Origin of the sequence: Allofustis seminis DSM 15817 (assembly GCF_000374325.1) — a bacterium.
Lineage (GTDB): Bacteria > Bacillota > Bacilli > Lactobacillales > Carnobacteriaceae_A > Allofustis > Allofustis seminis.
In genome coordinates, this window is sequence record NZ_KB894082.1 from 1 (window position 1) to 115,343 (window position 115,343).

Consider the following 115,343-nt stretch of genomic DNA (forward strand, 5'->3'; position numbering starts at 1 on the left):
TTTTGTCAGTACGGTGACGATCGCAAGAAGGTACCACCTGTTCCCATCCCGAACACAGTCGTTAAGCTTCTGAGCGCCGAGGATAGTGAGGGGTTTCCCCTTGTGAAAGCCGGACGTTGCCGAACTAGGAGGTTTAGCTCAGTTGGGAGAGCACCTGCCTTACAAGCAGGGGGTCACTGGTTCGAGCCCAGTAACCTCCATTAAAAATTCTCGGGCCATTAGCTCAGTCGGTAGAGCATTTGACTTTTAATCAAAGGGTCGCAGGTTCGATTCCTGCATGGCTCATGTTCCAAAATTAAATAAGCGGATGTGGCGGAATTGGCAGACGCACTAGACTTAGGATCTAGCGCTTTCGGGCGTGGGGGTTCGACTCCCTTCATCCGCATATTATTTTGCCGGCTTAGCTCAGTTGGTAGAGCATCTGATTTGTAATCAGGGGGTCGGGGGTTCAAGTCCTCTAGCCGGCATTTTTAACGATATAAGTCATTTTGAAGCTGGCTTAGCTCAGTTGGTAGAGCATCTGAATCGTAATCAGAGGGTCGAGGGTTCAAATCCTTTAGCCAGCATGGGTGGAAGATATATTAATGCGGAAGTAGTTCAGTGGTAGAACACTACCTTGCCAAGGTAGGGGTCGCGGGTTCAAGTCCCGTCTTCCGCTTATTGTGTTTTGCCGGGGTGGCGGAATAGGTAGACGCACAGGACTTAAAATCCTGCGGGGAGTGGATCCCCGTACCGGTTCGATTCCGGTCCTCGGTATTGACAACCACCCGGGAAGTAGCTCAGTTTGGCAGAGCACCTGGTTTGGGACCAGGGGGTCGCAGGTTCAATTCCTGTCTTCCCGATTTATATTATCGCGGAGTGGAGCAGTTGGCAGCTCGTCAGGCTCATAACCTGAAGGCCGTAGGTTCAAGTCCTACCTCCGCAATGAGGCCCCGTAGTGTAGCGGTTTACCACGCCTGCCTGTCACGCAGGAGATCGCCGGTTCAAATCCGGTCGGGGTCGTTTTATTCTTTTTATAATATGCGGGTGTAGTTTAGTGGTAAAACTACAGCCTTCCAAGCTGTTGTCGCGAGTTCGATTCTCGTCACCCGCTTTTTATACATTTCGGGCCTGTAGCTCAGTTGGTTAGAGCGCACCCCTGATAAGGGTGAGGTCGGTGGTTCGAATCCACTCAGGCCCATAATATATTATATATGGGGAAGTACTCAAGAGGCTGAAGAGGCGGCCCTGCTAAGGCTGTAGGTCGGTTTTCCGGCGCGAGGGTTCAAATCCCTCCTTTCCCGTCATTGTTATGTCCTAATCGTTTTGAAAGATACTCGATTGGGATTTTTTTATGCCATAAAATAATATGTTATAAATTGTAGCATATCTTGACTTTGTGGGAACTAACCGTCATTTTGTGAAAATAGTGCAGAAAGTTTTGTTATTGAACGAAGATTCTTTACAATGATACTGATAAAAGCGAAAGGGTGTTGGTAATGGAAGAACAAATGTTTTTAGAAAAAGTCGCAAATTTTGAAGAAGTTACCGCTGAAAAGGCACAAGAATTAGTTGAAGCACGTGCAGGACATATTATTTTTGTTGGACGTGAAACTTGTCCTTTTTGTCGCAAATTTGTGAAGACGTTGAGTGAAGTGGCAAAGGCTCATGCTTTGCATATTTATTTTGTTCATTCACAGCGTGCAGGATCGGAAGAACAACTTAAAATATTTCGAGACCATTATGGCATTGCGACGGTGCCTGCTCTTTTATATTCTGATCAGGAAACGCCAGTCCGTGTACGATGTGACAGTTCCATGAGTGCAGATGAGATTTTAGAATTTGTGCGTGGATAGTCTACAATTTTAAGGAATATTATGAAATAAAGAAGATTTAAAGGAGAAACATATGAGTAAGAAAAATGAAGCGAGCGTAGAGTTGCGCTCTACGGATGAGAGTACTGATGATTTTATGCAACTGGAAGTTGTCATTAAAAATCAAGTGATTGGTAAGTTAAGTCATGTCGAAGGGGAACGCTTTTTTAATGTGGAAAATTATTCAGGAAAATTAGAAAGTGCACGATCTATTGAGGATGGCGTTGAGATGATTTTGGCAGATTATCACTTACATGCCTAATGAAGCGGAGGCTGCCACCTTGAAAAAATATATCAATCAACTATTAAAAAATGAAAAGATATTTAATGCTATTCAGATTATTCGATCCAATTGGACACGAGCGGATGCGATGCAATCAGCAGGTAAGATGGCATATTTTTTATTATTGTCTGTTGTTCCCATCTTATTACTGATTGCTAATGTGATTCCATTATTCCCTATTGATTCAGATGTAGTGCTTAGCCTTATGAAGCAAGCCTTGCCTGCAGATATTCATAAGATTGTTGCGCCTATTTTGCTTAATTATTTGCATAATGGAAGTGGTAGCGGAACGATTTCTTTTGCATTGATTACGACTATGTGGTCTGCAAGTCGGGTGTTTAGTACGTTGCAAACAGTGTTAAATGGTGTCTATGGGACGGCTGCAGAGAAAAATTATATTAGTGCGCAAATTATTTCCTTTCTAGTTATGGTTGCGTTGCTATTATTGATGATTCTGTCAATGACCATCTTTTTATTTGGAGAATCTTTCTTGCATTTTGCCTCAAGATTTCTTCCGATAGAATTACCATTGATTACGAGTTTTCTATTTTGGCGTTGGATTATTATTATCGTTTTTTTATTTGGCTTTTTTATGATTATTTATCATGTTGTTCCAAATCATCATTTGAAGCTAGCAAGTGCTATTCCTGGTGCAATCTTTTCGATGATTGGCTGGTTGCTATTGGCAGAGTTTTTTAGCTTATATACGAATGTGGCCAGTAGTGAAATGCTAGCGAATGCGACAATTGGTGGTTTCATTGTATTTATGCTCTTTTTATATTTTTTAAATGTTATTTTATTATTAGGAGCGATGTTGAATGCGATGGTTTTTGAATGGCGGACGGGTCAGTCGGTCACAACTTATGAAAGTAACATTCAAAAGCAGAAGAAAAAGGAAGCACTGGGCTGGTCAGGTTATCCAGAAGATGATGTGACACTTTTACGTGGTGTGCTCCATAAGATTCCATATGAAAATAATTAAAAATAAGTCTACTCTATAGGCCATGTTACTGAAATTGAGCGTGCATGGCGTAAATGGGTAGACTTTTTTAAGTTTGATTTTATTGAATATGTTTGATTTCTGATACAATGGTTATGAATGAGGTAAAGGGGGAAATAGATGTGGCAACTTTAAAAATTGAGAATTTATATGTTGAAGTTGAGGGAAAACAAATTTTAAAAGATTTTAATTTAACGATGAATACTGGTGAAATTCATGCACTGATGGGTCCTAATGGTACAGGAAAATCGACATTGGCACAGGCAATCATGGGACATCCCCTATATCATGTAACAGGTGGTAAAGTGTGGTTAGATGATCAAAATATTTTGGAATTGTCGGTAGATGAACGTGCAAGGCTTGGATTATTTCAAGCGGTACAATATCCAAGTGAGATTCCAGGGATTACTAATGCTGAATTTTTAAAAGCAGCCATTAATGCACGCCGGGATGAAGATGATCCAATGGCTGTAATGGATTTTATTGCTAAATTAGATGAAAAAATGAAATTGCTTGATATGCCCGAAGAAATGGCCGAGCGTTACTTAAACGAAGGATTTTCTGGGGGAGAGAAAAAGCGCAATGAAATTTTACAACTATTAATGATTGAGCCTCAATTTGCAATTTTGGATGAGATTGATTCTGGATTAGATATTGATGCATTGCAAGTGGTGGCGCATGGTATCAATAGTATGCGAGGTAAAGATTTCGGTGCATTAATCATTACACATTATCAGCGCTTATTGAACTATATTGAACCTGATTATGTGCATATTGTAATGGATGGTAGAATTGTCAAAAATGGTGGACCAGAGCTCGCGTTGCATGTCGAAAATGAAGGATACCAACAAATCATTGAATCACTTCAACTTCATCATCAATTGGAAGAGTAGGTGATAAAATTGACGATACAAAAAATGCTTGAGAAACGATCAAGACAACTGAATGAGCCGGCAGCATTGACTAATCTGCGACTAGAAGGTGCTATTCACTATGAAGTGGCTGCTCCTTTAAAAATTGAACGACTAGATTATGAAAAATGGCTAAATATTAATGACTCAGAGGAATTTCTAAAAACATTAGCACCTGAGCCAAAGCTTAAAGATGCACTTGACGTTGCACATAAGATGACTTTAATGGCAGAAGGTGTATATATTGCTCCATTTTCACAAGTATTAAAAGAACGCCCAACGTTACTGACAAAATATTTTGCACATTGTACGCAACAATATCTCAATGAGAATAAACAGTTGGCAATACATCAGGCATTTTTTTCTGACAGTCTGGTGCTTTATTTCCCTAAAAAATTCAAGAGCAAACAACCGATTCATTTGTCTGAGAAAATTGCGGGCTGGGCGGTCCACAATGTGCTCATTATTTTAGAGGAGCAAGCCGAGGTTGAACTGGTGCATACCCTCTCTGCTAATGACAGCCAAGCGGGTCAGGCGCATATTTTAGTGGAAGTATTTGGTCATGAAAATAGTCACTTTACTTACTTGTCGGTGAATATGCTAGATGATGTTCATCCAGCTTATATTTTGCGTTCAGGTTTCACCATGCGCAATGCTACTATTATGTGGAAGCAGGTAGAGCTGGGAGAGAGTCATGAAGTATCGGACTTGCGTGTTCATATGTTAGGCGAGGGAAGTGAATCAACATTGGAAGCCATTGCCATTAGCGATGGTCAACAAGTGGTAGGTGTCAACAGTCAGATTGTTAATATGGCACCACACACTATGGCTGATATTCATCAAAAAGGAGTTGCTTTAGATCATTCGACCCTGACCTTCACTGCCATTGGGCATATTATTAATCAGGCTAAAAATGCAAATTCAGAACAAGAATCAAGAATTTTGATGCTTTCAAAAGATGCGCGCGGTGATACGAACCCGATTTTACTCATTGATGAATATGAAGTTATGGCTGGGCATGCCGCATCTATTGGTCAGATTCCGCCGCAAGATTTATATTATTTAACAAGTCGCGGTCTTCGCCCACAAGTTGCTTTGAAATTGTATGCATTAGGATTTTTGAAGAGTACAATTACTGGTGATTTTTATGAAGGAATTGTCGATTTAGAAAAAATGCTAGAGGAGAAAATGATGCGTTATGCCATTGAACATAAATAAAGTACGCAATGATTTTCCAATTTTAAAAGAAAAAATAAATGATCATTCGCTCATATATTTTGATAATGCGGCAACAACTCAGAAACCTTCTGCTGTAATTGAACGAATAGTGGCATATTATCAGAAAGAAAATGCGAATGTTTATCGAAGTGTTCATGCTTTAAGTGCTCGGGCGACACACGCCTATGAAGCCAGTCGACAAAAAGTTCAAGCATTTATTCATGCGGCACATCCTGAAGAGATTATTTTTACAAGTGGTGCGACGGCGAGTTTAAATCAGATCATGCAAGGTTTTGTAGTTGACCGATTAGAATTAGGAGATGAGATTATAATTTCTGCGCTTGAACATCATTCAAATCTCATCCCTTGGCAAGTGGCTGCGCAGGCTACAGGAGCTGTATTACGTTATATTGAATTAACTGATACAGGGGAGATATCGCTTGCTTCTTTAAAAGAAATGGTAAGTTCCAAAACGAAAATTATCGCCGTCAGCCATGTATCAAATGTCCTAGGAACGATCCAACCGCTCAAAGAAATTTGTAAAATAGCTCATAAAGTAGGAGCAGTGGTTATCGCAGATGGAGCACAAGCTGTGGCACATTTGCCCGTCAATGTAGTGGATTTGGATGTTGATTTCTATGCTTTTAGTGGGCATAAAGTGTATGGACCAACGGGTATTGGCATCTTATATGGCAAACGTAAATGGCTAGAGCAAATGCAACCAGCAGTCTATGGTGGAGAAATGATTGCTAGAGTAGATGATTTTTCAAGTACGTGGGCGCAACTTCCCCAAAAATTAGAAGCGGGTACACCTAATATTGCTGGTGCTGTGGGGCTTGGTGCAGCGATTGATTATTTGAAAGATCTGCCTTTTGATCAAGCATTGACAGCAGAATCTGATGTATACAAGTATGCCTATGAACAGTTACAAAAAGTTTCAGACATTGAATTATATGGTCCAAAAGATGTTAGAAAACGTACGAGTGTTATTGCATTTAACTTGAGTGGAATTCATCCTCATGATGTAGCGACTGCTTTGGACATGCAAGGTATTGCTATTCGGGCAGGTCATCATTGTGCTCAGCCGTTGATGCGCCGTCTCAGTCAAATAGCAACGGCACGTATGAGTTTAGGTATATATAATACAAGGGAAGAAGTCGATGATTTTATTGTTGGCTTAAATCATGTAAGGGAGTTTTTTAGTCATGGATTTTAATCCATTATCAAAATTATATCGCACTGCGTTGTTGGAATATTCAACCAATAAAGCTTATCAATATCTTATAGATCATCCAACCCATACGTATGAAATATATAACCCTTCGTGTGGTGATTTGCTCTTTGTTCAAGCAAGAATCTGCCATCATACGATTGAAGAAATTGCTTATACAGGTCAAGGTTGTGCTATCTCGATGGCGAGTGCTCACATTATGTGTAAATTGCTGACAGGGCAAAAAGTAACACATGCTGATCGTCTCGATAAATTATTTCGTCAAATGTTGACACAGACGTTGCAAGATGCAGAAAAAAAAGAATTGAAAGAAGCTATTATATTGGAAGGTGTCACGCAATTTCCAATGCGTATTCGATGTGCTACGCTGGCGTGGGAAGGCTATGAAGGTATGACACCCCATGAGGAAGGAGAATGCGCTAATGACTGATCAAGTACCAACGAGAAATTATGAATATGGCTTTTATGATGATGTAAAAGATCTGTATCATTCAGATCAGAAGTTAAGTGAAGCACTCATTCGTGAAATATCATCGCGAAAAAAAGAACCAGAATGGATGCTTGAAGAGCGTTTGAAAGCTTATGAACATTTTAAAGTGCGACCTACACCAACATGGGGGGCGGATCTTTCGACAATTGATTTTGATGACTTCACTTATTATCGCACTGTAACGGATCACCCTGCCCGTAGTTGGGATGACGTTCCCGAGCGAATCAAAGAAACGTTCGAACGACTCGGCGTTCCTCAAGCAGAGCGCGATTATCTTGCAGGAACAGGAGCACAATACGAATCAGAAGTCGTCTACCACAATATGAAGAAGGAATTTGAAAAATTAGGAATCGTATTTATGGATACGGATAGTGGTTTGCAGGAATATCCCGAAATTTTCAAAGAATATTTTGGCAGTGTGGTTCCTTATGATGACAATAAATTAGCAGCACTGAATACTGCAGTATGGTCAGGGGGAACCTTCTTATATGTACCAAAAGGTGTGCATTTGGAAGTTCCCGTTCAAATGTATTTTCGCATTAATGAAGAGAAGATGGGTCAGTTTGAACGTACGCTTATCGTCGTAGAAGAAGGAGCCAGTATTCATTATATCGAAGGGTGTACAGCGCCAACTTTTTCAAGTGCTTCACTTCATGCTGCCGTTGTCGAGATTATTGTGAAAAAAGGTGGACATTGTCGCTACACAACCATTCAAAATTGGTCAGACAATGTATATAACTTAGTAACAAAGCGGGCACATGCTTATGAAAATGCTTCGGTTGAATGGATTGATGGTAACCTTGGAGCAAAAACAACGATGAAATATCCAAGCATTATCTTAAAGGGATCGGGAGCAAGCGGTAATGTCGTATCGGTTGCAATGGCAGGTGCGGATCAACATCAAGATACAGGAACAAAAGTTATTCATTTAGCACCCGATACATCTAGTTCTATTGTTTCAAAATCAATTGCGCGAGATGGCGGGGCGGTAGACTATCGCGGTCAAGTGTATATTAGTGAAAATGCCCCAAATAGCTTTTCACATATTGAATGTGACACCATTATTATGGATGGAGCATCGCGTTCTGATACGATCCCATACAACGAAATTCATCATAGTGATGTTCGACTAGAACATGAAGCGAAAGTTTCCAAAATATCCGAAGAGCAATTATTTTATCTAATGAGTCGTGGACTGGATGAAGGAACGGCAACAGAGATGATTGTGATGGGATTTGTTGAACCTTTTGCAAAAGAGCTTCCAATGGAATATGCCGTAGAATTAAACCGATTGATTAGTTTTGAGATGGAAGGTAGCGTTGGTTAATTAGAAAGGAAAGTAAAATGAAAAATATACATACTGATAAAGCGCCAGCAGCAGTAGGACCTTATTCACAAGCTATTATGACGGAAGGCTTACTCTTTTTATCGGGTCAACTTGGAATTGATCCTGCAACTGGAAAAATGGTAGAAGGTGTAGCAGGTCAGGCAGAGCAAATGTTGAAAAATGCGCAGGCCATTTTAGAAGAAGCAGGCGTTGGCTTTGAAAAAGTGATCAAGACTACTGTTTTTCTAACGGATATGGCCGATTTTCAAAAGGTTAATGAAATTTATGCTAAATATTTTTCAAAACCTTTTCCAGCACGTAGCGCAATTGCCGTAGCAGCATTGCCTGTGGGTGGGCTTGTAGAAATTGAAATGATTGTTGAAATTCCTGCATAAGCTAAAGTGGCAATGATCGCAATATAATCCAAAGACTTGAGAAATATTTTTGTTTCTTAAGTCTTTTTTTATTAAAGTAGTTGACTTTTTGATTTATATTTGTAAACTTAAAAAGAAGCCAAAGGAGGAATAGCTATGAACAATCAGCATAATCATCAAGAATGTCATCATGAACATCATCATGAGCATCATCAAGGGTGCGAACATATGCATCATCATGGTAATTTCAAAAAAATATTTTTTAACTCATTGCCACTTGCAATTGCGATAATGGTCATCTCGCCTATGATGGGTATTCAATTGCCTTTTCAATTTACTTTTGAATATTCTGATATGCTAGCGGCGATTTTATCGACAATTTTGCTTATTTATGGTGGACGGCCATTTTATGAAGGCGCGAAGATGGAATTTCAAGAAAAATCACCAGGCATGATGGCATTGGTTGCCATGGGTCTATCAGTATCATATCTATACAGTCTGTGGGCAGTTGCTGCTCATTACTTTTATCAAGTGGAGACTATGAATTTTTTCTTTGAATTTGCATCGTTAATTTTAATCATGCTTTTAGGCCATTGGATTGAGATGAAGACAATGATGGAAGCGGGTGATGCACAGAAAAGCTTGGCTGCTTTACTTCCAAAAGATGCTGAAAAAATTCAAGAAGATGGTACCACTGTAAAGGTGCCTATTCAAAAGCTGCAAGTGGGAGATAGAGTGAGAGTGGCCGTTGGCGAGAATGTCCCAGCAGATGGTATAATCGTTCGAGGTCAGACACGCATCAATGAATCGTTGCTGACGGGGGAATCGAAGCCAGTAAAAAAAGAAGAAAAGATGACAGTTATTGGTGGGTCAACCAATGAAACGTCAACGTTTGAAATGGAAATCGTTGAAATGGGTGAAAAATCATTTATTTCTCAAGTACAACAGCTCATTGAGCAAGCGCAGCGCCAGCCATCTAGAGCAGAATATCTTGCACAGAAAGTCGCCAGTCGACTCTTTTATATTGCATTGCTTGTTGCAGTTGTGGCATTTTTCAGTTGGCTCATCGTAGCTGATCTTAAAGTGGCCATTCGCTATATGGTTACGACACTTGTCATTGCATGTCCCCATGCTTTAGGGTTAGCAATTCCGATGGTTGTTGCACGTTCAACGCATCTAGGTGCTCATCATGGACTTTTGGTGAAAAGAAGGGAAGCACTTGAACGCGCAACAAAAGCAACCGTAATGGTCCTTGATAAGACGGGGACGCTGACGACAGGAGATTTTAAAGTGCTTGATATTGATAATTTTTCGGATCATTTATCACAAGAGAAGTTGTTGGCTTTGATGGCCGGCTTGGAAGAAGGATCATCACATCCGATTGCGATATCTATTTTAAATCAGGCAAAAGCATTAGCAATTGAACCAGCCTCTGTCACATCTAAAAAAGTCATTGCTGGAATGGGTGTCAGTGGGAAAATCCAAGGGAAAAAATATGCACTCATTAGTGAAGAAGCTTATGAAGATAAGCTTCCATCTGTCTCACCTCGATATAAAAATGCTACAAGAAGTGTGCTAACAGAAGAAGGACATGCCGTTGCCATTATTTCTTTAGGAGATGAATTGAAAAAAACAAGTATGGCACTCATTGACATGTTACATAAACAAAATATTCGTCCAATCTTATCAACAGGAGATAATGAACAAGCTGCTCAAGCTGTGGCGGATGAGTTAGGAATTGAATATTATGCCCACCAGTCACCAGAAGATAAATATCAATGTATCAAGCGTCTTCAAGAAAATGGTGAATCAGTTATTATGGTTGGCGATGGAATTAATGATGCTCCATCTTTGACTCTTGCAGATGTTGGGATTGCGATTGGTGCTGGGACACAAGTTGCACTGGATTCAGCAGATGTTATCCTAGTGCAGTCTAATCCATCAGATATTGAATCCTTTATGCAATTGGCAATCAAAACAACACGCAAAATGAAAGAAAATCTCTGGTGGGGTGCAGGATACAATTTTGTTGCATTACCACTTGCAGCAGGGATCCTCGCTCCTATTGGCATTACATTAACTCCAGCATTGGGTGCAATTTTAATGTCATGCAGCACTATCATTGTGGCAATTAATGCGATGTTGTTAAAACTTGATGACTTTTAATCCCTCTTTATCATGTATTAGTCTAAGTATTGTGGCACCATTTCTCATTTACAAAAGCTGCAAAATTATTTGAAGATTGAATAAGAAAAAGCTTCGACATGTCAATCCCTTTATGTCAGTAAGTTTACAAAGGGTTACAAACACAAAATATTTATTGAGTATTCAGCATAAAACGAGTAGAATATACAATATACTATCAACGGGCAAAAATTAGCATAAGGAGAAGTGAATGATGAATAAAAAAATAATAAAGAATATCCTTGTGTCTACGAGCATCTTATTATTAATGCTTGGGCAAAATAGTTTGCTAGCGCTTGCTGATATCTCGGATCTTCAAAATCGTCAAGAAGAAATTCAACAAGAATCCGATCATGTGTCGGAAAAGATCAATGAGACAGAAACAGAAATTGGCACTCTTGAAAGCAAAAAGAGTGTGTTGGAAGCAGAAGTTGAAAAACTTCAAAAACAAATTGATGAGATTGTTCAAAAAATTGTCGCACATCAGCAAAAAATAACTGAACTTGATGAAGAAGTCCAAGTATTAGAAAAAGAAATTGAAATATTAGAAGAAAAAATTGAAAAGCGTAGCGATTTAATTAAAATTCAAGCGCGCTCAGTTCAAGTTACGGGTTCTCCACAAAGTGTGGTAGATATTTTATTAGAAGCAACGAGTGTTACCGATTTACTTGGTCGTATGGAGTTGGTTTCTACAATTGTAGGAACAAACTTTGATATTATGGAAGATCAGCGAAATGATCAAGAAGCAGTAAAAAAATCTGTTGCTAAAATTGAAAAAAATCGTCACAAGCAAGAAGAATTAAAACAACAATTAGATATTGAAAAAAATAACATTTTGGCACAGCAAGTAGAATTTGATTATAAAGTCGAGAAAATTGCTGATCAGCTTCATTTAAGTGAAGAGAAAAAAAGAGAATTTATTGCACAAAATGTGGCACTTGCTGCAGAAAGTAGCAACTTAAGTGGGGAAATACGCGAAATTCGTAATCAAATTGTGGCAGATCAAGAAGCTGCAAAACAAAGTCAATTGGCTGCTGCTCGAGAAGCACAGATCAATGAAGCGGAGCATGTAAGTACATCTACTTCAAGCTCAAGTAGCTCGTCCCAGTCTTCTCCTACAACGAGTTCTGGCGGATGGATTCGCCCTTCAAATGGTTATGTATCTAACCCTTATGGCCCAGATCCATTTTACTCTTCAGGATTTCATGGCGGAATTGATTTGGCTGGAAGCGGTCCAATTGTTGCATCTAAAGCAGGTGTCGTGACAACGGCTGGCTATCTAGGTGATTATGGATATTGCGTCATTATTGATCATGGTGGTGGAGAATCCAGTTTATATGGGCATCTACAGCCAGGACTGAGTGTCTATCCAGGACAATCTGTCAGTCAAGGACAAAAACTTGGCATCATGGGGTCCACTGGCTTGTCGACAGGGGTTCATCTGCATTTTGAAATACGCATCAATGGACAGCGTGTGAATCCTGCCAATTATTTATCATTTTAAATATTTAAGCATTCTAGGACACTTTACTGGAATGCTTTTTATTTCATTTTATAAGGAGAAAATAATGGAAGATATTGTATCGTTAAAAAATCAACAGGTCAAACGTTGGCGAAAATTGCGTTCAAGAAAAGGACGTGAAACATATCGCACTTATATTGTTGAAGGGTTTCATTTGGTAGAAGAAGCGTTAAATACTACAACCGTTGAAATTTGCTGTATCATGGGGTCTGAAAAAGCATTAGCATTGCTTGGAAAAGTTGATCATTTATGCCCTATCTATCATTTAACAGCTGAGATCGTAGCAGAACTGTCTGAGACACAGACCAGTCAAGAAATTTTTGCGGAAGTGAGAATGCCGCAATTGGAAGAAAACTTAAAATTAAAGGGTCCTTATTTATTGCTTGATGCGGTGCAAGATCCTGGCAATGTGGGAACCCTTATTCGGACAGCGGCAGCTTGTGGATTTGAAGGTGTAGTCCTAGGAAAAGGAACAGCTGATGCATATAATTCAAAAACATTGCGTTCAGCTCAAGGAAGTCATTTTCATATTCATTTAGTATCTGGCGATTTAAAGCAATTAATTCAAAAAATGCAGCATGAGAATATTTCCATATACGGGACAGCACTTCATCAAAAAGCGATTGAATATAAAGATGTTTCACCGCAAGAAGTGTTTGGACTCGTTGTTGGAAATGAAGGTGCGGGTGTTTCGAATGATATTTTGCAAGCAGTTGATGCTTCTTTATATATTCCGATTCGTGGAGGCGCTGAATCGTTGAATGTTAGCATTGCCGCAGCAATTTTGATGTATCATTTGTATGATCCGCAATAGATAAAAAGGAGTCCTCAGATGAAGAAGATATTATTACTTTTTGAAATGCCTGAAAGCCAAAGACAAGAATTGAAAAAAATAGCACCTGAATATGAATGGACGACGACCTTAGTGCCAAGTGATGACACTGTTGAGATTGTATATGGTTGGTCTCCTGAATTCGGAACAATGCTTAAGGATGGTGGCTTTAAAGGTGTATGTTGGATTCAATTTCCATATGCAGGAGTGAATCAGTTGCCACTTGCGCTACTGGGAAAACGGCAGATCATGTTGACAAATGGCAGTGGCATTCATACTTCAAGTATGACGGAAGTATTATTTGGACATCTTCTTAGTTATACAAGAAGTTTTAAAAAATATACTTTAAGTCAACAAGCTCACCAATGGGCATATAATGAATGGAGCTTTGATTTTGTAGATAAAACAATGCTTGTCATCGGCGCTGGCAAAATAGGTCAAGAAGTAGCACGCGTTGCCAAAGCCTTTCATATGCATGTTCTGGGCATAAATCGTAGTGGCAATAAAGTTGAAAATTTTGAAATGATTTATCCAATGAAAGACTTACAAAATATTCTTCCAGGTGCAGATATTGTCGTCAACATCTTACCTCTCACAGAAGAAACAACACATCTTTATGATAGTGCTTTATTTCATCAAATGAAAAAAGGTGTACTATTTGTAAATATGGGGCGTGGGCAGTCCGTTGTGACAAATGATTTAGTATATGCTTTAGAAAGTGGGCATGTTGCTTTTGCGGGGCTAGATGTTTTTGAACAAGAGCCGCTTCCTAAAGACCATCCACTATGGGATATGGCACAAGTATCTATTACACCGCATATTGGAGGCGTAGTAGAAAATTATCCAAAACATATTTTTGCAATTTTTAAAGAGAATTTAAAAGCATATCAAAGAAGCCAACCCCTTGTACGTAACTGTGTAGATTTGAAATTAGGTTACTGAATGGATTGTGAGCACAATTAGCAGAAAAAGTTGCAAAATTGATGCAATAAGGTATAATGGCTAATGAGCAAAAATTAGGAAAAAAGGAAGTTGTTCATTTGCAAATAATATATCCAGACTGGCAAACGGATCCTCAGTATCTTGAATTTGTTGCTGATATTTTAGAAAATGAAGAATTTATGAAACTTCATCAGATTGAACATCACCACGTTACGACACGATATAATCACTCGCTATTTGTTTCATATGTCAGTTATGTCATCGGAAAGAAATTGGGTGCTGACCTAAGATCGCTCGCACGTGGCGCATTGCTTCATGATTTCTTTTTAGAATCTCGCCAAGAAATTGAACAGATGCATATCGGTTCGCACAATGCAGTCCATCCACATCTTGCACTTGCAAAAGCACAATCGGTCTTCGAATTGAATCCCATTGAAGAAGATATTATTGTGAAGCATATGTTTTTATGTACGCCGCGTTGTGGGATACCACGCTATTTAGAGAGTCGAATTGTTACTGTTGCAGATAAATATTGTTCCATTTATGAAGTGGGAAAAGGGAATCCAGAAAAATGGATGCAATGGATGACTGTAATGATGATCCGCTTTAAACAATTGAATTTACATTTCAACCATTAAAGACAAAAACTAGTAAATGAGAAAGTTAGACAGAGAGTGATAGAGTAGCTGAGACTATCATCTAATAGCATCATTGAATTTCACTTTTGTCGCTTGAGTCAAAGGCTCAAATAATCAATGACAATCGGTATCACCCGTTATCGTGAAGAAAGTGTAGTGCAAGGAGGCATGTTCTACTTGTGCTAAACGAGGGTGGTACCGCGATGCTTCGTCCCTATGTGGGGATGGGGCTCTTTTTTTGAATAAAATGAGGAGGAAATAAGACGATGAATCTATTAGAAAAATTAAATCTCTTGGCCGAAAAAATTGACGTAGAAGTAAAAACATTAAAGACGCTTGAAGCAGTAGAGGCATTCAAAATTAAAGTTTTAGGACGAAATGGTGCACTAACTGACTTAATGAAAGAATTACGAAATGTGCCTAAAGAAGAAAAGCCCGCTCTTGGAAAACGTGCCAATGAAATTCGCCAAGCAATAAATGAGGCGCTTGATGGATTGACAAAAGAAATCGAAGCAGAAGTGTTACAGAAAAAAATGGAACAAGAAACCATTGACGTGACACTTCCTGGTCAACCAGTCACACAAGGACACCCACATATTATTGAGCAAGTGATGCAACAAATTGAAGATTTATTTTTAAGTATGGGATATGAAATTGTTGAAGGAACAGAGATTGTTTCTGATGTGATGAACTTTGAGCGTGTAAATGTGCCTAAAGATCACCCAGCACGTGATATGCAAGATTCTTTTTATATTGATGATCATCATCTCTTGCGAACACAGACATCGGCAGTTCAACCATTAGTGCTTGAACAACATGATTTTACAAAAGGGCCTTTGAAAGTAATTAGTCCTGGAAAAGTTTATCGACGTGATAATGATGATGCTACTCATTCTCATCAATTTCATCAAATTGAAGGAATGGTCGTTGCAGAAGGTATTACAATGGGGGATCTCCTAGGAACCTTAGAATTGATGAGTAAAGAAATTTTTGGCGAAAATCGTGAAGTACGCTTCCGTCCGAGTTATTTCCCATTTACTGAGCCCTCTGTAGAGGTTGATGTTTCTTGCTTTAAATGTGGAGGCAAAGGGTGCAATGTCTGCAAACAAAGTGGCTGGATCGAAATACTAGGCGCTGGCATGATTCATCCAAACGTCTTAAAAATGAGCGGTATCGATTCAAATAAATATACTGGTTTTGCATTTGGTACGGGACCTGACCGTATGGCGATGCTCAAATATGGCGTAAATGATATTCGTCAATTTTATTTAAATGATGAAAGATTCTTGAATCAATTTATAGGAGGTACAAAATAATGCAAGTATCATATAAGTGGTTAAGTGAATATTTAGATTTAGCAGATGTGTCTCCTCAGCAATTGGCTGATATTTTAACGCTTGGCGGTTTAGAAGTGGAGCTTGTCATCGAGCCTGGAAAAGAAATTGACGGTCTAGTTGTTGGAAAAGTGCTTGCTCTTGAGCCAGTTCAAGGAAGCGACAAACTCAAAGTAACACATGTAATGATTGATCCTGATGAAAAGCCGCTACAAATTGTTTGTGGTGCACCAAATGTGGAAAAAGGTCAAAAGGTAGTTGTTGCCAAAGTTGGCGCAGTGCTTCCGGAAGACTTTAAGATTAAACCTGCTAAATTAATGGGTATTCACTCGGAAGGTATGATTTGTGCACTGGATGAATTAGGCTTTAGCGATTCTATTATTCCAAAATATGACGAAGCAGGTATTTTTATCTTGCCAGAAGATGCAACAATTGGTGACGATGCGAAGGGTTATTTAGGATTAGATGATGCAATAATTGATATTGATATTACACCTAACCGGGCTGATGCACTAAGCCTTCGCGGAGCGGCTTATGATGCTGCCGCTTTGTTGAATCGTTCATTACATTTTGAACCGACAAGAGTAGAAGAGCAGATGGACAAAAAGATAAAAGACTATATTAAAGTATCTGCCGAAAGTAAAAAAGATACACTTGATTATCGCATGCGCATTGTTGAGAATGTTACCTTGACTAAAAGTCCATTATGGATGCAAAGAAAATTAATGAGCGCTGGAATTCGCCCGATTGATGTATTGGTCGACATTACGAATTATGTCATGCTAGAATTTGGCCAACCACTCCATGCATTTGATTATGATAAATTGCCTGAAAAAGAAATTGTGGTACGCCGTGCACATCCAAATGAAACAATTGAAACGTTGGATGGCAAATGCCGTCAGTTGAATGAAGAGCAGCTTCTTATTACAAGTGGCAATATTCCTGTTGCCGTTGCAGGTGTAATGGGTGGCACCAATACAGAAATTACTTCCTCCACAAAAACAGTAGCCATTGAAGCGGCAGCTTTTCATCCAGCATTAACACGCCGAAGTGCAGCCGCTTTAAATATGCGAAGTGAATCAAGCGCTCGCTTTGAAAAAGGAATTAATATGCAGACGGTACAAGAGGCACTTGACTTTGCAGCGCAGCTAATGGCTGACCTTGCGGGAGGAAAAGTGGTTCAAGGAACGGCAATGATTGATGCCCCTGAAGCGGAAGATGTTATTGTGCCAATTACGCATCAGCAAATGAAAAATATCTTAGGCATTGATTTAGCACTTCAAGAAGTTGTTGAAATTTTGGATCGTTTACGCTTCAAACATGAATTAGATGGGGAACATTTATTAGTCAGCATTCCACCGAGACGTTGGGATATTACGATTGCTGAGGATGTTGCAGAAGAAATAGCACGCATCTACGGTTATAATAATATTCCACGTACTTTGCCACAAATGAAAACCGTTCCTGGAAAATTAACAGATGAACAGATGCTTATGAATCAAGTGAAGCATTATTTAGAAAGTGTTGGATTAACAGAAGCAATCAGTTACTCTTTACACACTGAAGAAGCAGCTAAAAAATTCCAAAAAGAAGCGCTCGGTGAAGCAGTAAGACTAATGAATCCAATGAGTGTGGAACATAGTACGTTACAACAAAATATGATTGTTGGCTTATTGGAAAATGCTCGCTATAATCGGGCACGCCATACAAAAACAATTGCCCAATATGAAGTAGGACGGGTCTTTTATAAATGTGATGATGCTTTTTATGAACCGACCTTTGTAGGGGGACTTGTTTCGGTTGGAGATATGACAGATACTTGGCAAAAAAGAGCTTCTACAGTTGATTTTTATTGGTTGAAAGGAATTGTCGAAGGTTTATTAGCACTGCGACCAACTGGTGAAGATGTATCATTTAAAGCGACAGGAGCAATTGAAGAAATGCATCCTGGCCGTACTGCTGAAATCTATCTAGGTGAGCATTTCTTAGGCTTTATTGGTCAAATTCATCCGCAAGTTGCTGCAGATTATGATTTAAAAGCGATATATGCATTCCAGATTAACATGGAAGAATGGCTTAAAGTTTCTGAGCGAACGATCATTTATGAAGAGATTTCAAAATATCCAAGTGTTACTCAAGATATTGCGTTGCTTGTTGATAGAGATGTAACACATGAACATATTGTAGATATTATTTGGCAAGCAGGGAAAGTGGCACATTTAGTTGATGTTCATTTATTTGATTTATATGAAGGACATTCAATTGAATCAGGTAAGAAATCACTCGCTTACTCTCTCACATTTACGAATAAAGCGGCCACGTTGACTGATGAACAAGTAAAACAGGCGATGACACATATTATAAAAGCATTAACAGAACAAGTGCATGCTGAAATTCGTTAATCTCAAGTATCGGGTCCCAATGATTTTTGTGGACTCGATGCTTTTTTAATGTTCAAAGTAAGACAAAAGAGTAGAATAAAAGAAGAGATTATAAGGAGGGATACAATGCATTACGATTTTGAAAGAGTATATAATCGTAGAAAAGAAGGTGCAAGCAAATGGCTTGCTGTCAATGAATGGCTTGAAGATCCAGAAGAAGATATTATTCCGATGACGGTGGCCGATATGGATTTTGCTACGCCTCCAATGATAAAAGAAGCATTAAAAAAATATATTGATTCACATGTCCTAGGCTATACAATGCCGACAGTACAGTACTTGCAAGCAGTACAAGATTTTTATAGAAAGCACCACCATGTTAATATTGAGCACAATTGGATTACGACAACTGCTGGTGTAGTGCCTGCCCTAGCGACAGCTGTGCGCGCCTTTACGAATCCTAATGATGCCATTATTGTGATGCCTCCTATTTATCCACCATTTTATGAAGTTATTGAAACGCAAGGACGAAAAATAGCACGTTGCCCTCTTATTTTAAAAGATGACCATTATGAAATTGATTTTGAAAGATTTGAAGCACTTGCAGCAAACAATGAAACAAAAATGTTTATGATGTGTAGTCCACATAATCCAGGAGGACGGGTTTGGACGAGGGATGAATTGCAACGGATCGCTGAGATTGTCATCAAATATCAATTGTTCCTTGTAAGTGATGAAATTCATTGTGACCTAGTGCATGAAGGACATACCCATCACGTTGCTTTTTCAATAGATGAGCGACTAAAGGACCGTAGTATTGTATGTTCTGCTGCTTCAAAAACATTTAATATTGCAGGGTTACAATGCTCAAATATTATCATTCCAAATGTACAAAACTTGGACATCTTTTTGGCGGAGCATGCGCGAACGGGTGCACAAGGGGCCAATGTATTAGGTTTAATTGCTACGCAAACCGCTTATCAAGAGGGACTGCCTTGGCAAAAAGCATCGCAAAAAGTGCTAGCCCAAAACTTGCAACTCGTTTATGAATTCTTTCGTCAATGGGATGAACGTTGGCTAGTAATGGAGCAAGAGTCGAGTTTCCTAGCATGGATCGGTTTTGAAAAGATTACACATGATGCCGAAACTTTCCTTAGTAAAATGATGAAGGATGCTCATTTTTATGTGAATTGGGGAAGCGACTATGGTGAAGAAGGAAAATATTTTATCCGCATTAATGTTGGGTTGCCAACAGCAGCGCTTCAAAAAAATCTAGAGCATTTAAAAGAAAATTTTTCATTAGATGAGTTCTAATATTCGAATGTAACGAGGCATCCACATTGCTACATTTTATGAATAGATAAGCGACTTCTTTTAAAGGAGTCGCTTTATTTTATTATTGCTTTCAATGTTTATTTTAAAAAAGGCTTGACATCTTGTAAACAAATCGGTAACATGGTTATTGCATTCGCCAAATGGCCCCTTGGTCAAGCGGTTAAGACATCGCCCTTTCACGGCGGTATCACGGGTTCGAATCCCGTAGGGGTCATCACCAACTCGTTAATTGATATAAGGCCCGGTAGCTCAGTTGGTAGAGCAACGGATTGAAGCTCCGTGTGTCGGCAGTTCAACTCTGTCCCGGGCCATTTTTATATTATAAAGCAAAAGCATCTTGAAAATTTTCAAGATGCTTTTTTTTGATGGATGCGACAGATGATAAATATTGATCCTCATCTATTGTATTAAAAACAAATATAGTAGACTGCCGATCCCAAAAATACATTGGCTAGTCAGTGGGGTTGAGCGTATGCATTGAAGTCCCCATAAAAAAATACTTAAAGTAACAATTATAATGCCAGTTTGAAGTGTTGCAGAAGCGACAACACCATATGTTATCAGCGCAAAAGCTAAATATAATAACAATGAATATGTGCGTGTCAAAGAAAAATTCCAATAAGTTGCGGCAACAAAAAAATATAAAATAAATAATGGCAAAAAATAACGCATAATACTCCAACTTATAAAATGAAGCTGTAAATAAAAAGCGAAAGCATTTAAAAATAAGGGATGGAGCAAAGTTTGTAATAATGTTGCACAAAAATTCAAAGGATAAAAATGAAAAAGAATGAGCATCTGACGTAGCATATGATAAAAGAAAAAACCAGCAGCAGCCCACAAGCTATATTTCCAATATAAAAAAATGAGCAGTAGCAAGAATACTCCTTGCAAAATAAAAAAAGGAGCGCGCTTATATTTTTGCTCATGAAGTAGTACGTTGCTTAAGAATGCTGCACTTAGCTCGCTTGTGATAACTCCTATATAAAGGAGTGCTAATCGCCAAAAACTAAATGTATCAAAATAGATAATGCCAACGTATCCTCCAAAAAGAATAAAAAATAATGGCGTAAGAAAGAAAAAAAGCAACATAAAATTTAAATTTAAAGACTTCTTCACAGTGTTCTCACCTCAACTATTAATTTCATCATACGCTACTTTTATAAAAAATTAAAGAAAATGAAAAGTATTAATGAATTCTTATAAAAATATGGTATCATGAAAAGACATGGACTCCCGATAGGACGGCCACAGTCATTGCCGGAAGCCTTGTAACCAATAAAAATGGGGGAAGAAAAATGAAAGTAGGAAGATTATTTACATCTGAATCGGTCACAGAAGGCCATCCAGATAAAATGGCCGATTTAATTAGTGATGCAATTTTAGATGAGTTTTTGCGCAAGGATCCACATGCACATGTCGCCTGTGAGACACTTTTAACGACAGGGCTTGTGATTGTCTCTGGAGAAGTGCGCGCAAATGCTGATATAGATATTCAAAAAATTGTTCGCCAGACAATTAGAGAGATTGGCTATACACGTGCAAAATATGGATTTGATGCGGATACATGTTCGGTGCTAATCGCTTTGGATGAACAATCAAGCGATATTGCTCAAGGTGTAGATGCTGCAGTTGAATCACGACAAGCGCTTAATGCGGACAGCCTTGATAAAATTGGAGCAGGAGATCAAGGACTGATGTTTGGCTATGCAACAGATGAGACACCAAGTTATATGCCGATGGCAATCTGGCTAAGTCATCAGTTGACACATCGTTTGGCAGTCGTTCGTAAAGAGGGCATCGTTCCATATTTACGTCCAGACGGAAAAGCACAAGTTACTGTAGAATATGATGCGCAAGGTCAAATTCATCGCATTCACACGATTGTTTTGAGCACACAACATCATGACGATATTGCAAATGAAAAAATTGTGAAAGATATGCTCGAACATGTGATTCGTCCTGTTATACCTGCACAATATTTAGATGATCAGACAATCTACCATATTAATCCAACTGGACGATTTGTTATTGGCGGTCCTCAAGGGGATACGGGATTAACTGGGCGAAAAATTATTGTTGACACATATGGCGGTGCAGCTCATCATGGTGGCGGGGCCTTTTCGGGAAAAGATGCAACAAAAGTCGATCGATCAGGAAGCTACGCTGCACGTTATATTGCAAAACACATTGTTGCAGCAGGACTTGCACGTGAAGCAGAAGTTCAAGTTGCTTATGCAATTGGCGTGGCGCATCCCGTATCCATTTCAGTGAATACTTTTGGAACAGGTATTGTATCGGAAGAGGTACTTATTCAAGCAATTTTAAAAACTTTCGATCTGCGTCCAGCAGGCATCATTAAGATGCTTCAACTCGATCAACCCCTCTACAAGCAGACAGCAGCATATGGTCATTTCGGTCGAGAAGATTTGGACTTGCCTTGGGAAAGATTGGACCGCTTAGAGATATTGCGTGATGCGATCAAGTCTCAGGAGAAAATGTAAGCAGGGCATATAAAGAATGATTCTTTCGACTGAGAGAGTGTCATTCTTTTTTCAAGAGAGAGGAATTATAAAAATGAAACAACAATTGGTGCAAGGCGTCAATATTCATTATTTGCCAACTAAGCAATTCAAAACAGTGCAGATGTCCATTCAATTCAAGATGCCACTTAAAGATAAAAAAATAACTACTTACTCACTTCTCAGCCAGTTACTTGTGACAAATACAGAAAAATATCCGACACAAACTCATTTTCGCCAGAAGCTAGCAGAACTTTATGGTGCAAAGATTGCATGTCATTCTTTTTCAAAAGGTCATTTAAATATTTTTTCATTGAATATGAGTATTGTAAATGATCACTATCTTCAAGATGAGAATGTATATGAAGCAGCAGTTGCTTTTATGGAAGAAGTGCTCTTCCATCCACATTGGGATGAAAATGGTCACTTTGATGAGGCCACTGTTGCGCGTGAGCGAAAAAATTTATATGAGCATTTAATGGCACTCAGTGATGACAAAGTATCATATGCAAGACACCAATTGTCTGCCTTACACTTTGATAGTCGTGCCCAACAGCTTCCTAGTGAAGGCTCATTAGAGGATCTAGAAAAGATCACATCTGATGATTTAACACATGCCTATAAAGCCATGATGGCAACAAGTGAAGTTGATATCATTGTCGTGGGTGATGTTGCAAAAGAACGAGTGATTGCTCCTATATTGAATTGGTCATTTAAACCTCGTCAGGCATTAAAGACGGAACTTGTCTATACACAGCCTATTCATGCTGATGTTCGCTATCAGGAAGAATCGCAAAAAGTAGCACAAGCAAAATTGAACTTGGCCTATTTTGCACATGTCTTACCTTACACGCAAGATTATTATATTTTTCAAGTATTTAATGGAATCTTTGGTGGATTTCCGCACTCGAAACTATTTATGGAAGTGCGCGAAAAAAATAGCATGGCCTATTACGCATCCAGTCAATTTGATCCATATTGCGGGACATTATTTGTTCAATCAGGTATAGAAACGGGCAATGCAGAAAAAGTACAACAATTAATTGCGCAACAATTGTGCGCGATGCAAGCGGGCGAATTCACCCCAAAACAATTAAAGCAAACCCAACAGATGCTTATTCAGCTTATTAAACAATTGAGCGATTTTCCATCGACAATAATTTCAAGATATTATGAGGAACTTTTGACGGGTCGCGATCTATCACTGCCACATTGGATTGAAGCCATTGAAAAAGTGACGATGGACCAAGTGCAAGCAGCTGCTTGTCAGGTTACTTTACAGGCAGTCTTTTTACTTAAAGGAGAAGCACAATGAAAATCTATCAAATGCCTACATTAGAAGAGACAACTTATGAATATACATTAGAAAATGGCTTGACTGTCTACCTACATCCGAAACCAGATTATCAGCGCACTTTTGCGATTTTCAATACCACATTCGGTTCAGTCGACATTGATTTTGTCCCTTTAGGAGAGAAAAAATGGGTGCATGCTCCACTAGGAGTGGCGCATTTTTTGGAACATAAACTATTTGAAAAAGAATTTGGTGATGTTTTTGAACTATTTTCTGAACAAGGGGCAAGCGCAAATGCTTTTACAAGCTATGAGCAGACGGCTTATTTATTTTCAACAGTCGATCATGTCGATGCTAATTTGAATTTGCTGCTGGATTTTGTTCAGACGCCATATTTCACTGAGCAGACGGTCGAGAAAGAAAAAGGAATTATTGCACAAGAAATTTTAATGTATGATGACATGCCAGAGTGGCGCATCCAGCGATTGTTATTGGAGAATCTTTATCCAAAACATCCTGTGCGACATGATATTGCTGGAACAGTTGAGAGCATCCAAGCAATTACTCCAGATATTCTATATGAAAATTATCGAACATTTTATCATCCTGAAAATATGCAGCTTTTCGTCATTGGACCAATTGATGTAGAAAAGACATTACAGCTGATTAAGGCAAATCAAAGTGCAAAAGAATTCGCCCCACTATCTCCTATTCAAAGAAGAATAGACATGGCATCCGTTGATGAGATTTGCCCTTTTCGCCACGAAAAAGCAGCCCTCTCGCGTCCTAAAGTGATGTTTGGCATTCGTGGACCTATTATGCACTATGTTGGAGAAGAGAAAGTTAAACGCGATCTGGCAATTCGTATAGGATTGTCACTTTTATTCAGCATGACCTCAAGTACATATCTGACCTTATATGATGAAGGACTTATTGATGATAGCTTCAATTTCACTTATGAAACAGCGCGAACGTTCAATCATATTATGCTGGAATGTGATACGAAATATCCTGAGGAGTTTTTGAAACGCGTAAAAAATATTTTGTTGACGCGCAATGACAATAGTGATCTGTCCGAACAGCACTTAGAGTTAGTCAAGCGTAAAAAAATAGGTGATATTTTGCATCAGCTCAATTCACTTGAATATATTGCTCAAAACTTTTTGACTCAAAAAGAAGAAGCAACTACAATATTTGATCATGTACAAATTATTCAAGCACTGACATTGCCCGATATCAAAAAATATTTAGATGAAGTTATTCAAGAAGAAGCAATGAGTAGTGTTATACTTGGATAGAAAAATTTAAGAAAGTATAAATCAGTCTTAAGCATGACATAAGAAAACTAGTACCCATTAGTTTGTTTATGTTATACTCATTTTGAAACCAAGACTAAATGAAGTAGGTGAAAAACGTGAATGAAATTGGAGAAATTTTAAAGGAAGCGCGTTTGCAAAAAGGTTACACGTTAGACGACCTGCAACAGATGACTAAAATTCAAAAAAGATATTTAAAAGCGATCGAAGAAAATCAACTCAGTATTTTACCTGGAGCATTTTATGCGAAGGCATTTATCAAACAATATGCTGATATTGTAGGATTAGATGGGGCGGAACTTATTAAGGCACATGAAGAGCAAGTGCTTGAAGGTCAACCTGAAAAACCGAGTGAACCTCTGCCGTCAGCAATCAATCCAACGGCTAAAAAAGCAACGGATTTTGCTGGGCGTGTGCAAGAAATATTACCGACGATTTTAATTGTGTTGCTTGTCTTTGCGATTGTTCTTGCCATTTATTTTGCTTGGCGACAATCGGTTGCCAATAAAGATGATGAACGATTAATTCAAGAGTCAGAGACGGCACAAGTAATTGAGAATAAAGAGGCTAAGAAAAAAGATAGCGATGCCGATAAGAAAAAAGAAGAGCAAGCAGATTCTAAGAAAAAAGAAAAAGAAGAGAATAAAAAAGAAGAGCGTCAAGATCTGACAATAAAAAAAGAAAATTCAACGGGAGCAACCTCGAATTTTACCGTCGCGGGTAAATTATCAGAACATGCCACTTTTAAATTAATGGGTAAGCAAGGCGAAACGTGGGTCAGCATTACAGATAATTTAGGAAATACTGTCAGTGATATGTTAACAGATGGTGAAGAAATTTCATTACCTATTAACAAAGATGTGACAGAGATTACAGCAATTATCGGGAATGCACCTGCAACGCGTATGGAATTGGATGGAAAAGAAGTCGCCTATCCTCAGGAAGCAGAAACAGCAATTCGACAAGAAATTACTTTTAACATAGAACAACCTTAAGATTAGAGGGGCGATTTTTTTGAATTTACCGAATAAGTTAACCTTATTGCGCATTATCCTCATCCCATTTTTTGTAATTTTTATGTTGCTAGATTATTCAATGGGTACGATAGGTATAATTCCAATAGCACATATAATTGCGACAATTATTTTTGTGGTGGCGAGTGTTACCGATTGGTTAGATGGTCATTTGGCACGCCGCTTGAATTTAGTGACGAATTTTGGCAAGTTTGCAGATCCATTAGCGGATAAGATCTTAGTTATGACAGCGCTTATTTTATTAGTTGGAAATGGTCAGGCACCAGCGTGGGTGGTGGCCATAATTGTAGCGCGAGAATTAGCTGTAACAGGTTTGCGGTTGCTACTTGTGGAAGAAGGCGGTACAGTTCTTGCTGCTGCTTGGCCAGGAAAAATTAAAACTGCTACACAGATGATAGCGATCATCCTCTTATTGGCGCATGATTTTCCATTTCAATCGCTGAGCTTCTCATTGGGAACTATATTTCTTTATATTTCGTTAGTCTTTACCATTTACTCTGGGTGGGATTATTTTTATCATGCACGCGATATATTTGCAGATAGTCTCGGCCAATAAATATGATAAAAAGGAGAAAAGTTTTTCTCCTTTTTATTTTTTCGTTAAAATAAGCTTAAAGTGATAATATAAAAAATGAGCAAGAAAATTCTGAACGTTTGTTCGCTTTTACTTGCTATTCTTTTTTAAAAACAGTAAAATAGTAAAGACGAAGCAAAGATTAGGGAGGACGAATATGTCAAAAGATGAAAGACAAAAGGCGCTAGATAAAGCGATCCGCCAAATCGAAAAAGATTTTGGAAAAGGATCTATTATGCGCTTAGGAGAAAATGCTGACACTAAAATTAAAACTGTATCATCTGGCTCATTAGCAATTGATGTGGCACTAGGTGTTGGAGGCTATCCACGTGGAAGAGTGATCGAAATTTATGGTCCAGAAAGTTCAGGTAAAACGACCGTTGCATTGCATGCAATTGCCTCTGCGCAAAAAGAAGGAGGCACTGCAGCCTTTATCGATGCTGAGCATGCTCTTGATCCTGCATATGCAGAGAAATTAGGTGTAAATATTGATGAATTGCTACTTTCGCAACCTGATACAGGAGAACAAGGTCTAGCGATTGCAGATGCACTTGTTTCAAGTGGAGCCGTTGATATTGTTGTTATCGACTCGGTTGCAGCCCTCGTACCACGCATGGAAATCGAAGGTGAAATGGGCGACACACATGTAGCTTTACAAGCACGTTTGATGTCGCAAGCATTACGTAAATTATCTGGAACCATTAATAAAACAAAAACTATCGCCATCTTTATTAACCAAATTCGTGAAAAAGTTGGCATTATGTTTGGTAATCCAGAAACAACTCCGGGCGGACGTGCACTGAAATTCTACTCGACCATTCGTGTCGAAGTACGCCGAGCAGATAGTGTCAAAGCTGGCAGTGAAATTGTTGGGAATCGCACACGTGTGAAAATTGTTAAGAATAAAGTGGCGCCACCATTTAAAGAAGCGATTGTTGATATTATATATGGAGAAGGTATCTCTCAAATTGGTGAAGTGATCGATATGGGAGCTGAAAAAGATATCATTACAAAAGCGGGTGCTTGGTATTCTTATGAAGAAGAGCAACTTGGTCAAGGGCGCGAAAATGCGAAAAAATATTTAGAAGAACATCCTGAAATGTTGGCAGAAATTACTCGAAAAGTTCGTGCTGCCTATCATGTAAGCGATGAATCACTTGAAGATATTGAACAAGAATCTCAAGAAAAGAATGATCCAAAAAATAATAAAGAGCAAGAAAATCTATCAGAATAAAGCACAATAGATAGAAATAGATAAAATAAGCGTGTCACATTATAGTGGCACGCTTATTTATTTAGAAATTTTGTATTTTTTATGCAATTAATTTTTTATTAAGTCTGCAAGAAGAGCAAAATACTCGATGCCTTGTTTTGAAAAATGTTTCAAAAATGTAAAATACCTAGTAATTGTCTTACTTTGCAGATGCATTATATTATAAATGTTGCGAGGGGTACTCCATTTGTTTGTGTTTGTGAATGGCATGGGAGTGCTTATTTTCTAATTGTTTTCTCAAAGTGTTTATGTATTTTCTTATAGCAAAGATGATCATTTCATTTGTAAAGATTGACTTTTTTCGGAAGGGGTCTTATAGTTATAAAGGATGTGTTTATAATTTTTTAAGCTATTGTCGCTATTTGGGGCAAAATGAATAAACAACATTTATAAAATTTAATAATGATACGGAGGTGACGAAATGGACTTACCAACAGTAGCCTTCGCTATCGTTACTTTAATTATAGGGCTTCTTACGGGTTATGTTTATGCAACAAAAGCTGAAAAGCAAAAGCAAAAAGATGCTAAGCAAACTGCAGCTTTAATTGTTGAAGATGCTAATAAAGAAGCTGAAATTCTAAAAAAAGAAGCGTTATTGGAGGCTCGTGAGGAGATACATTCCTACCGAAATGAAGCTGAAATGGAATTAAAAGAACGTCGCCATGAGATTTCTTTACAAGAAAGTCGTCTGGATTATCGTGAAGATAATTTGGATCGTAAAGAACAATCTTTGGGTGATAAAGAGAAATCTATGCAACAAAAAGAGGCACAATTAGCCCAATCTCAAGAAAAAGTAGACCAACTGGAACAAGAAGTGAATGAGAAATTAGCCGCACAGGAACAAGAATTACTAAGAATTGGTGCCTTATCAAAAGAAGAGGCACAAGATATTATTTTACAAAAGGTCGATTCTGAATTATCCTACGAAAAAGCGGTGCGCATCAAACAATTCGAAGACCAAACGAAAGCAGAGTCTAATCGTTTAGCAAAAGATATTCTTACTGTCGCGATCCAGCGAAGTGCTGTAGATTTCGTGGCAGAATCTACAGTGAGCGTCATTCATTTACCAAATGATGACATGAAAGGTCGCATTATTGGACGCGATGGACGTAATATTCGAGCAATTGAGAGTCTTACTGGAATGGATCTAATTATTGATGATACACCAGAAACTGTTGTACTTAGTGGTTTTGATCCTATTCGACGTGAAATTGCAAAAATGGCGATTGAACGTCTGATCAGTGATGGACGTATCCATCCCGGACGAATTGAAGAAGCGGTTGAACGTGCACGCCGTGATATGGACGAACGTGTGCGCGAAATTGGAGAACAAGCAATATTTGATTTAGGCATTCACTCCATTCATCCAGATTTAATTAAAATTATTGGGCGTATGCATTTCAGAACAAGTTACGGGCAAAATGTACTTACCCACTCGATGGAAGTTGCACAATTATCAGCAGCATTGGCCGCTGAATTAGGTGAAGATGCACAATTGGCCAAACGTGCAGGATTATTGCATGATATTGGAAAAGCATTAGATAGTGAGGTAGAAGGTTCGCACGTAGAGATAGGTGTCCAATTAGCGACACGTTATCAAGAACCAGATACCGTCATTAACGCGATTGCGTCACATCATGGCGATGTTGAAGCAACAAGTATTATCTCTTGCTTAGTGCAAGTTGCTGATGCGATTTCTGCCGCTCGTCCCGGAGCACGCAGTGAATCACTGGAAAACTATTTGCAACGATTAGAAACATTGGAAAATATCTCGAATCAATTCGACGGGGTAAAAGAAAGTTATGCTATTCAAGCAGGTCGTGAAGTTCGCATTATTGTGAATCCGAAAGAAATTGATGACCTACAAGCAGTTGAACTAGCACATAATATTCGTAAAGAAATCGAAGAGCAAATGGAATATCCGGGAAATATTAAAGTAACGGTAATTCGCGAAACTCGAGCCGTTGACTATGCAAAATAAATTCAAAAAAATCAAAGCATGCATGCTTTGATTTTTTTATTTCTAAAATGGTTCCTTTATTTTGCATTCTCTTTAACAAAATGATTAAGAAGCGTAATTGTTATCAAATAGGGATTTCTGTTATACTTAAGCATAAATATTCAATGTTTTTGAGGGGAAGGGAGGCTTAAAATGAGTCATAAAAAAGAACATACCCCCATGATGCAACAATATTTAGCCATAAAAAAAGATTACCCAGATGCTTTCTTGTTTTATCGGTTGGGTGATTTTTATGAGCTATTCTTTGATGATGCTAAAAAAGCAGCACAATTGTTAGAAATCACATTGACTAGCCGCAACAAAAATTCAAAAAAACAAGTTCCAATGGCAGGAGTGCCGCATCATGCGGTTCAAGGTTATATTGACCGGCTTATTGAATTAGGATATAAAGTAGCAATTTGTGAGCAAGTTGAAGATCCAAAACTTGCCCAAGGAATGGTTAAGCGGGAAGTTGTCCAAGTTATTACACCAGGAACGGTAATGCAAGGGGAAGCTGTTGATGAGAACAAAAACAATTATCTCGCCGCAATTACTTCTGAAGCGGGAACATATTATCTTGCATATGTTGACTTAACAACAGGAGAGTTAAAAATATGTGCACTGCCATCACAAGAAGCATTGCTAAATGAATTGATGAGTTTGGATGTTCGTGAAGTAGTGCTCGCTCCTGGGCAACTGGTACAATTGCAACATATTTTAGAAGATTATTTGAATATCTTAATCTCGCATCCTGAAATGACTGAACTTGATCCTGCACTGTTAACCTATCTAGAAAAAATCGATCAGCACTTAATGGATGCGCTGAAGCTACTGCTCCTTTATGTGCAAGAAACGCAAATGCGTACGATTGATCATTTGCAGGATGTAGAAGTCTATGAACCAGAACATTATCTTATTTATGGTCAAAATGTTCGCCGAAATTTGGAACTCGTTTATTCATTGCGCGATCATTCACGTAAAGGGACGCTGCTCTGGTTGCTCGATCAAACAAAAACTGCAATGGGTGGTCGACTTTTACGTCAATGGTTAGAAAAACCATTGTTACTACAAACTGATATTCAAAAGCGTCAAGATCAAGTTCAACAAATGATTTATCATTTTTTTGAGCGTGCAGATCTAGTCGAATCCCTAGGAAGCGTCTATGATTTAGAACGCTTGGTCGCAAAAATTGCATTCGGTACTGCCAATGCACGCGATCTTATTCAGCTAAAGACATCATTGGAACAAATTCCAGCATTGCGAGCAATTTTGCAAGAAATGGGTGGCGAAGGAGCAAATAAAGTTTTTGCTGAAATAGAGGATGCACTTGATGAAGTCCCTGAAGTTCGCCAGTTAATTGAACGCTCAATTGTGGAATCCCCACCATTATCCGTAACAGAAGGTGCCATTATTAAGTCTGGCTTTGATCATCAATTAGATGATTATCATGATGCGATGACTAATGGCAAAAAATGGCTACTTGAAATTGAACAGCGTGAACGTAAGGCTACTGGTATTAACAATTTAAAGATCGGCTTTAATAAAGTCTTTGGTTATTATATTGAAATTACGCGTGCGAACCTGGAAAAATTAGAAGAAGAACGCTACGAAAGAAAACAAACGCTTGTTAATTCAGAACGTTTTATTACGGATGAATTAAAAGAGTTAGAATCGAAAATTCTCGAAGCAGAAGAGAAATCTCAAGCACTTGAATATGAATTATTTATTCAAATTCGCAGTGAAATAAAAAAATATACGAAACGATTACAACAATTGGCACATACCGTGGCAACAATTGATGTTTTGCAAAGCCTTGCAAAAGTTAGCGAAGAAAATCAATATGTCCGCCCTAAATTGTCGCCTCAGTCAAAAATGGTAAAGATTATCAAAGGACGCCATCCGGTCGTTGAGCATGTGATGCAAGAAAGTGAATATGTACCAAACGATATCTTTTTTGATGAGAAAACGAGCATCTTACTAATTACAGGACCTAATATGTCGGGAAAAAGTACCTACATGCGTCAATTTGCATTAACAGTCATTCTGGCACAGATGGGCTGTTTTGTTCCTGCTGAATATGCGGAACTGCCTATTTTCGACAAAATTTTTGCGCGAATTGGTGCAATGGATGATTTGATTGCTGGTCAAAGTACTTTTATGGTTGAGATGACTGAAACCAACCAAGCACTGCAGTCGGCAACAGAAAAAAGTCTATTGTTATTTGACGAGATTGGTCGAGGGACAGCTACTTATGATGGCATGGCTCTAGCAGAAGCGATTATTGAACATGTTCATGATGAGATTGGCGCTAAGACACTTTTTTCAACGCATTATCATGAACTGACTGCATTGCAAGACCGCTTGAATGGACTTCAAAATGTTCATGTGGGGGCTGTGGAAGAGGCGGGAGCCCTGATATTTCTCCATCAGGTGACACCAGGAACGGCTGATCGAAGCTATGGCGTTCAAGTTGCACGTTTAGCTGGACTACCAGAACTTTTACTTGCACGTGCTAGTGATATCCTCAGCCAGCTGGAAGAAAGTCGTGATCAAATCTTTATAGATTATCCGAGAATGCAGCAAAAAAGTAATAAAAAAGACATATCAGAAAAAGAATTGAAACCATTAGAGTCCGAGCAGCAACTATCGCTTTTTCAGACATCTGCTCATACGACTACTGAACAGGAAGTGCTTCAGACACTTGCAACACTTAAAATTAGTGTAACAAGTCCGCTGGAGGCATTGAATTTGCTTCATCAATTAAAACAAAAATTAAATGCTCAAGATTAGGAAGGAGGGGAGCGCCGTTGAATAAGATTGAAGTGCTAGATCCAAAGCTTGCCAACCAGATTGCAGCGGGAGAAGTTGTTGAACGTCCTGCAAGTGTGGTAAAAGAACTTGTAGAAAATGCACTCGATGCGGGGGCTAGAAATATTCAAGTTACGCTAGAAGAAGCTGGCCTAAAACTTATCCAAGTATTAGATGACGGGAGTGGGATTGCCAAAGAAGATGCACGCCTCGCATTTGAACGCCATGCCACTAGCAAATTACATCGTGCAGAAGATTTATTTCGTATTCGCACCTTGGGCTTTCGTGGGGAAGCTTTGCCAAGTATCGCATCTGTTTCCATCATGTCTATCGAAACTGCCCAAGCCGACCTCCCAGGAATTTATCTTTTGTTAGAGGGCGGGGAAATAAAAGAAGAAAGATCTGCACCAGCCCGACGCGGAACGAAAATAAAAGTTGAACAACTTTTTTATAATACACCAGCTCGCCTAAAGCATATCAAAACATTGCCGACTGAGTTGGGTCATGTGACCGACTTAATGAATCGTTTTGCACTTGCGCGTTATGATGTGGCATTTGAATTGATACATGACGGGCATACGCTTTTAAAAACTTTCGGTAATAATGATCAGCAACAAGCCATTGCAGGAGTATATGGTGTACCAACGGCTAGAAAAATGAAAGCCATTCATGCCAAAAATTTTAACTTTGAAGTGAATGGTTTCGTGTCGCTTCCCGAATTGACACGTGCGAGCAACCGTTATATTACGCTTGTTGTCAATGGTCGATATGTTAAAAATTTCAAACTAAATCAAGCAATAGAATCTGGCTATGGCTCGAAATTGATGGTTGGGCGTCATCCGATTGCTATTTTGCAAATTACGCTGGACCCATTACTCGTTGATGTAAATGTTCATCCAACCAAGCAATATATACGTATCAGTATTGAGTCAGAGTTGGGTCAGCTGATCCAGCAAGCGATTGCAGAAGTTTTTTCAAGAACTGTACGTATCCCTAGCGGTTTAGAAAATATTTATGGTGCAGCAAAGTATGATATGCCCAATCAAAAAGATGAAAATGCAATGGATGATAATGAATGGTTCGCGAACTCAGCGAATTCATCAGAAGAACACTTTTCTCCTCATTTAGAAAATAAAAAATTAGAACAAACATCGCTTATTTTCAAAAATGAATCCAATGAGTCAACTACAATTTCCAAAGAAAATGATGGAACAAGAGATACTTTCTATCCATTCCAGGAAGAAAATGTTTTTCATTTTAATGAGTCAGAAAATAGCGTACAAACGTTTCCAGCTGGGCATAGTGCTTATGAATCAGCCGATGTAGGCCACTTTGAAGGAACAAAAGCATCTCAACAGATGCCCAAATTGCAGATACAAGCATTTCCGATGCTTGAATATATTGGCCAATTGCATGGCACTTATTTACTTGCGCAAGATGAGAGTGGTCTTTATCTCATTGATCAACATGCTGCTCAAGAGCGTATCAAATATGAATATTTTCGTGAAACGATTGGTGAAGAAGGAACAGTACAACAAGATTTATTATTCAGTATTATGTTGGAGTATCCAGCAGATGAAGCGCTTATTATCCAGCAAAATCTTGATAAATTAAAAGAAGCGGGTATATATCTGGAAGATTTTGGGAGCAACACATTTATTATTCGCCAGCATCCTGCATGGATTGCAGCTGGTGAAGTGGAAGAGATGGTGCGCGAGATGATTGACTTCTTTTTGGAAAATCATCAATTATCGATGAATGCTTTTCGTGAAGCTACGGCAATTATGATGAGTTGCAAGCGTTCTATTAAAGCAAATCATTATCTTACTGAAAACCAAGCGCGCCAACTTATTACAGATTTATCCCGAACAAAAAATCCTTATAATTGTCCTCATGGTCGACCGACAACCATTCGTTTGACAAAAATGGAGATTGAAAAAATGTTTAAACGCATTCAAGATCCACATTAAAAAAGAAAGAATGAGTATTTTATGTGTCCAAAATATACAGAAAAAGAATTACGTCAAAAATTGACCCCTATGCAATATCATGTCACACAGGAAGCAGGTACCGAAAAACCATTTACTGGAGAGTATGATGACTTCTATGAAGAAGGAATCTATGTAGATGTCGTCAGTGGTGAGCCGCTTTTTTCTTCACAAGATAAATATGATGCGGGTTGTGGCTGGCCTGCTTTTTCCCAAACCATTGAACAACGCGTGCTACGCGAAGTGCGAGATCAATCATTTGGAATGGAGAGAATAGAGGTGCGCAGTAAAGAAGCTGATTCACATCTTGGTCATGTATTTACTGATGGGCCAAAAGAGTTAGGCGGATTACGCTACTGTATCAACTCCGCTGCCTTACATTTCATTCCAAAGGATCAACTTGCCCACTCTAAATATGAAAAATATTTATCATTATTCATATAAATGCTAAACTGCCGATAGTATTATCGGCAGTTTTTATATTTTAGAAGGTATGTTCATATCAAATAAAAAGATTTTACTTAAAAAGTCTCAAGGTTTCAATGCGGGTGCAGGAGAAAAATGATATACTAGGGAAAGTGAAAAGAATGAGGGATAAAAATGTATGAATATATGAGAGGTAAAGTCACTGAAATCAAGCCAACACATGTAACGCTTGAAGTAGCTGGTATCGGTTATCATTTATTAATTGCCAACCCTTTTCGATTAAGTGCACATCTTGTTGATATGCCAGATCATCAGGAGTTGAATATGTTGTCCAAACATAATGACACGAGCGAAGATGAGATATGTACGCTATATATTTATCAACATATAGCACAAGATCAGATTCGCTTGTACGGGTTTGTCAATGTACAAGAAAAAGATCTTTTTATGAAATTAATTGGTGTCTCAGGCATTGGTCCTAAGAGTGCACTCAGCATTTTAGCGTTGGAAGACCATATTGGTTTAGTACAGGCAATTGAGTCGGCAGATACGAAATATTTACAAAAATTTCCGGGCGTTGGTAAGAAGACCGCCTCTCAAATTATTCTAGATTTGCAAGGGAAGTTGGCGGATTTGTCGCCCGAATTAGTTCAAGCATTTGGCACATCTCAAAAAGCAGAAGAAATTTCTGAAAATATTGCATTAAATGAAGCAGCGGAAGCACTTGAAGTATTAGGCTATACAGCGCGTGACCGTAATAAAGTGATCAAAAAATTAGAACAGCTAGAACAACCACTGACAACTGATGAATACATTCGCCATGCATTGAGTCTCCTAATGAAGGCTTAATGACAGTCAAGAAATAAAAGGAGGGGGAAAAGATGAGCGAAGATGAACGTTTTATTTCAGGTACAAAGATGCCACTTGAAGAAGAAAATAGCGCTGAGATGAGATTACGCCCCGAAACATTGTCAGAATACATTGGTCAGGATGCTATTAAACGTGAAATTGACATTTATATTCAAGCAGCAAAAAATCGTCAAGAATCTCTCGACCATGTGCTACTTTATGGCCCTCCCGGACTTGGAAAAACAACAATGGCGATGGTCATTGCCAATGAAATGGGGACGAGCATTCGCACGACAAGCGGTCCTGCCATTGACAAAGCAGGCGATCTAGTCGCTCTGCTTAATGATTTGGAACCTGGAGGCATTTTATTCATTGATGAAATTCACCGTATGCCACGGTTTGTTGAAGAAATGTTATATTCTGCAATGGAAGATTTTTATATTGATATTATTATTGGAGAAGGCGAGACAGCGCGTCCTGTTCATTTTCCACTTCCTCCATTTACATTGATTGGGGCAACAACACGTGCAGGATCACTATCCGCGCCATTACGCGATCGCTTCGGTATTTTGGCGCATATGGATTATTATACGACAAAAGATTTGCAAACGATTGTGCAACGTTCAGCGAAAGTACTTCAAGCAAAAGTTGATGATGAAGGAGCAATTGAGATTGCGCGTCGCAGTCGAGGAACCCCTCGTGTGGCGAATCGTTTGTTGAAACGTGTGCGCGATTTTGCAGAAATTGAAGGGACGGGGATGGTTGACGCTCACGCTGCGCACCATGCACTGGAATTATTGCACGTTGATCGGGCAGGACTAGATAAGATGGACCATGATTTATTGCTGACCATTATCGAAATGTATCGTGGCGGTCCTGTTGGTTTGAATACTTTGGCCGCTTATATTGGAGAAGATGTCGAAACGATCGAAGACATGGTCGAACCTTATCTTCTGCAAGAAGGTTTTATCCGCCGAACACCGCGTGGAAGAATGGCTACAGAAAAAGCTTATATGCATTTTAACCTTCCCTTTGAATTAGACCATTAAAAGAAAGAATGAATTGTAATATGACCATGATGGAAGATTTGAATAATATTAATGCTTATGATTTTGATTTGCCAGAAGAATTAATTGCACAAACCCCTATAAAAGAACGCGATCATTCGCGACTTCTTGTATTAGATACTCAGACAAAAACTTATCAGGACAAGGTCTTTACCGATATTATTGATGAGTTAAATGCAGGGGATGTTCTTGTTATGAATGATACGCGAGTTCTTCCAGCACGACTTCATGGCACTCGTCAAGCAACAGGAGCACATTTGGAAGTCTTATTGCTCCAAAATATTGAGGGCGACCGTTGGGAAACATTGATGAAGCCTGCACGAAAAGCACGTGTGGGGGACCGTATTTTATTTGGCGATGGTCGCTTGCAGGCAGTAGTGTGTCAGGAGCTTGACCAAGGTGGACGTATTTTAGAATTTGAATATGATGGAATCTTTTTGGAAGTGTTAGAAGAATTAGGCGAGATGCCACTTCCACCTTATATCAAAGAAAAATTGCAAGATTCTGAACGTTACCAAACTGTTTATGCACGTGAGAATGGATCGGCAGCAGCGCCTACTGCAGGTCTTCATTTTACGAATGATTTATTGGAGAAAATAAAAACAAAAGGTGTCGAGTTAGCCTTTGTGACGCTTCATGTTGGATTGGGAACATTTCGCCCTGTTCAGACGGATGACATTTCCGAGCATGTAATGCATAGTGAATATTACCATGTCAGTCATGAAGTGGCCGAGCAAATTAATCGTGCAAAAGCAAGAGGCAATCGAATTATTGCTGTCGGAACAACGTCTATTCGGACGCTTGAATCTGTTGCTGCCTTAAATAATGGGAAAATGGCTGCTCAAAGTGGCTGGACTGATATTTTTATTAAGCCGGGGTTTAAATTTCAGATAGTTGATGCCTTATCGACGAATTTCCACTTACCAAAATCGACCCTTATTATGCTAGTCAGTGCACTAGGTGGTCGCGAATTTATTCTCGAAGCATATGCGCATGCCGTCGAAGAAAAATATCGTTTCTTCAGTTTTGGTGACGCGATGTTTATCAAGTAAAAGGAGAGTTTTATGAAGCATGCAGTAAATTATGAATTAATAAAAAAAGAAAAACATACGGGAGCGCGGCTTGGCATTTTGCATACTCCTCATGGTTCATTTGAGACGCCAATGTTTATGCCAGTAGGTACGCAGGCAACGGTTAAAACGATGACTCCCGAAGAATTAAAAGAAATGGGTGCGGGTGTTATTTTGAGCAACACATACCATTTATGGCTACGCCCAGGCGAAGAATTAGTTGCGGAAGCAGGTGGTCTACATTCATTTATGAATTGGGATCAGGGGATTTTGACTGACTCTGGAGGCTTTCAAGTCTTTTCGCTGGCGGATATGCGCCAAATTGAAGAAGAGGGTGTCCATTTTAAGAGTCATTTGGATGGCAAAAAATTGTTTTTAAGTCCAGAGAAATCCATTCATATTCAAAATCAACTAGGGGCCGATATTGCAATGAGTTTTGATGAATGTCCGCCTTTTCATGAAAGTTATGACTATATGAAAAAATCAATTGAACGTACTGCACGTTGGGCAGAGCGTGGCCTAAAAGCACACCAAAGATGGGAAAGTCAAGGTATCTTTGGTATTGCACAAGGTGGTGGCTACAAAGACTTACGAATTCAACATGCCAAGACAATTGCAAGCATGGATTTTTCAGGTTATGCTGTCGGAGGTCTGTCAGTTGGTGAAACAACAAAAGAAATGTATGAAGCATTAGAATATACGACGCCACATTTGCCAGAGCATAAAGTGCGTTATTTAATGGGTGTGGGAACGCCGCTTGACTTTTTTGAAAGTGTCATACGTGGAATCGATATTTTCGACTGTGTATTGCCAACACGAATTGCACGCAATGGAACGACGATGACAAGTCAAGGACGTGTTGTCATTAAAAATGCTGCATATGCCCATGATTGGGGTCCACTGGATCCGCATTGTGATTGTTACACATGTAAAAATTATTCGCGCGCTTATTTACGTCATCTTTTTAAAACGGATGAAATTCTAGGATTACGTTTGGCAAGTTATCATAACTTATATTTCCTTTTACATGTTATGCGCGATATTCGTGAAGCAATCCGGCAGGACAACTTGCTTGATTTTAAAGCAGAATTTTATGAAAAATATGGCTATAATAAACCGAATGCACGCTCATTTTAAGCAACAGCTCTTTTCAATGCGGAGAGATATTTGTTACAATTAAAATTAACCCAATAAATAATTGATAAGGAGAATTCATATGAGTCCTGAAATGCAAATGTTAGTTTCATTTTTATTGATGATTATTATTTTTTATTTCTTTATGATTCGTCCAAACAAAAAACGTATGGAGCAACAAAAACAAATGTTTGATGGATTGAAAGTCGGCGATACAGTCGTTACGATTGGCGGATTACATGGTGTTATCGATGAAATTATCGAACCGACCAATACCATTGTTTTAGATTGCGAAGGAATTTATTTAACATTTGAACGTCATGCAGTGGCGCGTGTCATTGCAACATCTTCCGCTAATGAATTAACAAAAGAAGAAATCATCGAAGAAGTGAGCTCGAATCATCCAGCAGCTCCCTCTGATGAAGAAAGTGATGAATTAGAATAAGCTAGAGGGCAGGGTGAGAGCATTGAATCCTAACTTAAATGAGCTCCAATATTCACAGTTTGAAGAATGGCTGGAATATAAGGCACGCGAGTTTCACGATTTAGGATATTTGAATGTAACTGCTGAAGACTTGTGGGAATATGTGACGACCTTTTTATGGAAACGGCAGCTTCCCACACGTTACTTCGAGCAAGTTCATGACATAATGGAAATAAGAACAAATGATTTTTTTACCTTTGTCTCACTTGATGCACAAGTGTATAATGTGACAACATTAGATGAGATGAATATTGAAGAATTATTTTGATAGAGCAGGGAGCGGAGGCTGCCTGCTTTTTTGTATATCTGAAATAATTTCATGTATAATAAGGAGTACAGTAATAGGTGGTGATGGTGCGTGGAGTATAGTTTGTTGAAATTCAAAGAACCGAAACGCCGTACGGATCGTAAAATTTTGCATATTGATATGGATGCTTTCTATGCTTCTGTTGAGATTCGCGAAAATGAAAAGCTACGCCATTTACCTGTCATCATTGGCCCAGATCCTCGTGAAAATGGCGGACATGGTGTTGTCGCAACGGCAAGTTATGTGGCGCGTCAATATGGTGTTCATTCTGCAATGAGCGCTGAAGAGGCCTTACGAAAATGTCCAGAAGGAATCTTTATCCGCCCAAACTTTGAACGATATCGTCAAATAAGCCATCAAATTCATGATATCTTTAAGGAATATACATCAGTCATTCAACCACTGGCGCTCGATGAGGCTTATTTGGATGTGACACATAATAGAATAAATGAAAAATCAGCGATAAAAATTGGTCGCCAGATACAATATGAAATTTATGATAAATTACAGCTTACAAGTTCTGTTGGTGTCTCATATAATAAATTTCTAGCCAAAGTTGCCAGCGATTATCACAAGCCAGCAGGATTTACAGTCATTACACCAGACCAAGCGGAGATATTTTTGCTTGATTTACCTATTGAGGCTTTTATTGGTGTCGGCACAAAGACAAAAGAAAAAATGGTCGAGTTAGAAATTAAGACAGGAAGAGATTTACTTGCTTGGACTCAAGTGGAACTCGCAGCTACTTTTGGAAAATTTGGACGAACATTATACAAACGTGTCCGCGGGATTGATGATCGACCAGTAGTGACCCACCATGTGCGTAAATCGCTTGGAAAAGAAAAAACATACATCCATGAAATGAAGACGGACAAAGAAATCCTTGGACAGTTACAGAAAATGAGCCAAGACGTCTATGCCTCTTTAAAAAAAGATGGCCTTCATGGCAAAACAGTAGTGCTTAAATATCGTTATCGAAATTTTGATACTTATACAAGAAGAAAGACTTGTTTTGAATATATTGCCTCGGATTCGGAATTATTTTTACATGTGATGAATTTATGGCGCGAATTTGGCGATGTAACACGCGGTGTGCGCTTGCTAGGTGTAACCATCTCGACCCTTGACCCGATTTATTATGAAAATATACCATTGGATTTGCATATGTGAGAAAGGAGCAAGATATGACGACAAAACATCAGCAGTTATTAAATTACATTGAAGAAATGCCTGTAGGTGCTAAACTCTCTGTTCGCAAAATCGCACGTCAATTTGATGTGAGTGAGGGAACGGCATATCGTGCAATTAAAGAAGCAGAAAATCAAGGACTTTTAAAGACAGTTCAACGTGTAGGTACCGTTCGAACAGAGCCACCGCAAGAGCCGACCATTGATACGCTCACGCTAAAAGAGGTGTTGAACGTTGCAGAAGGAACAATTCTCGGCGGGGAAGAGGGACTGGATCGGCCGTTAAAAAAATTCGTTATTGGTGCGATGGAACTAGCTGCAATGGAACGTTACATTTCGGAAGGTTCTCTTGTCATCGTTGGTAACCGCGAAGATGCACAACGGCTAGCGTTAGAAAAAGGTGCTGCGATACTTATTACGGGTGGTTTTGAGGCAAGTCGCGCTGTTACGGAATTCGCCAACAAGAAAAAATTACCGCTCATGTCAACGACTTATGACACTTTTACGGTAGCTACGAAAATTAATCGTGCCATTACAGACCAGTTGATCCAAAAAGAAATTGTGCAAGTCGAAAGCATTTACACATCAGTGGATCGCACAATGTATTTAAAAGAGCTTGATACCGTTGCTGATTATAAAAAATTAAATGAAAGAAGCAAGCATTCACGTTTCCCAGTCATCGATAAAAATAATCGCGTCATCGGGGTTGTTTCACCAAAGGATATTATTCATAAAGAAGACAATGTGGGTATTTTTGAAGTAATGTCAATTCATCCTCAAACCGTCCACTTGCGTACCAATGTTGCGGCGGCTTCTCATAAGATGATTTGGGAAGGCTATGAATTGATGCCAGTCATTGATGATGAAGGCATCTTAAAAGGGGTCGTTTCACGACAAGATGTCATGAAAGCGATGCAATCAATCCAGCAGCAAAGTCAGGTATCCAATACGATTTCAGATCAGATTAATCAAGCTATCGATCGTGTGAATCGCCATGAATATTCGCTGAAAGTAACACCGCAAATGACGAATACATTGGGGACGGCTTCGATTGGAGTATTAGCTGAAGCGGTTACCTGTGTCATTCATGAATATATTCTACCTTTTAAAAATAATCATTATATGATTGAAGATTTAAGATTTGAATATTTACAAATCATTCAAATTGGACAGGAGCTTACATTAGTCCCAGAAGTTTATTTTGAGTCGCGCCGCTCGATTCGCATTAATGTGGATATTTATGCAGGAAAAGAACTCGTTGCACGTTCTATATCAGGCTGCCAGCTCTTTTCCCAAAATATTTAGGAGGTTCTTCTATGAAAGAACAACATATTTCACATATTCAAAAACAAATCCTTCAGGCCATTGCAGAATATGATGACATCTTAATTTTTCGTCATGTACGCCCTGATTTAGATGCGATCGGCTCCCAAATCGGATTAGCACGAATGATTGAAGCAACTTATCCAGACAAAAAAGTCTACACGCATGGGAAAGATGTGCCTTGGCTAAGTGAATTAATTGCCCCAATGAATCCACTTCCTTCAAAAGATTTTACTGGGAAGCTTGTGATCGTCTTGGATACTGCAAATACAGACCGCTTAGATGGCAATATCGAAAATATTAATACTGCTGCTTGCGTGATAAAAATTGATCACCATTTACCAGTAGAAGCATATGGACAAGTACAGTGGGTTGAACCTGATGCTAGTTCAGCTTCTGAACTGATTGCGAAATTGTGGTGGAATCATTCACATGAATTAAAAATGACAACAGAAGCGGCATATGCACTTTATGCTGGAATTGTTGGAGATACAAATCGCTTTTTATATGATTCAACAGGACCAGAAACGATGCAATTGGCAGGGGAATTAATGCGTTATCCATTTGATCATGCTGCTTTGCACTTTAAATTAGCAGAGATCACACCTGTAGAGCGACGCCTTATTGCCTACACGTTAGAAAATGCACACGTAAGCGAAGTGGGTGTCGGCATGATTTTATTCACTTCCGAAACGCTGGCAGAATTACAAGCAACTGATGAAGATACAAGCGTGACACTCTCACTTGTAGGAAATATTCAAGGTGTTATCAGCTGGGGAGTATTTGTTCAGCAGTCGACAGGCAGCTATCGTTGCCGTCTACGTTCAAAAGGTCCTGCAATTAATGAAATTGCTGCACGCCATGAAGGAGGCGGCCATAAGTTGGCTAGCGGAGCAAATGCCCACGATGAAATGGAAATCAAAGAAATTGTGAAAGAATTAGAAGATGCAGTCCTTCAATTTAAAAATAAATAAATATTAAAAATCATGCAAAAGGCGGAGAATTTCCGCTTTTTGTTTTAGTATAATAGAAAGGAATGGAAGGAGGGAGCAAAAGCAATGAATGAACCATCAGAGCAATCACAATGGAAAGCAATATTTAATAAATTAATCGAGCGATTAAAAGTTTACTCTAAGATATTTTGGCGTGGACTAAGACGTTTTTGGTATCATTTTCATATGACGAAGGTGCTTATCAGCCTCTTTTTAACATTGTCATTATTGGCAAGTATGTACTTAGGTTTTCTCGCTAAGACAGCAGATGTTGAAACCTTGAAACAAGCGCTCTCTCAAACGACAACCATTGTCGATGAAGATGGAGATATCGCTGGACATCTTCAAAGCCAAAAAGGAACATATGTGCCACTTGCAGAGATATCGCCAGCCATTCAAGATGCCGTCCTTTCAACGGAAGATCGCCGCTTTTATGATCATCCAGGATTTGACATATTTGGGATCGGACGTGCTGTAGCAGGCATTATTTTAAAAGGGGAAATTGTTGGTGGTGGTAGCACGCTCACGCAACAATTAGCTAAGAATGCTTTTTTAACGGCGGATCAGACCCTCGTTCGCAAGTTGAAGGAATTATTTTTGGCGATCGAAATCGAAAAACAATATTCAAAAGATACAATTTTAGAAATGTATTTAAATCATGCTTATTTTGGGACAGGAGTATGGGGTGTTGAGGATGCTTCGCTACGCTATTTTGGTCAACATGCTGAAGATCTTGATCAGGGCAATGCGGCGGTACTGGCTGCTATTTTAAAGGCACCTACTCAATATAATCCAATTGATAATTATGATAACTCAATCGAGCGCCGAAATCTTGTCCTTGATTTAATGGTACAAAATGAAAAACTTTCTGCAGAAGATGCTGCGGATTTTGAAGCTGCTCCTATTACTTTGCAAAATGCATATGAAATTGATGATAGTTACACCTATCCATACTATTTTGATGCAGTTATTGATGAAGCAGTCGAAAAATATAAATTTGACGAGCATGAGTTGATGAACGGTGGCTACACGATTTATACTGCTTTAAATCAAAATTATCAAAAAATTGTTGAAAATACATTTGATCGTGATGAGTTATTTGAAAGAGCAGATGATGGAACTAAAGCGGAAGGTGCATCAGTAGTCCTTAAGCCACAAACAGGCGGTATACAAGCAGTAGTCGGTGGTAATGGTGAATATAATTATCGCGGTTTTAATCGTGCGACACAGATGTATCGTCAACCTTCATCTACGATCAAGCCCTTAAGTGTATATGGACCAGCATTAGAGGCTGGCTACCGCACAGATTCTTTGGTAAAAGATGAACTGAAAAGCTATGGTGACACTAAATATACTCCAGAAAATTATGATTTTGAATATGATGGAGAATTGCCAATGTATGAGGCAGTGGCACGTAGTAAGAATACGAGTGCCGTCTGGCTATTAAATGAAATTGGTATTGATAAAGGATTTAACAAAATAAAACAGCTCGGTCTGCACCCGACAGAAGAAGACTATCACCTTGGAGCGATCGCGCTTGGGGGAATGTCTGAAGGAGTCACACCAGTAGAATTAGCGTCAGCTTATAGTACTTTTGCAAATAATGGTGTAAGAAATGCACCGCATTTCATTACAAAAATTGTTGATGCAAAAGGGCGTGTGGTTGTGAATCATGAAGTTGCAAAAAGTAAACGAATTTATTCTGAGGCGATCAATAAAGAAATTAATCAATTGCTCGTATATGTATTTGATCATCCACAAAATATTGATGCCGAACCTTCAGGATATGATATTGCTGGCAAGACGGGTACATCAGAAGTTACTTGGTCTGAATCAGGTGCTGCAAATCAGTGGATCGTTGGATATACGCCAGATGTTGTGGTCGTTGCCTGGACGGGTTATGACAAAACCGATGAAGATCATTATTTGCGCGGATATAATATTTCAGAAATTGGACAAGTATTGCGGACGGAAATGGCACATATTTTACCTTATACACCTGTCACACCATTTGGTATCTCACCAATTGTTCCGAACAGTCCTGCCCCTCCAGCATCAGAAAATAGCGAAAATGACACACCATGGCAAGAAGAAGTAGAAAAAGGTGCGAAAAAAGCAGAAGAGTTTTTTAAAGATGCGACAGAAAAAATTAAAGAAAGCACCGATAAAATTAAAGAAGGCATCGATAATATTTGGAAGCAGATTTTCCCATAAGTGGCATATTAGCAACTAATGTTTTATTTGTCCGATATAGAAAATGAAATTTATTCACGTTATAATACATTTATCTGAGGAAAGGATGATTGAAATGGCAATCAATATTTATGATAGCGTTAATCAATTGGAAAAAGATTTGCGCCAAAGTGACCAATATCAAGCGCTTGTAGATGTTTTTAAAAAGATAGATGCAGATGAAGAAGTCTCAAAGTTGATGGACGAATTCAAGAAAATTCAAAAAGATTTTGTAGAAAAACAACAACGAGGTGAGCATTTTAATGAAGAAGATCAGCAACGCGCGATGGACTCTTCCAAAAAAATGCAAGAAAATGAAATTACAAAAGAACTATTGGCAGCAGAATTTCAGTTGAATACATTGCTTCAAGATATTAATGAAGCAATTTACAAACCGATTCGCGAATTATATGAATAATGAACAGAGGCTGATGTTCAAATCCATCAGCCTTATTTTTTGATGTGATACGAACTGATGTACGGTTATGTAAAGGAGAACGAGCCATGGTGACATTTATTCATGCCGCAGATTTACATTTGGATACACCTTTTTCAGGCTTAAAAGAACTTTCGCCACATTGGAAAGCCCGCCTACAAGCAGCCCCTTACCAAGCCCTTGATAAAATTGTTGAGACAGCTATTTCTAAACAAGTAGATTTTGTGATTTTTGCGGGTGATATTTATGATCAAGCAGTGCGAGGATTCAAGGCACAGATGGCTTTTTTGAATGCTTTGAAACAGTTAGAGTGTGCCAACATTCCTATTTTTGTAATTTTTGGCAATCATGATTATGCAAAAAATACGCTGACAGATGTACAATTTCCAGAAAATGTGCATATTTTTAACTCTGGAAAAGTAACGACAGCATTTTATCAAACATCATGCGGAGAAAAAGTAGCACTTAGTGGATTCAGTTATGCTGCACGTCATGAAGTACGTGAAATGATTGAAGAGTTTCCACTCCGCAGTGATGAAGTAGACTATCACATTGGCATTTATCATGGGCAAATAGGTCATGCAGGAGATGCTTATGCACCTTTTCAAGTGACGGCGATGCAACAAAAACATTATAACTACTGGGCGCTGGGACATATTCATCAGCGACAATTTTTAGCAACAAACCCGCCAATTGTTTATTCTGGAACAACACAAGGCCGCCATGCCCTAGAAGTGGGCGAAAAAGGTATTTATCATGTTACATTGTCACATGATAGTGCACCACAGTTGGAATTTTTACCGACTCAGTCACTGCAATTTGAAAATATTACGCTAACGATTGAAGAGGAGTCGCCGAGCATTTCTGCCATTACAGAAGCGATAAAAAAATTTATGCATTCCCAAAAAGAAGATACATTATATCGAATGCTATTAAAATTTAAGCATTTAAAACATTCAGATAGTATTCCTATTATGCGTTCAAGAGCTTGGCGTGAGCATTTAAATGAAACACTCTTAAAAAATAATCAATGCATTGTTGATCTACAACTAAAGATAGAAAAAAATGAAACGCTATTGGGCAGATTAATGGCGCATTATCCGAATGAGTTAGCAAAAACAGAATATAAAGTAATAGATGATGATATATTTTTAAATTTAGCAAGTGATTTGACGGACAAATATCATATCCCACATCGCGATTTTCTAGATATTTCATATCGCCGCGAATTATTGGAAAAAGCACGAACTAAATTATCCGAATAAGGGGTGCAGGTATGAAAATAAAAAAGATAGCAATTGAACAATTTGGAATATATCGTCATAAGACATTTCGCCTGTCGCCTTTTTTAAATATATTCTTGGGCGAAAATGGTGCTGGTAAAAGTACGTTGATGGCCTTTATTCATCAAATTTTTTATGAATTTCCAAAAAGAAATCAAAAAAATAATTATCAAATTCAAGGTGCAAATGGCTATATGGGCGGATATTTGATTGTTGACCTTCCTGAAATAGGTGAAGTGAAGATTCAAAGAATTTCAGGACCCAAAGCAGTAACGGGCCAGCTCATTGTTACGCTTATAGAAGAAAATCAGCCACTGGAGCCAGCAGAATATTATCTAACAAAAGCTTTAGCTCATCTAAAACAAGAGGAATTGCGTGCATTATATACATTTAATTTAGACGATTTACAAGCACTCAAAGCGATGAGTCGCTCTGATCTCAACGAATATTTTCAGAGCTTGACAGTGGAAGGGAGCCAGCACCTATTTGACCGTATACGGCAGCTTGATAAAGAGGCAGGCACATTCTATAAAAAAACTGGGCGCTTGCCAGAACTTAATCAGAAATTAATAGAATATGAAAAAATAAAGGCACATACACAAGAAATAGCGAAAAATAATGAACAATATGTCATATTTCAAGCGGAAAAGGAGCAACTTGAGCAGCAGTTGCAGGACATAAAAGAGCAACAAAAAGACCTCAAAAAATCCCTTGAAATATTAGAATATAAAAAAACGGATCGAGTATTAGCAACAGAAATAAACCAATTATTAAGCGATTCAGAGGCATTAGATTTACCAGAAGATGCTACATTAGATAAAATTGATAATTGGTATATACATTACCAAAAAATCGCACAATTGAAACAAATGCTCGCTTCTAGTGAAAGGTCTGACGCTAATAAAATAAAAAGAGAAATGCCTCCCAAGTGGATAATTGATTATTATAATAATCGACCACTTTGGGAAGCATATATATTACACCATGCTCAGGCACAATCTCTTGCAACACAATTGAAGCAAGTTGATGAAAAAATGGCAAATAGCAAAGAACAATTTTATTTTTTTTATGGAGATAGTGACCAGACAGAAGATGTTTCACCCCTTGCTATTGCCTTGCCCGACACTTTGACCGAAGAGCAGCTTGAAAAGGCAAAAGTGGCAACAGCAACACGTAATACCTTGGAAAGTAGAAAAGAAGTATTACAACAAAAAATAGAAAATGAACAGTCAGTGGCACAAATGAAAGAAAAATGGCTGATTGAAAAACAAAAGACAGCAAAAGGCGCGGGAATAGATCATAAATCTCAAAAGCAACATAAAATTGCAGCCATTTTATTACTATGTGTAATAACAATATGTTTTCTTTTATATTTAATGACTCCTGTATCTTTTCAAAAGATAGCTCTTATAGGAGCAGGTAGCCTATTAGGCTTATTGGGACTATGGCGATGGCATCATGTATTTTCAAAAATGATTGATGAGGAGGGTGTCCATGTAGAAAATGTAGCAGATATACATCAGCCAATTATAGATGCTCCATCATCGGGAACAATTCAAGCCTTACAGCAACAACTGGAAATTATTTCAAAAGAGTTAGATCAGACACACCAAATATTAAATGAACTTTTTATACGTGCTGGTTGGTCGACAAATGCGATAGATTGGGAATTCTCAGCGATTGAAAAAGAGCAACTACGTCTTAAAAAATTGCAAATGTTGCAATATCGTCTTCAAAAATGTTCAAAACAATTTGAAGACTTGTCTAACCAATTAGAACGATTACAACGGCCAGTAGTTATTCTTTTCTCTGATAATATGTCCATCACTCCGCTTGAATTGCAGCGAGCTATTGACCATTATCTTCAAACGGTTGAAGCATATGAGCGTGAACATGCTCATGAGAAAAAAATACAAGAAGCGACTGCTTGGCGAAAAAATGAACTTGAAAAAGAGCTACATCATGAAGAAGCAATTTTTTTCGAGAAATTTGGCGAGTGGTCAGAATTGTCACCTGAAATTGTTACGATGTGGCAACAAAATCTTGTTAAAAAAGAACAAATTTCTCAGCATGTGCAACTGCTCAAGACGCAAATGAAAGACCCAGATATATTTGATAATTTGCCAAGTGAAATAGTTTTGCAACGTCAAGAAGTGCACATAATAAAACAATTAGAATCGCTAGGCCAGGACATTGAACGATTACAGCAACAAATTGCAGATAAAAAAGCCACCATGCACTTACTTTCCTCAAGTGATGCTTATGAGCGGGCTATTCAAGAACAGGAATATTTTGAAGCGGAAATGGCGGATATAGTGGATGAGTGGTTGAGCATCCAAATGAGTCGATATATTTTAGAAGAAACATTGGCTCAGAATATGAATGTATCTTTTTTAAATATGCAAGAAAATATTAATAAATATTTTAAGTTTTTGACCGATAATTATTATGTGCAAGTGAAATGGACGACTGAAGGGTTACAAGTAATGGACCATTCCAATCGCGTCTATTCTATTGAACGACTTTCGCGGGGTACATATGAGCAACTTTATGTTGCAATCCGTTTGGCATTTATTGATGAGGTGGGAGACCGCTTTGAATTTCCACTACTTATTGATGATGCTTTTGTCAATTTTGATAGTCAAAGACGTCATCGCATGTATGAACTGCTAATGCAATATAGTCAGCATCATCAAGTGATTTATTTCACCTTTGATGCAAAAGTGGTAGACTATGTATCAGAAATGAATTCAAAGATATTTCGCTTGGGTGCAAAATAGAAAGGAGATTATATGTCAAAGTTAATTTATGATTATCGATTGGATGAATATGTTGACATTTATTTGTTGATTCAGTCTGCAGACAAAAAAGAAGCCCGCAATGGCAAGCCATTTCTAGCACTTGAATTGCAAGACACAAGCGGGCAGATACGTGCACAGATTTGGGATGTCGATGAATCGGAAGTGGAACGTTACCGTCCAGGGCGAGTAGTTCGTGTGGAAGGGAAGCGAGAAGATTTTAATGGGACACCACAGCTACGACTCCAACGTATTCGTCTAGCTCATGAAGGAGAACCAACTAATCCAGAGCTTTATATGCAGCGCGCGCCGAAGAAAAAAGAAGAGTTATACGATTTTTTAAATTCAAAAATTTTTGAGATAACAAATGTGAATATGAATCGGATTGTGCGCCATATTTTAAATCAATATAATCAAGAATTCTTCTCTGCTAGTGCTGCCAAAGTAGTGCATCATGCATATGTTGGAGGCCTTTCATATCATACGGTTTCTATGTTGCATATGGCAGAAGCAGTCACGCAATATTATCCAGATATTAATAAGTCACTCTTATATTCAGGAATTATTTTGCATGATATTGGCAAAATTAAAGAACTTTCTGGACCGCTGGCAACAGAATATACATTGGCAGGTCAATTGCAAGGCCACATTGTAATGATGAGTGAAGAAATTTCAAAAGCGTGCCAGGCACTGAATATTGATGAGAATGCTGAAGATGTGATTGTATTGAAACATGTCATTTTAGCTCATCATGGGAAATTGGAATTCGGGTCCCCTGTTGAACCGCAAGTTCGTGAGGCAGAAATTTTGCATTTGATCGATGTATTGGATGCTAATATTAATATTTTAAATGAGAATCTTGCCAAAACCCGTCCAGGAGAGTATAGTCAGCGAATTTGGGCGATGGATAATCGTAAATTTTATAAGCCGACTTTCAAAGATATTGCGACAGAAAAAGAAGATTAATGTGTCGATCATGGCACACATATGATATAGTAATAGTATCAATTTTAAATTAGGAAGTGTAAATCAATGAAAATGAATAAGAAATTAATTGCTACAGCTGCAGCAAGTTTATTTTTACTTGCAGGTTGCTCAGGTCAGGAAGTTGCCTCAACTAAAGCTGGAAAAATTAAATATGATGATTTTGTAGCGGAAATGAAAAAACAACCGCAACAAAATGGTATGACTTTAGGCGAACAAGTGCTACAACGCATGATTTTAGAAGATGCTTTCGAGTATACATATGGCAAAAATGTGTCTAAAGAAGATGTTGAAGCAGAATATGAAAAAACAGCGGCAAGTTTAGGCTCAAAAGAACAATTTGAAGATCTATTGAAACAGCAAGGTGTTTCAGTTGAAGATGTCAAACATAATATTCGCACCAATTTATTGATGAAAGCAGCAGTCAAAGCGAATGCCGATATGAGTGATGAAGCATTGCGTGAATTCTTCGATTCCCAAAAAACGATTGCTAAAGTTCAGCATATTTTAGTGGATGATGAAGAGACTGCTAATGAAGTTATCGCTAAATTAAATGATGGTGCTGAATTTAAAGATTTGGTAGAAGAATATTCAAAAGATCCAGGCAGCAAAGACAAAGAGGGTATGTATCTCTTAAAAGAAGGCGAAATGGTTCCTGAATTTGAAGAAGCCTCTAAAAACTTAGAAGAAGGCGAAACGACTCAGACTCCAGTACAAACAAGTCATGGCTTCCATGTTATTCGTCGTCTGGCCTTTGATCCTGATGAAGAATTTGAGTCAACAAAAGAAGATATTCAAGATGCTTATATCGATTCCAAACTAACAGATCCAAGCTTCATGCATGAAATCGTCAGCAAAATGCTGAAAGATATGAATGTTCAAATTTCAGACAAAGAATTGAAAGGTGCAATTGCACCATATGTTGAACAGCCAAAAGATGAAAAAGATGGAAAAGATGATCAAAAAGAAGATGACTCAAAAGAAGACTCTGAGAAATCAGATGAATAATAGATCATAAATCTAAAAAGGTACCACCGAAAAATCGGTGGTACCTTTTTTATTATGCTTCATGTTCTTCTTTTATTGCAGCATGCATAGTAGTGATTTGCTGGTCGATTGCTTCGATGTCTTGATTGATACGGCGCGTATGATAATCGGCTTCTGTTGCTAGTTGCTCCGCATCTTTTTCAATACCAGGTGCTAGGACTATTTTTGCTAGCTCCAATTCTTGCAACACATTGTGAAGTTGCATACTGACCTGGTCTTTTGCCTGTTGGAATGTGGTAAGTCCGTCACGGACATCTTCCAAATAATGAATGGTGCATTTCATATTTTCTGGACCTGTGCGTTTGTTTGTCAATAAAGTATAGGTCCCTGCGATAAAAGCACCTCCTAAAAAACCTGTAAAAAAGCCCATTTTATTTATTCCCCCAATTCTTTTTGAATGGCATGCATTATTTTTTCCAAGTCATCATCCGTATATTGATCGGCATGATTGCTCCATTTTAAGCCAAACTCATCGGCATCACTATAGCGAGGGATGAGATGAATATGTGAATGAAAGACCGATTGGTAGGCAACGGGTTCATTGTTATTTATGATATTCAGTCCAGCTACATCTGGGCGGAAATTTCGCAAGGCACGAGCAATTTTAGGAATTACGCGAAATACTTTTTCAGCAAGTGCTTCGTCATAGTCGTAGATATTACGGACATGTGCTTTTGGGATAATGAGCGTGTGACCAGGTGTTACTTGCGATAAATCTAAAAAAGCCACAACATTTTCGTCTTCATGTATTTTTTTTGATGGAATTTCTCCATGAGCAATTTTGCAAAAAATGCAATCAGTTTCGGACATATCGCTCCCTACTTTCTATTTATTTCTCTAAGTTTATCAAAAAAACAGTTAAAAATCTAAGTTCTTTCATCGATGAAGTTATGATACACTAAAAGAATGAAGGGGGACTGGAAATGGCACTCGAAGTGAAGAATTTATCAGGCGGATATTTTCAAAAAGAATTATTAAAAGGAATTTCTTTTCAAATTGAAAATGGTGAAATTGTTGGTTTATTAGGGCGCAATGGTGCAGGGAAAAGTACATTATATAAAAGTCTTATGGGGACATTGCCTCAGATGTCAGGCGATGTATGCATCAATGGAAATTCGATAAATGATAATTTCACAACATATCAAAAAAATGTCAGCTATTTACCTGAGCGTCCAGTTTTTTATCCAGAATTGACACTCTGGGAGCATCTAGAACTGTTAAAACGGATGTATCATCTGCCAGAAAAATCTCTCCAAATTGGCGACATATTATTAAAGCAATTTGCATTAGCTAAAGAAAAGCAGCATAAACCTTTTTATTTTTCAAAAGGAATGCAGCAAAAAGTGATGCTTATTCAAACATTAATGGTAGACAGTCCCGTATTGCTTCTTGATGAGCCTTTTTCAGGGCTCGATCCATTGGCAGTAATGACATTGCGCCATCTTTTGGATGAAAAACGTCAAGAAGGGAAGATAATTTTGCTGACGACACATCTTTTGCATGAAGCGGAGCAGTTGTGTGATCGCTATTTGTGGTTGAAAGATGGTCGGCTCATATTAGATGGTCCAACGAAAGAGTCGTTAGAAATGCTTTATACTCAGATACTCGCAACACATAATGAGGATAGAGGGAGACTGACGCGATGATGACTCGAGCGTTTTTTGAGAAAAGATTTAAAAAAGAAGATCAATTTTTGATGAAACAGTGGAGTCGCTTATTAACTGAACTTGCTCCTTTTTTATTTATTTTATTGGGAGCAGTCGGTTATTTTTATCAATCGACAAAAGATGAAGGATGGGTCATTTTTGATAGTGTTAATGTGATCGGAATTGGCATCATTGTGGCTGTATTTTTGCTAAGAGGTAGTGTCCACACGCATATGGAAGTACCAGATATTTATTATGGAAGTCGCCAGCAGGCAGAAATTCGTCAGCAATTTATTTATTTTTGGACCCGTTCATTAATTATGCGTATTCCTATTTTTATTCCCTTAGCCTTTTTGATGTGGTATGTGCCTTTTTCGCGTGGAATGGGTCATTTCAGTGTATTGATTGGAATGGTTGCACAACTTATTTTTATTCAAGGAATTGATTTTTACATTCAATTGCGCGCTTTTGAATATGAAAAAATGCACTGCACTTTGTTGCGTGTGCTATTCATTGGTGCGGGAAGTTTTTTGGCGCTTTTATTTCCGATGTTTTTAATAAGTGGTGTCTTATTTTGTTACTGTGCTTATCGCTTATATGCTCCGGGTGCTCAGCGTCTAGCTTTAGAAAAAATGGTACAGACTGAACAGCAACGTCAAGCCGCTCAATATCATTTTTTTCGGTGGTTTTTTGATCTAGCACTGCCAAGCGATTTGATGAATGTTAACTCAGAAAGTCGCACAACGTTTCAATTACCTTTTGCACGATGGATTGATGATTCAGCTGCTGGATTTTATCTTACGCGAACGCTTGCACGAGATCGCCAGTTATTTCAGCTTTTGGTATCGTGGTTTTTTATTTTATGTTTGTTGCTCTATGCTTATGCATTTTCATGGTTAAGTGTTATCTTAGCAGTTGCGGGATTATGGCTAGCAAGCAGTGCACTTTACGAAAAAGTTGTTGAAAAATGGCATGTATTCAGATTGTCAGAAAAAGAATTTCCGCAGCGGGAAGTGGCCACTATAACTATTGCACTGGGAAGTACTTTGTGGGGGGCAGTCACGATCATTTTAGCGATATTGAAAGGTCTCTTTGCATGGATCTACTTATTAGGGGTGGTCGTTATTTTCTTCAATGTCTTGAAAAAAGTGCGGAAAAATCGATAGAAATAGCTGGAATACTTGACGGGTATAAGAATTGATTTTAAAATGAGCTTGATAATCAAAAAAGGAGTCGTAAATATGGAGAAGAAAAAAGAAGCGGGGTGGAATCTTCATCCTGCGGGTGGTGTGACTGGCAAAGCTTATATGGGTACACGCAACCAAGAAAAAGTTTTTTTGAAACGAAATACGTCTCCTTTTCTTGCAACGCTAGCTTTAGAAGGCATTGCACCAAAGCTTATTTGGACGAAACGAATTGAAAATGGTGATGTTTTAACTGCGCAAGTATGGTGTAATGGGCGGACTCTTGAAGCTTCTGAAATGAAGGAGCCACGTGTTTTTTATTTACTAAAAAAAGTCCATCAATCAAAAACACTTGGACGCTTATTGGAAAAAGTGGGTGGAAAATATTTATTGCCAGCGGATTTGTTGGATACTTATGTTGAACGATTAGCTGGGGTTCTCAAGATGAATGACACTCTTGAAAAAGCTTATGAATATTTGGTGAACCATCTAGATGATGTAGAGCCTGCGCCAGAATATTGTGCCAGTCATGGGGATATCCATCATGACAATTATTTGTTGTCAGACCAAGATGAGCTATTTTTAGTGGATTGGGACAGTGCGATTTTAGCAGATCCTGCCTATGATATTGGTCAATTAATTGCACGCTATATCTCTGCGGCAGATTGGGATGAGTGGATAGAGCATATTGAATTCAAACAGTCGCCGGAGTTTGTAGCACGAATTCATTGGTATATGATGGCGACATTGCTGCTTGAAATAAAGAAATCACTCCAGGAAATGAATGATGAAGAACTTTTCTACAAATATGAATATCTTTTAAAAGAATGGCTCAAGCAATTTTAATGAATATATTTTATAGTTACAGGTGGAATGTTTTCCATCTGTTTTTTTATTTAAGATGCCAAAAGTGCTAGGATGATATGTGGCAAATAGTTCCAATAAAAAAACTCCCTACTCATTTGAACGGTAGGGAGAGCATATCTTAAAATTTCAATACTATTTTATTATACTTTATAAATGTTCATTAATGTCCCAGTGTGCGCATCTGCGATAAACTCGTATTGAACGGGTTCACCATCTTCCAAACGAGTAATGCCGCCATAATACACGGACGTATGGTAAGCATAACGATCCCAAGGGGCTGTGGTCATCTCGATCCAACTGCCTTCAATGGGGCCATCTTCTTTGAATGCTTTTTTTACGGTAGCGAGGACATGATCAGGATTTACGCTTTTTTTTTTGAAATAATTGCATGAAGCGCATATCCGAGGCCAAATGCAGCAAGTGTGCCTAGAATAATGCCTGCAATTTCCAAATTTTCTGTACTAACATCTGTTTTTGCAGCATCTGCGAGTTTTTCCCATGCATTTTTTTCTTCCGGAGTAAACTGATCTTTAATCTTTTCCCAAGTCGTTTTTTCGCGGAAAGGATTGACATCATTTGCTTTGTCTTTTAAATCTTCCCATTCGCTTGAAGCGGCTTGAGCAAAGCCGTCCCACTGATCTTTTGCTTTAGTTGCAATTTTTTCAGGTGTGCTTTTTTCAAACATGTTTATACCTCCTTTAGTTCGTCTTTAGTTTACCACAGATGAGAAGAAAGCAATACTATTTAGTAAAAATCATTAGAAATTCCGCTCAAGCAAGCAGCAATTCCACAAAAAGAGAGATTTGTTGTATAATTAGGATATCAAAATTAAGAAAAGGGGAACTAAAATGGAATTGACAACGGAAACACTTCGCTTAATGAAAAAATTTACTGAAGTCCAAGGCACGAGTGGTCATGAAGAGAATGTGCGCCGTGCATTTCGTGAAGAAATTGCACCATATGTCGATGAGATTCAACTTGATGGACTAGGAGGAATTTTTGGCATTAAAAAAGCCAAAGATGAAAATGCTCCTGTTGTAATGGTTGCCGCTCACTTAGATGAAGTTGGATTTTTGGTAACAAATATTACTCCCCAAGGATTATTAAAAGTAACGCCAGTGGGTGGCTGGAATCCACTTGTTGTTTCATCACAGCGCTTTACATTGCAAACGAATGATCATGATTATCCTGTCGTTTCAAGCTCAATTCCACCACATGTCTTAAAAGGACAAAGCCCACAAACAAGTATCAATATTGATGAGATTTTATTTGATGCAGGATTTTCTTCAAAAGAAGAAGCACTTGAAATGGGTGTGCTGCCAGGAGATAGCATTGTACCAGATGTGAAATTAGTTGAGACAGCGAACAAAGAAAGTATCATTTGTAAATCATGGGATAATCGCTACGGCTTGACGATCATAACAGAAACGCTTAAGCAACTGCATGGAAAAGATCTGCCATTCACTCTTGTGGCTGGGGCGAATGTTCAAGAAGAAGTTGGCCTACGCGGTGCTAAAGTGTCGACTCACAAATTCAACCCTGATGTTTTCGTTGCAGTTGACTGTGGTCCTGCCAATGATTTAACTGGAGATCCGACTGTATTTGGTAAATTGGGTGAAGGTGCTTTAGTGCGTATTTTTGATGCCTCTCATATTACATCGCGTCCAATGCGAAACTATCTCGTGGAATTAGGGAATAAAAATAATATCAATTATCAATTCTTCCTATCAAAAGGAGGAACAGATGCGGGGGCTGCTCACACATCTCAAGATGGTGTACCAAGTGTCGTGATTGGTATGGTGGCACGTTATATTCATACACATCAGACTCTCTTTAGAAAATCTGATTATCTAGCAGCTCGCGCGATGTTGGAAGCATTTTTAGTGAACCTAGATGCAGATAAAATTGCCGAGCTCCATTATTTAAATGATTAAAAAGGAGTTTAGTAATTTATGCTAGTAACAATTTACAATAATGATTCACTTGACGATTTATTAATTGTCTGTCTGCAACCAGATCATTCATCATATCCAATTGTTGAAACGAAAGGCACGATTACCCGAATTGCTGCCGAGAATGATCCTGACAAGACGATCGGTTATAATTTCTTTCATGCTTCAAAATTGCTGAACTTAAAACAAAGTGGCAGCGTAACCTTAACCCAAGCTCAGGTAGATGTATTAAATGATGCATTGGCTGAAGCAGGATTTAAGAAAGAATTGGTGGCAGATGAACAACCTAAGTTTGTTGTTGGTTATGTTAAGGAATGTACACCACATGAAGACTCCGACCATCTTTTTGTTACGAAAACAGAAGTTGATAATGGCGAAATTTTACAAATTGTTTGTGGTGCACCAAATATTGCAGCAGGTCAAAAAGTAGTCGTTGCCAAGCCAGGTGCCGTAATGCCAAATGGTTTAATTATTTGGCCAGGACAGTTGCGTGGTGTATCAAGTCATGGCATGATTTGTTCAAGTCGGGAATTAGGGATTGAGCCTCAAGACCCATCCAAACGGGGGATTCTTGTCTTATCAGAGCAGGCAGTTGTGGGGGAAGCATTTTCCTTGTAGTATGATTTAAAGGAGAAAGGAGGAGATAGACGTGGATAAAAGAAAATACCCAAGCTTTTTTAAAAAGCATCCTGAAAAGGAACCAGAAATATTTTCGGTATCTTCTAAGCGTGGTACCCAAAAGACTCATGCGCAAGAACACATAGTCCAAAAGCAAGTACACTCTCCTTCTTTTTCTGATAATGAATCAATAAATGGCAACATGAATGGAACGGTGCAATCTCTTTTAAGCCACCGTTACCGCGGACGTTCGCTTCCAGCATATTTTAAGAAGCCAAAGCGACAATTTCCGCATGAAGCCATTCAACAAAAGCGCCAATTTTATGATGAACTTGTAGCGACTTTACATAAAAAGGCTGAAGATTATATATTATTTGAATCTTCTGGCGCACCGACACGTAGCGTGGAGCAGACGACACTTGAGGATTTTTCTGACACGCTCAAAAAAAGCGGACACTCCAAAGCGAAATCGCTGGCATCGCGTAAGAATTTATCAATTTCGCTCTCTGGCATTATGGAAGAAGAAACACGTAGCTTAGAGCATCAGCAGAAAAAACATTCATCACTATTTCCAAAAGATTAAAAGCGAACACTACTCCTAAAAGCATTAGGGGTATTTGTTTGTAGAAAATTGTGTCTAGATACGCTATAGTGTAACAGATGAAGAATAAGAAAGATGAGGTCAAAACAAAATGAATGATGATACGACTTACCATTTTGTGGGCATAAAAGGCTCAGGTATGAGTGCATTGGCACTTATTTTGCATGATAAAGGATATAAAGTCCAAGGTTCCGATGTTGAAACATATTTCTTCACGCAACAGCGTCTTGAAGATGAGCAGATTCCAATGGCTACATTTTCGGCGGATAACATTCATAAAGGATTGACAGTGATTGCTGGCAATGCTTTTACAGATGACCATATTGAAATAAAAAAAGCACGTGAAATTGGACTGCCTGTCATTCGCTATCATGATTTTATCGGTAACTTTATTGAACAATTTACAAGTGTTGCTGTTACTGGTTCACATGGTAAGACTTCTACTACGGGATTGTTGTCACATGTTTTGAGCTATATTGCACCGACAAGCTATCTTATTGGAGATGGGACAGGTAGTGGTGTAAAAGATGCACAATATTTTGCATTGGAGGCTTGCGAATATCGTCGTCATTTTTTGGCATATCGACCAGACTATGCGATTATGACGAATGTGGATTTTGATCATCCTGATTATTATCATTCATTAGAAGATGTGTTTGATGCTTTTACTGAATTTGCACAACAAGTGAAGAAAGTTATATTTGCGTGCGGTGATGATGAATATTTAAGAAAATTGGAAGCACCTGTACCAATTGTCTATTATGGACTGGAAGATGGTAATGATTTCCAAGCAAAAAATATCGAACGCACAACGGAAGGCTCGAGTTTTGATGTATATCATCAAGGAGAGTTTTTATATCATCATGCGATTCCAACTTATGGCGATCATAATATAAAAAATGCATTGAGCGTGATTGCAGTGGCTTATCATGAACAGCTTGATCAGGCAGAAGTTGCTGAACATTTACAAACATTTTCGGGTGTAAAACGCCGCTTCAGTGAAAAAATAGTCGGCGATACAATTATTATTGACGATTATGCGCACCATCCAGCAGAAATCAAAGCAACATTGAGTGCTACCCGCCAAAAATATCCTGATCGACATATTACGGCAGTTTTTCAACCGCATACTTTTTCGCGAACGATTGCACTGTTAGATGATTTTGGTGCAGCACTTGATTATGCTGATTCTGTTTATCTTTGTGATATCTTCCATTCGGCACGTGAACAAAGTGGTCATGTAAAAATTAATGACCTCTTTGACTTACTTCAAAAAGGCAAAGCAATATTAAGTGAAGAAGATGTTTCGGCCTTACTTGAGCATAAAGGAGATGTCATCGTCTTTATGGGCGCTGGAGATATTCAGAAATTTGAATATGCTTTTGAGAAGCTACTCAGTCAAACTTTAAAAACTGTCCATTAATTAAAAAAGCAAAAAGGCTAGCCATCAGGTTAGCCTTTTTATTATGGTCGGATTAATGATAAACTAGAAGAAATGGACGGACTAAAAAGGAGATAGAGTCATGACTGAAAAACAAAAAATGATGCTGATTGATGGGCATAGCTTAGTATTTCGTGCCTTCTATGCATTATATCAGCAATTACAATCCATGCGTAATAAAAATGGACTGCATACGAATGCACTTTATGGCTTTCATAATATGCTTGAAAGTGTTATCGAGCGTGAACAACCGACACACATTATGGTCGCATTTGATGCCGGACGAACGACTTTTCGCCATGAATATTTTGACGATTATAAGGGAGGACGTGCGAGCATGCCCGCTGAATTAGCGGAGCAGATGCCTTATTTTAAGGAGATGCTTGATGCATTTGGAATCATGTACTATGAACTCCCAAATTATGAGGCCGATGATATTATTGGTACGCTTGCACATCAAGCAGCAGCTAATGATTTTGAAGTCGTCATCCTTTCTGGAGATAAAGACCTTTTACAGTTAGCGGCTGAAAATATACGTGTTGATATTACGCGGCGTGGGGTACAGCAAGTAACGGCATATACACCCGCTGAAGTAGCGGAAGAATATAACCTAAGCCCGTCTCAAATTGTGGACTTGCTTGGTCTGGCAGGAGATCCATCGGATAATATTCCAGGGGTCTCGGGCATTGGCGAAAAAACAGCCATCAAATTACTAAAAGAATATGACACAATTGAAAATCTCTATCAGCATATTGCTGAAATGAAACCGTCCAAGCGAAAAGAAAATCTATTAAATGAAAAAGAAACGGCACTTTTATGCAAGAAGCTGGCAACCATTTTAGTAGATGCACCCGTGTCAATTCGCTTAGATCAATTAAAATATAAGGGCAAACATCTCGAGAAATTGGTCGATTTCTATCAAGAAATGGACTTTAATTCACATCTTAAAAAATTGGACACAAAGAGCCTATATGAAGATACACCAGATGCTGAACGTGCTAATTATAGTTGGTTAGATGAGATTTCTAAAGAACATCTACCAGAGCATGCAGCACTGCATATTGAGATAATGGATGAAGATTATCACAAAGAAGTGCCACTTGCTATTGCATGGGGAACGCAAGACTATATCTATGTGACATCCATCGAAATCGCACAACAATCAAAAAGCTTCGTTCAGTGGCTTTCAAATCCGCAAAAGCAAAAAATTGTTTATGATTCCAAAGCATTATGGCTACTATTTGATCGCTACGGAATGCAAGTGGAAGGAGTGTCATTTGATACGATGCTAGCATCATATCTTTTGACATCAGAAGATACATCAAAAGAATTCTATTTTGTGGCACAAAAATATGGTCTTACCCAGTTTCAGCCGAGTGAGAGTATCTATGGGAAAGGTGCTAAGCGGCAAATTCCAACTACTATGGAAAAAGTCTATCAATATGCCGCTGAAAAAATAGCTGCACTGAATGCATTACAACCAAAATTGCAAGAAGCACTAGTAGCTAATGAACAGCTTAATCTTTTAGAAACACTCGAGATGCCACTTGCAAGAATACTTGCAAAAATGGAAAAAGAAGGCATTAAAGTAGATCCTCACGTATTAAAACAGTTGCAAAAAGAATTCGGAGCTCGCCTCCAACAGATTGAAGAAGCAATATATCAAGAAGCTGGGGAAAGATTTAATATCAATTCACCTAAGCAGTTGAGTGAGATCTTATTCGAAAAATTAAATTATCCTGTCATTCGTAAGACAAAAACTGGCTATTCTACAGCACAAGATGTTCTTGAAAAATTGGCAGCACATGCTCCTATTGCGCAATATATTCTCGACTACCGCGGTCTTTCCAAAATCCAATCAACCTATATTGATGGCATGCTAAAAGTTATTGACAAAAAGACATCACTCGTTCATACACGTTATCAGCAGACTGTCGCAAGAACGGGACGGCTTAGCTCAAAAGATCCTAACTTACAAAATATTCCGATTCGTCAAGAAGAAGGACGCATGATTCGCAAAGCATTCCACCCTAAGCGTGAGGGGTGGGAACTTTATTCGGCGGATTATTCGCAAATTGAGCTCCGCCTTCTCGCCCATATTTCTGGAGATGAACATATGCTCAAAGCCTTCCAAGATGGCGAAGATATTCACTTGAGTACGGCCATGCGCATTTATGGCAAAAATGCCGAAGATATTACACCGAATTTGCGTCGCGATGCAAAAGCCGTTAACTTTGGAATTGTTTATGGCATTAGTGATTATGGCTTGTCAGAGAATTTGGGAATTTCTCGAAAAGCTGCTAAGAATTTAATTGACACTTATTTTGAGCGCTATCCTGGTGTAAAAAAATACATTGAGACCATTATTCGTGAAACGAAAGAAAAAGAATATGTCGAAACACTTTATGGTCGCCGCCGTTATTTACCTGACATTAATAATCGCAATTTCAACTTACGTTCATTTGCCGAACGTGTTGCAATGAATACACCTATTCAAGGAAGTGCCGCCGATATTATAAAGATGGCAATGATTGCGGTAAGTAATCGAATGGAGCGTGAAGCACTACGTTCCAAAATGTTGCTGCAAGTGCATGATGAATTAATTTTTGAAGTTCCTCAGGATGAAAAAGAAGCGCTTGTAACACTTGTTAAAGAAGAAATGGAGCATATTGCCGATTTGAATGTACCACTCAAAGTTGACGGTGGCTTTGGCAAAACATGGTATGAATTATAAACCAGTTCCATCAGTGCATATGTTTTTTATTTACCAAAATTGCTCATATTGTATCCATATGAAGAAGTGGTGAATTTATGACGGATAGATGTGCCACTGACGGATCTTTCAATAAAAAGAGATATATTATAGTATTAATTTCTCAAAAGAAGTATGACCAAAATTTTAGACTGGAGGGGAGATTATGCCAGAATTACCAGAAGTAGAAAATGTGCGTGCAGGACTGGAAATGCGACTGACAGGCAGAACAATCGAAAAGGTAGAAGTGTATTGGGATAATATTATTGCCTCTCCTGCTATTGATGAATTTTGTGAACGATTGAAAGGGCAACAGTTTGAGCGGATTGAACGCCGCGGCAAATTTTTATTGTTTTTTCTAACGGATGTGGCAATTTTATCGCATTTGCGCATGGAAGGGAAATATCAAATTGTTCCGCATGCTACACCTCGTACCAAGCACACGCATGTTATTTTTCATTTAGATTATGAGGATGATTTACGCTATTTAGATGTACGGAAGTTTGGACGTCTATCATTAGTAGAGAAGTCAAACATTTATCAACATCCCTCTCTACAAAAGTTAGGACCTGAACCAACAGATGAGGCGCTGTCAGTATATGCGATGCAACAATTTCTAAAATCGCGAACGAAGTCTATTAAAGGAGTGCTTCTTGACCAGAGCATGGTTGCAGGACTTGGGAACATTTATGTTGATGAAGTATTATTTCGAGCGGGTATCCATCCTGAAACTCCTGGCAAACAAGTAAAGTACCAGCAACTGGAAATATTGCGCGAAGCGATAATAAAAGTTATGAAAGAAGCACTTCAAGCAGGTGGAACAACAATTCGTACATATGCAAATTCATTCGGAGACCCTGGACATTATCAAGACTTTCTACAAGTGTATGGCAAAAAAGGAAAACCTTGCCCAAACTGCCATACCCCCATTCAAAAAATAAAAGTGGCTGGGCGAGGAACTCATTTTTGCCCGCATTGTCAAAAATTGCCGCAAAAAGCTGAAGGAGTAACACCATGATCATGAAGAATAAAAAAATCGGATTGACGGGGGGAATTGCTTCTGGCAAGTCCACTGTTTCAAAATTGTTAAAAGATATGGGAGCCTATGTGATTGATGCGGATGCCGTAGCGCGTGATATTGTTCATCCAGGAACAGTAGGGTTAGCTAAGCTTGTTGAACAATTTGGCGATGAAATCCTATTGGAAAATCAAGAGCTTGATCGAAAAAAATTAGGAGCGCTCGTATTTTCTTCACCACACCATTTGAAAAGGCTAAATATAGTGATACAACCTCTAATTCGTAAAGAGATTAGAACTCAGATGGAATTGGCAACGGACAAAAATGCTGTGATCGTTGTGGATATACCATTACTTTATGAAGAACAGTACCAAGGGTGGTTTGATGAGATACTTGTTGTAGCAGTTGATGCACAGATACAACTACAACGCTTAATGGCGCGTGATCATCTGAGCGAAGCCCAAGCCAAAGAGCGAATACAAGCTCAAATTGCGCTTGCTGAGAAAGTAAAACGTGCGGATGTTGTTATTGATAACTCGAAAACGATCGCTTATACCCAAAAACAAATTGAACAGTGGTGGAAACAGACCCATCAATCTGATAAAAATCTGTGCTATAATAAGAAATAATTGTGAAAAAGGAGGAGTGCCAAGATGCGCTGTCCAAATTGTAATTATCAAGGAAGTCGGGTGGTAGATAGTCGCCCAGCAGATGATGGAAGTGTAACACGCCGTCGCCGCGAATGTGAGGCATGCCATTTTCGTTTTACAACATTCGAACGAATCGAGCAACCGCAACTATTAGTCGTGAAAAAAAATGGCGATCGGCAAGAATTCAGTCCCGAAAAACTGTTACGAGGCATCCATCGTGCTTTTGAGAAGCGCCCAGTATCAGCAGAAGAGCAGGAAGAAATCGTTAATCGTATTGAGCGCCGCGTACGAGATACTGGTATGCGTGAGATTTCTTCACGTGAGTTGGGTGAGTATGTGATGGATGAGCTTGCCGCAATGGATGATGTTGCATATATCCGTTTTGCAAGTGTCTATCGTGAATTTAAAGATATTAATGTATTCTTAAAAGCAATGAAAGACTTGGAAAAAAGAACATCCATAAGTGATGACGCAAGGGAAATTGATGAATAAAAAAGGAGGGGGAGTCAATGGGGGAATATCAAGCAACGTGGCATGCAATTCATCCGCAAGATGTAATTGAATTATCAAAAATTTCTGAACTTTCAGCTAAAGAGTTGAAAGTGTTAGTAGAATTTTATTTGCCAATTGTAGGGGTCAACTCATTCTCTCTCTACCAAAATCTATGGATAAAAGAACAGACACGTGTTTTTGAATTGCTAAATGATTTGAATTTTGGACTTCAAGTATTCAGCCAGGCAAAAAGTCGTCTGGAAGCGGTCGGCTTGTTGCGAATTTTTAAGTCCGACTCGAATGAGAAAGAATTTATCTATCAATTAGAGCCCCCACTTTCAGCGACACAATTTTTGCAAGATGATCTGATGCGCGCCCTTTTAATTGATCGCATTGGTGCACAAGCCGTTGACAGACTTGTCCAAAAATATCAGAATCCATCCTTCCCGCATTATTTTACGGAAATTACGCAATCTTTTTATGATGTTTTTACATTTGATGTGGGCAAAATTGAGAATTTAAAGCCGCTGGCGAGCGATGAACTCTCGCATAGCGATGACACGTTCTTGCCAGGGCAAAGTGTGATAGAGCAAGCACGTAAAACGTTTGATTTCAAGTTTTATTTTGATGGATTGGACCGCCATTTTGTGAAAAAAACTTCCATTGATGAAGCGATCCAGAAAATTATTGCAACCTATCATTTACTATATGGTCTCGATGAATTGCAACTGCAAAAATTAACGATCGCCAGTGCAGATATCGAAACAGGTAAAGTTTCAGAAAAACGTCTTGTACAAGAGATTTTAAACTTTAATAAGCAGGTGCAGCCCTCAAAACCTGCACAAGAAAAAGAAGTATCACACGCTAAGTCCCATTCAAAATTTTCTGAGCCAGTCATGCATTTAATCCAGCATGCTGAAAAAACCCCTCCTGCTCAATATTTACAGTCCATAAAAGACCAGAAAAATGGATTTGTAACAAGTGATGAAGGATGGATCTTGAAAGAATTGATGGAAGTTTCTCAGCTAACAGTCGGGGCTATTAACATTTTGATGCATTATATTTTAGTTATACGTAATGAGCCAACATTGGACAAGCGTTATACACTTAAAATTGCAAATGATTGGATTCAAAATGGTATCAGTACGGCAGAGCAAGCCGTTGAAAAAGTTCGGATGCTATACAAAGACACAGCATCTTCGAAGCAGTCTCCTAAAAAAGCGTCTCGCCACTATGGAGGTCGCCGCGCACATACTGAAACATTGCCAGACTGGTGGGGAAAAGAAGAAAAAGCTGAAACAACAGAAGTGACAGAAGTTACACCAGAAGTATCTCATCGTCTAAAAGGACTACGCCAAGAGACGGAAGAAGGAGCGAATGAATCATGAAAAGTATCGGAGAGTATTTTGACACCTTGAAAAGCAAAATCGCTACGAATGAAAGTTTTCATTCACTCATGAAAAAGGCGTGGAATGATCCAGATGTCATTGATTTCATTGAGCAAAACAAAGAAAATTTGACGCCTGAAGCGATCGAACGCTCGGCAGCGAATTTGTATGAATTTGTAACAGAAAAAGAAAAGTTTCAGCACCAAAAAGGCGAAATGATTCCAGGGCACTATCCGAAATTAGTGCTCCATAACCATTTTATTGAAGTTACTTATGTCCCGACTCAAGCTTTTCTTGAAAAAGAGCAAGCTGACAAAGCACGCCGCAGAGTACATACATTTTATTTGCCATCTAATTTAATTGAAGCGCGATTGGATTATTTTGACCAGACTCCCGGACGAATGGAAGCTTTTTTAAAGGCGCTTGATTTTTTAGAAGATTATCGTTTGAACGCTAATCATAATGCGCGTGGCCTTTATTTTTATGGAGGATTTGGCGTAGGAAAAACATATCTAATGGGTGCACTAGCAAATGAATTGGCAGATTTTGGAACGGAAAGTATTTTGGTACATTATCCAACATTCACTACGAAAATGAAAGAATCTATTGGCAACAATACGACACATGACTTGATTGAACAGTTTCAACGGATTCCCGTCTTATTTTTGGATGATATTGGAGCAGAGGCGAATAGCTCATGGTTGCGCGATGATATTCTTGGAGTGATATTACAATATCGTATGCAAGAATGTCTCCCCACATTTTTTTCGTCAAATCAAAATATGTCCTTGCTTGAAGAACATTTCGCTGGTACAATTAAGGGCGATGTTGAGCCAGTAAAAGCGGCACGCATCATGGAACGCGTGAGATTTCTATCTGAAGAAGTTACAATGGAAGGATACAATCGGCGCAATCCCTCTTAATTAATTGGAGTCTTACCCAAGCTCGGCTGAAGGGGACGGTCTCGAAAACCGTTAGGCGGGTGATACTCGCGCGAGGGTTCAAATCCCTCAGACTCCATTTGTGTTATACAATTGAAACCGCCTAAAATTAGTAAAATCTATGAGATTTTTATAACATTTTAGATTATTTTACCCAGTGCAATGGCATGGATAACAAGAGTTTACACCACTTTTTAAAAGTGGTGTTTTTTTATGATTTCTAAATATTTTTGGTGATTTTAAGAGTATAAAGTGTAGGAGGAATAAATATGTTGATTTATTATGCAAATTTTAATTTTGATGTGGATGGTATTAATGTTTATTTTCCAGACATTGAAGGCGCATTTACCTGTGGTGATGATATACAAGAAGCTTTGCATATGGAAAAAACTTACTGAAAGGCCTACTTGTTGATATGGAAGATGATGGAGAATGCTTCCCCCGTTGCTTCTGCACCTCAAGACATTGATGCTCCTCAAGGGGATGTATTAATTCCCATTGAAGTAAATATTTAATTAGCCAGAGAAAAGTTCAATAATATAGTAATCAAGAAGCTTTATTTATTTCAAAATATTTAAATATCTGGGCGGAAGAAAAAATATAAACTTCTCAATCGCCTTTTTTGAAGCGATTGCATCAGTTAAGGTTTGTGAGAAATTGAGATTTAATTCTTTTCCTAAAGTATCCGCCCATAAAGGAATAGTCAGTGTCTTCTTAACTAGTTTATTTTGGTTAAGATATTTTGATACATCGGTTGACACCATGGAAATGAAAGATTTTTCTAAATCGCTGTTATTTTTAAGCTCATCATCGTCTTTAAAAGGGTCGTCTTCAATTAAAGACAAATCGTTAATGTTTGTGGCGATGGGTACTTTGCAACCCTCTTCAAGGTAAGAGGCTACTGTAAGCCCAAGATACTCTGAAGCCATATCTAAAGCGTCAGGTATGTCATCACCTTGAGTCGCTGAGTTTTCAAAATCTGGGAAAGTAACAAAGTAACCACCAACTTGTTTGTCGTAATAAAATAGTGCAGGGTAACTTAGTTTCATTTATTATCTTCCTTTCTAAATTAATGAGGGGGGAGATAACAAGACACGGACTACTTGAGTCCGGCTTGTTTTAATATAGACTGTGCTATATCTTTTTTGAGTTCTCTTTAATACCAAGCGGCCATGCCCGATTCTTTTAAATTTCCATTTTCATCTTCAACTGAACTGAAGAAATGAGAAAAACAGTTGAAAGGACTATCTGGTTCAATTTTTTCCTTCAACTCTTGAGTATTGGGATTAAAAATAATCCATCCTTTTTTACTTTCATCTCCCTCAGGATAAATTTCATAATGATAAAATCCGTCAATAATACTAATTAACTTAAAGGTTAACACGGTCTAATTCTCCTCCTTTTTAGCATTGGATGTATATGATGAATAATCCTCGTTTATCCTTTTTCTTGCTTATATCTTACCTTTTTAACCGATACCTTGCCACTTTTTGCCGTGCATATTCTGCATTCTACCATTACCCAGGCGATGGGGGTACAAAATGTTCATAACAATAAATAGATAGGTCCGAATAAAAATGATAAAATAAATATGAGAAAAAACTATCAATATCGCAATATTTATGAGCTAGTATCGATAGAAGGTGGACATTTTGATTAATTGGGAAAAAGCGCAGTGGGCTGATCAACTTAAAATATACTTTAAAGATGGTTCAACTATGTTATGTAAAGGGAACGGTATTTCAATGGCAGAAGATTTTGATGATCCAGAAGATCAGTATGATACATTTTTTGTGATTAATAAAGGGAAACATACAGCTCTTAATATTGATGAAATTCAAAACATAGAATTTTTATAATATAGAAAGGAGTATTTTTTATATAGCAAAAGATGATTATCATGTGGTGGTTTATCAAATCTTGGCGTATCTATGCGTCCGATTAAAAGCTGGAGAAAAGATAGATACTAAATTATTACAAGCAGAGAGTAATTATTTAAATATTCATAACCTTTATTGGTCTTGCATTATTGAAAATTTATATCGTCAAGGTTTGGCGACTGGTGTAAACGTGTAGCGGGGACTTATGATTATAATAAGGTCAAGAAGACAGGCGAAGACGTCTACCGCCGACATGACAATTGTAGATGTTTAGTAAATTATTATCCGGGCGATGGCAGAGTGCAGAATGTACACAGCAAGAAGTGGATTGACCCTGAGAAAGATGATAGAATCAAAGAAAGAAAAGAAATCGAGTTCCAACATGAAATCCAATTGGCAAAGAATATAAGAGAAGCGAATAAAATCGCAAGAGAGATGGGATTTCAAGCTGATTATAGCGGAATAGATATAAGAGCAGCCAATGAGTGGAACGTTGGTTTGTATAATGCTAAAAGAGACTTTCCTGAAGTCACTAAAAAAATAAAGTTTGTGGGTTCTAGTCAAAAAAGAAATCATCTAATTAGAAAGGCCGCCACAAAATATTATTATGAAAGTCTTATTTCAAATGGCTACCCTAAAAAAGAAGCTGAAAGTGCTTCAAAGAAACTTGGAAGAAAAATTATTGGTAACGTTAACTCTAATGAGATGGCTAGTTCAATAGGGTTAGAGAGTATTAAGGGGCTGCCACTAGGTCTTAAAGAAGCCGTTAGTCAATATGTTGGAATAACAATGAACGATAAATATTTTGATAATTATGGACGTGTAATAGAAAACGGCTTAAGACAAGTAAAATCCAAGTGGCATCCCGAAGGTTGCTTCAACGTGAAAGCCACCTTCGACCACGAATTTGCTCATCAAATTGATGAGCATCTAGAAGTTGGGAAAAATAAAACCATACAGAAGATTTTTGAAGATAGGACAAACGAAAAAATAACACATGATTTATGCAGATATGCTTGGGACAACGATAACCCAAAAAAATATTCAGAAATGATAGCGGAAGGTTGGAGCGAGTATTGCAACAGTAAGAAACCAAGAGAAATGGCAACTATAATAGGAGAGGAGATCATTAAATTATGGAAAAAGAAAAATTTCTAAAGTTAGTTCACGAGTTAACAAACAATGGTTATGATGAAAAAAAAATAAATTCCTATATATTAGCCTGCAGAGAAAGTTATATTGATGAAAAAGAAGTTTATAACAATTTAAAAGGCTTTTTGCTGAAAGACCTTGAATTTACTGATGGTACCTTAAGAAACATGTTCTATGAGGCTTTAGACGCAGCAACTGTGATAGCTAAGAGCACGGACGTGCTTCCTACTATGGAAGGTGTCAAAAATTATGAAAAAAATAATCCGATAATCACTGAATACATTAAGAGTCATATAAAGGCACGTTAACCACATACATTTGTAAAATGTTAGCGTGCTTTTGAATTTACAGAAAGGGGTGTTTATATGGCAAAAGATGATTATCATGTGGTGGTTTATCAAATCTTGGCGTATTTATACGTCCAATTAAAAGCTGGAGAAAAGATAGATACTAAATTATTACAAGCAGAGAGTAATTATTTAAATATTAATAGGCTTTATTGGTCTTACATCATTGAAAATTTATATAATCAAGGTTTGGTGAGTGGTGTGGTGAAAAGTAAGTCGTGGGGTGGCAATACAGTAATGTTTGATATTGAAAATATAAAGATTACGCCTTTAGGGATTGAATATTTAACAGATAATTCTTTTTTAGAAAAAGCTAAGGAATTTTTAAAAGATATCAAGGCTATCGTACCATTTATATAAGCACACTCACTTCTTACACCTGTAAGATGTCAGCGTGCTTTTTTATGCATGGGATGAAGGAGGAAAAAGTGACGAAGAAACATTATGGGAATCAATTTCCAACGCAATCACTCCTTCTTCCTTACGAGAACACCTATGGCGACGACGCCATTGAAATTTATGAGCGGTCGGGGAGAAAAGCCTACGAATGGCAGAAAAACTTAATCCAACCGATGTTAGCCGTAAATAGCGACAATTTGTGGACGTGGAAATAATAAAAGCAATCGATGTTTATTAGCTGGAATTGGAACACTGGTAACTAAAATCGTAAAGCTTAAAGCACAAAAAACGACTCACAAACCCCCAACAAGGAAAAGTAAGCCGTAAGTAGGATAGTTAGAGTAGGTACCTCCCCCAACTATCTTCAACATAACATTAATTGACAGATAAGTAATATATTAAATTCCATAGATGTCATCATAATGCCACAATAAACAAACAACCTCCGAAAATTTGGAGGTTGTTGTTATTTAAAGGGGTGTAGTTTACTAAATGAGTAGAGTATGTGAGATAATCACTAATACTCGTAATGAATGATGTCTTATATCAAGCGGTTTCAAAAGTTAGTAACATCACAATGTTAATGTATCATTTTAAATTCGCAACTGCAAGACTATTTTTGAATTTAATAAAAAAATTTAGGGTATCTATATTTTTAGGTGGACTTTTTTACCATTTATTTTGACATGAAGAGTATTTAGGCTTGCGCGGTGGCGATAAAATTGCTATATTCTATAGTAGAGATAAAAGACAACTTTAACAGGTCATTTCATCATAGCGAGAAAGGGACGGTGTGAGCCTTTCATGGAATCTGTTTAAGACCACTTTTATAAGATTAATTGAATCATATTTTAAAGGGTATATGCCAATATGATGGCACATACTGAATTTGGGTGGAACCACGATTTTTCGTCCCTATGCACAATGCGGCATAGGGATTTTTATTTTGAAAGGAGAAAGCAATGATGTCAGAAATTAAAATTACTTTACCTGATGGTGCACAATTGTTACTCGAAAAAGGCGTAACTCCTGCAGACGTTGCGGGGCAAATTGCAAAAAGTTTGCAAAAAAAGGGGTTAGCTGCACGCTTTAATGGCCAATTAATTGACTTTAATCGGCCTCTGGAAGAAGATGGTGAACTGTCAATTATTACAGCAGATGATGAAGAAGCACTCGCTATTTTACGTCATTCTTCAGCACATATTATGGCGCAAGCGATTAAACGACTTTTCCCAAATGTGAAATTTGGTGTCGGACCAGCAATTGAGAATGGTTTTTATTATGATACGGATTCAGATCCTTCCATCACGGAACAAGATTTGCCTGCTATTGAAAAAGAAATGATGAATATTGTTAAAGCGAATTTCCCATTTGTACGTAAAGTGATAAGTCGTGAAGAAGCGCTGGCCATTTTTGCAAATGATCCATATAAAGTAGAGCTAATTGAGGATCTTCCAGAAGATGAGACGCTGACGATTTATGAACAAGGAGAATTTGTCGATTTATGTCGCGGTATTCATGTTCCATCAACGGGTCGGGTGCAAGTCTTTAAGTTGTTGTCGCTTGCAGGTGCTTACTGGCGTGGCGATAGCAAAAATAAAATGATGCAGCGTATTTATGGAACGGCATTTTTCAATAAGAAAGATTTAAAAGAGTATTTGAAATTGCGTGAAGAAGCAAAAGAACGTGATCATCGCCGAATTGGTAAAGCGCTTGATCTATTTATGGTTGATCCGAAGGTGGGACAGGGGTTGCCATTTTGGTTACCAAAAGGTGCGACAGTTCGTCGTGTCATTGAACGTTATATTACGGATAAAGAAATTTCCTTAGGGTATCAACATGTTTATACACCAATTATGGCAAATGTTGATTTTTATAAGCAAAGTGGTCATTGGGATCATTATCATGAAGATATGTTCCCACCAATGGATATGGGAGATGGCGAAATGTTGGTGCTTCGCCCTATGAATTGCCCACATCATATGATGGTCTATAAACGTGATATCCATAGTTATCGTGAATTGCCGATTCGTATTGCCGAGCTTGGTCAGATGCATCGTTATGAGAAGTCGGGGGCCTTAACTGGATTGCAACGTGTGCGTGAGATGACGCTGAATGACTCGCATATTTTCGTTAGACCCGATCAAATTAAAGAAGAATTCAAACGTGTGATGCAGCTGATGGAAGAAGTGTATAAAGATTTTGATATTACGGATTATCGCTTCCGCCTAAGCTATCGTGATCCAGAAGACACCGAAAAATATTTCGATGATGATGCTATGTGGAATCATGCAGAGAAAATGCTAAAAGAAACGCTTGATGAATTAGGTTATGAATATTTTGAAGCAATTGGTGAAGCTGCTTTTTATGGTCCAAAATTAGATGTTCAAATTAAAACCGCACTAGGCAGTGAGGAAACACTTTCTACTGTACAGCTTGATTTCTTATTACCTGAACGTTTCGATTTGACTTATGTTGGGGAAGATGGTCAAGATACACATCGTCCCGTTGTCATTCACCGCGGAATCGTTTCGACAATGGAACGTTTTGTTGCTCATTTAATTGAAGTGTATAAAGGCGCTTTTCCAACATGGCTGGCTCCTGTTCAAGCATGTATTATTCCTGTAAGTGTTGAAGCGCATGGCGATTATGCTACGGAATTGGCACGTGAATGGGGTCGTTTGGGACTTCGTGTAGAAATTGATAATCGCAATGAAAAAATGGGATATAAGATTCGAGAAGCTCAAACACAAAAAATCCCTTATCAAATTGTAATTGGTGACCAAGAAGTCGCTGACCGCACCTTATCTGTCCGTAAATATGGTGAGAAAAACACTGAAACGGTAGCAGCAGATGAATTCTTGGAAGCGTTGAAAGTTGATGCACGTATTCATTAATTCTTATGCTAGTCAGTTAATATATGCATGGAAGTCATGAATATACTTAGCAATCAAGTGCTTGAAGCAAAATGTTTCAAGCACTTTTTTTATTTTTATAAATATTTATTGACATTGTATCTCCTAAGTGATATGCTATAGAGGCTGAAAATAAAGAAGAAGTCCTACTTCTCGCCTGAAGGAATATTGTTTTCTTGGGCTAATATCCATCACTTTCAATAGTAGGAGCTATTGGAAGATGAATGTGAGTAAGTGTAGGACCTTTTATATTGAAAAGGTCTTTTTTCTTTTGATTTCGGCAAATATTTTGGAGGTGAACCCCCATAGCAAAGGAAATGATTGTCAACGAGCGCATTCGCGCACAGGAAGTTCGACTTATTGGGAAAGACGGAGATCAGATTGGTGTAGTATCACGTGATCGTGCAATGGAGATTGCAGAAGAGGCGGGACTGGACTTAGTGTTGGTTTCACCACAAGCAAAACCACCTGTAGCACGCGTATTAGATTACGGGAAATTCCGCTATGAGCAACAAAAACGCGAACGTGAAGCACGTAAAAATCAAAAAGTAGTGAATACAAAAGAGATTCGTTTAAGTCCAACAATTGATGATCACGATTTCAACACGAAATTGCGTCAAGGACGAAGCTTTATCGAACGTGGTGATAAAGTCCGCGTATCGATTCGTTTCCGTGGACGTGCGATTACTCACCGAGAGATAGGTCAAGAAGTTCTTGAGCGGTTTGCTGACGCGGCAAAAGATATTGCAGATGTTGAAACCAAAGCTAAAATGGAAGGTCGAAGCATGTTTTTAATGCTTGCCCCTAAATCAGAAAAATAGTACAGGTATTAGGAGGAAGAATAATGCCAAAACAAAAAACACATAAAGGTATGGCAAAACGCTTCAAAAAAACCGGAACCGGTAAACTAAAACGTGGCCATGCTAAAAGAAGTCACTTATTTGCAAACAAAACGAAAAAACAAAGAAGACAGCTTGCAAAATTAACACTCGTCCATAAGAGTGACCAAAAACGTATTCAGCAAGCACTCGACACTTACAAGTAATAGTTTCTAGGAGGGATGATGGAAAATGGCACGAGTAAAAAATAGCCCAGCAACACGTCGTCGTCGTAAACGTGTTTTAAAATTAGCAAAAGGCTACTACGGATCAAAACATAAATTATTCCGTACAGCTAAACAACAAGTAATGAAATCTTATATGTATGCATATCGCGACCGCAAACAAAGAAAACGTAACTTCCGTAAACTTTGGATTGCACGTATTAATGCAGGTGCACGAATGAATGGATTAAGTTATTCACGTCTTATGCATGGACTAAAATTATCAGAAATTGAATTAAACCGCAAAGTTCTTGCAGATATGGCAATTCGTGATGAAGCAGCATTCACAGCAATTTGTGAACAAGCAAAAGCAGCACTTGCTAATCATTAATTGAAATAAAAAGGCCTTCTTCGGGTGTCCTCAAATTTTGAGGCTGTACGAAGAAGGCTTTTGTTTTATTTTGAAAGCCTTTTTCTATACACTATATTTATACAGAGAGGAAAGGTGATAAGCATGAAAGATGATCAATTATTAATGGATTTAGTAGCAGCACGTGCTGTTCCAGGAAATGAAAAGCAAGCACGTGAAGTATTTGTGAATTATGCTAAAGATTTTGCCGATGAAATTTTATATGATGGATTAGGAAGTGTCATTGCAAAGCTTGAAGGTCCAAAAGGCAGTCCTAAGATTATGTTTGCTGGACATTTGGACGAAGTGGGATTCATGGTCAAAGCCATCACAGATGAAGGTTTTATTGAATTTCAAACATTAGGCGGTTGGTGGGGACAAGTGCTACTTGCACAACAAGTTGAAATTACGACACGCGCAGGAAATATTATTCATGGTGTCATTGGGAGCAAGCCGCCCCATGTCTTATCTGCAGAGGCACGCAAAACACCATATGAAATTAGTAAAATGTTTATTGATGTCGGTGCTAGCTCTAAGGAAGAGGTTGAAGGTTGGGGTATTCGTGCTGGCGATATGGTAACACCTTATATCGAATATCGCCGCCTAAATCATACGAAATTCTTGCTAGCAAAAGCATGGGATAACCGTATTGGAACGGCGGTGGCATTGCGTGTCCTTGAGAATTTAAAAGACACTGATCATCCAAATATTCCTTACGCAGTAGGCAATGTTCAAGAAGAAGTGGGCCTTCGTGGAGCTAAAACTTCGACAAATGTTATTCAACCAGATATTTCTTTTGCACTTGATACAGGGACTGCTGGAGATACTCCAGGTATGACAAAAGAAGAAGCTGACTCCAAATTAGGAAAAGGACCACAAATTGTTCTTTTCGATGCTTCAATGATTGCCCATAAAGAGCTGGCAAACTTTGTCATTGATGTGGCAGATGAGCTAGGGATTCCATATCAATTAACCTTTATTCCAGGTGGTGGAACGGATGCGGGAAGTCAGCATGTATCAGGAACAGGAGTGCCAAGCCTCCCAATTACGGTAGCGACAAGATATCTACATTCCCACACGTCCATCATTCATGAAGATGATTTTGAGAATACGGTAAAACTTATGACAGAAGTGATTAAACGTCTTGATAAAGACACCGTAGAAAAAATTATTCATGGATAATCACCTCAGCAACCTACCTTAGTGTAGGTTGCTTTTTTAGTTAGACGAAAAGGTTTAGATTTCGTAAAAGATTGATAATCTTATTGCAATTATAAAAAAATCCACGTATTCTAATAGTATTAACTAATGATGAGAATATGGAGGTAAAAACAATGATCACCCTATTTCTCTCGACAAGTTGTACTTCTTGTCGACGTGCTCGCGACTGGCTTGACGAGCATAATATGTCATACGTGGAACGGGATATTATCAAGGAACCGCCAACGATGGAAGAATTGCAAGAAATTCTTTCGCGAACGGAAAATGGTACTGGCGATATTATTTCTTCCCGAAGCAAAGCATTTAAAGATTTAAATATAAATATTGATGAATTATCAATGAACACTTTATACAAAGTGATTCAAGAGAATCCAAATATTTTAAAAAAACCAATCCTTTTAGATGAGAAAAGAATTCAAATTGGCTACCATGAGGACGACATTCGCAAATTCGTATCGCGAACGGATCGTCAGTTACAATTAGTCGAAGCCAAAATTCAAATCGAAGAAAATCCTGTAACAAATGAATAAAAGTTTTCTTATTTTACTTTTTTAGAATTTTCGGTAGAATGAGGGGTATCATCCGATTGGTATGGAATGAGGTGTATTTCATGGAAATAGAACATATCAATGACGATACGATTCGCGTTCGTCTGAGAAAAAGTGATTTTGACGAGCTGGGCGTTTCATTTGTTGAATTAATGAGTGATCAACAACAAATTGAGGCTTTCTTTTATCATGTGCTAGATGAAGCAGACTTGGAAGATCAATTTAAGGATTCAGAATCTGTTTCTTTTCAGGTAATGCCTGTGGCAGATGGGCTTGATTTACTCATTAGCAAGAATCCGCATCTTCAAGAAGAGCTTGCTGAGGAATTGGAACGTATTTTCCCAGGAGCGTTATCAGCGAAATCGGAACATTCTCCAAATGATGCGCCATCGGATGCTTCTAAAAAAATAGACGAAAACTATGCAGAAGTGATAGCATTTGATGACTTTGAAGATGTTGTACAAGTAGCTTATCGCTTAAAAGAAAATGAAGGCGACTATGCACTATTTGCAATGGCGAATCAGTACTATCTTGTTCAACTTGAAGAAATGGAATCATTTATTTCAGATGAAGCATATATGAATTATGCGATAATGTTGGAATATGGTACTAAAACAAATTATACTATTGATTTTATGTATGAGCATGCAGAGATTATTATAAATGAAGCAGCGATAGAGAAGTTATTAGAATATTTTTAAATAGACTGAATAAGAAGTGGCTCGGATATTTCCGGGCCACTTTTTTATTTCGTTAAATGAAAGGGTCCTAGAGAATATAATGAGTAAAGAAGAAAAAGGTGACAATATGCTATGTGCTTATAATGATCATCAAGAACTTGTACAAGCGGACTATCAACTCAATCGTGACCAAAAATATTTTTGTCCAAGTTGTCGACAACGCGTCTATCTAAAAAAAGGAGCACTGATGATTCCGCATTTTGCTCATTTTAAATCATGTTCACAATTTGCCTTCAGTGAAGGTGAGACAGTGGAACATTTGCAAGGGAAAAGAGTACTGGCAGAGTGGTTCAGCCAATTAGGTGCTAAAAGCATAGAGATGGAAGCTTATTTGCCAAAATTGCAGCAACGGCCTGATGTGTTAGTAGAGCTTGATGCTTCTTCCAAAATAGCAGTTGAATTTCAGTGCAGTCCTATTTCAGCACAAAAATTATCAAAGCGTTCACTCGGCTACTTGATGGTAGACTACTTTCCATTATGGATTTTTGGGCGGCGCTATCGCAATAAAAAAATCTCACCTACTGTCCAAGCGGGAATGTTTCAAGACAGAGGTGAGATAACATGTGCTTTTTTAAAAAATAAAACATTGATTCTTGTAAAAAATATACAACAACTTGGCTATCCGCATCAAATAAAGTTCCAAGCTCTTCATTATCCGCTGAATAAGTTATCATTTGATGGTGGAGGACATCTACTTCCAGCAAAAATTGTAAATGGTGGATCTGAATGGCATAAGGAAGAAGATATTCATTTATTTTTGCAACGTCAGTCTTATTATAAATCTGCAAATTATCGTCCTTTTTTTCAGATGCTTTATGAACAGGGTGAAGCAGTGTTGACTTTACCACGTGAAATTCTCCAACCGCTTGAAAAAGAATGGCGCCTAAAAGTTAATCCATTTCAGTTGCGCTTTGCCTTGTTGAAAAAGGTGGAGGCTTTGCCATTTGGGTCTATTTTTTCAACACAAGAGCTTTTGAGGCAACTTCCCTCTGGTCTTTTAAATAGTTATCGTGCCCCGCAACTTTCTAATCCGCAATTGAATGTTGCACAAGATTTTTTGAATCGTCTTGAAAAAAGTGGTGTCGTGAGCAGCGTTGGGGCTTCTTATTGGCAATATGAAAGGCGTGCCAAGCGCCCTCAAGCGCCACTTTAAATTGAGAAGAAGTTTCCCCTTACAAAAAACTAGAAAATTAATGAAAAATCAAGTATTATAAGCGGTAACTATTATGAAAAAGGAGAGAATAAAATGTCAAATACAAAGCAGTTACCAACGCGTGAACAAGTGCCTACTGCATTAACTTGGGACTTGACTGTTCTTTATCCAAGTGATGAAGCATGGGAAGAAAGCTACCAAGCGGTCAGTCAACGTATTCCGCAATTATTAGCTTCTCAAGGAACACTCTGTGACGGTGTGGAACAATTAGAGTCGTCACTAAAATTATTACTAGATTTAAATCGCAATGTTGAAAATATTTATGTTTATAGCCATTTGAAAAATGATCAAGACACAAGCAATAGTACCTACCAAGAAATGCTTGATCGCAGTATATTATTGGCAACAAAATTAGGAGAAATTTCTGCATGGTTTACACCAGAAGTTATCCAAATTCCTGAAGAGACATTAGAACAGTATATTGCATCTTCAGAATTCTTAAAAGGTTGTGAACATTTTATTCATGTTGTAGTCGATAATCGGGACCATGTCTTATCTGCAGATAAAGAAGAATTATTAGCAGGAGCGAGTGATATTCTAACGAGTGCTTCGCAAACATTTTCTGTTTTGAATAATGCTGATATTCAGTTCCCAGAAGTGACAAATGATGCAGGCGAAAAAGTTCAATTGTCACATGGTTTGTATGGTCAGCTTCTAGAAAGCACAAATCGTCAAGTACGCATTGAAGCATTTGAAGCACTTTATAAAGTGTATCAAGGATTAGTGAATACTTTTGCAAGCACATTGCAAGCCAACGTAAAAAATCATAATTTTCAAGCGCGCGTGCGAGGATATCGTTCAGCTCGCCATGCGGCATTAGCTGCAAATCATATTCCAGAAGAGGTGCATGATACATTAGTAGCAACAGTGAATAAAAATCTAACACTTCTTCATCGCTATATGAAATTACGCAAAGAGATGTTGAACTTGGAGACACTTCATATGTATGACCTTTATACTCCTTTAATGGGCGAAGGTCAGTTAGAGATGACGTATGAAGATTCCAAACAAGTTGTCTTTGATGCGCTAGCAATCTTAGGTCCTGAATATCGTGATATACTAGAACAAGCATTTACGCAGCGCTGGATTGATGTCGTTGAAAATAAAGGAAAACGTAGTGGCGCTTATTCATCAGGATCCTATGATTCATATCCATATGTTCTGCTAAATTGGCATGATACATTAGATAATGTCTTCACACTTGTTCATGAGTTGGGACATAGTGCACACAGCTACTTTACACGTAAGACACAGCCGTATGTATATGGTGATTATTCTATCTTCTTGGCAGAGATTGCCTCGACAACAAATGAAAACTTATTGACTGATTATTTATTAAAAAATGCAAAAAGTCCATTGGAACGTGCCCATATTTTAAGCCATTACTTGGACGGTTTTAAAGCAACGGTCTTTCGTCAGACACAATTTGCAGAGTTTGAACATTTTATGCATGAACAAGCTGCAAGCGGTCAACCGCTCACAGCGGACTTCTTGAGCAAATATTATTACAAGTTGAACCAAACATATTATGGCCCAGATGTCGTCAGCGATGATCAAATTGCTTATGAGTGGTCAAGAATTCCACATTTTTATTATAATTATTATGTTTATCAATATGCGACAGGCTTCAGTGCTGCAACAAGCCTAGCCCATGGTATCTTATCTGAAAAAGAAGGGGCGCGCGATGCATACTTGGATTATTTGCGTGCTGGCAGTAGCAAGTATCCGATTGATGTCATGAAACTTGCTGGAGTGGATATGACAGATGCTAAATATTTAGAAGATGCATTGGCTGTTTTTGAAAAACGCTTGAATGAATTGGAAGAAACGATTGCTGAACTCAAAAATTAATTTATAATAAATAAAAACACCTAGCGCAAAGATGATATACATCCTTTAAGCGCTAGGTGTTTTATTAATAATTAAATAATGGACTCACTGAGATCTGTCTGATACAACTGTTTGAAGGCTGCTTGTAAGCTATGTTCATTAATAGGTCCTTTGAGTTGGTAATTTACATTTTTATGATTCAATGAAACGATACAAGAAGGGGTGCTACTAACATTCATATCTTGCGCAAGTTGTTGATTTTTTCTGAAGCATTGTTTGGCAAATTCAGAATAAAAATCTTGTCTAAATTCTTCCACATCTAGATTCAATTTATTTGTAATATCCATTAAAAGGTCAATTGTAAAAATTTCACCATAATTAATAACGGTTTCTTGCAATGCGGATAGCACCAATCGTCCTTTGCGCCGTCCTTGCATGCTTGCCGCAATATATGCCAAGCAAGAATGATAGACGTTCAAATAAAGGGTATTTTGGATATCAAGTGGTCGTCCCTGTGCAAAAACAGAGCGATTTCGCACAGCTTCTTGAATATTTTTATAATTGATGATGGGCAGAATTTGTAGTCGAATATCTTCTGAGCGTGTTTCTTTAAAATTAACAATGGCTTGTTCCGCTTCATAACAAGGAGCGGCAAGTGGATCGATAAATAAAAAAATCGTCACTGCATCTTTTGCATTTTTCTTCGTCATATCTCTCACCTCACATCTGACATGCTTTCTCAATCTTACTTTAACAAAATTTACAAAAAATATATACTAAAACACCCTCCGCTTACGGTGTAGTGTAGGTTTTTAAGGCACGTGCAATTTTAGGTTCACTTTTGATATAAGGAATATCATAAGTGGTTAGAATTTTTCTAAGTGCATAGCTGGCCTGCTCCGATGATTGTGCTTCTACTTCGAATTCATAGTCGCTATGGTCTTTGAAAGTAACGGCATCAAAGCATAAAGTAAGCGTTCCTACTTTTAGCTCGGCACGTTTGGTATGAAAATGTGTGCAAAGTTTGGCACATGCTAAATGTCCGACCATTCCATAAGAATGCAATAATTGCTGAAAATCATCAGGCAAATGAAGTGTACCTGTCGCAAGAATTTCACCCACTTGAGCATCTGTCAGAGGTAGTGTCACTTCTTGATGGTAATCTTGGATGCGTATTTTAGCAGTTAGTACATTTTCCTGTGCTATTTGGCGAATGCGCAAGGCACTGTGCTGTGATTTGAACTGCTGATCGGCAGTATCAAAATAATAATTAGTTTGTTCTTCTATATGATTTAAAGCGTCAGGATAATGTTGCATTAATTGATCATAATGCTCTTTTGATAGTAAGGTCTTAGCTTCATATTCTGCCTCTATCTTCATAATAATCTCCTTTTAAAATCGATACTTGTGGAAGTCTAACGCTATTTTTGAAATTATGTTACAATGTATTTTGAATTATTGTAGCGAATTTTTGTTGAAAGCTCAACGAAAACGAAAGACAGGGAGAGTATCATGCGGATAACTATTCAAAATAATCAAAAAGAAACGTCGGTACGCGTTGCAGAGAAATTGCGCCAGATGTTAACAGAAAAAGGGTTTCAATTAGTTGAAATGCAACCAGATATCGTGATCACCATTGGTGGAGATGGCACGTTGCTTTCTGCGTTTCATCGTCAAGCCCACCGGTTAAAAGATGTGCGCTTTATTGGTATTCATACAGGTCATTTGGGATTTTATACGGATTGGCGTGAATATCAGCTGGAAGAGTTGGTGGAAAGTATTGCCAAAGATAAGGGCGACTTTATTTCATATCCACTTCTTGATGTTGAAGTGTTTGAAGCAGATGAAATGCAAGATTCTCATCATTTCCTCGCGCTAAATGAAGCAACGATTCAAAGTTCTGTTGAGACATTAGTTTGCGATGTCTTTATTGATGATTTTTGTTTAGAAAAATTTCGCGGCGATGGCATTTGTGTTGCAACGCCAACAGGATCAACGGGCTATAATAAATCGCTTGGCGGTGCCGTACTCAGTCCTCGTTTAGAAGTTTTGCAAATGACAGAGATTGCTTCGATCAACAATCGTATCTTTCGAACACTAAGTGCGCCTTTGGTGATTTCAAAAGAAGAAACGATCAGTGTTCGTCCAGCAAAAGGTCGCCATATCATTATTACAGTCGATCATATGCAATTTGAACAACGCCAAATTCGTGAAATACGTCTTTCTTTAGCATCGGAACGTATTCGCTTTTATCGCGATCGCCATCCACATTTTTGGCAGCGCGTGAGCGATGCATTTATTGGTGAGACTTCCTTATGATGTATTGGCAAGTTGGTGCAGAAGATGCTAAAATTTTGCGCGACTTTTTAAAAGAAAGAGGCGTGTCGCGTCGAATTATTGGACGAGTGAAGTTTCATGGCGGAAGTTTTTATGTGAATGGACGCAAGGTTCATACACGTGAAATTCTTGAAGTAGGGGACGAAGTGAAGATGCAGTTACCGATAGAAGAGGCTAACGAGTATTTATATACTTCCCCGCTACCTATTTCGATTGTATTTGAAAATGAACATTATCTAATCGTTGATAAGCCTGCAGGTTTAGTTACGACTCCAAGTAGTCGTTATAGAGGGGATACAGTTGCTGCACGAGTGAAAAATTATTTAATAAAAAAAGATGCCCCACATCAAATTGTTCATACTGTAACACGACTGGATCGCTACACATCGGGTGCCGTTTTGATCGCTAAAAATATGTTTGTGCATTCCATGTTAGCTCGCCTTTTAGAGCAAAATATCTTAACGCGTGAATATATTGCTGTCGTGAAGGGTCATCTTCAAAAAAAAGAGGGAACTATTGATGCCCCAATCGGGCGCTTGGATCGGTCAATCATTGAGCGTGTAGTTTGCGAAAATGGCCAACCTGCACGTACATCTTACCGCGTATTGAAAGAATTAGATGATATATCAATTGTTGCAGCACGTCTTCATACAGGGCGAACACACCAAATTCGTGTCCATTTTAAAGCACTAGGTCATCCCATTGTCGGCGATGATTTATATGATGAAACATCACCCTTTATTTCGCGACAAGCTTTACATTGTTATTATCTTGCTTTCTTAGATCCTTTTACATCTAAGAATTTTGAACAAATCACACCTCTTCCTGAAGATATGTGCCACCTAATTAAACAGACGGGGGGAACGCAGTGGCTCGAAGAAGACTTACGCAAAAACAAAAACGGTTTCGCAAGCACCTTATAGTGTCTATCCTTTGTTTTTTATGTGGATTACTTATTGGCTATAGTACTAGAACAGGGGAGAATGTCTGGCAAGAATTGAGAATGCAATTTCTAGGAGCATCCGATTCAATTTCACAACAATTAGATGACGTTCAACGAAGTACATTGCATTTTCAAAAAGAAAAAGACCAAATTCATATTTTAGATGTTGGGCAGGGATCTGCTCTTTTATTGAAGTCAAAAGCGGGTCAGACGATACTGATTGACAGCGGACGGCATGACGATAAAAGCCAACGCATACTTTATTATTTGGACCAATTTGTTGGAACGGGAAATACGATTGATTTAGCTATTTTTACACATTCGGATTCCGATCATATTGGGCATGCGGATTTAATTTTTGATTATTATAATGTAAAAGAAGTATGGATGAATGGAAAAGATAATACGACGAGTATGTATTTCAACTTGTTAGAAGCGATTGAACGCTCAGATGCGAAATATGTAGAACCTAAAGCGGGAGAACATCATACAGTCGGAGATTTTGAGATTGACGTCTTACATCCACAAATTGGTGGCGAGTACAAAGATCAAAATGAAGCCTCAATTATTGGCCGCATTGCACTTGGTAAATTGTCGCTAATGTTTTCAGGTGATGCTTCATCTGTTGTAGAAGATCATGTTATTGAAACGGCGCATATTCCATTGGCAAGTTACTTATTAATTACAGGGCACCATGGTTCAAAATATAGCACTGGCTCTAACTGGATTCAAGCAGTCAATCCACATATTGCATTCTACCAAGCTGGAAGCCATAATTCATATGGTCATCCCCATGCACAATTAAGAAAACGTCTAGCAGATTATGGAGTCCCACTATATGGAACTGCAGAATTGGGAACGATTTCTATTTATATTCAAGCGGATGGAACGATTGATGTTCAAACGGAAGTTCAAGAGAAGGGAATGAGAACGCAATGATATATGCAATATTTGAAGAAGTTGAAGGTGCCATTGCAACATGTGTAACAGATGGTGGGCAAGTGATTTATATTGCTGCCGACAAATTGCCAGATACACTTCAACCAGGTGATGTTCTTGAAATATTCCCGACTGATGAAGGATGGCATGTTGGTGAAATATTGACGGAAGAAACTCAAAAACGTCTTGAAAAAAGTCGAAGAGTAAGAGAGCAACTAAAAAAACGCTCGGAATAAAAAATCACCCACTGCAACCGTCAATGGTTGCAGTGGGTGATTTATTTTTGCATGATATTTAGGTTATCCTATTAATTAGTCTTCATCTTTTTCCTGTTCATTATTTTCCTTTGATTCATCTACTTCAGTAGTATCTTCTTTTGAGTCCGTGTCAGTAGAAGTTTCATTGTTTATTTCTTGAACATCTTCAGATTTTTCTGGAGCAGTTCCTTGACGGACGACAATTTCATCTCCTTCGACAGTAACATAAATATCTCCCACGTCTGGATTAATCAGATAAAATTCGGCAATCTTATCTTCAATTTGTTCTTCGATGACACGTCTGAGTGGACGTGCTCCCATTGCAGGATTGTAACCTAGATCAACTAATTTGCGTTTTGCTTTATCATCGACACGAATTGTAATGCCATGTTGTTTCATTGAACGATTGATTTCGTCTAACATGATGTTGACAATTCCTAATAAGTTATCTTTAGTCAAGGCATTGAATTCAACAATTGCATCAAAACGGTTTAAGAATTCCGGTTTGAAGTAATTGGTTAATTGTTCAAGGACGGATTGTTGTGTTCCATCCATCGTTGCACCGAAGCCAACGTTTGACTCGAGATTTCCTTGTCCTGCATTACTGGTCATAATAATGATAGTATTTTTGAAATCAACTACACGTCCTTGAGAGTCTGTCAGGCGACCATCGTCAAGAATTTGTAAGAACATATTTAACACATCAGGGTGTGCTTTTTCTACTTCATCGACCAAAATAAGGCTGTAAGGTTTGCGGCGGACTTGTTCAGTAAGTTGTCCTGCTTCATCGTAGCCAACATATCCTGGAGGGGATCCGATAAGTTTGGATGTGCTATGTTTTTCCATATATTCACTCATATCTAGACGAATATATGCATCTTTGCTACCGAACATTTCATAGGTTAGCGCTTTTGCTAATTCTGTCTTACCGACACCCGTAGGACCAACGAATAAGAATGAACCGATTGGACGCGTGGTTCTGCGTAATCCAATACGGTTACGGCGAACAGCACGTGTTACTTTATCAATGGCTTCATCCTGACCGATGACATGTTTTTGAAGTTCTTTGTCCAAGTTACGTAATTGTTGTTGTTCTTTTTCTTTTAAGTCTCCAACAGGGATGCCCGTTTTTATTTCGATAATATTAATCATATCAGCTTCAGTAACATGAGGCTCTTCACTTGCAGGTTGTTGCTGTTTCAACATTTCTTCATATTTATTTACCTGATCGCGATAATAAGCAGCTTTTTCGTAGTCTTCTTTTTCTGTTGCTAATTTTTTTTGTTGTTCTGCTTGCGCCATATCTTGTTTGATTACCTCAGGGTCTACTGTTTTAATCGTTAAATTCTTTTTCGAACCGGCTTCATCGAGTAAGTCGATCGCTTTATCTGGTAAGAAACGATCTTGAATAAAGCGGTCAGAAAGTTCTATGGCTGCTTTAATAGCAGATTCATCATATTTTACATGATGATAATCTTCATATTTTTTCTGAATTCCTTTAATAATCGTATATGTTTGTTCAAGCGTTGGTTCATTAATTTTTACAGGTTGGAAACGACGTTCTAGTGCAGCATCTTTTTCAATAATGCGATATTCATCAAGAGTCGTTGCCCCAATGACTTGAATGTCACCACGTGCAAGCGCAGGTTTCAAAATGTTTCCCGCATCTGAATTGCTGCCCTCTGCTGAGCCGGCGCCAACAATTTGATGAATTTCATCAATAAATAAGATGATTTGTGGATTGGCTTCTAATTCTTGAATTAATTGTTGCATACGTTCTTCGAATTGACCACGTATGCCTGTTCCTTGAACAAGACTTGCGACGTCTAAACTGATAATTATTTTGTTTTTCAGTTTTTGTGGAACATCATCATTAATAATTTTTAAAGCAAGTCCTTCCACGACCGCTGTTTTACCCACACCTGCTTCTCCTATGAGCACTGGGTTATTTTTGTTACGACGGTTCAAAATTTGAATCATGCGGTCAATTTCTTTGTCGCGCCCGATAATCGGGTCGATTTTTCCTTCTTCTGCCATTTTGTTTAAATTAATTCCATATTCATCGAGCAAGCCACCTCCACCATTTCCTTGACCATTCATTGGTGGAACTTGACCGCCACCGAATTCAGGTGTTTGTTGGTTGCCATAATCGTAGCGAGGTTGTCCAGCGCCTAAGGCTCTAAAAATATCGTTAAAATTCTCAAATGGATCGGAAGGACGACGGCTACCGAATGATTGTTGTTGTTTTATTTCTCGATAGCATTGTGGGCAGACATCAATTTCTCTTTTTTGCCCATTTATGCTGGTCGTAAGATGGATGGTTGCTTCGCGTTGTCTACATCTTTCACATAACATAAAAAACATCCTTTCATATTTATAATTCATTACTCCAATTGCATTAGAATACATTCAGTGTAAGTCTAAGACGGAGTAGCAGTGAATACTTTGACCTTCACTGACTATATTATATACTGACTTGTTTTGACTTTCAAGTGTTTTCTAAAATTTCTTTTTAGTTGTTTGAAAGCGAATTACATGGTATTCTATTAGGTGATAAGCAGATGTTATGCGGGTAAGTTTTTGAGAAATTCTTACGTGCATTACGTCTAACATTTAACAAAGAGGAGAGAATTGTTATGCAGAAAAAAGACTTTCATATCACAGCTGAAACAGGGATTCATGCACGTCCAGCTACGATGCTTGTTCAATCCGCAAGTAAATATGAATCAGACATTATGCTGGAATATAATGGAAAATCCGTAAACTTGAAATCTATCATGGGCGTCATGTCCCTTGGTGTTGGACAAGGCGCTGATGTAACAATTACCATTGAAGGAAATGATGAAGAAGAAGCAATGGAAGGCATCGTGGCTACGATGGCTAGTGAAGGATTAGGCGAATAATATGAGTATTAAAGTCACAGGCATAGCAGCAAGTGATGGCTTTGCCAAAGCAAAAGTCTATCAATTAGTAGAGCCAGATTTGTCAGTGAAACGTGTTGATATTCAAGATAGTGCAAGCGAAATTAATCGACTGGATCAAGCAATTGATCAGTCCATTCATGAATTGCATAAAATTCGTGAGATTGCTGCAGAATCTTTAGGAGAAGAGGAAGCGCAAGTTTTCGATGCACATGTTATGGTTTTATCTGACCCAGAACTTGTTCAACAAGTAAAAGATAAGATAGAATCAGAGTCGGTAAATGCTGAATTTGCATTTGAAGAAGTTACTGAAATGTTCGTGCAAATGTTTGAAGCGATGGAAGATAATGCCTATATGCGCGAAAGAGCGGCAGATATTCGTGATGTTCGCAAACGTGTACTAGCTGCACTGCTAGGAGTTACATTACCGAATCCTGCAGGAATTGATGAAGAAGTTATTGTAGTAGCACATGATTTGACACCGAGTGACACTGCTCAACTAAATAAAAAATATGTCAAAGCATTCGTTACAAATATTGGGGGACGTACATCACATTCGGCAATTATGGCGCGCTCCCTTGAAATTCCAGCAATTGTTGGAACGGGAGATATCACAGAAAAAGCACCACAAGGCACCCTTCTTTTAGTTGATGGTGTAAAAGGTGAGGTTATTATCAATCCATCTGCGGAAGAAGAAGCTGCGCATGAAAAAGCAGCTGCTGATTTTGCTGAACTAAAAAAAGTTTGGCAAAAATTACGCGATGAAAAATCTGTAACTGCTGACGGTGTAGAAGTAGAAATTGCAGCAAATATTGGGACCCCTCGCGATATGGAAGGTGTCTTGCATTATGGTGCTGACGGTGTAGGGCTATATCGTACGGAATTTCTTTATATGGATTCAAATGAGCTTCCATCAGAAGACAAACAATTTGTAGCCTACAAAGAAGTTTTGGAACAAGCAGGAGATCAGCCAGTCGTTGTTCGTACAATGGATATTGGTGGCGACAAAAAATTGCCATATTTAAAACTATCCTCCGAGCTCAACCCATTCCTAGGCTATCGTGCAATTCGTATCAGCTTGGATCAGGATGAGATCTTCAGAACGCAACTGCGTGCATTAATTCGAGCATCGATTTATGGTAACTTACATATTATGTTCCCAATGATTGCAACAATTGAAGAGTTCAAACAAGCGAAAGCTATTTTTGAAGAAGAAAAAGAAAAATTAATCAATGAATCCGTTGAAATTTCAAATGATATTAAGATTGGTATCATGGTAGAAATTCCGTCAAGTGCAGTCATTGCAGACCAATTTGCGAAAGAAGTTGATTTCTTCAGTATTGGTACAAATGATTTGATCCAGTATACAATGGCGGCAGATCGTATGAATGAACGCGTTTCATACTTATATCAACCATATAGTCCAGCAATTTTACGACTCATTAAACATGTGATTGATTCTGCACATAAAGAAGGTATTTGGACTGGAATGTGTGGAGAAATGGCAGGAGATCCGATTGCCGTACCACTTCTCATTGGTCTAGGACTTGATGAATTCTCTATTGGTGCAAGCGATGTATTGAAAAACCGTTCACTTATTCGCAAACTTGATTCAAAAGAGATGGCATCTCTTGCTAATAAGGCACTTTATGAATGTCAAACAGCGGAAGAAGTCAAAGCATTAGTTGAAAAAATAGTTCACCAATAATAAATTGAACAAGATAATAAATAAAAAGGTTGGAAATTTCCAACCTTTTTATTTTGAGCCGCACGCATCATTCCAACCGATTCTCCTATAAAAAAGAAGTAAAATGTATTAAAATAGATAATAAGATGAAATAAAATGAGACACTATCAATGGATAATAGCATAGGGAGGGAGAAAGATGGAAACATCATTACTAAATAAAATTTTGAATCGATTAGGAGCCATGCAACACGATACGACATCTACACAACAAGAGCGACGTTTTGAAGTTGATGGACAGCCACGTGCAAAAGTATGCTATAATCAGAAAACACATATTTTTACAGTGGAAGATTATTCGCAAGAAGAAACAAGCACATTGGAATTTGATAATATTGATTATGCTGCAATTGAAATATTTGAATTAGTGCAGCCTATGATAAAAAAATAAACAAAGGAAGAATGGCATGCTGAAAGTATTTAAACCCACATGGATGGTGAAGTCCATTTATCATATATCACCACAAGAATTGATCGCAAATGGTGTAAAAATAGTACTCACCGATTTGGATAACACATTAATTGCTTGGAATCACCCAGATGCGACCGAGCAATCTTTGCAATGGATTCAAAAGGTTGTTGCATCAGGAATTGATGTGGTAATTATTTCGAACAATTGCACTCATCGCGTGAAAAAAGTAGCCGATATGTTGCATGTTCCATTTATTTCATGGGCAATGAAACCATTCAGTCGTGGATTTAAAAAGTTACAAAAAAGATATAATGTAAAAAAATCAGACGTGCTAATGATTGGCGATCAAGTTTTTACGGATGTCGTAGGTTCGAATTTGTATGGAATTGATTGTGTACTTGTTCAGCCTATTGAAGCATCTGATGCTTGGAATACAAAAATTAATCGCTATCTAGAAATGAAAATTATTTCAAAATTGACTAAAGAAGACCCAAGAATAGAATGGAGGGACTCACTTGACCAAAGAATCCGGTAATGATCTGATATGTATTGGTTGTGGTGCAACGATCCAGACGCATTCCCCCGAGCTTTCGGGATATGTGCCTGCAGCAACTTTTGAAAAACAAGCAGGGGATGTCTATTGTCGGCGATGTTTTCGTTTGCGCCACTATAATGAAATTCAAGATGTAGAGCAGACGAATGATGATTTTTTAGCGATGATTCATGCGCTTAGTGCAACGCCCGCATTAATCGTTTATGTTGTCGATTTGTTTGATGTCAGCGGTACAATGCTTCCAGGAATTCAGCGATTTGCGGGAGACAATCCGATTTTAGTTGTGGGTAATAAAAAAGATGTGCTCCCAAGTTCGTTAAAAGAAGGGAAAATGCGGCAATGGTTAATTGAGCGTATGCATGACTGGGGAGTACGTCCGCAAGAATGTCAATTGGTGAGTGCACTTCAATCTGAATCTGTAAAAGTGCTAATGCAAACGATTGAGCGCTTACGAAAAGGGCGCGATGTATATGTTGTAGGAGCGACTAATGTAGGCAAATCAACGCTCATCAATCAAATGATTCAAATTGGAACAGAATCTAAACGATTGATTACTACATCTTATTTTCCGGGAACAACGCTTGGGAAAATTATGATACCACTTGATGATACAACTTCAATGATAGATACACCAGGCATCATCTTAAAGACAAATTATACGCATTATCTTGATGCAAAAGATTTAAAAGAAGTAGTTCCTCAAAAAGAAATTAAACCTAAAAATTATCCGCTAAAAAATGGTCAAACATTATTTTTTGGAGGACTTGCGCGAATGGATTATAAAAAAGGGCCACAGCTACAACATTTTCAATGTTATTTTTCGAATCGGTTGCCTATTCATCGCACGAAAACTGAAAAAGCGGCTGAACTTTTTGAAAAACAAGCGGGCAAACTTCTAACACCTACCCTAAAAGGTGCTAAGATGTCCACATCAACGCTTATAGAAAAAACATTTGTCATCAAGCAGCCAACAGACCTTGTGATTGCGGGACTCGGCTGGATTCATATAAAAGAGATAGGAACAAAAGTATCACTATGGGTTCCAAAAAATATAGAAGTTACAATGAGAAAACCAATGATTGGTTAAGAGAAAGTAGGATAAGTTTGGAAAAATTATCAGGAAAACAAAAACGAACATTACGTGCAACAGCGCATTCATTTGACCCTTTATTTCAAATTGGAAAATCGGGATTGAATGAAGCAGTGCTTAAAGAATATGAAAATGCATTAGAAAGACATGAATTGATAAAAGTTTCAGTACTACAAAATGCCCCTCTTTCTGCCAAAGAGGCCGCTCAATTTATTGAAGAACATTCGGATATTACAGTCGTACAAGTGATCGGCAAAGTATTAGTGCTTTTCAAACGTTCAAGTACTGAGAAATATCAAAAGTATTCAACACTGCTTTAAAAAGATAAGTAAAGGAGGATACTGTGGATAAATTAAAAGCTTCACTTATTGAACAGCCAGTTACTCAATCACTTGCTGAAAAAGAGCGATTACGTGTTGGCATTCTTGGTGGGACATTTAATCCACCACATTTGGGACATTTAATGATTGCGCAACAGGTGCAATCGATTCTTCAGTTGGATCGAATGATGTTTCTGCCAACGGCTACTCCTCCACATGTGCACGAGAAAAAAACAATTACTGCTGAACATCGAATAAATATGCTACAACTGGCTATTGATGATAATGAGGATTTCTTTGTTGACCAATATGAAGTTCAAAATGGCGGTAAGAATTACACGATTGACACAGTACGTGCATTGATGGCACGCTATCCGATGGTTGATTTTTACTTTGTTATCGGTGCAGATATGGTGGAAGATTTAGTAACTTGGCACAATGCTGATGAATTGGTGAATATCATACCCTTTGTTGCTGTAAAACGATCAGGATATTCCTTGGACTCAAAATTCCCATTAATTACAGTAGATATTCCTGCGGTTGACATATCTTCTTCATATATTCGTCATGCCGTAAGTGTGGGGCAATCTATTCGTTATCTCGTGCCAGAAGATGTCCGTTTTTATATCGAACAAGAAGGATTGTATCAATCATGACAACAATAAAATATTCAACGCACTATATTGATTTGACACGTGAGCAACTACTTAAAAAAGTTGCGGCAGCAATGAGTTCAAAACGTTTCGAACATGTGATGCGTGTCGAACAGACTGCGTTAGACTTAGCAAGACGATATGGAGCAAATGAAGAAAAAACAAGTATTGCGGCTTTATTGCATGATTTTGCAAAAGAAGCGCCAGATCATTCCATGCGTGATTTAATTATTAGTGAGAATTTAGATTTAGATTTACTCAGTTTTGGTAATGCGGTCTGGCATGGACCAACGGGAGCCATTTTGGCCAATAAGATGTTTGGAATTGAAGATGATGAGATCTTACAAGCTATTGCTGAGCATACGTGTGGAAGTTTGCCACATGCACCGCTCGTTCAAAAAATTGTTTTTGTGGCAGATTTCATTGAACCAGCGAGAGATTTTCCAGCAGTAGAGCATGCACGAGAGATTGCGAAGAGATCGCTGGATGCGGCTGTCTTTTTTGAGTTGCAACACACTTTAAAATATTTATTAGAAAAAGAAGCGCGCATCTACCCTAAAACATTGCAAAATTATAATGCATGGATAAGTGAAAATGAAAAAGGAAAGGAATAGGAACGAATAATATATGAAGAAACGTACACCAGAAGAAATTTTAGAATTGGCAATTAAAGCTGCTGATGAACGCAGTGGCAAAGACATCATTGCCTTGAATATGAAAGGCATTTCGATTTTATCGGATTATCAATTGATTATCACAGCAAATACTAACCGCCAAACAAATGCTATTGCGCAGGCAATTATTCAAGAAGCTGCTAAGGCCGGAGTGCATGCAGTGATGGAAGGAAAAGCGGACGGCAATTGGTTGCTTGTTGACTTAGGTGATGTGATTGTCCATATTTTTGATGAAGAAAATCGTCATGCTTATAATTTAGAAGGATTGTGGGCTGAAGCCCCTCTTGTGGAGATTTCACAATGGATTATCAATTAGATCAATATAATACATTTGCAGAACTTTATAATCGTTTCATGAATCCGTCGCTTTATGAGCAGTGGAAAGAATACATCACCAACCGCACAGCTATTACAGGTGCTAAGATACTAGATTTAGGATGTGGAGCAGGGCATTTGGGTGTTCGACTTGCAAAAGAAGGTGCACAATATGTAGGATTAGATCTCTCAGAAGAGATGCTAACGCAAGCTGCAACTAAGCAACAAGAGCAAAATGTAGCATTTCCACTTGTTCAAGGTGATATGCGTGATTTAGACGGTTTTGGGTTATTTGATGGTATTGTTTCATTTTGTGATTCACTTTGTTATTTGACGAATGATGGTGACTGGCTGCGAGTCTTTTCGGAAGTGTTTAATCATTTGACAGATTCTGGTATTTTTTTATTTGATATTCATTCTCTTTATCAGATGGCTCAATACGATGGTTTTTCTTATCATGACATTGAAGCGGACCAAATTTTGTTGTGGGATAGTTTTTCGGGCGATGTTCCTTATTCTTGTGAACATTATTTGACCATTATGAAGTCAATGGATAATAAAATCTATCAGCGATTCGATGAAGTACATGTGCAAAGAACATATCCCATTGAAGTCGTTATTGAACAATTAAAAAAAGCAGGTTTTTCTAAAATCAATGTAATAGCTGAGTTTGGACAGGATGTTAAAGCTGAAAGCAGACGTTTATTTTTTGAAGTAAGAAAGTAGGGAAGAGATGTCGGTTTGGGGAATTGTAGCAGAATATCATCCATTTCATAATGGCCATCAATACCAAATCGACTGGATTCGTCAACAAGATCGTGAGGCTATTATTATTGCTGTTATGAGTGGTAACTTTATGCAACGCGGAATTCCTGCTCTAATGGACAAGTGGATGCGCACAGAGATGACTTTAGCTGCTGGCATCGATTTAGTAATGGAATTACCCATTCATTTTGCTATTCAAGCGGCAGATTTTTTTGCACGCGGTGGTTTGAGTGTATTGACGCAGCTAGAGATTGATCATCTTGTATTTGGGTGTGAATCTGGAATGGCAACAGATTTTCAAAATGCTGCGGAAGTATTTTTAGATCAAGAACATAAAATATTCCAAAAAGTTCGTGAAAACTCAAAATCCCAAGCGTATCCTGAAGCACTCCAAGCGGCGATTATGCAAAGTGAATTACCTATCACGCTCGATCTGACAACATCGAATAACCGACTTGGGTTTTCTTATGCAAAAGAAATTGTCAGCAACCATTTGGACGTGAAAATGCATCCACTGGAAAGAATAGGAACTTCACATTTTGATCAGCGCCTAATTGAAGGCAAACAATATGCAAGTGGCACCGCTATTCGCCAAGCGCTTCTCAAAAAAGAAGATATTCATGCATTTGTTCCAAAATCAACATTCCAAATAATAGCACAGGCGAATGCAAATCTCATAACATGGAAAGATTTCTGGCCTTATTTAAAATATCAACTCATTGTATCATCGATTGACTCATTGCAAATGATTTATCAAATGAATAATGGTTTAGAATATTTATTAAAAGATGCAGCACGAAAAGCTGATACATATGCGCAATTTTTGGAATATATCAAAACAAAAGCATATACACAAGCCCGACTGGAGCGCTTAGCACTTTATGGGTTGCTACGGTGGAATGGTCCTGACATGATATCGCGACTTAATGAAAAAGCGAACCTTAGAGTGCTTGGGTTTTCTGAATTGGGAAGATCATATTTAAAACTGTTGCGCCGCAAAGGTATACGTCCTGACACAATTATTGGAAAAGTTGAGAGCAATACATATGCACTAGACATTCAAGCGGGTGAAATTTATCGTCTAGCGAAACCTACTGCAGTAAAAATACAAGATTATACAAGAAATCCTGTCCAAAGGCGTTGACTATCTTTAGCGGCAGTTGTATAATTATTGATGTTGCCTAGTGCTTCAAACGTTATGTGAAAGGCAAAAGGTGATACTTTGAAATTAAAATGGGCATTAACAGAACTAAGAAAACAGCCAAATGAACCATTCATTATTTCTGGAGAAGCGGACCTGAAAAAAGATCTAATGAAACGGAACAAAGACATTATAGATGTCAGCCCGATTAAGATTTCGGGAAGTATCGTTCCTGAAAATATGGATCAATTTTTAGTAACAGCCACTTTGCAATTGACACTTGTTCTACCATCCACTCGTTCGCTAACACCGACACGTGTGCCATTAGAACTTCCTTTTACCGAACTTTATATTTCTCCGGACAGACCGGCGGAAGAAGCGGAACAAGATTTAGTTTTTCATCTCGAAAAACATTCCATTGATTTGCAAAAACCAATTGAAGATACAATCTTAACCGCATTACCGTTAAAAGTTCTAACTGAAGAGGAACGAAAAAGTGAAGATTTGCCATCGGGAAATGATTGGAAAATGTTGTCTGAAGAAGATTACCAACAAAAAAGACATGAACCTGTTTTAAGTGAGCGGGGGAGTGCATCGCCATTTGCAGTTTTGAAAGATTTATTTCCTGAAACGGATGAAGAGAGTTCCAAAAATTAAATGGCTTTAAGCGAAAAACTTAAAGGAGGTGTTTGGTCATGGCAGTACCAAAAAGAAGAACGTCTAAAACAAGAAAACTAAAACGTCGTACACATCAAAAATTAACGCTACCTAATTTATCAGAATGTCCAAACTGTGGAGAATTAAGAAGAAGCCACCATGTATGCCCAGCATGTGGTTATTATCGTGATGAACAAGTAGTTGAATAATAATCCGAAAACGTCTTTCCTTAAAAGGCGTTTTTTCTATAGCTATTTTATGCTATAGTAAGGACTAAATGGAGGAGGTCGTGAAGTGTCTGGACTTGTTGATCTTATTGTAGCTATTATTTTTTATTTATTTCCTTTTATCATTCTTTTTAACTTCAAAAAAGTTGATCTTATTTTAACTAAGTTAGTGAAGAGTTTGCGGACACCAGATGTACTTGTGCCCTATTTGGTGGTGTCTGTGATTGGAATGGACGCTTTGCTATTTACTTTTCCATATACATTGTATTTGGTTATTCTCGTTTGTATTTTAGGGATTATGTTAGCAAGTTATTTATATTTTATGACAGGTGAGATTTATTTTTGGAAGATATTCCGCGTATGGTGGCGTTTGATTTTTATCATTGCCATCTTTGGGCATAGTATTTTAGGAATTTATTTCTTGTATTGCATGTGGTAATTTAAGATGAGTGGGTTATGAAAAGCCTTTTCGAGAGAAAAGGCTTTTTTAGTGCGGACATTTTCGGATAATTTTAGAGAAAAATTCTAATGGCCTACAATATATTTATAATAATTTACAAAAAGTAGATATAATTTAACAAACAGACAATGAATATGCTTCTAATCAATTTTTCAATATGGTATAATGCAATTTACAATATATATGGAATTATAGAGTAAATAATCAATTATAAAATATTAAAATTTAATTAAGGCAATAATGTTAAATACAGAACGAGGAGATTATAATGCAAGCAAAATTAAAGAAAGCAGTTACATCATTAATGGCAGCCACTATGATTTTAACTGGTCCAACGACAGGTGTTGTCAGTGCTTTTCGCTATCACGATATTTCAAGCGAAAAAAGTAGTTATATTAATGCTACACCTGTAGAAACTCCTGCGAAATTTGATAAGGATCCAACGAGTAAGGAAGAAGCGAATGATCAGCTTAAAGATCCTGATTATCCTGCTACCTATACAGTGGAGAATAATTTCAAGGTGCAGCGTGGCGACCGTCGCGAAACGAACTATCAGCCTTATATCGCAACGGTGGGTGATGAGAATTTCATGACTCAGGAAGAAAAAGATAAGATAAATCATATCGAACCCCTTCCAGAGATGGATGGTTATTCTCGTCCGATTCAAGATATCCATATTACATATGATTTCGTTAAGAATAATGCACAACAAAAAGGAGAACTCAAAGAAACAACACCTAAGGATGCTATCTTTGATCACTCTTTATGGACGAACCTTGACTTTGTATATAGTTCGGTTGAAATGCCGATAAAAGTTAAGCACGTCTTTCAAGAGCTTTATAACAATGAGAAATATGGACCATTGCCAGGTCAGAATGACCCTATTGTGGAAAATCAAAAAGGACGTATTGGTCACGATCTTGTGATAACATCTCTTGACAAAGATGAGCGTGTCGGTTTTGAACCAGAAGAGAACCAAATTGTCGTCCGTATTTCAGAAAATACGCGAGATTTTGAAGTGGAATATCGTTATAATCGCTCAAAATTCGTTGTTAATTATGATACGAGTGGCGGAACAGATATTCCAGCGCAAGTCCTTTACTATGGACATACCATTCCAAAGGCATCAGAACCTCAAAAAATTGGCGCTATTTTTAAAGGTTGGCAAGCTTCTCACGATATTCACTATAAAGAAGGCGCACAGAAGAAAGTTATTAAAGCTGGAACTCTAATTCCTGGCAAAAATTCGGAATTTTTTGAAGGAATGCCAGCTCACGATCTGACATTTACCGCAGTATGGGAAGAAGAACTAACGGCGGATTATACAGTTTTATATTATACGGAAAAAGCAGACCACGATTTTGGAGAAGAAGTTCCAGAAAATCTAAGGGATAAATATGACTATGTAGGCGCTCGTGTTATGACAAATCAAGAGGTTGGAACATCTCCAAATCTTGAAGAAATGTTGCCTGAAGGTGTAACTTTCCCAGACTTAGAGGGAAAACCTGCTAATATTACAAGCAATAAAGAAGAGCTAGGTAAATATTTTGTATATAACAAAGATCTAACTGATAAGGAAAATTCTATCAATACTGACGGTGGATTAGTTCAAAAAACTATAGACGCAACTGGCAATACAATTTATAAAGTTTTTTACAATAGAACAGTCTATAAATTATATTTTGAAAAAAATAATGTAAAAAGCAGAGATTCTTACAATCCTGTAATCATCGACCACAAGAACAAAAAGTTATTTTATCCAACGGGAGATCACAGCTCATATACACCAAATGAAGAAGATGGAACAATAGGCTATGAAATGGTAAATGATATTTATTCTTTCAGTGCTCGCTTTGGACAGTCCCTAAGAGGTCTATGGCCAACAGATGCCTATATTCGTGGAAATCCCAAAGATAGGACGGGAAACCAAGGTTGGATTCTTAATACACACCTAGCGAGTGGTCAAGTGCTCATCTTTTATAGAGATACCCCACCCTACAGGCTCACTGCAAATGAATTTATAGATATTGAATATACAAAAAAATCCACAAGCAAGGGATATAAAGATAATTACTATGGTGATAAGGACTTAGTCTTTGGAATCGCCCTTTCTGGTAAAAATAATATAAGACCTATCCATGTAGATTTTCAACTGGAAACTTTTAATGATGGAGAGTATAAATATACTCCAAGTTTATATTATTGGAAATGGGATACAGCATTTTCTGGTTTTAGATTTGCGGCACCCGAGCTTAAAGGCTTTAAAACACCGGAGAGACAGGCTGCGACAAGGTTGGAGTATATGAAATTCCTAAGATTAATGGGGATAAATAATGTAAGAAAAGCTACACCTGAGCAGTTAAAAGAGTCTGTTAAAAATGCCCTAGATGAATTAAATGAAGGTAGACCTGAGGATGAAAAAGTTCCTTATCAGATCCCGCCAGTTGTATTTAATAATATTATAATGATCACAAACAATTGCAATGCACGTCTTGATTTTAAATATAAGAGAAATTCTTATAAATTAAATCTAAATTCAAATCCAACTGTAGAGCAAGAGGATTCATATTTTGAAGGAAAGACTTTTGCAGATGGGTCAAGCATGAACCAAGATGTGAAATATGACTATCCAATAGCAGACCTCAAACTTCCACTTCTAACAGAAGCTGATAAGCCAGACGTTTATAATGGAAAAGGAATGAGTTATAAATTCTTGGGCTGGGCAACTGACCCTAAGGGTGTCAACATGATTCAAAAGGTAGTAAGAGAAGAGGACGGCAGTGAGAAACTTGTAAAGGATAAAAATGCAACAAAAATGCCTAACTACAACATTGCTCTCTATGGCATTTGGGGAGAGGAAGAACATGTTTGGACAATCTCCTTTGATCCAAATGGCGGAACTTTAGGAGCACTAAAACCTGAACAGTTGGCTACGCATAAAAAAGGCGAAAAAATTCAGACTACTATTGGTGAAAAAGAATATATTTTACCAGAAGTCACCATAGCAGGTGATAATGAAAAGGCTGTTCAAAAAGTAAATATTAATCATCGTCTGACAATAAAAGAACCTGTGTGGTCACCTAAACGTCAAGGTTATGATTTCTTAGGTTGGGAAGTCGTTCGCAAAAAAGCTGATGGTTCAGTCAATACAACCTATAAGGACACTTATGGCGTTCCTGAGTTATATGCTTTTCAAAATGAAGTCGTCCAAGATGCTTACTTAAAAGCGATATGGGTTCCTAATAATCTGATTAGCATACCCGTTGTTCATCATTTTTATGATTCAACAGGTAAGGAATTATTAAGAAAACAAACAGAATATCTTACATTGAAACGTGTTGGGTCATATGTTTCAGCTGTAGCTACAAAGCAAGGAACGGATTACCTTGTAATGAAACATGATGATGAACGAAATGAATTGGAAGGAAATGCTGACTACGAAGAAATATTAAGAAAATCCGGACGAAAAAATGCTTACTTCCAAACAATGAAAATTGCCAATCCTTATTTGGCAAATGGCGAAAAGAATCCAGATGCATTCAATGAGTTCCATTTCTACTACCGAAAATTCAGAACGCGAAAATATAAAATTAATTATTTCGATGAACGCATTAAGGATAAGGAACTAACTGAAGACAATAAAAAAGCATACCGCATTATCAATAAAGAAGGCGGCCCAGAAATTGTCGAAAATGGAAATCGTCATTATGATTCCAGAAACTATAGAAAGATTCCAGGATGGAAATTAACGTCTGCACCTCAACAGCAACTTTTCTTTGATTTAGATGCGGAAGGTAATTTCTTAGGAATTAATGGTGCTCGTGGTGATGGCTCCGATGAGATTTCTTTCTATTATAAAGATATTCGAGTTATCGAAAGAGAAAGTTCAAGCTCCGTTATTCCTGATGGTTATCATCGAGTAGTCTTCAAGATCGACCCAAATCGAAAAGGCGGAACTTTTGCTCGAAAAGCGGACGGAAGCGTGAAAACTGAAGTCGTTTATGATGTCATTGATGGTCTATATTCTGACCATATCCCAATTCCACAAGAGCTAAAAGAAGAGGACTCAGAGGAAGAAGATAAGTTTTATATTAAGCCAGACCCTGGTAAGGCATTCGTCTATTGGGATGAGTCAAAATTATTTAATCGCCGAACAGTTATTGATCGTAATTATAAATTTACAGCTTTCTTTGACTGGTCAGGACTACATATTGATCCATTAGTTCGTACGGAATCCTTGAAAGATGTCAATGATTTTATGCCATCCATGGATGATTTGAAAGGGGCACTTTCTTGGGTGAAAAATGGCGTCAAAGGTCCATTGCCAGCAGGAATTAATGTCACCATTAATGAAACAGAAGAAGAAATCTATCAAAAGGTAAAAGAATTAGGAAATTCTGACTCTAATGAAGATTTTAGAACAGTAAAAATCGCTGCTACTGTGGATTATGGTAGCGGATCGGTACAAGATATTGAGATTCCGATCAGAATTTACAAAAACATCTACGAAGCATTGACGACTGGCGAAAAACCGAAATACTTAGCCGATGCGGAAAAAGGTGATCTTAAAGATGTTACGGGCGATTATATAAAAGTTATTGTCAACCCGACAGACAAGGTAAGCAACAAAGATACCAAAGTCTACTATGTCAACAAGCATGCGAAAGTTGAGATTCCAGAAATAGTTATCGCCGATGCGGAAAAAGGAAAAATTGGCTTTATTTCTTGGACATCTGACAATGATGCGGTCAATACAGACGGTGTCTACCTCTTTAAAGATGACCAAGATAAGGTGAAGAGATATAAATTCACAAAAGAAACAGTAATCCAACCAATGTTCGCTGAAGATGTTGTTGAGCAACCTGGAAAAGATAAACCACAAGTTCCTAAAAACTATGTAAAAGTTATCGTTAACACAACGGACAAAGCAACGGATGATACGAGATTTGAAAAAATCTTCTGGGTAAATCCAACGAAAAAAGTTGAAATTCCAGGCATTGTAAATCCTACAGGAAAATCAGATCAACAGGTTGAACTTGAAGATGGCAATGGTGTATCAATTGGCAACCAAAAAGTAGACTATATTTTCAATGAGTGGAAAAAGGTTCAAGTAGGGGAAGATGATGATCATTTGCAAGCGGTTGATCCTGCCGAAACAATTGACTTTAAAGATCATCAATTCGCTGATAAAGTAACTGTCATTGAAGCCATCTATAAAAAATCAATCAAAGCTGCGAAAATGATTGAGCTACAAGTGACACCGCTGAAAATTGCGGAATCATTGAAGTCTAAAGTTGGTACAGATTACATTAATAAGTTCATTCCTACTGAAGATGATTTAAGAGCATTCCTCCAATATAAAGATGAAAATGGGACGTTCACTGCTTTGCCAAGCGATGCTGAGATCGTCATCAAAAATGATCCTTATGAAGCACTTAAAGAAAATGGCAAAGAGGATAATGAAGAATTCAGTAGAGATATTCTTCTGAAAGTTGAAGTAACTTTTGCAAGTGGCGCTTATAAAGGTCAGAAGACGCATATTAATGTGCCAGTCAAGTTGTATAAGAACATTTATGAGGCATTGAATATTAATTTCGACAGACCAGCCGACATGCCAGATACTTTAGATGTTCCAGAACTTGAAAATGGTTATGTGAAAGTTACTATTGACCCGACAGATAAAGTTGCGGGACATCATAAGAAAGTATTTTATGTCAATCCGAAAGCGAAAGTAAGAATTAAAAACTTTGACTTTACTGATGAAGAAAAAGAAGCATCAGGCTTCTTATACTGGACATCTGATAATCAGGATCAATTAAATGAATCTGGCGATCAGGATGGACATTTCCAATTTGAAGATGATGCTTGGACTACGGCTCATGGGCTTCCACTCCGTCAGAATTTTGCAAAAGATACAGTCATTTATCCTGTCTTTGCAGATGAGGTGGTTGAACAACCTGGAAAAGATAAGCCACAAGTTCCAAAAAATTATGTAAAAGTTATCGTAAGACCTACCACTAAAGCAAAAGTTAGTGATGAAAGAATTTTCTGGGTTAAACCGAATACGGAAGTTATGATTCCAGTGGACACGCCAGAAGCTATCGAAGATTGGACCTATGAACAATGGACGATCGGCGAACCGAGAGAAAATAGAAGAAGTATCGATTTAACACGTAAGAATATCTTCACACAAAATGAAACGATCATTACTGCACGATATTCTTATAAACCTAAAGAAATTCAAGATTCAGTTCTAGACTATGTTGATGGACTTTTAAAAACAATTGTAGAAGTGAATGGCAAAACGGCATCAGAAACTAGCGGACTTGTTCTATATGGAGAAGAAGCAGCAGGAAGTCTGACCGTTACAGATAACATAGAATATGTAGGATTGATTCCGAATGAAAGTTATACAGTGATTGCAAGTCTCTACGATATAACGGCAGGCGATTATGTTGTAAAAGATGAACATTTTACAGGAAAAGTTGCCGATGAAACAGGAGCTGGAGAATGGAATATTCAATTTGCGGATATTACGCTTCTATCTGATCATCAATATGTTGTACTCGTAAAAGGCCATAGTGAACACACTCACCGATTCTTTGAAGCGGACGGTTCGGTTGTCGATAAAGAGCAAGTCCTTATTCATGCAATCAGTGATCAGGCGGGCAAATGGACCCCTGTTCCTGAATTTGAAGAAGCGATAAAAGACAAGTCAGAAACGATTATTGTCAAAAAAGCAAAAGTACCGACAACAGGAATACTTAAAACAACCATTTCCGTAGGCGAAGCCAGTGAACAAGTAACTGGGACAGCTGAAAATGCTGCAGTTGTGAAAGTTCCATACAAAGAATCTTCTGTAACAAAACGTATTGTAGATACAGTAACTTATGAAAATATGCCAGCTGGTAAGAAATATGTGATTATTTCAGAATTGATGAAATTCACAGAGGATGCTCCAGCGGGCGAAGTTGTTAAAACGATCACGCTTGAAGGTGGCGATGCCATCGAAATTAATGCTGATGGTAATGGTAGCTTTGATGTAGACTTTGGAGAAGTTAGCCTTGAAGCTGATGCTGCTTATGTTATCTATGAAACGGCAATAAGTGCAGATCTTTATCTAGATGATAGTGATGCTGAAGTCAACCATATTGTCGAGCATAAAGATAGAAATGACAAAGCACAAACCGTATTAGCTGAAAGATATAGTAAAGAAATTACCGTAAGTAAGGTTGAAAAAGGTAAGACGGATGAATTGGTCGGTGCAACGGTTAGAATTGTAGCAGATGATAAAGTGTTACATGAATGGGTAACGACCAAAGAAGCTAAATTGCTAAATCTTACAGATGGCGAATATACTATGGTAGAAGTCGAGGCTCCGGATGGATATGAGCTTGCAAAAGATATTAAATTTAGAATAAAAAATGGCGAGCTTGAAATTATGGATGCCAGTGGCAATTATAATTTGGCGGCAAATGGTTTATTACGAATGGAGGACATCGCTAAAAAGGTTGAAAAACAACCAAATGATGATTCCAATAAACCAAAATTACCGACTGATCCAACTAAACCAAATGAGTCAACTTCATCGACGACTGCTCAGCCAAGTAATAAACGTAAGCTACCTAAGACAGGTACTGCTCATAACTTAGAACAGATGCTATTCTTGTTAGTAGTGGGGTCATTGTTAGCAACATTAGGTTTTAATAGACGAGAAGATAAAGAACTCTTCTAAAATAATTTAAAAGTTCCACATCACTTTTGTGATGTGGAACTTTTTTTATGCTTTATACACCTTAACAGGGAACGTGAATTCCCTTGTTATGTTACAAATATTACATTTTATGCGATTTGAAAAAGAAATGGGTAATTATGTGGTGGAAAGTGGGGGAATATGGTAGACTCATATTGTAAATGGTAAAAAGGGAGGAGTGACGGCAAATGTTAATTGGGGAATACAAACATACCATTGATGCAAAAGGGCGCATAATTATTCCAGCGAAGTTTCGCGAAAAGCTCAGTGAGCAATTTATCGTCACTCGTGGACTTGATGGCTGCTTATTTGGGTATACCCAAGAAGAGTGGGAGAATATTGAAGATAAATTAAAAAAACTACCACTCGCTAAAAAACAAGCACGTCAATTTACTCGCTTCTTTTATTCGGCTGCAACCGATTGTGTACTTGATAAACAAGGTCGAATAAATTTACCTAAAACATTGATTGAATATGCAGGCATTGAGAAAAATTGCTATTTAGTAGGTGTTTCAGAGCGCTTTGAAATTTGGAGCGAAGAACGCTGGTTACAATTTACAGAAGAAGCTGAGGAAACATTTGAAGAAATTGCTGAAGATATGATTGATTTCGGATTTTAAGAGTGAAGGAGAAGTAAGATGGCATTTGAACATGAGACAGTATTGCTGCATGAAGCAGTAGACGGCTTAAATGTGAAACAAAATGGAATTTATGTCGACTGTACTCTAGGTGGCGCAGGCCACACTTCTCTTATTTTGCACCAGTTGCAAGGGACAGGAAAAGTTATCGCTTTTGATCAAGATGTTACTGCAATAGAAAATGCAAAAAGACGTTTAAAAGATGTTATCGATACGGGGCAGTTGATTTTGGTACATCGTAACTTTGCGGATTTAAAGCAAACGTTAGAGGAGCTAGAGATCCAGCATGTCGATGGTGTGCTTTATGATCTAGGTGTAAGTTCTCCACAATTTGATCAAGGAAGCCGCGGATTCAGCTATAACCAAGAGGCTATGCTCGATATGCGAATGGATAGTCGCCAATCATTAACTGCTTATGAAATTATTAATGAATGGCCATATGAAGAAATGGTCAAAATATTTTTCCGCTATGGAGAAGAGAAATTCTCAAAACAAGTGGCACGTGAAATTGAAAGTGTACGCCAGAAAGGTCCTATTGAAACGACTTTTGACCTTGTTGAAATAATTAAATCAGCTATTCCAGCGCCAGCAAGACGACGTGGCGGACATCCAGCTAAAAGAATTTTTCAAGCGTTGCGAATTGCGGTTAACAATGAACTTGAGGCGGTTGAACATTCACTTGAACAAGCCATTGATCTTCTTAATTTAAAAGGGCGGTTGAGTGTTATTACATTTCATTCATTGGAAGATCGTCTCGTAAAACAGATCATTCAAGATGAATCAACGGCTGAAGCATTCCCTGCAAAATTACCCATTTTGCCAGAAAATATTAAGAAACCAATATTAAAAAAAATTACCCGAAAACCGATTTTGCCAACAACTGCAGAAATTGATGTGAATCGTCGTGCAAGAAGTGCAAAATTGCGAATTGCTGAAAAACAAAGCTTAAAATGATCATTAGTTAGGAGTATTGAAGATGATAAACGATAACTTGGCAAGAAATTATAACATGGAACAAGTGGCAACTGCGCTTCCTAAAAAAACGTATGATCCTTCCATTGCGAAAGAGACACCAACCGTTGCAACACCTAAAGTGTATGTCGGTCTAACGCGTGTTGAAGCTTTTATGATTGCCATTTTTTCGATGGCAGTTTTTGCGCTGCTTATTTTTAATGTTTATTCTGCTATGTATACTTCTAACTTAAATCGCCAAGTTCAAGATATGAATGAAGAGATTATGAAGACGGAGGTCGTTGTTGATAATCTGACGCAACATGTGCATGAGCTTAGCCGTTATGAAAGAGTGTACAAAATTGCAGAAGAACAGGGCCTTAAAATGAATGAAAAAAATGTAAAAAATCTACGCCCTTAATTAGGTGATGACATGCAAAATATCAAGAATAGAAAATACGCTACAATAGGTTTATTTTGTATATCTATTGCTGCGTTTTTTATATTAATTGCGCGATTAGGCTGGGTTATGCTCTACGGTGAAGTAAGCGATGAAGATCTAACTAAAAATATTCAAAATTTATATACCAATAGCCAAAATATCCAAGCTAATCGCGGTTCAATATTAGATAAAGATGGGAATCCCATTGCCGTAGATGCAACCAGCTATAAGATGGTCGCTATTTTGACGGACAAATGGTCCAATCCCAAAAAGCCGATCCATATTCAAAAACCTGTCGAAGTGGCTGAAGTATTGGCGAAGTATTTGCCTATTTCTGAAGATGATATCTATACGCGCTTAACACAAGATGCATCGCAAGTTGAATTTGGTACGGTTGGCAGTCAATTATCTTACCATACTGTGAGCCAAATAAAAAAAGAACTTGAAGAAAAAGAGTTGTCAGGTATTACATTTGAAGAATCAAAGACGCGCCTTTATCCCAATGGTGTATTTGCATCGCATGTCATCGGTCTGGCACAATATCCTGATCCAGAAGAGAAGAAAGAGTCCGATCGTTTAGAAGGTATTACGGGAATTGAAGCATCATTGGATGATGTACTAGCAGGTGTCAATGGTTATTATCAATTTGAAAAAGATTCACAAGGCTATATTATTCCAGATGAGCCTGTAAAAATGAAAGAACCGATTGATGGGAAAAATGTTTATTCTACTTATGACCGCCAACTCCAAATCCATCTAGAAAAGACATTGGATGAAATTGATCTAAAAAATCATCCTGAAAATATGGTTGTGACATTGATGGAAGCCAAAACGGGGAATATTGTTGCTGGTGCTCAAAGACCGACATTTAATGCAGAAACTCGAGAAAATATTGATGAATCATGGCAAAATTTATTTGTAGAGGCAGCTTATGAACCGGGAAGTACATTTAAATTGCTGACGACTGCGGCCTCTGTTGAAGAAGGTTCGTTTAGTCCAGATCGATATTTCCAATCTGGAGCTATTGAAACGGAAGGTGGCGTGATTCGCGATTTTAATGAGGTCGGTTGGGGTATGATTTCGCATTTGGAAGGACTCTCTAAATCAAGTAACGTTTTATTCGTGACATTGGTAGAAGAGATGGGGCTAGATGTTTGGAAAAAATATCTTGACGGCTTCGGGTTTGGCCAGCTAACAGGAGTCAAATTACCGAGTGAATATGAAGGTAGCAACCCTTATGAATCATCACTTCAAAAAGTTAACACTGCTTTTGGACAAGGGATTGCGGTTACTCCAATTCAAATGATGCAAGCTTTTTCTGCTATTGCCAATGATGGAAAAATGGTTCGCCCGCGTTTTGTCACGAAGATTGTCGATCCAAAAACTAAAGAAGAAACCATTCTGGAACCCGAATATGTACAGACACCTATTTCAGCTGAAACAGCAAAATTAACACGTCAATATGCAAAACAAGCGACAGAAATGGAAGGAAGTCTGACGCATAATTATATGCGTGAAAATGAATCAATACTTGCAAAAACAGGTACAGCAGAAATTGCCGATTCAGAAACCGGAAAGTATTTAGGCAATCAATATGTTTTTTCGGTTGTTACGATGTTTCCAGCAGAAGATCCACAATATATCCTTTATATTACAGTTAGAAATCCAAAACTTGACGAAGGAGATCTTTTCGGTGGAACTGTTGTAGAAAATATTGCGCGCGCTATGATGGATTATTTAGCAGAGTATCAGAATGCTAATCATGAAGAAGGAACAGAAGATCAGCAATATGCTGCTACACCTAACTTGTTAAGCAAGACGGTAGATGAAGCATTAGATAAGATAGGGGAAAATCATCCACATGCCTTGATTGGTTCTGGGCAGACAATCGTTCAACAATATCCACTACCCGATACACCGCTTTTTGATCATCAACGTATTTTGTTGATGACAGAGGGGGCGATGACAATGCCTGATGTGAAAGGTTGGTCGCGAAATGATATTTTAAAAATATCGGAAATTACGGGGATTCCTTTTACATTTGAAGGAGAAGGATATGCCCAAAGCCAAAGTCTAGAACCGGGAAGCTTTATGGAGCAAGATTCAGCAATTACTATCAAGCTTTCCCCTAATTATCCATAAGGAACAGACTCTTTATCAAAAAATGTTATAATACAGATGGGAGTTAAACTTCCATCTGTTTTTTTAAGGAGGAAATTGAATGAGCGAAAAGTACCTGTCTTATGTTGCACTTGTGGTGACATTCATTATAAGTAGTACTTTCATGCCGAAAATTATTCATTATTTTAGAGAAAAGCAATTGGGACAGACGATGCGTGAAGAAGGTCCAAGCTGGCATCAATCCAAATCAGGTACACCTACAATGGGTGGCGTGGTCATTTTAATTGCGAGCATGATCGCTGAAATTGTAGGAATTTTGCTTTATCCGACAGGACGCAATCATTTAGCACTCTTACTTGCAGTCATAATCTTTTTTGGCGGTTTGGGTTTTATTGATGATTATTTAATCCTAATAAAAAAACAAAATGAAGGTTTAACAGCCAAGCAGAAATTTGTTGCACAAATTGTAGGTGCTATTTTAGTTTTTGTTGTGTTGCTTTGGTTTAATCATCCTACAATACTTCATTTACCTTTTTTTACGTGGCGGATGCCAAAAGTGTTATATGGTATTTTTGTAGTTTTTTGGATTACGGGATTTTCTAATGCAACGAATTTAACGGACGGCATTGACGGATTAATGGCAACTAATGGTGTTATTTCTTATATGACTTATGCTGCAATTGCGGCAGCTTTGAACCGTTATGAAGTGATGTTTTTCTGTCTATCGATTGTAGGTTCTTTATTAGGTTTTTATTTATATAATAAAAAACCCGCTCAAATTTTTATGGGTGATGTAGGCTCTTTAGCTTTAGGTGCAGGCCTTGCTGTTGTTTCTATTTTGCTTTTTGAAGAATGGTCGCTACTATTGATTGGAATGACCTATGTGATGGAAACGGCTAGTGTGATGATACAAGTTGCTTATTATAAAAAAACTGGAAAACGCTTCTTCAAAATGACACCTATTCATCATCACTTTGAAATGAGTGGTTGGAGTGAAACGCAAATCGTTACACGTTTTGGATTATTATCAATTATTGGTGCCTTAGTGGGCATTTGGGGTGTCCTTTTATAAAGGATTGAAAGCAGGGGATTAATAGATGACATTATATAAATCGCTAGAAAATAAAAAAGTGTTAGTGCTCGGAATGGCGCGCAGTGGCTATAGTGTTACTAAATTGCTATTAAAACAAGGTGCGATCGTCACTTTGAATGATAAAAATGAAATAATAGATGAGCATAAGTTAAAAGCATTAGAAGCTGCTGGAGTAAAAATCATCACAGGCGCGCATCCATTGTCATTACTTGCACCGACTCCTGACTTGATTATTAAAAATCCGGGTATCCCTTATACACTTCCACTACTTGAAAAAGCGGCAGCGCTAGATATTCCAATTATTACAGAAGTGGAACTTGCTGCAGCTTTATTACCTATTCCAATTATTGGGATTACAGGTTCCAATGGCAAGACGACAACGTGTGAATTAACAGCTGCCATTTTACGCCAATATTTCTCCTATCATCATGTTTATTTGGTGGGTAATATTGGGGTACCACTGAGTGAAATTGTCTATGATGTAAAAAAAGATGATCACGTAGTCACTGAGCTTTCAAGTTTTCAATTAGCTGGAAGTCCAACACTTCATCCTCATATTGCTGCGATTACAAATATTTATAGTGCTCATTTGGATTATCATGGCACACAGGAAGCATATGAAGCTGCTAAATTTCATATGATAGAAAATCAAACAGAACAAGATTACATAATATTTAATGATGATTTAGCACAAATGCGTGAAAAAATCAGTCAGCATACAAAAGCACAACTTGTTCCATTTTCACGTCAAAAAGTAGTTGAAGAAGGAGCATATATTTTAGATGGATGGATTTATTTCCAAAAAGAGCGTATTCTTCCGTGCGAGTGCGTTCAACTGCCAGGGTTGCATAATTTGGAAAATGTGTTAGTTGCGACTGCCATTGCAAAATTAAGTGGTGTAAGCAATGATGCGATTATGGTAGCAGTGTCAGAATTTCATGGCGTTAAACATCGTACGCAATTTGTTGCGAAAATTGATGACCGTACTTATTACAATGATTCAAAAGCAACAAATACTCAAGCAACCATTCAAGCATTGCGTGGTTTTCAAACACCATTGGTCTTGATTGCGGGAGGATTGGATCGCGGTAACGATATGTTGGAATTAATCCCTGAATTCAAAAAATATGTTAAAGCGCTTGTAACTTTTGGACAAACAAGTGATAAAATGGCACATCTTGGTCAACAAGCAGGCGTCAAAGCGATTTATACATGTGATACTGTTGCACAAGCTGTGAAAAAAGCAACGGAGATAAGCGATAAGGGAGATATTATTTTGCTCTCCCCAGCAAATGCAAGCTGGGATCAATATCAAACATTTGAACAGCGTGGGGATGATTTTATTCGGAGTGTTGAGCATTTAAAGCAGAAAGAAGGGAAATAATACCATGAAAGTATTACTAACAGGGGGCGGCACGGGCGGCCATATCTATCCCGCTTTAGCAATTGCGCGACGTTTGAAAGAACTTCATGAAGATGTTGAGATTTTATATGTTGGAACAAGCCGCGGACTAGAAAGTAAATCGGTACCTGAAGCAGGATTTGCTTTTAAAGCTATTGAAATGGAAGGCTTCAAGCGCGAACTCAGTTGGACAGGCATTCGTTATAATTTACGTAGCATCTATTTATTTTTAAATGGGATTCATCAGTGCAAAAAAATTATAAAAGAATTTAAGCCAGATATTGTCCTAGGTACTGGTGGATATGTTGCGGCACCTGTATGTTTTGCAGCAAGTGTGTTAAATATTCCAACGATTATTCATGAACAAAATAGCGTGCTAGGTTTAACGAATAAATTTTTGGCACATTTCGTGAACAAGATATGTATTTGTTTCCCTGATATTTATGATCAATTGAAAAAACATGTAGAAAAAATTGAATTTACAGGGAATCCGCGTGCCCAGGAAGTAGTGGATGCAAAAGAATCTTTCACAGAAAATGAGTCACTTCCTTTCCCTCTTGATCGTCAGCAACCAACGGTGTTAATCGTAGGAGGGAGCCGCGGCGCCCGTCATATAAATGAAGCATTCATTGAAGCTTATCATTTATTTGCTAATGTTGACTATCAAGTTATTTTTGTTACAGGTCAAGTGCATTATGAAGAAGTGCTACAAGAATTAAAAGAGACACAACCAATAAAAGATGATGATTCCATTGTCATTGTCCCTTATATTGAAGATATGGTTCATATATTGGGTGAGGTCGATCTTATAGTAACACGCAGCGGTGCTACGACAATTGCTGAGATTACGGCCTTAGGCTTGCCTGCTATACTTATTCCAAGCCCTTATGTTACTGCAGATCATCAGACACAAAATGCTAGCAGCCTTGTAAAAAATGATGCCGCACGATTAATTAAAGAGCAAGATCTTACCGCTTTTGATTTGTTTCATCAGGTAAGTGAATTAATGAATGATCGCAAATTGCGAACGTCAATGTCGGAGGCTGCTCGTGAGTTAGGACGACCTGATGCTGCAGATCATGTCATTGCAGTTATGCTAGATGAATTGAATAAATAATGAAAGGACGATAACTAGTGTTCCAGGATCATTTTAATTCAAAAGGATTAAATGAAAATTCTAAATATGCCGCAAAAGAATTAAAGATGCGGCTGAATTATATTGCCTTAGTATCGGTTTTTATGCTAGTGATTGCAATTGCTAGTTATTTTATTAGTCCTTTAAGCAAAATTAAAAAAGTAAATATTACGGGGAACGATGGTGTAGTTACACAAGAAGTATTAAAAGCTTCGGGATTAAAAATGAATCAATCCATTTTTGAAGTGAAGGGCAGTGAAGCAAATATTGCCAAAAAAATTGAAGCAATTGAACAAGTGAAAGAAGCCACTGTTACGCTTGAAAATTGGAATGAAGTGAATATAAAAATTGACGAATTTAAGACGGTTGCTTATATGTCGCATGATGAAAAATATTTGCGCATTTTAGAAAATGGGACAATTCTTGATAATCAATATGTTCAAACTATCGGCAATCAGCCGATTTTAAATAATTTTACAGAAGGTAAACCGCTTGATGCGATGATTAAGGAATTGGATAAGCTTGATGCGAATATATTGCATATGATAAGTGAAATTGAGTATGTGCCTGGACATGCTAATCCATTATTTATAAAAATATATATGAATAGTGGAAATCGTGTGCTCGCATCAATTCCGGACTTTTCAAAAAATATGGCATACTATCCGCAGATGTTACAAACAGTTGGTGACCAAAAAGGTATCTTTGATATGGAAGTGGGCGTCTATTTTATTCCATTCTCACATTCCAAAAATGAAGCAGGCGAAATAGAATATAATACTGATGAAGAGGGTCATTATTATCCAGATGAAGAAGGATATGAAATCTCTACGCCACTTTCAGGTATCTTGTCACAACCTGGTCATAATGAATAAAAAATGTTACACATCCAAAATTTATATATTTTTTGGATGTGTTTTTTGTTTTCTATTTTTTATGTGAAAAAGTATTTAAATTACGGGTTCATGCTTCTACTCAAGCTGAAATTATGGTATGATGCTATTGTTAAGGATTTTATTTAAATGAAGATTAGGAGGTTTCAATTTGCCAATGAAAGATGGAATTTATGCGAGTTTAGATATTGGAACTACTTCTATAAAAATGATTATATCTGAAGTCTTAAATGGACAATTAAGCGTTATCGGTGTAGGCAATGAACGCTCACAAGGCGTCAGCCGCGGTGTAATCGTTGATATTGAAAAAGCAAGTGCTGCCATTGAAAAAGTGGTTGCACAAGCTTCGGAACGTTCAGGCGCTACGATTCATCACGTGATTGTCGGAATACCTGCTTACCAGGTTGGAATTCATCATTGTGCCGGCTCTCACAATGTACTAGCTGAAAATCAAGAAATTTCAGAACATGACGTACGTGCAGTGATCGAAAGAGCAGTCAGCAATGCGGCAATTGATCAACAAGAAATTATATCTGTTGAACCGAAAGAATTTATTGTAGATGGCTTCGATGAAATCCCAGATCCTCGTGGTATGATCGGTAAACGATTGGAAGTCAATGGGACACTTTATACAGTGAGCCGTTCGGTTCTGCATAATATTCGTAAAGCAGTCCTAGGAGCACATCTAGAAGTAGAGGCTTTTGTGCTACTTCCGCAAGCGATGTCGGCTTCGACATTATCAGCTGATGAGCGTATGTTTGGCACGATTTTACTGGATATGGGCGGCGGTCAAACAACCGTTTCAGTTATGCATAATAATCAATTGAAATATACTAGTATGATTCCTGAAGGGGGTCAATATATTACACAAGATATTTCCATTGTTTTGAATGCCTCTTTAAAAAATGCTGAACGATTGAAACGTGAAGTAGGTCATGCTTATTATGAATTGGCTAATCCAGATCATACAGTTAGTG

The 115,343-nt window shown here is 38.0% G+C and carries 108 protein-coding genes, 16 tRNA genes and 1 rRNA gene (1 of these 125 running past the window's edge); 115 read left to right on the plus strand and 10 right to left on the minus strand.

The features are described 5' to 3' along the window. The first annotated feature begins 9 nt into the window (after positions 1 to 9). From rrf to C231_RS0104195, 33 genes are all read left to right on the plus strand, one after another. A 5S ribosomal RNA gene (gene rrf / locus C231_RS0104030) occupies positions 10 to 125 on the plus strand. 2 nt (positions 126 to 127) lie between these two features. Further along, a tRNA-Val gene (locus C231_RS0104035) sits at positions 128 to 200 on the plus strand. Between the two features lie 12 nt (positions 201 to 212). Beyond that, positions 213 to 285, plus strand: a tRNA-Lys gene (locus tag C231_RS0104040). Positions 286 to 303: 18 nt separating this feature from the next. Then, positions 304 to 385, plus strand: a tRNA-Leu gene (locus C231_RS0104045). A gap of 9 nt (positions 386 to 394) precedes the next feature. Then, a tRNA-Thr gene (locus C231_RS0104050) sits at positions 395 to 467 on the plus strand. A 26-nt stretch (positions 468 to 493) separates the two neighbouring features. Beyond that, positions 494 to 566, plus strand: a tRNA-Thr gene (locus tag C231_RS0104055). A 20-nt stretch (positions 567 to 586) separates the two neighbouring features. Further along, positions 587 to 658, plus strand: a tRNA-Gly gene (locus tag C231_RS0104060). 11 nt (positions 659 to 669) lie between these two features. Further along, a tRNA-Leu gene (locus tag C231_RS0104065) sits at positions 670 to 756 on the plus strand. Positions 757 to 768: 12 nt separating this feature from the next. Further along, a tRNA-Pro gene (locus C231_RS0104070) sits at positions 769 to 842 on the plus strand. 10 nt (positions 843 to 852) lie between these two features. Next, positions 853 to 925, plus strand: a tRNA-Met gene (locus C231_RS0104075). 3 nt (positions 926 to 928) lie between these two features. After that, positions 929 to 1,002, plus strand: a tRNA-Asp gene (locus C231_RS0104080). Positions 1,003 to 1,022: 20 nt separating this feature from the next. Next, a tRNA-Gly gene (locus tag C231_RS0104085) sits at positions 1,023 to 1,093 on the plus strand. A 13-nt stretch (positions 1,094 to 1,106) separates the two neighbouring features. Further along, positions 1,107 to 1,180 (plus strand) — tRNA-Ile (locus tag C231_RS0104090). Between the two features lie 15 nt (positions 1,181 to 1,195). Next, a tRNA-Ser gene (locus C231_RS0104095) sits at positions 1,196 to 1,283 on the plus strand. Between the two features lie 195 nt (positions 1,284 to 1,478). Then, positions 1,479 to 1,835 (plus strand): DUF6568 family protein, encoded by a 357-nt coding sequence (locus C231_RS0104100; RefSeq protein WP_018659371.1) that lies wholly within the window; start codon positions 1,479 to 1,481, stop codon positions 1,833 to 1,835. A 52-nt stretch (positions 1,836 to 1,887) separates the two neighbouring features. Beyond that, positions 1,888 to 2,115: a DUF2969 family protein gene (locus C231_RS0104105; protein WP_018659372.1), complete on the plus strand. Its 228-nt coding sequence runs from the start codon at positions 1,888 to 1,890 to the stop codon at positions 2,113 to 2,115. Positions 2,116 to 2,134: 19 nt separating this feature from the next. Continuing rightward, positions 2,135 to 3,118: a YihY/virulence factor BrkB family protein gene (locus tag C231_RS07805; RefSeq protein WP_169333936.1), complete on the plus strand. Its 984-nt coding sequence runs from the start codon at positions 2,135 to 2,137 to the stop codon at positions 3,116 to 3,118. A gap of 140 nt (positions 3,119 to 3,258) precedes the next feature. Beyond that, positions 3,259 to 4,029: a Fe-S cluster assembly ATPase SufC gene (sufC, locus tag C231_RS0104115; protein WP_018659374.1), complete on the plus strand. Its 771-nt coding sequence runs from the start codon at positions 3,259 to 3,261 to the stop codon at positions 4,027 to 4,029. Positions 4,030 to 4,038: 9 nt separating this feature from the next. Further along, a complete protein-coding gene (locus C231_RS0104120; RefSeq protein ID WP_156808104.1) occupies positions 4,039 to 5,265 on the plus strand; it encodes a SufD family Fe-S cluster assembly protein in 1,227 nt (408 codons plus the stop codon). Next, positions 5,246 to 6,481: a cysteine desulfurase gene (locus C231_RS0104125; RefSeq protein WP_018659376.1), complete on the plus strand. Its 1,236-nt coding sequence runs from the start codon at positions 5,246 to 5,248 to the stop codon at positions 6,479 to 6,481. The genes C231_RS0104120 and C231_RS0104125 overlap by 20 nt, the downstream gene beginning before the upstream one ends. After that, positions 6,471 to 6,926, plus strand: a complete 456-nt coding sequence (gene sufU, locus C231_RS07810) for a Fe-S cluster assembly sulfur transfer protein SufU (RefSeq protein ID WP_018659377.1) — start codon at positions 6,471 to 6,473, stop codon at positions 6,924 to 6,926. The genes C231_RS0104125 and sufU overlap by 11 nt, the downstream gene beginning before the upstream one ends. Then, positions 6,919 to 8,313: a Fe-S cluster assembly protein SufB gene (gene sufB / locus C231_RS0104135; RefSeq protein ID WP_018659378.1), complete on the plus strand. Its 1,395-nt coding sequence runs from the start codon at positions 6,919 to 6,921 to the stop codon at positions 8,311 to 8,313. Before sufU ends, sufB begins: the two co-directional genes overlap by 8 nt. A 17-nt stretch (positions 8,314 to 8,330) precedes the next feature. Then, positions 8,331 to 8,708 carry a RidA family protein gene (locus tag C231_RS0104140; protein WP_018659379.1) on the plus strand — a complete coding sequence of 126 codons (378 nt, stop codon included), beginning with the start codon at positions 8,331 to 8,333 and terminating at the stop codon, positions 8,706 to 8,708. A 135-nt stretch (positions 8,709 to 8,843) separates the two neighbouring features. After that, a complete protein-coding gene (locus C231_RS0104145; RefSeq protein WP_018659380.1) occupies positions 8,844 to 10,853 on the plus strand; it encodes a copper-translocating P-type ATPase in 2,010 nt (669 codons plus the stop codon). Between the two features lie 232 nt (positions 10,854 to 11,085). Then, positions 11,086 to 12,375, plus strand: coding sequence for a murein hydrolase activator EnvC family protein (locus tag C231_RS0104150; RefSeq protein WP_018659381.1), 1,290 nt, complete (start codon positions 11,086 to 11,088; stop codon positions 12,373 to 12,375). Positions 12,376 to 12,439: 64 nt separating this feature from the next. Then, on the plus strand, positions 12,440 to 13,207 hold the full coding sequence (locus C231_RS0104155) for a TrmH family RNA methyltransferase (protein WP_018659382.1): 768 nt from the start codon (positions 12,440 to 12,442) through the stop codon (positions 13,205 to 13,207). An 18-nt stretch (positions 13,208 to 13,225) separates the two neighbouring features. Further along, on the plus strand, positions 13,226 to 14,167 hold the full coding sequence (locus C231_RS0104160) for an NAD(P)-dependent oxidoreductase (RefSeq protein ID WP_018659383.1): 942 nt from the start codon (positions 13,226 to 13,228) through the stop codon (positions 14,165 to 14,167). A gap of 98 nt (positions 14,168 to 14,265) precedes the next feature. Further along, the gene (locus C231_RS07815) at positions 14,266 to 14,805 is read left to right on the plus strand and encodes an HD domain-containing protein (RefSeq protein WP_040408038.1); all 540 of its coding nucleotides are present in this window, start codon (positions 14,266 to 14,268) and stop codon (positions 14,803 to 14,805) included. Between the two features lie 266 nt (positions 14,806 to 15,071). Then, positions 15,072 to 16,121 (plus strand): phenylalanine--tRNA ligase subunit alpha, encoded by a 1,050-nt coding sequence (gene pheS, locus C231_RS0104170; RefSeq protein WP_018659385.1) that lies wholly within the window; start codon positions 15,072 to 15,074, stop codon positions 16,119 to 16,121. Further along, positions 16,121 to 18,541, plus strand: a complete 2,421-nt coding sequence (gene pheT / locus C231_RS0104175) for a phenylalanine--tRNA ligase subunit beta (RefSeq protein ID WP_018659386.1) — start codon at positions 16,121 to 16,123, stop codon at positions 18,539 to 18,541. The genes pheS and pheT overlap by 1 nt, the downstream gene beginning before the upstream one ends. A gap of 105 nt (positions 18,542 to 18,646) precedes the next feature. Continuing rightward, positions 18,647 to 19,834 (plus strand): MalY/PatB family protein, encoded by a 1,188-nt coding sequence (locus C231_RS0104180; RefSeq protein WP_018659387.1) that lies wholly within the window; start codon positions 18,647 to 18,649, stop codon positions 19,832 to 19,834. A gap of 163 nt (positions 19,835 to 19,997) precedes the next feature. Further along, a tRNA-Glu gene (locus tag C231_RS0104185) sits at positions 19,998 to 20,069 on the plus strand. 24 nt (positions 20,070 to 20,093) lie between these two features. Continuing rightward, positions 20,094 to 20,166 (plus strand) — tRNA-Phe (locus C231_RS0104195). A gap of 88 nt (positions 20,167 to 20,254) precedes the next feature. Here C231_RS0104195 and C231_RS0104200 read toward each other — a convergent pair. Continuing rightward, positions 20,255 to 20,974, minus strand: coding sequence for a hypothetical protein (locus C231_RS0104200; protein ID WP_018659388.1), 720 nt, complete (start codon positions 20,972 to 20,974; stop codon positions 20,255 to 20,257). 179 nt (positions 20,975 to 21,153) lie between these two features. On the opposite strand from C231_RS0104200, the gene metK reads away from it, so the two are divergent. The 25 genes from metK to C231_RS07825 all read left to right on the plus strand — a co-directional run bounded on the left by metK (position 21,154) and on the right by C231_RS07825 (position 52,243). Further along, positions 21,154 to 22,359 (plus strand): methionine adenosyltransferase, encoded by a 1,206-nt coding sequence (gene metK, locus C231_RS0104205; RefSeq protein WP_018659389.1) that lies wholly within the window; start codon positions 21,154 to 21,156, stop codon positions 22,357 to 22,359. A gap of 73 nt (positions 22,360 to 22,432) precedes the next feature. Continuing rightward, positions 22,433 to 23,692 (plus strand): EF-P 5-aminopentanol modification-associated protein YfmF, encoded by a 1,260-nt coding sequence (gene yfmF / locus C231_RS0104210; protein ID WP_018659390.1) that lies wholly within the window; start codon positions 22,433 to 22,435, stop codon positions 23,690 to 23,692. Beyond that, positions 23,689 to 24,969, plus strand: coding sequence for an EF-P 5-aminopentanol modification-associated protein YfmH (gene yfmH, locus C231_RS0104215; protein WP_018659391.1), 1,281 nt, complete (start codon positions 23,689 to 23,691; stop codon positions 24,967 to 24,969). The genes yfmF and yfmH overlap by 4 nt, the downstream gene beginning before the upstream one ends. A gap of 116 nt (positions 24,970 to 25,085) precedes the next feature. Continuing rightward, complete coding sequence (locus C231_RS0104220) at positions 25,086 to 25,982, plus strand: helix-turn-helix domain-containing protein (RefSeq protein ID WP_018659392.1); 897 nt, start codon at positions 25,086 to 25,088, stop codon at positions 25,980 to 25,982. Between the two features lie 19 nt (positions 25,983 to 26,001). Next, on the plus strand, positions 26,002 to 26,577 hold the full coding sequence (gene pgsA / locus C231_RS0104225) for a CDP-diacylglycerol--glycerol-3-phosphate 3-phosphatidyltransferase (protein ID WP_018659393.1): 576 nt from the start codon (positions 26,002 to 26,004) through the stop codon (positions 26,575 to 26,577). Positions 26,578 to 26,752: 175 nt separating this feature from the next. Continuing rightward, positions 26,753 to 27,829, plus strand: coding sequence for a recombinase RecA (gene recA, locus C231_RS0104230; RefSeq protein WP_018659394.1), 1,077 nt, complete (start codon positions 26,753 to 26,755; stop codon positions 27,827 to 27,829). Positions 27,830 to 28,289: 460 nt separating this feature from the next. Further along, positions 28,290 to 29,849 (plus strand): ribonuclease Y, encoded by a 1,560-nt coding sequence (rny, locus tag C231_RS0104235; protein ID WP_018659395.1) that lies wholly within the window; start codon positions 28,290 to 28,292, stop codon positions 29,847 to 29,849. Positions 29,850 to 30,020: 171 nt separating this feature from the next. Then, positions 30,021 to 32,657 carry a DNA mismatch repair protein MutS gene (mutS, locus tag C231_RS0104240; protein ID WP_018659396.1) on the plus strand — a complete coding sequence of 879 codons (2,637 nt, stop codon included), beginning with the start codon at positions 30,021 to 30,023 and terminating at the stop codon, positions 32,655 to 32,657. Between the two features lie 17 nt (positions 32,658 to 32,674). Continuing rightward, positions 32,675 to 34,645, plus strand: a complete 1,971-nt coding sequence (gene mutL / locus C231_RS0104245) for a DNA mismatch repair endonuclease MutL (RefSeq protein ID WP_018659397.1) — start codon at positions 32,675 to 32,677, stop codon at positions 34,643 to 34,645. 21 nt (positions 34,646 to 34,666) lie between these two features. Continuing rightward, on the plus strand, positions 34,667 to 35,107 hold the full coding sequence (gene msrB / locus C231_RS0104250; protein ID WP_018659398.1) for a peptide-methionine (R)-S-oxide reductase MsrB: 441 nt from the start codon (positions 34,667 to 34,669) through the stop codon (positions 35,105 to 35,107). Between the two features lie 156 nt (positions 35,108 to 35,263). Next, positions 35,264 to 35,938, plus strand: a complete 675-nt coding sequence (ruvA, locus tag C231_RS0104255) for a Holliday junction branch migration protein RuvA (RefSeq protein WP_018659399.1) — start codon at positions 35,264 to 35,266, stop codon at positions 35,936 to 35,938. A gap of 32 nt (positions 35,939 to 35,970) precedes the next feature. Beyond that, positions 35,971 to 36,987 (plus strand): Holliday junction branch migration DNA helicase RuvB, encoded by a 1,017-nt coding sequence (gene ruvB / locus C231_RS0104260; protein WP_018659400.1) that lies wholly within the window; start codon positions 35,971 to 35,973, stop codon positions 36,985 to 36,987. 20 nt (positions 36,988 to 37,007) lie between these two features. Beyond that, entirely contained in the window at positions 37,008 to 38,057 is a 1,050-nt protein-coding gene (gene queA, locus C231_RS0104265) for a tRNA preQ1(34) S-adenosylmethionine ribosyltransferase-isomerase QueA (RefSeq protein ID WP_018659401.1), read from the plus strand. Between the two features lie 12 nt (positions 38,058 to 38,069). Then, positions 38,070 to 39,212 carry a tRNA guanosine(34) transglycosylase Tgt gene (gene tgt / locus C231_RS0104270; RefSeq protein WP_018659402.1) on the plus strand — a complete coding sequence of 381 codons (1,143 nt, stop codon included), beginning with the start codon at positions 38,070 to 38,072 and terminating at the stop codon, positions 39,210 to 39,212. A gap of 79 nt (positions 39,213 to 39,291) precedes the next feature. Then, entirely contained in the window at positions 39,292 to 39,654 is a 363-nt protein-coding gene (gene yajC, locus C231_RS0104275) for a preprotein translocase subunit YajC (protein ID WP_018659403.1), read from the plus strand. Positions 39,655 to 39,667: 13 nt separating this feature from the next. After that, complete coding sequence (locus C231_RS0104280) at positions 39,668 to 39,961, plus strand: post-transcriptional regulator (protein WP_018659404.1); 294 nt, start codon at positions 39,668 to 39,670, stop codon at positions 39,959 to 39,961. Between the two features lie 90 nt (positions 39,962 to 40,051). Further along, positions 40,052 to 41,170, plus strand: coding sequence for a DNA polymerase IV (dinB, locus tag C231_RS0104285; RefSeq protein WP_018659405.1), 1,119 nt, complete (start codon positions 40,052 to 40,054; stop codon positions 41,168 to 41,170). A gap of 14 nt (positions 41,171 to 41,184) precedes the next feature. After that, complete coding sequence (locus C231_RS0104290) at positions 41,185 to 42,492, plus strand: DRTGG domain-containing protein (protein ID WP_018659406.1); 1,308 nt, start codon at positions 41,185 to 41,187, stop codon at positions 42,490 to 42,492. 11 nt (positions 42,493 to 42,503) lie between these two features. Further along, positions 42,504 to 43,484 carry a DHH family phosphoesterase gene (locus C231_RS0104295; protein WP_018659407.1) on the plus strand — a complete coding sequence of 327 codons (981 nt, stop codon included), beginning with the start codon at positions 42,504 to 42,506 and terminating at the stop codon, positions 43,482 to 43,484. An 84-nt stretch (positions 43,485 to 43,568) separates the two neighbouring features. Continuing rightward, entirely contained in the window at positions 43,569 to 45,716 is a 2,148-nt protein-coding gene (locus tag C231_RS0104300; RefSeq protein ID WP_018659408.1) for a PBP1A family penicillin-binding protein, read from the plus strand. Between the two features lie 94 nt (positions 45,717 to 45,810). After that, the gene (locus C231_RS0104305; protein WP_018659409.1) at positions 45,811 to 46,152 is read left to right on the plus strand and encodes a YlbF family regulator; all 342 of its coding nucleotides are present in this window, start codon (positions 45,811 to 45,813) and stop codon (positions 46,150 to 46,152) included. Positions 46,153 to 46,238: 86 nt separating this feature from the next. Beyond that, the gene (locus C231_RS07820; protein ID WP_018659410.1) at positions 46,239 to 47,435 is read left to right on the plus strand and encodes a metallophosphoesterase family protein; all 1,197 of its coding nucleotides are present in this window, start codon (positions 46,239 to 46,241) and stop codon (positions 47,433 to 47,435) included. Positions 47,436 to 47,446: 11 nt separating this feature from the next. Continuing rightward, positions 47,447 to 50,233, plus strand: coding sequence for an ATP-binding protein (locus C231_RS0104315; RefSeq protein ID WP_018659411.1), 2,787 nt, complete (start codon positions 47,447 to 47,449; stop codon positions 50,231 to 50,233). Between the two features lie 12 nt (positions 50,234 to 50,245). Continuing rightward, positions 50,246 to 51,217 (plus strand): 3'-5' exoribonuclease YhaM family protein, encoded by a 972-nt coding sequence (locus tag C231_RS0104320; protein WP_018659412.1) that lies wholly within the window; start codon positions 50,246 to 50,248, stop codon positions 51,215 to 51,217. Positions 51,218 to 51,283: 66 nt separating this feature from the next. Next, positions 51,284 to 52,243: a peptidylprolyl isomerase gene (locus C231_RS07825; protein WP_018659413.1), complete on the plus strand. Its 960-nt coding sequence runs from the start codon at positions 51,284 to 51,286 to the stop codon at positions 52,241 to 52,243. Between the two features lie 52 nt (positions 52,244 to 52,295). Here C231_RS07825 and C231_RS0104330 read toward each other — a convergent pair whose 3' ends face one another. Beyond that, positions 52,296 to 52,652 carry a hypothetical protein gene (locus C231_RS0104330; protein ID WP_018659414.1) on the minus strand — a complete coding sequence of 119 codons (357 nt, stop codon included), beginning with the start codon at positions 52,650 to 52,652 and terminating at the stop codon, positions 52,296 to 52,298. A 5-nt stretch (positions 52,653 to 52,657) separates the two neighbouring features. Continuing rightward, a complete protein-coding gene (locus C231_RS0104335) occupies positions 52,658 to 53,092 on the minus strand; it encodes an HIT family protein (RefSeq protein ID WP_018659415.1) in 435 nt (144 codons plus the stop codon). Between the two features lie 113 nt (positions 53,093 to 53,205). Between C231_RS0104335 and C231_RS07830 the strand changes: the two genes are divergently transcribed. The 3 genes from C231_RS07830 (at position 53,206) to C231_RS0104350 (ending at position 55,958) form a co-directional block, all read left to right on the plus strand. Further along, the gene (locus C231_RS07830) at positions 53,206 to 53,928 is read left to right on the plus strand and encodes an ABC transporter ATP-binding protein (RefSeq protein WP_018659416.1); all 723 of its coding nucleotides are present in this window, start codon (positions 53,206 to 53,208) and stop codon (positions 53,926 to 53,928) included. Then, positions 53,925 to 55,094, plus strand: coding sequence for an ABC transporter permease (locus tag C231_RS0104345; RefSeq protein WP_018659417.1), 1,170 nt, complete (start codon positions 53,925 to 53,927; stop codon positions 55,092 to 55,094). The genes C231_RS07830 and C231_RS0104345 overlap by 4 nt, the downstream gene beginning before the upstream one ends. A gap of 75 nt (positions 55,095 to 55,169) precedes the next feature. After that, positions 55,170 to 55,958, plus strand: coding sequence for a phosphotransferase family protein (locus C231_RS0104350; protein ID WP_018659418.1), 789 nt, complete (start codon positions 55,170 to 55,172; stop codon positions 55,956 to 55,958). 161 nt (positions 55,959 to 56,119) lie between these two features. Here the strand turns inward: C231_RS0104350 and C231_RS08805 are convergent, their stop codons facing one another. Together C231_RS08805 and C231_RS0104355 are read right to left on the minus strand one after the other, a co-directional pair. Further along, positions 56,120 to 56,392 (minus strand): PepSY domain-containing protein, encoded by a 273-nt coding sequence (locus C231_RS08805; protein WP_156808106.1) that lies wholly within the window; start codon positions 56,390 to 56,392, stop codon positions 56,120 to 56,122. Then, the gene (locus C231_RS0104355; RefSeq protein ID WP_018659419.1) at positions 56,341 to 56,664 is read right to left on the minus strand and encodes a hypothetical protein; all 324 of its coding nucleotides are present in this window, start codon (positions 56,662 to 56,664) and stop codon (positions 56,341 to 56,343) included. The genes C231_RS08805 and C231_RS0104355 overlap by 52 nt, the downstream gene beginning before the upstream one ends. Before the next feature lie 163 nt (positions 56,665 to 56,827). Between C231_RS0104355 and pepA the strand changes: the two genes are divergently transcribed. The 12 genes from pepA to C231_RS08735 all read left to right on the plus strand — a co-directional run bounded on the left by pepA (position 56,828) and on the right by C231_RS08735 (position 68,230). Then, positions 56,828 to 57,913, plus strand: coding sequence for a glutamyl aminopeptidase (gene pepA / locus C231_RS0104360; protein WP_018659420.1), 1,086 nt, complete (start codon positions 56,828 to 56,830; stop codon positions 57,911 to 57,913). Positions 57,914 to 57,931: 18 nt separating this feature from the next. Continuing rightward, on the plus strand, positions 57,932 to 58,549 hold the full coding sequence (ytpR, locus tag C231_RS0104365; RefSeq protein WP_018659421.1) for a YtpR family tRNA-binding protein: 618 nt from the start codon (positions 57,932 to 57,934) through the stop codon (positions 58,547 to 58,549). A gap of 31 nt (positions 58,550 to 58,580) precedes the next feature. After that, positions 58,581 to 59,132 carry a hypothetical protein gene (locus C231_RS0104370; protein WP_018659422.1) on the plus strand — a complete coding sequence of 184 codons (552 nt, stop codon included), beginning with the start codon at positions 58,581 to 58,583 and terminating at the stop codon, positions 59,130 to 59,132. A 109-nt stretch (positions 59,133 to 59,241) separates the two neighbouring features. Continuing rightward, positions 59,242 to 60,573, plus strand: coding sequence for a UDP-N-acetylmuramate--L-alanine ligase (gene murC, locus C231_RS0104375; protein ID WP_018659423.1), 1,332 nt, complete (start codon positions 59,242 to 59,244; stop codon positions 60,571 to 60,573). A gap of 100 nt (positions 60,574 to 60,673) precedes the next feature. Continuing rightward, the gene (gene polA / locus C231_RS0104380; RefSeq protein WP_018659424.1) at positions 60,674 to 63,325 is read left to right on the plus strand and encodes a DNA polymerase I; all 2,652 of its coding nucleotides are present in this window, start codon (positions 60,674 to 60,676) and stop codon (positions 63,323 to 63,325) included. A 184-nt stretch (positions 63,326 to 63,509) separates the two neighbouring features. After that, positions 63,510 to 64,361, plus strand: coding sequence for a bifunctional DNA-formamidopyrimidine glycosylase/DNA-(apurinic or apyrimidinic site) lyase (mutM, locus tag C231_RS0104385; RefSeq protein ID WP_018659425.1), 852 nt, complete (start codon positions 63,510 to 63,512; stop codon positions 64,359 to 64,361). A 2-nt stretch (positions 64,362 to 64,363) separates the two neighbouring features. After that, positions 64,364 to 64,990, plus strand: coding sequence for a dephospho-CoA kinase (gene coaE, locus C231_RS0104390; RefSeq protein ID WP_040408045.1), 627 nt, complete (start codon positions 64,364 to 64,366; stop codon positions 64,988 to 64,990). 24 nt (positions 64,991 to 65,014) lie between these two features. Then, positions 65,015 to 65,503, plus strand: a complete 489-nt coding sequence (gene nrdR / locus C231_RS0104395; RefSeq protein WP_018659427.1) for a transcriptional regulator NrdR — start codon at positions 65,015 to 65,017, stop codon at positions 65,501 to 65,503. A 17-nt stretch (positions 65,504 to 65,520) separates the two neighbouring features. Next, on the plus strand, positions 65,521 to 66,891 hold the full coding sequence (locus C231_RS0104400; RefSeq protein ID WP_018659428.1) for a DnaD domain protein: 1,371 nt from the start codon (positions 65,521 to 65,523) through the stop codon (positions 66,889 to 66,891). Further along, positions 66,888 to 67,814, plus strand: coding sequence for a primosomal protein DnaI (dnaI, locus tag C231_RS0104405; protein WP_018659429.1), 927 nt, complete (start codon positions 66,888 to 66,890; stop codon positions 67,812 to 67,814). Before C231_RS0104400 ends, dnaI begins: the two co-directional genes overlap by 4 nt. 6 nt (positions 67,815 to 67,820) lie before the next feature. Continuing rightward, positions 67,821 to 67,911, plus strand: a tRNA-Ser gene (locus C231_RS0104410). Positions 67,912 to 68,101: 190 nt separating this feature from the next. Then, complete coding sequence (locus tag C231_RS08735) at positions 68,102 to 68,230, plus strand: type II toxin-antitoxin system HicB family antitoxin (protein WP_018659430.1); 129 nt, start codon at positions 68,102 to 68,104, stop codon at positions 68,228 to 68,230. A gap of 162 nt (positions 68,231 to 68,392) precedes the next feature. On the opposite strand, the gene C231_RS0104425 is transcribed toward C231_RS08735, so the two are convergent. Further along, entirely contained in the window at positions 68,393 to 68,881 is a 489-nt protein-coding gene (locus C231_RS0104425; RefSeq protein WP_018659432.1) for a type II toxin-antitoxin system HicB family antitoxin, read from the minus strand. 107 nt (positions 68,882 to 68,988) lie between these two features. Then, positions 68,989 to 69,216, minus strand: coding sequence for a hypothetical protein (locus tag C231_RS0104430; protein WP_018659433.1), 228 nt, complete (start codon positions 69,214 to 69,216; stop codon positions 68,989 to 68,991). A 268-nt stretch (positions 69,217 to 69,484) separates the two neighbouring features. On the opposite strand from C231_RS0104430, the gene C231_RS0104435 reads away from it, so the two are divergent. From C231_RS0104435 to pepF, 14 genes are all read left to right on the plus strand, one after another. Then, entirely contained in the window at positions 69,485 to 69,691 is a 207-nt protein-coding gene (locus tag C231_RS0104435; protein ID WP_018659434.1) for a hypothetical protein, read from the plus strand. A 321-nt stretch (positions 69,692 to 70,012) separates the two neighbouring features. Continuing rightward, positions 70,013 to 70,870, plus strand: coding sequence for a hypothetical protein (locus C231_RS0104445; protein ID WP_018659436.1), 858 nt, complete (start codon positions 70,013 to 70,015; stop codon positions 70,868 to 70,870). Then, entirely contained in the window at positions 70,849 to 71,172 is a 324-nt protein-coding gene (locus C231_RS0104450; RefSeq protein WP_018659437.1) for a hypothetical protein, read from the plus strand. Before C231_RS0104445 ends, C231_RS0104450 begins: the two co-directional genes overlap by 22 nt. Before the next feature lie 57 nt (positions 71,173 to 71,229). Continuing rightward, complete coding sequence (locus C231_RS0104455) at positions 71,230 to 71,571, plus strand: YjcQ family protein (RefSeq protein ID WP_018659438.1); 342 nt, start codon at positions 71,230 to 71,232, stop codon at positions 71,569 to 71,571. Between the two features lie 68 nt (positions 71,572 to 71,639). After that, positions 71,640 to 71,825: a hypothetical protein gene (locus tag C231_RS0104460; protein ID WP_018659439.1), complete on the plus strand. Its 186-nt coding sequence runs from the start codon at positions 71,640 to 71,642 to the stop codon at positions 71,823 to 71,825. 750 nt (positions 71,826 to 72,575) lie between these two features. Then, positions 72,576 to 74,507, plus strand: coding sequence for a threonine--tRNA ligase (gene thrS, locus C231_RS0104465; RefSeq protein WP_018659440.1), 1,932 nt, complete (start codon positions 72,576 to 72,578; stop codon positions 74,505 to 74,507). A gap of 335 nt (positions 74,508 to 74,842) precedes the next feature. Next, the gene (gene infC / locus C231_RS0104470; RefSeq protein WP_018659441.1) at positions 74,843 to 75,346 is read left to right on the plus strand and encodes a translation initiation factor IF-3; all 504 of its coding nucleotides are present in this window, start codon (positions 74,843 to 74,845) and stop codon (positions 75,344 to 75,346) included. A 23-nt stretch (positions 75,347 to 75,369) separates the two neighbouring features. Beyond that, on the plus strand, positions 75,370 to 75,570 hold the full coding sequence (gene rpmI / locus C231_RS0104475) for a 50S ribosomal protein L35 (RefSeq protein WP_018659442.1): 201 nt from the start codon (positions 75,370 to 75,372) through the stop codon (positions 75,568 to 75,570). 25 nt (positions 75,571 to 75,595) lie between these two features. Next, the gene (gene rplT, locus C231_RS0104480; RefSeq protein ID WP_018659443.1) at positions 75,596 to 75,958 is read left to right on the plus strand and encodes a 50S ribosomal protein L20; all 363 of its coding nucleotides are present in this window, start codon (positions 75,596 to 75,598) and stop codon (positions 75,956 to 75,958) included. A 117-nt stretch (positions 75,959 to 76,075) separates the two neighbouring features. Beyond that, positions 76,076 to 77,158, plus strand: coding sequence for a M42 family metallopeptidase (locus C231_RS0104485; RefSeq protein ID WP_156808111.1), 1,083 nt, complete (start codon positions 76,076 to 76,078; stop codon positions 77,156 to 77,158). A 152-nt stretch (positions 77,159 to 77,310) separates the two neighbouring features. Next, entirely contained in the window at positions 77,311 to 77,727 is a 417-nt protein-coding gene (gene spx, locus C231_RS0104490) for a transcriptional regulator Spx (protein ID WP_026314352.1), read from the plus strand. Between the two features lie 80 nt (positions 77,728 to 77,807). After that, positions 77,808 to 78,446: an adaptor protein MecA gene (locus C231_RS0104495; RefSeq protein ID WP_018659446.1), complete on the plus strand. Its 639-nt coding sequence runs from the start codon at positions 77,808 to 77,810 to the stop codon at positions 78,444 to 78,446. Positions 78,447 to 78,525: 79 nt separating this feature from the next. Beyond that, positions 78,526 to 79,638 (plus strand): competence protein CoiA, encoded by a 1,113-nt coding sequence (locus C231_RS08265; RefSeq protein WP_018659447.1) that lies wholly within the window; start codon positions 78,526 to 78,528, stop codon positions 79,636 to 79,638. A gap of 93 nt (positions 79,639 to 79,731) precedes the next feature. After that, the gene (pepF, locus tag C231_RS0104505; RefSeq protein WP_018659448.1) at positions 79,732 to 81,549 is read left to right on the plus strand and encodes an oligoendopeptidase F; all 1,818 of its coding nucleotides are present in this window, start codon (positions 79,732 to 79,734) and stop codon (positions 81,547 to 81,549) included. 71 nt (positions 81,550 to 81,620) lie between these two features. Here the strand turns inward: pepF and C231_RS0104510 are convergent, their stop codons facing one another. Next, positions 81,621 to 82,238, minus strand: a complete 618-nt coding sequence (locus tag C231_RS0104510; RefSeq protein ID WP_018659449.1) for a DsbA family protein — start codon at positions 82,236 to 82,238, stop codon at positions 81,621 to 81,623. A gap of 82 nt (positions 82,239 to 82,320) precedes the next feature. Then, a complete protein-coding gene (locus tag C231_RS0104515) occupies positions 82,321 to 82,908 on the minus strand; it encodes a CYTH domain-containing protein (protein ID WP_018659450.1) in 588 nt (195 codons plus the stop codon). Between the two features lie 132 nt (positions 82,909 to 83,040). Between C231_RS0104515 and C231_RS0104520 the strand changes: the two genes are divergently transcribed. The 4 genes from C231_RS0104520 to C231_RS0104535 all read left to right on the plus strand — a co-directional run bounded on the left by C231_RS0104520 (position 83,041) and on the right by C231_RS0104535 (position 85,983). Then, positions 83,041 to 83,847 (plus strand): NAD kinase, encoded by an 807-nt coding sequence (locus tag C231_RS0104520; protein ID WP_018659451.1) that lies wholly within the window; start codon positions 83,041 to 83,043, stop codon positions 83,845 to 83,847. Then, entirely contained in the window at positions 83,844 to 84,788 is a 945-nt protein-coding gene (locus C231_RS07840) for an RluA family pseudouridine synthase (protein ID WP_018659452.1), read from the plus strand. The genes C231_RS0104520 and C231_RS07840 overlap by 4 nt, the downstream gene beginning before the upstream one ends. Before the next feature lie 80 nt (positions 84,789 to 84,868). Then, on the plus strand, positions 84,869 to 85,747 hold the full coding sequence (locus C231_RS0104530) for a ComEC/Rec2 family competence protein (protein WP_018659453.1): 879 nt from the start codon (positions 84,869 to 84,871) through the stop codon (positions 85,745 to 85,747). Next, positions 85,744 to 85,983 (plus strand): DUF3006 domain-containing protein, encoded by a 240-nt coding sequence (locus C231_RS0104535; RefSeq protein WP_018659454.1) that lies wholly within the window; start codon positions 85,744 to 85,746, stop codon positions 85,981 to 85,983. The genes C231_RS0104530 and C231_RS0104535 overlap by 4 nt, the downstream gene beginning before the upstream one ends. A 75-nt stretch (positions 85,984 to 86,058) precedes the next feature. On the opposite strand, the gene C231_RS0104540 is transcribed toward C231_RS0104535, so the two are convergent. Further along, a complete protein-coding gene (locus tag C231_RS0104540; RefSeq protein ID WP_018659455.1) occupies positions 86,059 to 88,359 on the minus strand; it encodes an ATP-dependent Clp protease ATP-binding subunit in 2,301 nt (766 codons plus the stop codon). Positions 88,360 to 88,640: 281 nt separating this feature from the next. Here C231_RS0104540 and C231_RS0104545 point away from each other — a divergent pair, with 281 nt between their 5' ends. The 24 genes from C231_RS0104545 to ftsA form a co-directional block, all read left to right on the plus strand. Then, positions 88,641 to 88,907, plus strand: a complete 267-nt coding sequence (locus tag C231_RS0104545) for a phosphocarrier protein HPr (protein ID WP_018659456.1) — start codon at positions 88,641 to 88,643, stop codon at positions 88,905 to 88,907. 1 nt (position 88,908) lies between these two features. After that, entirely contained in the window at positions 88,909 to 90,633 is a 1,725-nt protein-coding gene (gene ptsP, locus C231_RS0104550; protein WP_018659457.1) for a phosphoenolpyruvate--protein phosphotransferase, read from the plus strand. A gap of 177 nt (positions 90,634 to 90,810) precedes the next feature. Beyond that, positions 90,811 to 91,062: a DUF1797 family protein gene (locus tag C231_RS0104560; RefSeq protein ID WP_018659458.1), complete on the plus strand. Its 252-nt coding sequence runs from the start codon at positions 90,811 to 90,813 to the stop codon at positions 91,060 to 91,062. A 16-nt stretch (positions 91,063 to 91,078) separates the two neighbouring features. After that, positions 91,079 to 91,618, plus strand: coding sequence for a YqeG family HAD IIIA-type phosphatase (locus C231_RS0104565; protein ID WP_018659459.1), 540 nt, complete (start codon positions 91,079 to 91,081; stop codon positions 91,616 to 91,618). Next, on the plus strand, positions 91,599 to 92,723 hold the full coding sequence (gene yqeH, locus C231_RS0104570) for a ribosome biogenesis GTPase YqeH (RefSeq protein ID WP_018659460.1): 1,125 nt from the start codon (positions 91,599 to 91,601) through the stop codon (positions 92,721 to 92,723). The genes C231_RS0104565 and yqeH overlap by 20 nt, the downstream gene beginning before the upstream one ends. Before the next feature lie 17 nt (positions 92,724 to 92,740). Then, on the plus strand, positions 92,741 to 93,046 hold the full coding sequence (gene yhbY / locus C231_RS0104575) for a ribosome assembly RNA-binding protein YhbY (RefSeq protein WP_018659461.1): 306 nt from the start codon (positions 92,741 to 92,743) through the stop codon (positions 93,044 to 93,046). A gap of 23 nt (positions 93,047 to 93,069) precedes the next feature. Beyond that, positions 93,070 to 93,702: a nicotinate-nucleotide adenylyltransferase gene (locus C231_RS0104580; RefSeq protein ID WP_018659462.1), complete on the plus strand. Its 633-nt coding sequence runs from the start codon at positions 93,070 to 93,072 to the stop codon at positions 93,700 to 93,702. Further along, positions 93,699 to 94,313 (plus strand): bis(5'-nucleosyl)-tetraphosphatase (symmetrical) YqeK, encoded by a 615-nt coding sequence (gene yqeK / locus C231_RS0104585; protein WP_018659463.1) that lies wholly within the window; start codon positions 93,699 to 93,701, stop codon positions 94,311 to 94,313. The genes C231_RS0104580 and yqeK overlap by 4 nt, the downstream gene beginning before the upstream one ends. Positions 94,314 to 94,326: 13 nt before the next feature. Continuing rightward, positions 94,327 to 94,689, plus strand: coding sequence for a ribosome silencing factor (rsfS, locus tag C231_RS0104590; RefSeq protein WP_018659464.1), 363 nt, complete (start codon positions 94,327 to 94,329; stop codon positions 94,687 to 94,689). Continuing rightward, on the plus strand, positions 94,674 to 95,414 hold the full coding sequence (locus tag C231_RS0104595; protein WP_018659465.1) for a class I SAM-dependent DNA methyltransferase: 741 nt from the start codon (positions 94,674 to 94,676) through the stop codon (positions 95,412 to 95,414). Before rsfS ends, C231_RS0104595 begins: the two co-directional genes overlap by 16 nt. 7 nt (positions 95,415 to 95,421) lie before the next feature. Beyond that, on the plus strand, positions 95,422 to 96,597 hold the full coding sequence (locus C231_RS0104600; RefSeq protein WP_018659466.1) for a nucleotidyltransferase: 1,176 nt from the start codon (positions 95,422 to 95,424) through the stop codon (positions 96,595 to 96,597). 78 nt (positions 96,598 to 96,675) lie between these two features. Further along, the gene (locus C231_RS0104605) at positions 96,676 to 97,251 is read left to right on the plus strand and encodes a YceD family protein (protein ID WP_018659467.1); all 576 of its coding nucleotides are present in this window, start codon (positions 96,676 to 96,678) and stop codon (positions 97,249 to 97,251) included. Positions 97,252 to 97,289: 38 nt separating this feature from the next. Then, entirely contained in the window at positions 97,290 to 97,460 is a 171-nt protein-coding gene (gene rpmF / locus C231_RS0104610) for a 50S ribosomal protein L32 (RefSeq protein WP_018659468.1), read from the plus strand. An 85-nt stretch (positions 97,461 to 97,545) separates the two neighbouring features. After that, positions 97,546 to 97,917 (plus strand): DUF3397 family protein, encoded by a 372-nt coding sequence (locus tag C231_RS0104615; protein ID WP_018659469.1) that lies wholly within the window; start codon positions 97,546 to 97,548, stop codon positions 97,915 to 97,917. A 289-nt stretch (positions 97,918 to 98,206) separates the two neighbouring features. After that, entirely contained in the window at positions 98,207 to 105,673 is a 7,467-nt protein-coding gene (locus C231_RS0104620) for an InlB B-repeat-containing protein (protein ID WP_018659470.1), read from the plus strand. 206 nt (positions 105,674 to 105,879) lie between these two features. Beyond that, positions 105,880 to 106,311 (plus strand): division/cell wall cluster transcriptional repressor MraZ, encoded by a 432-nt coding sequence (gene mraZ / locus C231_RS0104625; protein ID WP_018659471.1) that lies wholly within the window; start codon positions 105,880 to 105,882, stop codon positions 106,309 to 106,311. A gap of 18 nt (positions 106,312 to 106,329) precedes the next feature. Next, positions 106,330 to 107,283 (plus strand): 16S rRNA (cytosine(1402)-N(4))-methyltransferase RsmH, encoded by a 954-nt coding sequence (rsmH, locus tag C231_RS0104630; RefSeq protein ID WP_018659472.1) that lies wholly within the window; start codon positions 106,330 to 106,332, stop codon positions 107,281 to 107,283. A 22-nt stretch (positions 107,284 to 107,305) separates the two neighbouring features. Next, positions 107,306 to 107,701 carry a cell division protein FtsL gene (ftsL, locus tag C231_RS07845; RefSeq protein WP_018659473.1) on the plus strand — a complete coding sequence of 132 codons (396 nt, stop codon included), beginning with the start codon at positions 107,306 to 107,308 and terminating at the stop codon, positions 107,699 to 107,701. 12 nt (positions 107,702 to 107,713) lie between these two features. Then, positions 107,714 to 109,864: a penicillin-binding transpeptidase domain-containing protein gene (locus C231_RS0104640; protein WP_018659474.1), complete on the plus strand. Its 2,151-nt coding sequence runs from the start codon at positions 107,714 to 107,716 to the stop codon at positions 109,862 to 109,864. A gap of 79 nt (positions 109,865 to 109,943) precedes the next feature. Further along, the gene (gene mraY, locus C231_RS0104645; RefSeq protein ID WP_018659475.1) at positions 109,944 to 110,915 is read left to right on the plus strand and encodes a phospho-N-acetylmuramoyl-pentapeptide-transferase; all 972 of its coding nucleotides are present in this window, start codon (positions 109,944 to 109,946) and stop codon (positions 110,913 to 110,915) included. A 25-nt stretch (positions 110,916 to 110,940) separates the two neighbouring features. Next, positions 110,941 to 112,320 (plus strand): UDP-N-acetylmuramoyl-L-alanine--D-glutamate ligase, encoded by a 1,380-nt coding sequence (gene murD, locus C231_RS0104650; protein WP_018659476.1) that lies wholly within the window; start codon positions 110,941 to 110,943, stop codon positions 112,318 to 112,320. Between the two features lie 4 nt (positions 112,321 to 112,324). Continuing rightward, positions 112,325 to 113,455, plus strand: coding sequence for an undecaprenyldiphospho-muramoylpentapeptide beta-N-acetylglucosaminyltransferase (murG, locus tag C231_RS0104655; RefSeq protein WP_018659477.1), 1,131 nt, complete (start codon positions 112,325 to 112,327; stop codon positions 113,453 to 113,455). Positions 113,456 to 113,472: 17 nt separating this feature from the next. Further along, positions 113,473 to 114,348, plus strand: coding sequence for a cell division protein FtsQ/DivIB (locus C231_RS07850; RefSeq protein ID WP_018659478.1), 876 nt, complete (start codon positions 113,473 to 113,475; stop codon positions 114,346 to 114,348). Between the two features lie 175 nt (positions 114,349 to 114,523). Further along, a protein-coding gene (gene ftsA / locus C231_RS0104665) for a cell division protein FtsA (RefSeq protein ID WP_040408051.1) crosses the window boundary here: on the plus strand, positions 114,524 to 115,343 show its 5' portion. The gene runs 506 nt beyond the window's last position; 820 of the gene's 1,326 nt are visible here — the first part of the coding sequence; the start codon lies at positions 114,524 to 114,526; its stop codon lies beyond the right edge, outside the window.

Coding starts and splice junctions, on each gene's coding strand:
- C231_RS0104100 (WP_018659371.1), top strand. CDS start 1,479: ATGGAAGAACAAATGTTTTTAGAAAAAGTCGCAAATTTTGAAGAAGTT.
- C231_RS0104105 (WP_018659372.1), top strand. CDS start 1,888: ATGAGTAAGAAAAATGAAGCGAGCGTAGAGTTGCGCTCTACGGATGAG.
- C231_RS0104125 (WP_018659376.1), top strand. CDS start 5,246: ATGCCATTGAACATAAATAAAGTACGCAATGATTTTCCAATTTTAAAA.
- sufU (WP_018659377.1), top strand. CDS start 6,471: ATGGATTTTAATCCATTATCAAAATTATATCGCACTGCGTTGTTGGAA.
- sufB (WP_018659378.1), top strand. CDS start 6,919: ATGACTGATCAAGTACCAACGAGAAATTATGAATATGGCTTTTATGAT.
- C231_RS0104140 (WP_018659379.1), top strand. CDS start 8,331: ATGAAAAATATACATACTGATAAAGCGCCAGCAGCAGTAGGACCTTAT.
- C231_RS0104145 (WP_018659380.1), top strand. CDS start 8,844: ATGAACAATCAGCATAATCATCAAGAATGTCATCATGAACATCATCAT.
- C231_RS0104150 (WP_018659381.1), top strand. CDS start 11,086: ATGAATAAAAAAATAATAAAGAATATCCTTGTGTCTACGAGCATCTTA.
- C231_RS0104155 (WP_018659382.1), top strand. CDS start 12,440: ATGGAAGATATTGTATCGTTAAAAAATCAACAGGTCAAACGTTGGCGA.
- C231_RS0104160 (WP_018659383.1), top strand. CDS start 13,226: ATGAAGAAGATATTATTACTTTTTGAAATGCCTGAAAGCCAAAGACAA.
- pheS (WP_018659385.1), top strand. CDS start 15,072: ATGAATCTATTAGAAAAATTAAATCTCTTGGCCGAAAAAATTGACGTA.
- pheT (WP_018659386.1), top strand. CDS start 16,121: ATGCAAGTATCATATAAGTGGTTAAGTGAATATTTAGATTTAGCAGAT.
- C231_RS0104180 (WP_018659387.1), top strand. CDS start 18,647: ATGCATTACGATTTTGAAAGAGTATATAATCGTAGAAAAGAAGGTGCA.
- metK (WP_018659389.1), top strand. CDS start 21,154: ATGAAAGTAGGAAGATTATTTACATCTGAATCGGTCACAGAAGGCCAT.
- yfmF (WP_018659390.1), top strand. CDS start 22,433: ATGAAACAACAATTGGTGCAAGGCGTCAATATTCATTATTTGCCAACT.
- yfmH (WP_018659391.1), top strand. CDS start 23,689: ATGAAAATCTATCAAATGCCTACATTAGAAGAGACAACTTATGAATAT.
- recA (WP_018659394.1), top strand. CDS start 26,753: ATGTCAAAAGATGAAAGACAAAAGGCGCTAGATAAAGCGATCCGCCAA.
- rny (WP_018659395.1), top strand. CDS start 28,290: ATGGACTTACCAACAGTAGCCTTCGCTATCGTTACTTTAATTATAGGG.
- mutS (WP_018659396.1), top strand. CDS start 30,021: ATGAGTCATAAAAAAGAACATACCCCCATGATGCAACAATATTTAGCC.
- msrB (WP_018659398.1), top strand. CDS start 34,667: ATGTGTCCAAAATATACAGAAAAAGAATTACGTCAAAAATTGACCCCT.
- ruvA (WP_018659399.1), top strand. CDS start 35,264: ATGTATGAATATATGAGAGGTAAAGTCACTGAAATCAAGCCAACACAT.
- ruvB (WP_018659400.1), top strand. CDS start 35,971: ATGAGCGAAGATGAACGTTTTATTTCAGGTACAAAGATGCCACTTGAA.
- queA (WP_018659401.1), top strand. CDS start 37,008: ATGACCATGATGGAAGATTTGAATAATATTAATGCTTATGATTTTGAT.
- tgt (WP_018659402.1), top strand. CDS start 38,070: ATGAAGCATGCAGTAAATTATGAATTAATAAAAAAAGAAAAACATACG.
- yajC (WP_018659403.1), top strand. CDS start 39,292: ATGAGTCCTGAAATGCAAATGTTAGTTTCATTTTTATTGATGATTATT.
- C231_RS0104290 (WP_018659406.1), top strand. CDS start 41,185: ATGACGACAAAACATCAGCAGTTATTAAATTACATTGAAGAAATGCCT.
- C231_RS0104295 (WP_018659407.1), top strand. CDS start 42,504: ATGAAAGAACAACATATTTCACATATTCAAAAACAAATCCTTCAGGCC.
- C231_RS0104300 (WP_018659408.1), top strand. CDS start 43,569: ATGAATGAACCATCAGAGCAATCACAATGGAAAGCAATATTTAATAAA.
- C231_RS0104305 (WP_018659409.1), top strand. CDS start 45,811: ATGGCAATCAATATTTATGATAGCGTTAATCAATTGGAAAAAGATTTG.
- C231_RS07820 (WP_018659410.1), top strand. CDS start 46,239: ATGGTGACATTTATTCATGCCGCAGATTTACATTTGGATACACCTTTT.
- C231_RS0104315 (WP_018659411.1), top strand. CDS start 47,447: ATGAAAATAAAAAAGATAGCAATTGAACAATTTGGAATATATCGTCAT.
- C231_RS0104320 (WP_018659412.1), top strand. CDS start 50,246: ATGTCAAAGTTAATTTATGATTATCGATTGGATGAATATGTTGACATT.
- C231_RS07825 (WP_018659413.1), top strand. CDS start 51,284: ATGAAAATGAATAAGAAATTAATTGCTACAGCTGCAGCAAGTTTATTT.
- C231_RS0104330 (WP_018659414.1), bottom strand. CDS start 52,652: ATGGGCTTTTTTACAGGTTTTTTAGGAGGTGCTTTTATCGCAGGGACC.
- C231_RS0104335 (WP_018659415.1), bottom strand. CDS start 53,092: ATGTCCGAAACTGATTGCATTTTTTGCAAAATTGCTCATGGAGAAATT.
- C231_RS07830 (WP_018659416.1), top strand. CDS start 53,206: ATGGCACTCGAAGTGAAGAATTTATCAGGCGGATATTTTCAAAAAGAA.
- C231_RS0104345 (WP_018659417.1), top strand. CDS start 53,925: ATGATGACTCGAGCGTTTTTTGAGAAAAGATTTAAAAAAGAAGATCAA.
- C231_RS0104350 (WP_018659418.1), top strand. CDS start 55,170: ATGGAGAAGAAAAAAGAAGCGGGGTGGAATCTTCATCCTGCGGGTGGT.
- C231_RS0104355 (WP_018659419.1), bottom strand. CDS start 56,664: ATGTTTGAAAAAAGCACACCTGAAAAAATTGCAACTAAAGCAAAAGAT.
- pepA (WP_018659420.1), top strand. CDS start 56,828: ATGGAATTGACAACGGAAACACTTCGCTTAATGAAAAAATTTACTGAA.
- ytpR (WP_018659421.1), top strand. CDS start 57,932: ATGCTAGTAACAATTTACAATAATGATTCACTTGACGATTTATTAATT.
- murC (WP_018659423.1), top strand. CDS start 59,242: ATGAATGATGATACGACTTACCATTTTGTGGGCATAAAAGGCTCAGGT.
- polA (WP_018659424.1), top strand. CDS start 60,674: ATGACTGAAAAACAAAAAATGATGCTGATTGATGGGCATAGCTTAGTA.
- mutM (WP_018659425.1), top strand. CDS start 63,510: ATGCCAGAATTACCAGAAGTAGAAAATGTGCGTGCAGGACTGGAAATG.
- coaE (WP_040408045.1), top strand. CDS start 64,364: ATGAAGAATAAAAAAATCGGATTGACGGGGGGAATTGCTTCTGGCAAG.
- nrdR (WP_018659427.1), top strand. CDS start 65,015: ATGCGCTGTCCAAATTGTAATTATCAAGGAAGTCGGGTGGTAGATAGT.
- C231_RS0104400 (WP_018659428.1), top strand. CDS start 65,521: ATGGGGGAATATCAAGCAACGTGGCATGCAATTCATCCGCAAGATGTA.
- dnaI (WP_018659429.1), top strand. CDS start 66,888: ATGAAAAGTATCGGAGAGTATTTTGACACCTTGAAAAGCAAAATCGCT.
- C231_RS08735 (WP_018659430.1), top strand. CDS start 68,102: ATGTTGATTTATTATGCAAATTTTAATTTTGATGTGGATGGTATTAAT.
- C231_RS0104425 (WP_018659432.1), bottom strand. CDS start 68,881: ATGAAACTAAGTTACCCTGCACTATTTTATTACGACAAACAAGTTGGT.
- C231_RS0104450 (WP_018659437.1), top strand. CDS start 70,849: ATGGAAAAAGAAAAATTTCTAAAGTTAGTTCACGAGTTAACAAACAAT.
- C231_RS0104455 (WP_018659438.1), top strand. CDS start 71,230: ATGGCAAAAGATGATTATCATGTGGTGGTTTATCAAATCTTGGCGTAT.
- thrS (WP_018659440.1), top strand. CDS start 72,576: ATGTCAGAAATTAAAATTACTTTACCTGATGGTGCACAATTGTTACTC.
- infC (WP_018659441.1), top strand. CDS start 74,843: ATGATTGTCAACGAGCGCATTCGCGCACAGGAAGTTCGACTTATTGGG.
- rpmI (WP_018659442.1), top strand. CDS start 75,370: ATGCCAAAACAAAAAACACATAAAGGTATGGCAAAACGCTTCAAAAAA.
- rplT (WP_018659443.1), top strand. CDS start 75,596: ATGGCACGAGTAAAAAATAGCCCAGCAACACGTCGTCGTCGTAAACGT.
- spx (WP_026314352.1), top strand. CDS start 77,311: ATGATCACCCTATTTCTCTCGACAAGTTGTACTTCTTGTCGACGTGCT.
- C231_RS0104495 (WP_018659446.1), top strand. CDS start 77,808: ATGGAAATAGAACATATCAATGACGATACGATTCGCGTTCGTCTGAGA.
- C231_RS08265 (WP_018659447.1), top strand. CDS start 78,526: ATGAGTAAAGAAGAAAAAGGTGACAATATGCTATGTGCTTATAATGAT.
- pepF (WP_018659448.1), top strand. CDS start 79,732: ATGTCAAATACAAAGCAGTTACCAACGCGTGAACAAGTGCCTACTGCA.
- C231_RS0104510 (WP_018659449.1), bottom strand. CDS start 82,238: ATGACGAAGAAAAATGCAAAAGATGCAGTGACGATTTTTTTATTTATC.
- C231_RS0104515 (WP_018659450.1), bottom strand. CDS start 82,908: ATGAAGATAGAGGCAGAATATGAAGCTAAGACCTTACTATCAAAAGAG.
- C231_RS0104520 (WP_018659451.1), top strand. CDS start 83,041: ATGCGGATAACTATTCAAAATAATCAAAAAGAAACGTCGGTACGCGTT.
- C231_RS07840 (WP_018659452.1), top strand. CDS start 83,844: ATGATGTATTGGCAAGTTGGTGCAGAAGATGCTAAAATTTTGCGCGAC.
- C231_RS0104530 (WP_018659453.1), top strand. CDS start 84,869: ATGCAATTTCTAGGAGCATCCGATTCAATTTCACAACAATTAGATGAC.
- C231_RS0104535 (WP_018659454.1), top strand. CDS start 85,744: ATGATATATGCAATATTTGAAGAAGTTGAAGGTGCCATTGCAACATGT.
- C231_RS0104540 (WP_018659455.1), bottom strand. CDS start 88,359: ATGTTATGTGAAAGATGTAGACAACGCGAAGCAACCATCCATCTTACG.
- C231_RS0104545 (WP_018659456.1), top strand. CDS start 88,641: ATGCAGAAAAAAGACTTTCATATCACAGCTGAAACAGGGATTCATGCA.
- ptsP (WP_018659457.1), top strand. CDS start 88,909: ATGAGTATTAAAGTCACAGGCATAGCAGCAAGTGATGGCTTTGCCAAA.
- C231_RS0104560 (WP_018659458.1), top strand. CDS start 90,811: ATGGAAACATCATTACTAAATAAAATTTTGAATCGATTAGGAGCCATG.
- C231_RS0104565 (WP_018659459.1), top strand. CDS start 91,079: ATGCTGAAAGTATTTAAACCCACATGGATGGTGAAGTCCATTTATCAT.
- yqeK (WP_018659463.1), top strand. CDS start 93,699: ATGACAACAATAAAATATTCAACGCACTATATTGATTTGACACGTGAG.
- rsfS (WP_018659464.1), top strand. CDS start 94,327: ATGAAGAAACGTACACCAGAAGAAATTTTAGAATTGGCAATTAAAGCT.
- C231_RS0104595 (WP_018659465.1), top strand. CDS start 94,674: ATGGATTATCAATTAGATCAATATAATACATTTGCAGAACTTTATAAT.
- C231_RS0104600 (WP_018659466.1), top strand. CDS start 95,422: ATGTCGGTTTGGGGAATTGTAGCAGAATATCATCCATTTCATAATGGC.
- rpmF (WP_018659468.1), top strand. CDS start 97,290: ATGGCAGTACCAAAAAGAAGAACGTCTAAAACAAGAAAACTAAAACGT.
- C231_RS0104620 (WP_018659470.1), top strand. CDS start 98,207: ATGCAAGCAAAATTAAAGAAAGCAGTTACATCATTAATGGCAGCCACT.
- mraZ (WP_018659471.1), top strand. CDS start 105,880: ATGTTAATTGGGGAATACAAACATACCATTGATGCAAAAGGGCGCATA.
- rsmH (WP_018659472.1), top strand. CDS start 106,330: ATGGCATTTGAACATGAGACAGTATTGCTGCATGAAGCAGTAGACGGC.
- ftsL (WP_018659473.1), top strand. CDS start 107,306: ATGATAAACGATAACTTGGCAAGAAATTATAACATGGAACAAGTGGCA.
- C231_RS0104640 (WP_018659474.1), top strand. CDS start 107,714: ATGCAAAATATCAAGAATAGAAAATACGCTACAATAGGTTTATTTTGT.
- mraY (WP_018659475.1), top strand. CDS start 109,944: ATGAGCGAAAAGTACCTGTCTTATGTTGCACTTGTGGTGACATTCATT.
- murD (WP_018659476.1), top strand. CDS start 110,941: ATGACATTATATAAATCGCTAGAAAATAAAAAAGTGTTAGTGCTCGGA.
- murG (WP_018659477.1), top strand. CDS start 112,325: ATGAAAGTATTACTAACAGGGGGCGGCACGGGCGGCCATATCTATCCC.